Source organism: Paenibacillus sp. 37, assembly GCF_008386395.1.
Taxonomy (GTDB): Bacteria; Bacillota; Bacilli; order Paenibacillales; family Paenibacillaceae; genus Paenibacillus; species Paenibacillus amylolyticus_B.
Window position 1 is genome coordinate 576716 of the sequence record NZ_CP043761.1, and the last position, 115343, is coordinate 692058.

General features: G+C 47.6%; 90 protein-coding genes and 1 riboswitch (1 of these 91 cut by a window edge). Of the genes, 65 read left to right on the forward strand and 25 right to left on the reverse strand.

The genetic code is table 11. The features are described 5' to 3' along the window. The first annotated feature begins 175 nt into the window (after positions 1–175). The 5 genes from F0220_RS02785 to F0220_RS02805 all read left to right on the forward strand — a co-directional run bounded on the left by F0220_RS02785 (position 176) and on the right by F0220_RS02805 (position 5900). On the forward strand, positions 176–2053 hold the full coding sequence (locus tag F0220_RS02785; protein ID WP_105601482.1) for a rhamnogalacturonan lyase: 1878 nt from the start codon (positions 176–178) through the stop codon (positions 2051–2053). A gap of 482 nt (positions 2054–2535) precedes the next feature. Then, positions 2536–3615, forward strand: a complete 1080-nt coding sequence (locus F0220_RS02790; RefSeq protein ID WP_105601481.1) for a sulfate ABC transporter substrate-binding protein — start codon at positions 2536–2538, stop codon at positions 3613–3615. 87 nt (positions 3616–3702) lie between these two features. Then, a complete protein-coding gene (gene cysT / locus F0220_RS02795) occupies positions 3703–4539 on the forward strand; it encodes a sulfate ABC transporter permease subunit CysT (RefSeq protein ID WP_091018517.1) in 837 nt (278 codons plus the stop codon). A gap of 67 nt (positions 4540–4606) precedes the next feature. After that, positions 4607–5482, forward strand: a complete 876-nt coding sequence (cysW, locus tag F0220_RS02800; protein WP_105601479.1) for a sulfate ABC transporter permease subunit CysW — start codon at positions 4607–4609, stop codon at positions 5480–5482. Between the two features lie 178 nt (positions 5483–5660). After that, positions 5661–5900 (forward strand): YezD family protein, encoded by a 240-nt coding sequence (locus F0220_RS02805; RefSeq protein WP_036607453.1) that lies wholly within the window; start codon positions 5661–5663, stop codon positions 5898–5900. 106 nt (positions 5901–6006) lie between these two features. Here F0220_RS02805 and F0220_RS02810 read toward each other — a convergent pair whose 3' ends face one another. Together F0220_RS02810 and F0220_RS02815 are read right to left on the reverse strand one after the other, a co-directional pair. Next, positions 6007–7647 (reverse strand): extracellular solute-binding protein, encoded by a 1641-nt coding sequence (locus tag F0220_RS02810; protein ID WP_179198595.1) that lies wholly within the window; start codon positions 7645–7647, stop codon positions 6007–6009. A 211-nt stretch (positions 7648–7858) separates the two neighbouring features. After that, positions 7859–10180, reverse strand: a complete 2322-nt coding sequence (locus F0220_RS02815) for a helix-turn-helix domain-containing protein (RefSeq protein WP_105601477.1) — start codon at positions 10178–10180, stop codon at positions 7859–7861. 363 nt (positions 10181–10543) lie between these two features. On the opposite strand from F0220_RS02815, the gene F0220_RS02820 reads away from it, so the two are divergent. Continuing rightward, the gene (locus tag F0220_RS02820; RefSeq protein ID WP_181155573.1) at positions 10544–13255 is read left to right on the forward strand and encodes an S-layer homology domain-containing protein; all 2712 of its coding nucleotides are present in this window, start codon (positions 10544–10546) and stop codon (positions 13253–13255) included. A gap of 215 nt (positions 13256–13470) precedes the next feature. Here F0220_RS02820 and F0220_RS02825 read toward each other — a convergent pair whose 3' ends face one another. Continuing rightward, complete coding sequence (locus tag F0220_RS02825) at positions 13471–14358, reverse strand: hypothetical protein (protein ID WP_105601473.1); 888 nt, start codon at positions 14356–14358, stop codon at positions 13471–13473. A 303-nt stretch (positions 14359–14661) separates the two neighbouring features. Here F0220_RS02825 and F0220_RS02830 point away from each other — a divergent pair, with 303 nt between their 5' ends. From F0220_RS02830 to F0220_RS02855, 6 genes are all read left to right on the forward strand, one after another. Beyond that, positions 14662–20304 carry a S8 family serine peptidase gene (locus tag F0220_RS02830; protein ID WP_105601472.1) on the forward strand — a complete coding sequence of 1881 codons (5643 nt, stop codon included), beginning with the start codon at positions 14662–14664 and terminating at the stop codon, positions 20302–20304. Positions 20305–20431: 127 nt separating this feature from the next. After that, a complete protein-coding gene (locus tag F0220_RS02835) occupies positions 20432–21241 on the forward strand; it encodes an imm11 family protein (RefSeq protein ID WP_105601470.1) in 810 nt (269 codons plus the stop codon). Positions 21242–21265: 24 nt separating this feature from the next. Further along, a complete protein-coding gene (locus tag F0220_RS02840; protein ID WP_181155566.1) occupies positions 21266–25459 on the forward strand; it encodes an RCC1 domain-containing protein in 4194 nt (1397 codons plus the stop codon). Positions 25460–25597: 138 nt separating this feature from the next. Beyond that, positions 25598–26026, forward strand: a complete 429-nt coding sequence (locus tag F0220_RS02845; RefSeq protein WP_036607442.1) for a GNAT family N-acetyltransferase — start codon at positions 25598–25600, stop codon at positions 26024–26026. Positions 26027–26346: 320 nt separating this feature from the next. Then, positions 26347–26979, forward strand: coding sequence for an NAD(P)-dependent oxidoreductase (locus F0220_RS02850; RefSeq protein WP_149846246.1), 633 nt, complete (start codon positions 26347–26349; stop codon positions 26977–26979). 209 nt (positions 26980–27188) lie between these two features. Further along, positions 27189–28883: an NAD(P)H-hydrate dehydratase gene (locus F0220_RS02855; RefSeq protein WP_149846247.1), complete on the forward strand. Its 1695-nt coding sequence runs from the start codon at positions 27189–27191 to the stop codon at positions 28881–28883. A gap of 852 nt (positions 28884–29735) precedes the next feature. Here the strand turns inward: F0220_RS02855 and F0220_RS02860 are convergent. The 4 genes from F0220_RS02860 to F0220_RS02875 form a co-directional block, all read right to left on the reverse strand. Then, positions 29736–31388: a methyl-accepting chemotaxis protein gene (locus F0220_RS02860; protein ID WP_149846248.1), complete on the reverse strand. Its 1653-nt coding sequence runs from the start codon at positions 31386–31388 to the stop codon at positions 29736–29738. A 26-nt stretch (positions 31389–31414) separates the two neighbouring features. Further along, a complete protein-coding gene (locus F0220_RS02865; protein WP_091018541.1) occupies positions 31415–32422 on the reverse strand; it encodes a BMP family lipoprotein in 1008 nt (335 codons plus the stop codon). Positions 32423–32789: 367 nt separating this feature from the next. Beyond that, a complete protein-coding gene (locus F0220_RS02870) occupies positions 32790–34400 on the reverse strand; it encodes a gamma-glutamyltransferase family protein (RefSeq protein ID WP_149846249.1) in 1611 nt (536 codons plus the stop codon). A 218-nt stretch (positions 34401–34618) separates the two neighbouring features. Further along, a complete protein-coding gene (locus tag F0220_RS02875; RefSeq protein ID WP_105601459.1) occupies positions 34619–35518 on the reverse strand; it encodes an SDR family oxidoreductase in 900 nt (299 codons plus the stop codon). Positions 35519–35673: 155 nt separating this feature from the next. Here F0220_RS02875 and fosB point away from each other — a divergent pair, with 155 nt between their 5' ends. Both fosB and F0220_RS02885 read left to right on the forward strand, forming a co-directional pair. Further along, positions 35674–36093 carry a metallothiol transferase FosB gene (fosB, locus tag F0220_RS02880; RefSeq protein ID WP_091018547.1) on the forward strand — a complete coding sequence of 140 codons (420 nt, stop codon included), beginning with the start codon at positions 35674–35676 and terminating at the stop codon, positions 36091–36093. 135 nt (positions 36094–36228) lie between these two features. Then, on the forward strand, positions 36229–36432 hold the full coding sequence (locus F0220_RS02885; RefSeq protein WP_091018548.1) for a hypothetical protein: 204 nt from the start codon (positions 36229–36231) through the stop codon (positions 36430–36432). A 121-nt stretch (positions 36433–36553) separates the two neighbouring features. Here the strand turns inward: F0220_RS02885 and F0220_RS02890 are convergent, their stop codons facing one another. Next, a complete protein-coding gene (locus tag F0220_RS02890; protein ID WP_091018549.1) occupies positions 36554–37804 on the reverse strand; it encodes a helix-turn-helix domain-containing protein in 1251 nt (416 codons plus the stop codon). A gap of 185 nt (positions 37805–37989) precedes the next feature. Between F0220_RS02890 and F0220_RS02895 the strand changes: the two genes are divergently transcribed. The 17 genes from F0220_RS02895 (at position 37990) to F0220_RS02975 (ending at position 55821) form a co-directional block, all read left to right on the forward strand. Continuing rightward, positions 37990–38181 carry a hypothetical protein gene (locus F0220_RS02895; protein ID WP_091018551.1) on the forward strand — a complete coding sequence of 64 codons (192 nt, stop codon included), beginning with the start codon at positions 37990–37992 and terminating at the stop codon, positions 38179–38181. A 121-nt stretch (positions 38182–38302) separates the two neighbouring features. Beyond that, positions 38303–39313: a 3-oxoacyl-[acyl-carrier-protein] synthase III C-terminal domain-containing protein gene (locus tag F0220_RS02900; RefSeq protein WP_091018552.1), complete on the forward strand. Its 1011-nt coding sequence runs from the start codon at positions 38303–38305 to the stop codon at positions 39311–39313. Next, on the forward strand, positions 39252–40640 hold the full coding sequence (locus tag F0220_RS02905; RefSeq protein WP_188310512.1) for a preATP grasp domain-containing protein: 1389 nt from the start codon (positions 39252–39254) through the stop codon (positions 40638–40640). The genes F0220_RS02900 and F0220_RS02905 overlap by 62 nt, the downstream gene beginning before the upstream one ends. Continuing rightward, the gene (gene lysA / locus F0220_RS02910) at positions 40641–41927 is read left to right on the forward strand and encodes a diaminopimelate decarboxylase (RefSeq protein WP_105601456.1); all 1287 of its coding nucleotides are present in this window, start codon (positions 40641–40643) and stop codon (positions 41925–41927) included. Between the two features lie 18 nt (positions 41928–41945). Continuing rightward, positions 41946–42206 carry an acyl carrier protein gene (locus F0220_RS02915; RefSeq protein ID WP_036672144.1) on the forward strand — a complete coding sequence of 87 codons (261 nt, stop codon included), beginning with the start codon at positions 41946–41948 and terminating at the stop codon, positions 42204–42206. Beyond that, positions 42206–43084: a hypothetical protein gene (locus F0220_RS02920; protein ID WP_105601455.1), complete on the forward strand. Its 879-nt coding sequence runs from the start codon at positions 42206–42208 to the stop codon at positions 43082–43084. Before F0220_RS02915 ends, F0220_RS02920 begins: the two co-directional genes overlap by 1 nt. Positions 43085–43104: 20 nt before the next feature. Next, positions 43105–44061 (forward strand): 3-oxoacyl-[acyl-carrier-protein] synthase III C-terminal domain-containing protein, encoded by a 957-nt coding sequence (locus F0220_RS02925; protein WP_181155564.1) that lies wholly within the window; start codon positions 43105–43107, stop codon positions 44059–44061. Positions 44062–44076: 15 nt separating this feature from the next. Next, positions 44077–44799 (forward strand): hypothetical protein, encoded by a 723-nt coding sequence (locus F0220_RS02930; RefSeq protein WP_091018561.1) that lies wholly within the window; start codon positions 44077–44079, stop codon positions 44797–44799. Then, positions 44799–45956, forward strand: coding sequence for an acyl-CoA dehydrogenase family protein (locus tag F0220_RS02935; RefSeq protein ID WP_091018562.1), 1158 nt, complete (start codon positions 44799–44801; stop codon positions 45954–45956). The genes F0220_RS02930 and F0220_RS02935 overlap by 1 nt, the downstream gene beginning before the upstream one ends. Continuing rightward, positions 45949–46917 (forward strand): hypothetical protein, encoded by a 969-nt coding sequence (locus tag F0220_RS02940; protein WP_149846251.1) that lies wholly within the window; start codon positions 45949–45951, stop codon positions 46915–46917. Before F0220_RS02935 ends, F0220_RS02940 begins: the two co-directional genes overlap by 8 nt. A gap of 18 nt (positions 46918–46935) precedes the next feature. Next, complete coding sequence (locus tag F0220_RS02945; protein WP_181155563.1) at positions 46936–48324, forward strand: MATE family efflux transporter; 1389 nt, start codon at positions 46936–46938, stop codon at positions 48322–48324. A gap of 27 nt (positions 48325–48351) precedes the next feature. Then, positions 48352–49533 carry an arginase family protein gene (locus F0220_RS02950; protein ID WP_105601448.1) on the forward strand — a complete coding sequence of 394 codons (1182 nt, stop codon included), beginning with the start codon at positions 48352–48354 and terminating at the stop codon, positions 49531–49533. A 2-nt stretch (positions 49534–49535) separates the two neighbouring features. Then, entirely contained in the window at positions 49536–50513 is a 978-nt protein-coding gene (locus F0220_RS02955; protein ID WP_105601447.1) for an LpxL/LpxP family acyltransferase, read from the forward strand. A 24-nt stretch (positions 50514–50537) separates the two neighbouring features. Then, on the forward strand, positions 50538–51845 hold the full coding sequence (locus F0220_RS02960; RefSeq protein ID WP_105601445.1) for a M16 family metallopeptidase: 1308 nt from the start codon (positions 50538–50540) through the stop codon (positions 51843–51845). Then, positions 51838–53061, forward strand: coding sequence for a M16 family metallopeptidase (locus F0220_RS02965; protein WP_105601443.1), 1224 nt, complete (start codon positions 51838–51840; stop codon positions 53059–53061). Before F0220_RS02960 ends, F0220_RS02965 begins: the two co-directional genes overlap by 8 nt. A 34-nt stretch (positions 53062–53095) precedes the next feature. Beyond that, positions 53096–53902, forward strand: a complete 807-nt coding sequence (locus tag F0220_RS02970) for a 4'-phosphopantetheinyl transferase family protein (protein ID WP_181155562.1) — start codon at positions 53096–53098, stop codon at positions 53900–53902. 107 nt (positions 53903–54009) lie between these two features. Further along, complete coding sequence (locus F0220_RS02975) at positions 54010–55821, forward strand: S9 family peptidase (protein ID WP_149846252.1); 1812 nt, start codon at positions 54010–54012, stop codon at positions 55819–55821. Between the two features lie 170 nt (positions 55822–55991). On the opposite strand, the gene F0220_RS02980 is transcribed toward F0220_RS02975, so the two are convergent. The 4 genes from F0220_RS02980 to F0220_RS02995 all read right to left on the reverse strand — a co-directional run bounded on the left by F0220_RS02980 (position 55992) and on the right by F0220_RS02995 (position 61945). Next, on the reverse strand, positions 55992–57026 hold the full coding sequence (locus F0220_RS02980; protein WP_105601439.1) for a phosphotransferase family protein: 1035 nt from the start codon (positions 57024–57026) through the stop codon (positions 55992–55994). Positions 57027–57047: 21 nt separating this feature from the next. Then, positions 57048–58022, reverse strand: a complete 975-nt coding sequence (locus tag F0220_RS02985; RefSeq protein WP_105601437.1) for an SMI1/KNR4 family protein — start codon at positions 58020–58022, stop codon at positions 57048–57050. Positions 58023–58189: 167 nt separating this feature from the next. Next, a complete protein-coding gene (locus tag F0220_RS02990; RefSeq protein WP_105601435.1) occupies positions 58190–59221 on the reverse strand; it encodes a ribonucleotide-diphosphate reductase subunit beta in 1032 nt (343 codons plus the stop codon). Positions 59222–59626: 405 nt separating this feature from the next. Further along, positions 59627–61945 (reverse strand): ribonucleoside-diphosphate reductase subunit alpha, encoded by a 2319-nt coding sequence (locus F0220_RS02995; RefSeq protein WP_149846253.1) that lies wholly within the window; start codon positions 61943–61945, stop codon positions 59627–59629. Between the two features lie 773 nt (positions 61946–62718). On the opposite strand from F0220_RS02995, the gene F0220_RS03000 reads away from it, so the two are divergent. Beyond that, positions 62719–63045: an MTH1187 family thiamine-binding protein gene (locus tag F0220_RS03000; RefSeq protein WP_017690882.1), complete on the forward strand. Its 327-nt coding sequence runs from the start codon at positions 62719–62721 to the stop codon at positions 63043–63045. Positions 63046–63229: 184 nt separating this feature from the next. Here F0220_RS03000 and F0220_RS03005 read toward each other — a convergent pair whose 3' ends face one another. Beyond that, positions 63230–64354: a PsbP-related protein gene (locus F0220_RS03005; RefSeq protein WP_105601434.1), complete on the reverse strand. Its 1125-nt coding sequence runs from the start codon at positions 64352–64354 to the stop codon at positions 63230–63232. A gap of 444 nt (positions 64355–64798) precedes the next feature. Between F0220_RS03005 and F0220_RS32780 the strand changes: the two genes are divergently transcribed. The 6 genes from F0220_RS32780 (at position 64799) to F0220_RS03025 (ending at position 69970) form a co-directional block, all read left to right on the forward strand. After that, a complete protein-coding gene (locus tag F0220_RS32780) occupies positions 64799–64903 on the forward strand; it encodes a hypothetical protein (RefSeq protein WP_017690880.1) in 105 nt (34 codons plus the stop codon). Between the two features lie 43 nt (positions 64904–64946). Next, positions 64947–65054 (forward strand): hypothetical protein, encoded by a 108-nt coding sequence (locus F0220_RS32785; RefSeq protein ID WP_017690879.1) that lies wholly within the window; start codon positions 64947–64949, stop codon positions 65052–65054. Positions 65055–65318: 264 nt separating this feature from the next. Beyond that, entirely contained in the window at positions 65319–65630 is a 312-nt protein-coding gene (locus tag F0220_RS32790; protein ID WP_017690878.1) for a hypothetical protein, read from the forward strand. 1060 nt (positions 65631–66690) lie between these two features. Then, entirely contained in the window at positions 66691–67287 is a 597-nt protein-coding gene (locus F0220_RS03015; RefSeq protein WP_091018589.1) for an RNA polymerase sigma factor, read from the forward strand. Then, positions 67284–68267, forward strand: coding sequence for an anti-sigma factor (locus F0220_RS03020; RefSeq protein WP_105601432.1), 984 nt, complete (start codon positions 67284–67286; stop codon positions 68265–68267). Before F0220_RS03015 ends, F0220_RS03020 begins: the two co-directional genes overlap by 4 nt. 191 nt (positions 68268–68458) lie before the next feature. Beyond that, positions 68459–69970 carry an HD domain-containing phosphohydrolase gene (locus F0220_RS03025; RefSeq protein ID WP_091018592.1) on the forward strand — a complete coding sequence of 504 codons (1512 nt, stop codon included), beginning with the start codon at positions 68459–68461 and terminating at the stop codon, positions 69968–69970. Positions 69971–69974: 4 nt separating this feature from the next. On the opposite strand, the gene F0220_RS03030 is transcribed toward F0220_RS03025, so the two are convergent. After that, complete coding sequence (locus F0220_RS03030) at positions 69975–70628, reverse strand: phosphatase PAP2 family protein (RefSeq protein ID WP_091018593.1); 654 nt, start codon at positions 70626–70628, stop codon at positions 69975–69977. A gap of 240 nt (positions 70629–70868) precedes the next feature. Here F0220_RS03030 and F0220_RS03035 point away from each other — a divergent pair, with 240 nt between their 5' ends. The 4 genes from F0220_RS03035 to F0220_RS03050 all read left to right on the forward strand — a co-directional run bounded on the left by F0220_RS03035 (position 70869) and on the right by F0220_RS03050 (position 74904). Further along, a complete protein-coding gene (locus F0220_RS03035) occupies positions 70869–72284 on the forward strand; it encodes a sensor histidine kinase (RefSeq protein ID WP_091018595.1) in 1416 nt (471 codons plus the stop codon). Positions 72285–72492: 208 nt separating this feature from the next. Beyond that, positions 72493–73650, forward strand: coding sequence for an MFS transporter (locus tag F0220_RS03040; protein WP_197997917.1), 1158 nt, complete (start codon positions 72493–72495; stop codon positions 73648–73650). A gap of 74 nt (positions 73651–73724) precedes the next feature. Then, on the forward strand, positions 73725–74381 hold the full coding sequence (locus tag F0220_RS03045; protein WP_091018668.1) for an oxidoreductase: 657 nt from the start codon (positions 73725–73727) through the stop codon (positions 74379–74381). A gap of 148 nt (positions 74382–74529) precedes the next feature. Then, a complete protein-coding gene (locus F0220_RS03050; protein WP_091018598.1) occupies positions 74530–74904 on the forward strand; it encodes a RidA family protein in 375 nt (124 codons plus the stop codon). Between the two features lie 101 nt (positions 74905–75005). On the opposite strand, the gene F0220_RS03055 is transcribed toward F0220_RS03050, so the two are convergent. Continuing rightward, complete coding sequence (locus F0220_RS03055; protein WP_105601431.1) at positions 75006–75764, reverse strand: TspO-related membrane protein; 759 nt, start codon at positions 75762–75764, stop codon at positions 75006–75008. Between the two features lie 224 nt (positions 75765–75988). Between F0220_RS03055 and F0220_RS03060 the strand changes: the two genes are divergently transcribed. Further along, on the forward strand, positions 75989–76954 hold the full coding sequence (locus F0220_RS03060) for an arsenic resistance protein (protein WP_105601429.1): 966 nt from the start codon (positions 75989–75991) through the stop codon (positions 76952–76954). Between the two features lie 217 nt (positions 76955–77171). Here the strand turns inward: F0220_RS03060 and F0220_RS03065 are convergent, their stop codons facing one another. Beyond that, on the reverse strand, positions 77172–78800 hold the full coding sequence (locus F0220_RS03065) for a response regulator transcription factor (protein WP_105601427.1): 1629 nt from the start codon (positions 78798–78800) through the stop codon (positions 77172–77174). 5 nt (positions 78801–78805) lie between these two features. Then, a complete protein-coding gene (locus F0220_RS03070; RefSeq protein WP_105601425.1) occupies positions 78806–80635 on the reverse strand; it encodes a cache domain-containing sensor histidine kinase in 1830 nt (609 codons plus the stop codon). A 143-nt stretch (positions 80636–80778) separates the two neighbouring features. Here F0220_RS03070 and F0220_RS03075 point away from each other — a divergent pair, with 143 nt between their 5' ends. The 11 genes from F0220_RS03075 to F0220_RS03125 all read left to right on the forward strand — a co-directional run bounded on the left by F0220_RS03075 (position 80779) and on the right by F0220_RS03125 (position 96310). After that, entirely contained in the window at positions 80779–81660 is an 882-nt protein-coding gene (locus tag F0220_RS03075; RefSeq protein ID WP_036607341.1) for a carbohydrate ABC transporter permease, read from the forward strand. Next, the gene (locus tag F0220_RS03080; protein WP_047840283.1) at positions 81660–82496 is read left to right on the forward strand and encodes a carbohydrate ABC transporter permease; all 837 of its coding nucleotides are present in this window, start codon (positions 81660–81662) and stop codon (positions 82494–82496) included. Before F0220_RS03075 ends, F0220_RS03080 begins: the two co-directional genes overlap by 1 nt. 917 nt (positions 82497–83413) lie before the next feature. Continuing rightward, on the forward strand, positions 83414–84712 hold the full coding sequence (locus F0220_RS03085; RefSeq protein WP_036607334.1) for an ABC transporter substrate-binding protein: 1299 nt from the start codon (positions 83414–83416) through the stop codon (positions 84710–84712). A gap of 431 nt (positions 84713–85143) precedes the next feature. Continuing rightward, positions 85144–85710 carry a TetR/AcrR family transcriptional regulator gene (locus tag F0220_RS03090; RefSeq protein WP_105601636.1) on the forward strand — a complete coding sequence of 189 codons (567 nt, stop codon included), beginning with the start codon at positions 85144–85146 and terminating at the stop codon, positions 85708–85710. Positions 85711–85770: 60 nt separating this feature from the next. After that, a complete protein-coding gene (locus tag F0220_RS03095; RefSeq protein WP_105601422.1) occupies positions 85771–87756 on the forward strand; it encodes an alpha/beta fold hydrolase in 1986 nt (661 codons plus the stop codon). 95 nt (positions 87757–87851) lie between these two features. Next, positions 87852–88799 carry an aminopeptidase gene (locus F0220_RS03100; protein WP_105601420.1) on the forward strand — a complete coding sequence of 316 codons (948 nt, stop codon included), beginning with the start codon at positions 87852–87854 and terminating at the stop codon, positions 88797–88799. A 625-nt stretch (positions 88800–89424) separates the two neighbouring features. Continuing rightward, on the forward strand, positions 89425–89844 hold the full coding sequence (locus tag F0220_RS03105; RefSeq protein WP_164783412.1) for a chemotaxis protein CheW: 420 nt from the start codon (positions 89425–89427) through the stop codon (positions 89842–89844). Positions 89845–90210: 366 nt separating this feature from the next. Then, positions 90211–93414: a DEAD/DEAH box helicase gene (locus F0220_RS03110; RefSeq protein ID WP_105601417.1), complete on the forward strand. Its 3204-nt coding sequence runs from the start codon at positions 90211–90213 to the stop codon at positions 93412–93414. A gap of 46 nt (positions 93415–93460) precedes the next feature. After that, complete coding sequence (locus F0220_RS32375; RefSeq protein ID WP_181155561.1) at positions 93461–94273, forward strand: hypothetical protein; 813 nt, start codon at positions 93461–93463, stop codon at positions 94271–94273. Between the two features lie 401 nt (positions 94274–94674). Then, complete coding sequence (locus tag F0220_RS03120) at positions 94675–95649, forward strand: M15 family metallopeptidase (RefSeq protein WP_105601415.1); 975 nt, start codon at positions 94675–94677, stop codon at positions 95647–95649. A gap of 259 nt (positions 95650–95908) precedes the next feature. After that, positions 95909–96310 carry a RidA family protein gene (locus tag F0220_RS03125; protein ID WP_074093334.1) on the forward strand — a complete coding sequence of 134 codons (402 nt, stop codon included), beginning with the start codon at positions 95909–95911 and terminating at the stop codon, positions 96308–96310. Between the two features lie 461 nt (positions 96311–96771). On the opposite strand, the gene F0220_RS03130 is transcribed toward F0220_RS03125, so the two are convergent. After that, positions 96772–97830: a copper amine oxidase N-terminal domain-containing protein gene (locus F0220_RS03130; protein ID WP_181155560.1), complete on the reverse strand. Its 1059-nt coding sequence runs from the start codon at positions 97828–97830 to the stop codon at positions 96772–96774. Between the two features lie 261 nt (positions 97831–98091). Here F0220_RS03130 and F0220_RS03135 point away from each other — a divergent pair, with 261 nt between their 5' ends. Together F0220_RS03135 and F0220_RS03140 are read left to right on the forward strand one after the other, a co-directional pair. Further along, the gene (locus tag F0220_RS03135) at positions 98092–98568 is read left to right on the forward strand and encodes a GNAT family N-acetyltransferase (RefSeq protein ID WP_105601412.1); all 477 of its coding nucleotides are present in this window, start codon (positions 98092–98094) and stop codon (positions 98566–98568) included. 47 nt (positions 98569–98615) lie between these two features. Then, a complete protein-coding gene (locus F0220_RS03140) occupies positions 98616–99686 on the forward strand; it encodes a Gfo/Idh/MocA family protein (protein ID WP_105601410.1) in 1071 nt (356 codons plus the stop codon). 91 nt (positions 99687–99777) lie between these two features. Here F0220_RS03140 and F0220_RS03145 read toward each other — a convergent pair whose 3' ends face one another. Together F0220_RS03145 and F0220_RS03150 are read right to left on the reverse strand one after the other, a co-directional pair. Next, on the reverse strand, positions 99778–100146 hold the full coding sequence (locus tag F0220_RS03145; protein ID WP_105601409.1) for a hypothetical protein: 369 nt from the start codon (positions 100144–100146) through the stop codon (positions 99778–99780). A gap of 97 nt (positions 100147–100243) precedes the next feature. Continuing rightward, the gene (locus tag F0220_RS03150; protein ID WP_105601407.1) at positions 100244–102826 is read right to left on the reverse strand and encodes a UvrD-helicase domain-containing protein; all 2583 of its coding nucleotides are present in this window, start codon (positions 102824–102826) and stop codon (positions 100244–100246) included. Between the two features lie 349 nt (positions 102827–103175). On the opposite strand from F0220_RS03150, the gene F0220_RS03155 reads away from it, so the two are divergent. Continuing rightward, positions 103176–103991, forward strand: a complete 816-nt coding sequence (locus F0220_RS03155) for a zinc ribbon domain-containing protein (RefSeq protein ID WP_076329699.1) — start codon at positions 103176–103178, stop codon at positions 103989–103991. A 73-nt stretch (positions 103992–104064) separates the two neighbouring features. Beyond that, positions 104065–104871: a TrmB family transcriptional regulator gene (locus F0220_RS03160; protein WP_091018627.1), complete on the forward strand. Its 807-nt coding sequence runs from the start codon at positions 104065–104067 to the stop codon at positions 104869–104871. A 269-nt stretch (positions 104872–105140) separates the two neighbouring features. Here the strand turns inward: F0220_RS03160 and F0220_RS03165 are convergent, their stop codons facing one another. Further along, positions 105141–105794, reverse strand: coding sequence for an NUDIX hydrolase (locus F0220_RS03165; RefSeq protein WP_091018629.1), 654 nt, complete (start codon positions 105792–105794; stop codon positions 105141–105143). Between the two features lie 79 nt (positions 105795–105873). Here F0220_RS03165 and F0220_RS03170 point away from each other — a divergent pair, with 79 nt between their 5' ends. Further along, on the forward strand, positions 105874–106176 hold the full coding sequence (locus F0220_RS03170; RefSeq protein WP_017690846.1) for a hypothetical protein: 303 nt from the start codon (positions 105874–105876) through the stop codon (positions 106174–106176). Positions 106177–106417: 241 nt separating this feature from the next. Here the strand turns inward: F0220_RS03170 and mscL are convergent, their stop codons facing one another. Together mscL and F0220_RS03180 are read right to left on the reverse strand one after the other, a co-directional pair. Further along, positions 106418–106912 (reverse strand): large conductance mechanosensitive channel protein MscL, encoded by a 495-nt coding sequence (mscL, locus tag F0220_RS03175; RefSeq protein WP_105601406.1) that lies wholly within the window; start codon positions 106910–106912, stop codon positions 106418–106420. 271 nt (positions 106913–107183) lie between these two features. Beyond that, a riboswitch (purine riboswitch) is annotated at positions 107184–107283 on the forward strand. A gap of 63 nt (positions 107284–107346) precedes the next feature. After that, positions 107347–107526: a hypothetical protein gene (locus tag F0220_RS03180; protein WP_146118071.1), complete on the reverse strand. Its 180-nt coding sequence runs from the start codon at positions 107524–107526 to the stop codon at positions 107347–107349. Positions 107527–107581: 55 nt separating this feature from the next. Between F0220_RS03180 and F0220_RS03185 the strand changes: the two genes are divergently transcribed. Together F0220_RS03185 and F0220_RS03190 are read left to right on the forward strand one after the other, a co-directional pair. Then, entirely contained in the window at positions 107582–108169 is a 588-nt protein-coding gene (locus F0220_RS03185; RefSeq protein ID WP_036613196.1) for a xanthine phosphoribosyltransferase, read from the forward strand. Position 108170: 1 nt separating this feature from the next. Continuing rightward, the gene (locus F0220_RS03190) at positions 108171–109532 is read left to right on the forward strand and encodes a nucleobase:cation symporter-2 family protein (protein ID WP_091018632.1); all 1362 of its coding nucleotides are present in this window, start codon (positions 108171–108173) and stop codon (positions 109530–109532) included. 288 nt (positions 109533–109820) lie between these two features. On the opposite strand, the gene F0220_RS03195 is transcribed toward F0220_RS03190, so the two are convergent. Both F0220_RS03195 and F0220_RS03200 read right to left on the reverse strand, forming a co-directional pair. Next, positions 109821–110159, reverse strand: a complete 339-nt coding sequence (locus F0220_RS03195; RefSeq protein WP_062837331.1) for a DUF4870 domain-containing protein — start codon at positions 110157–110159, stop codon at positions 109821–109823. Between the two features lie 94 nt (positions 110160–110253). Beyond that, the gene (locus tag F0220_RS03200) at positions 110254–110532 is read right to left on the reverse strand and encodes a transposase (protein ID WP_105601404.1); all 279 of its coding nucleotides are present in this window, start codon (positions 110530–110532) and stop codon (positions 110254–110256) included. Positions 110533–110932: 400 nt separating this feature from the next. Between F0220_RS03200 and F0220_RS03205 the strand changes: the two genes are divergently transcribed. The 4 genes from F0220_RS03205 to ctaD all read left to right on the forward strand — a co-directional run. Further along, positions 110933–111121 (forward strand): hypothetical protein, encoded by a 189-nt coding sequence (locus tag F0220_RS03205; RefSeq protein ID WP_017690840.1) that lies wholly within the window; start codon positions 110933–110935, stop codon positions 111119–111121. Positions 111122–111254: 133 nt separating this feature from the next. Continuing rightward, complete coding sequence (gene map / locus F0220_RS03210) at positions 111255–112016, forward strand: type I methionyl aminopeptidase (RefSeq protein WP_105601403.1); 762 nt, start codon at positions 111255–111257, stop codon at positions 112014–112016. A 565-nt stretch (positions 112017–112581) separates the two neighbouring features. Next, positions 112582–113634, forward strand: coding sequence for a cytochrome c oxidase subunit II (coxB, locus tag F0220_RS03215; RefSeq protein ID WP_047840266.1), 1053 nt, complete (start codon positions 112582–112584; stop codon positions 113632–113634). Positions 113635–113705: 71 nt separating this feature from the next. After that, a protein-coding gene (gene ctaD, locus F0220_RS03220; RefSeq protein WP_373419873.1) for a cytochrome c oxidase subunit I crosses the window boundary here: on the forward strand, positions 113706–115343 show its 5' portion. It continues 213 nt past the right edge of the window; the window shows 1638 of its 1851 coding nt (coding positions 1–1638); its start codon is at positions 113706–113708; its stop codon lies off the right edge, out of view.

The window sequence follows — 115343 nt, forward strand, 5'->3', positions numbered from 1 at the left end:
GAAGTCGAAGGAGAAATCCTTCGGCTTTTTTTATGTGCTATCCATTCAATTACTAAATTAGACCTATAGATGGAATTATATGTTTAATTTAAAATGAATATATTAAAGCGCTTACATATAAAATGGCGCTACAAGGGCAGCGGGCTTACCACTACAATTGGGGAGGCAATTGTTTATGGGAAATCGATCATCATTGTGGAAGCGCACATTACGTACAGCCGGAGTATCACTGCTGAGTTCCGCGTTACTGGTCACTTCGCTTGGCTTTGGCAACACGCAAGTAACACATGCAGCGGGTGCAAGACAGATGGAATATCTCGATCGCGGCGTGGTGGCTGTGAAGACCGGGACAGGTGTGTTTGTCAGTTGGCGGCTTCTGGGAACGGAAGGATCGAATGTATCGTTCAACGTCTATCGGGATGGAACCAAGGTGAACGCATCGCCCATAACAAATAGCACCAACCTTCAGGATGCAAGCGGGACGAGCAGTTCCAAATACACGGTTCGCGCAGTAGTCAGTGGAACGGAGCAGGCTGCTTCAGCGGCAGCGAGCGTATGGGGCAACAACTATCTATCTGTACCGCTCAGTGTACCCGCTGGTGGGACAACGCCCGATGGAGTAGCCTACACTTACAGTGCCAACGATGCCAGTGCAGGTGATCTGGATGGTGATGGTGAGTATGAATTGATCGTGAAGTGGGACCCCTCCAACTCCAAGGATAACTCCCAGAGCGGTTATACCGGGGAAGTGTTTATCGATGCCTACAAATTAAACGGAACACGCCTCTGGCGAATTAGTCTGGGCAAAAATATCCGTGCCGGTGCTCACTACACTCAGTTCATGGTGTATGATCTCGACGGTGACGGCAAAGCCGAGGTTGCGATGAAAACAGCCGATGGCACCAAGGATGGTACTGGTGTGGTCATCGGGGATGCCAGCAAGGATTACCGCAATTCCAGCGGTTATGTGTTGTCTGGTCCCGAATTCCTGACGGTATTTAATGGACAGACTGGCAAAGCGCTCTCCACGGTGAACTACGAGCCGGCGCGTGGCAATGTATCCAGTTGGGGGGATAACTACGGCAATCGGGTGGACCGATTCCTTGCGGCCATTGCCTATCTCGATGGCGAGCGCCCAAGTCTGGTCATGGCTCGCGGGTATTATACGCGCAGTGTGCTCGTGGCCTATAACTGGCGGAATGGACAGCTGACCAAGCAGTGGACATTTGATTCCAATACCTCCGGTAACTCGGGTTATGCCGGGCAAGGTAATCATAATCTGAGTGTGGCGGACGTAGACGGAGATGGGAAAGACGAGATCGTTTATGGTGCCATGGCGGTGGATGACAACGGCAAAGGATTGTACACAACAGGACTTCATCATGGTGATGCCATGCATCTGAGTGATCTGGACCCGGACCGCCCTGGACTTGAGGTATTTCAGGTTCATGAGACACCGTCCAATGCCGGCGTTGAATTCCGTGATGCAGGTACAGGTCAGTTAATCTGGGGAGTCAAAACAACAAAGGATATTGGACGTGGCATGGCGGCAGATATCGATCCAAGATATAAAGGTGCCGAAGTATGGGCAGACGGCAGTCTGTACACAGCCAAAGGGCAGAAACTCGGGACAACCCTGCCTTCCTCCACGAATTTTGGGATCTGGTGGGATGGCGACCTGCTCCGTGAACTGCTGGACAGCAACCGAATCGACAAGTGGAATTATACCAACAGCACAACGATGAACCTGCTCACCGCATCCGGCGTTTCTTCCAACAACGGGACCAAGTCTACGCCGAATCTGCAGGCCGACCTGTTTGGAGACTGGAGAGAGGAAGTGGTATGGCGGACGAATGACAGCTCAGCGTTGCGGATCTATACTACAACAGCAGTTACGGACAAACGCATCTATACGCTGATGCATGATCCAGTGTACCGTCTTGGCGTCGCTTGGCAAAATGTAGCCTACAATCAACCGCCACACACCGGTTTTTATCTGGGAGAAGGCATGAGCACACCACCAGTACCCAATATCCGGTATGCGGGCAGATGAGGAATGGACAAGGTGTGGCCGTCCAATTCTGTTTATGTTTACAATAGCCAGCGAAGCATGGGATTCGATAAGGGAACAACGGACGATGGTTCGTTGTTCCTCTTTTTTTTGCCAATAGCCAAGGAATACGGTAAAAATCGGAAAAAACGTTTGACAGGTATATAGACTGCCTTTATTATACGTATATAACTTACTAAACAGGTAGGAATAATAAAAATGAACTTGTTTTCATTGTGAAAACAGTCATTTTACAGACAGATGCAACCATGCAACCTGAACAGAATAACGTTCTCACCGTATAGACGGAGGAACACCGCAGCGCATCCTTTCCAGATGGAGCATGCACGGCCTTTAAGCCGGCATGACTTTATGGGGAGAAGTGCGCGGGGGTTCCTCCGTCTTCTTGTTTTTTTACGGGGCGTTTGATCCTGTTCAGCCGGCCTGAGGTAGTCATGCAGATTGATATCGGGGGAGTGTTATTTATGAAAAAGAGAATTCATAAGGGTATTTTGGTTGGTCTGGCACTGGTGTTAACAGGGGTACTGGCAGCATGCGGATCGGATAGCGGCGGGTCCAGTGCGACAGGAACATCGGGGGGAGCGGAAGGTGGCAAGGAAGGGGCCAAGGCCATCGAGCTGCTGAATGTTTCCTATGATCCAACGCGGGAACTCTATGAGCAGTATAACAAAGCGTTTGCGGCGCATTGGTTGAAAGAGAAAGGACAGGAAGTAACCATCAAGCAATCCCATGGGGGATCGGGCAAACAAAGTCGTTCTGTTATTGACGGACTGGATGCAGACGTGGTGACACTGGCATTGGGATACGATATTGATGCGATTGAAGATAAAGGTCTGATTAATGAAGGCTGGCAGGACAAATACGAGCATAACAGCTCTCCGTATACCTCTACGATTGTGTTCCTTGTACGTAAAGGCAATCCCAAAGGTATTAAGGACTGGGATGATCTGATCAAAGGGGATACCCAAGTCATCACCCCGAATCCCAAAACATCCGGCGGGGCGCGCTGGAACTATCTGGCGGCATGGGGATATGCCCTTAAGCACAATAACAATGATGAAGAGAAAGCGAAGGCATTTGTTGGTGAATTGTTCAAACATGCGCCTGTACTGGATTCGGGTGCTCGTGGGTCTACGACAACGTTTGTTGAACGTGGCATTGGTGATGTGTTGCTTGCCTGGGAGAATGAAGCTTTCCTATCGGTAAAAGAGCTGGGTCCGGACAAATTCGATATTGTCGTGCCTTCGGTTAGTATCTTGGCTGAACCACCCGTTGCGATTGTGGACAAAAATGCAGACAAAAAAGGAAGCCGCGACGTGGCGGACGCCTATCTGAAATATTTGTACAGTGAAGAAGGACAGACGATTGCCGCTGAAAATTATTACCGCCCAACGCTGGACAGCGTGGAGAAAAAATTCAAAGATCAGTTCCCGGCGCTTGAACTGTTCACGTTGAAAGATGTGTTCGGCACATGGCGGGATACTCAGGCCAAACATTTCAATGACGGTGGTATCTTCGACCAGATCTATGTTCCGGGCAGCTAAGGTTGCTCTGTTCAATGAACACTCGATCAATCGCGCTGTGAGCGGCCAACCAGCCTTACCGGCTGAAGGCAGAGAGGATGAACGTGCATGAGCAAGGTGATGGTGACGCAAAGACGCACATTGCCGGGATTCGGATTAACGATGGGTTACAGTGTGCTCTACCTGAGCCTGGTTGTACTTATTCCACTGGCTGCGCTGTTATTTAACTCAACAGGACTGACGTGGGCAACCATGATTGAGGTTGCGACCAATCCCAGGGTGCTGGCTTCCTTCCAGGTCAGCTTCCTAACCGCAGGTGCAGCGGCACTGATTGATCTCGTGCTGGGGTTACTCCTGGCATGGGTGCTTGTTCGGTACGAATTCCCGGGCAAAAGGCTGTTTGATGCGGTCATCGATCTGCCTTTTGCCTTGCCGACAGCGGTAGCAGGGGTTGCTCTTACGGCGATCTATGCCGGCAATGGCTGGATTGGGCAGTTTGTAGAGCCTTTGGGTATCAAGCTCGCCTATTCACAGGCCGGGATTACGCTGGCGCTGATGTTTATCGGCATTCCGTTCGTGGTTCGTACGGTGCAACCGGTATTGGAGGAGTTGGAAGCGGAGGTGGAAGAAGCTGCTGCCACACTGGGCGCAGGAAGATGGCGGATATTCCGTACGATTCTGCTGCCGGATCTGATTCCACCGCTGCTGACGGGTTTTGCTCTGGCTTTCGCCCGGGGCATTGGCGAATATGGCTCGGTTGTATTTATCTCAGGTAATATGCCGATGAAAACGGAGATTGCTCCCTTGCTGATCATGGCCAAGCTGGAGCAGTTCGATTATGCAGGCGCTACAGCTGTAGCTTTGCTGCTGCTGCTGGTTTCTTTCATCCTGCTGCTGATCATTAATTCCTTGCAGCGTTGGAGCCGGAAGGCGGGCAGGGCATGACGATGAAGCATGATGGGATATGGATAAAATCAGATGTCACTCACCCAAACCAAAGGAGGTGCAGCATATGGCGGGTTCTGTCCCACTGAGCCCTGTTCCACCCGTACGAGCTGGCCGCGGAACAAACCGTGCAACAACGGAAGCTCCATGGGTCAAATGGTTATTAATTGGACTTGCAAGTCTGGTATTATTGTGGCTGCTTATTCTGCCGCTGGTGATCGTGCTCATGGAGGCCCTGAAACAGGGCTGGGGTGTGTACATCGCCGCTCTTACCGAGCCGGATGCCATGTCTGCACTGAAACTCACGTTATTGGTTGCGGCGATTACGGTGCCGCTGAATACGATATTTGGTGTGGCCGCTGCATGGGTCATTACCAAGTTCCAGTTCAAGGGCAAGGGACTCATGATCACCTTGATTGATCTTCCCTTTTCGATCTCACCTGTGGTGGGCGGATTAATCTTTGTATTGGTCTTTGGTTCGAATGGGTGGTTTGGGCCGTGGCTGTCTGAGCATGATATCAAAATCATTTTTGCGCTGCCAGGCATTGTCATTGCGACACTGTTTATTACGTTCCCCTTTGTAGCCAGGGAGTTGATTCCACTCATGGAGGACCAAGGAACCCGGGAAGAAGAAGCGGCCGTTACACTGGGTGCTTCCGGGTGGCGAATCTTCTGGAGTGTAACCTTGCCCAACATCAAATGGGGACTGCTATACGGTATTATTCTGTGTAATGCCCGTGCTATGGGCGAGTTCGGAGCGGTATCTGTGGTGTCGGGACATATCCGTGGGGAGACGAATACGCTGCCGCTGCATGTGGAGATTTTGTACAACGAATATCAATTCTCGGCTTCATTTGCCGTAGCTTCCTTGCTCCTGATTCTGGCTCTCGCCACGTTGTTGCTCAAGAGCTGGCTTGGACACAAAGCGGTTTCAGAAAAGTGATACAAAGCGGATCAATTTCATAATATGAGAAGAAGAAAATACAGATTGACAGCTACTGGAAGCCCTGCTAATGTATAAACCAAGTATATGGGTTGGATAAGAATGATTTATAAATCCGTTGGATGACACCGCACGTAGGAATATGGCGGGCAGTAGCCCGAGAAGAGGAGGCGGCTCTATGGCTAAGCCGTTAAAAGTGGATGAGGTATGGTTGGACCGAATTGCCGGACAGCTGAATGACATGGAGTTTGGTTCTTTGCACATCGTGGTGCATGAAGGTCAGATTGTGCAGATGGAGCGGACCGAACGCAAGCGTTTTGAAAACACGCCCTCAGGCAGCGCCTCCAAATCCGGAAGCACGGCACGAAGCAGTTCAGCCCGTTCACTACGCGGATCAAATGCGAGTGCGAAGGGATAGAGAGTGACGTGGCATGAGGGAATCAAGGATAGGTGCATAGGAACACAAATGTATACTTTTCAGAAACTCATGGGAAATGCATAATGCATGTTCCAAACCGTTATACCTATTGTGCGCGACTTGTCTCCATATGCTCCTTATACCAATCATTCGCTTCAAGTAGCACCTGTTGCCCACCTGCATCCATGAATTCTTCCACAAAGGTATCAAAATACTCCACAGGCTGATCGCCAGTGATAATAGAGATGTACGCTCTGTCTCTCATGCGAATCAATTCAGATGAATATTGAATCAGGGCAGGGGTTGCAACCTCCAGGCGATTATAGATACCATTCTCCGTCAACCCTGCAGATGCAGCCCACTGTTCACGTTTATCCGAGGGCGTACTTGGAACCGTCATGCCGATACTTGAGCCGATCATATTCATATAATTCTCCATTCTGTTGTATGGGTAAAGTAAATGGAACGAGTTTGAATCTTCAGCGCTCCAATTCCAGTGTTTTCCTGGAAGGCCATACTCCATTTTGATTTGCTCCTCCGGATCGGGGTTGGCACTTACATAATCGAGAATCTCCAAAATTTTCTCCAGTTTTCCCGGCTCCTTCGCAGCCTCAGCTCCTATAGCAATAAAATTCATCAACAGATTGTTCCCTTTTGAACCGCTATGTCCATCAGGACCAATAACAGGAGAACCAAATACAACTTCTGCAGTTGCGTTCTTTTGTAACAGCTCATTAACATTAAACGAGGCCTCCACTGGAGTTTCTTGGCCATTTTCATTAAGGACACTGTAGTCTCCCTCTTGATTCCAATGATAATAGTTGCCCATCGAGGTCATCCCAATTTTTCCATTAATAAAAGCATGGGATAGATGTTTATATCCACCTTTATTTTCGCCGGTTATGAACTCAGGGTCGATAATCCCTTCCCGGTACCACTTTTGCATATAAGTCAGGGCTTTTTTCATCTCCGGCTCCAAAGCGCCGATCACAAGTTGGTTGTTTTTTTCATTAAAATACAGTTGCTCGGTGAAAACGGACTGTCCAAAAGCGCCAAACACGACATTTAAGCCCTCTCTGGATAGGCCATACGTATCCTGTTTACCATTTCCGTCCGGATCACCTTTGGCAAAGGCATACATAACCGTTTCAAATTCATCTAATGTCTTGGGCACCTCCAGACCAAGCTGCTTAAGCCAGTCCTCTCGGTATACAACAGGGGTTCGATAGATGTTGGTCTGATTAATGGCTGGAATTCCATATAAGGAGCCGTTTATTTTTCCATACTCTAGGTAACGTGAATCATAATCGCGAATGCGTTGTACGATATTTGGCGCATATTGTTCAAGGACTTCCGGAGGAATTTCCGCTAAGACCCCTTGCATTTGATACTTAAGCAGATCATGCGGTTGTCTGATTCGGAACAGATCGGGTATTTTACCTTGAGCAAGCTCCAGATCAAGCAGTTCCTCGTACCGCTTGTTTTCAAGATTCCACACCTTCAGATCGACATCAAACCGATCCTCAATATAGGCAATCATCTCAGCGTCCTCAGGAACAGGGATATTTTGATGCATGGTCCAGGATATCGTATACTGCGGTGCTGTATCTTTCTCAGCGCTTGCCAGATGGTCCTGCTGTTGCACTTGTGCTGTTTCTCTCCCTAAAAAGGTACATCCACTTATAAATACGAGAAGGAGGAGCATTGCGGAATATAGCCATAGCTTTCTTGACAGGTTAAGGTTCATAGCAGCTCCTTTCCTAATTTTAATTCTATATAGCTTCAATTTAACATTTACACAAAAACGGAGAGGACAGAAAGAACCTGAAGAAGCGAAGCGTTCGCCTTTATTCCCGGATTTCCCCTTTTTGAAAAGGGATTAAAAGAAATCTGGGAATAACAGCGATCAGAAGGTTGTTCTGTCATCGGAGTATCCGTGTAAATATTCCTAATTGACCCTATATAGATCCCTGTTCCATTAGACTGCGCATGAAATTTTTCGGTGTACATCCATGAATCTCTTTGAACTTCTTAATGAAATAGGCAGGGGTACGGTAACCGACCGTACTTGCGATCTGCTCAACCGTAATTTCACGCTGTGTCATGAGTTCCCGGGCGCGTTCCATTCGCTGATTCGTAACATATTCGGAATAGACAATCCCGGTTTCTTCCTTGAAAAGTTTACTGAGATATTTAGGGCTGATGAATACTTGCTCTGAGACATGATCCAGCGTGAGATCGCCCGATAAGTGCTCGTGAATATAGGCTTTGACAGCCGAGATGGTATCCACACTTCGTACTTCGCTTCGCTTCTCCATCTGCATCACATATTCGGTAACGAGATGAATCATCCATTCCGAATAGCGGTTGATATTGTAGAACAATGAAAATTGCTTGTACATATTCAATGAACTCGCCTCGGCGGGTTGCAGGCGCACCTGATTAATACACTCCGCGTAAATAGATACCGTTTTTAATAAGATGATCCGACTGTATTCGGCGGAATAGGGACCTTTTTTTATTGTCGCGACCAATTCCTGAATGGCCTGAACCGTACCTTGCACATCCCGAGTCTGCAATTTCTTTTCAAAGTTTACGAGGTATGACTCCGGGATCTCCAGACTGCTGGCTTCCCTGTTCAGAAGATCAAGATCCTGAATGGCAGATTGCTCGGGGAAGAAGTAGCTGTATCGAATCAGGGTATTCGCCTGATGATAGCTTGTGTGAATCTTTGTGAAGTGTTCCACCCATCCGCCTAACGATAGTACAAATTCCATACCAAATCTGCTGCTCGCCTCAGTGTGAATAAAGTCTACAATGTGATCAGAGAGCGGTTCTGCGGGTTGGTTGGTACAGATGATTACTGCTATTTTGTGATCCTGCAATTCCTCTGCCAGCAGTTGAGTTTCATCCATTTCTGCGATCTCCAGTTGCTGGATCATCGTATACAACGTATGCTGCAACTGTCGTGGCTGCAGATCCTTCCACTTCTCATTGACAGGGTCAATGACGATGCAACGGAAGCGAGAGTAGGCCATTGAAATGTGAACAGACTGGAGCTGTTCTGTAAGTTCCTCGGGTGTAAATCGATTATTTAACATATTGAGCATGATACTATGCTTAATCATTCTGTGATTGGCCTGTAAGGTTTCTTCAAGACTATCAACTTTATTGGACAGACTGTTAAACGTTGTATCGATGAAACGATATTCGTCCTGCTTTAAGCTGGTTGGGCTATCCATCCGGCTCTTGATGTTATTCATGATTCGTTTAAGAGGACTATAGTTGGCCCTGGTAAAGATGGACGACATCGCTATTCCAACCGCAACAGCCAATAAACCGAGAAGAACCGAAATCTCCCTCAAGCTATCCAATTTATAATAGAAGCTTTCATTAGGTGTGGTTGTGTAGATTCTCCATGCATTTCCTTTAAATTGATCTTGGGTAACGACATGAGAGTCATAGTTAAATACAGGTGTGAAATTCTCATCTGAAGAATGGAAGGTGAGCAGCGACTGCGTTAGATTCTCCTCCGTGGAGCTGCCTATCAACGTTTTGTCCGCGGCAGATATGACGGTTCCGTCCTGATCGATGATTAATGTATTTGCATAGTCAGCAGGGAGCATATTTTCAATAATCTGACTGATCGCTGATTCTTTGATATCAATCGCAATCATGGCCCTACTGTCTTGCCCAGACGATTGAAACGGGTAACTATGGACATAGGAAATTAGAGGACTCATCTTGCCCTGTTTCCGTGATTCGATATAAACATCCTGAGGCACCATGCGAGTCTTCATCCATAAGGAGCTTTCTGGAGTCTCTTTCATCGCAGCAATCCAATCCGTCGTATGATCCACACTCGAAGGCGTGTCCTCATAGAGCAATAGCCCATATACAGATGAGACGATGAAGTGGTTCTTTGTATCGTACACATGAATAGCTTCAATGAGATCGGAATAATTTTGCACCATATTTTTGAGGGACTGTTCGATGTCCAGGATTTTGCTATGGTTTCCTTTTAAGCTATCTAAATCGATACTAGCGGCGTTACCGAGTGCCAGGGACAGATAGACCTGATTCACCTTCTGGATAACGGAGCTCTCAATAGTATTGACCGTGCTTTTCAGCGACAGTTGATTATTGATACGGATCTCTTTGCTGTATTGATGGGAGAAGAAGAGATAGAAAATGGAGCCGAAAAGAAGCGCAATGACAAGAACAACAGCAAGGTAGGAAAGAACCATCTTGGATCTCACAGATTGAAATGGCTTATGCATTCTTTTTCCCCCTTCATTTCTCTTTTCTAAACAACTTCATCATTATATAGCAGGCCGAGGACTAGAAATCATGTTGATCGAAATTTAACAAACTCCCACTCCATAATTTACTTTCAGTTAATAAAGCGTTTACAAAAGTAGGTATTTTAATTGATAAATGTAGTATCTAACTCCATTTTTCTTGGCATATAAGCTCCGGAACGTACGATTTTGATATAAAACGGAATTTGTTCTATAGATGCGAAACGCTCCCTAATGCTACAGTAACGGCAGATCAGACATCTGTATAGAGTCTTTCTTACTCATTTGCAGATGCAGAAGCAAAAAATAATTTACCATAATGGGAGCGTGTATTTGCAAGCCATGAGAAAACCACTTAAAAAGTCACTGGCATTACTTCTAATGTTGTCTATGGTAGGTCCGACATTTGCAGAGAAGAGTTTTGCAGCCGATCAGAAGATTCAATTCTCTGATATTAAGGGACACTGGGCGGAAGCGAATATTCAAGCATGGGGTGATGAAGGATTAATTCGAGGTTACCTGGATCATTCATTTAAACCAAATACGTATATTACCAGAGCAGAATTTATGAATTTGGTAAACGGTGCCTTTGGGTATTCTGGACAAGCTAAAATTACCTTCAACGATGTGTCTGAGAGTGCATGGTATTACGAAGCCATTTCTATTGCAAATGCAAATGGATATATAGATGGATACACCGATGGCACCATGAAGCCACAAGATCCGATTACACGTCAGGAAGCAGCTAAAGTGATTGCCGGTATTCTAAATTTGGAATTGAATGAAACAGCAGCGAATGTCTTTAGCGATTCATCGTCTATTGCAGCTTGGAGCAAGGGAGCTGTAGGTGGAGCTGCAGCAGCGAAAATTATCGCTGGTTATGCAGACGGAAGCTTCAAACCGCTTAATTCAATTACTCGTGCCGAAGCAGTGTCTGCGCTCGTTAAGGCGGTGGAAACAGATGCGACTACAGCTGCCAAACCAGCTAAGCCAAAAGGAACCGCAACCGTATTGAATGTTAATCCTCCATCAGATGAAGCTCGGTTGTCTGCCGTGAAGCACGGAGCCAATGCCGGAGACGACACCTTAAAAAATATTGCAGAAACCAATCCGTTTATTGATATTTTAGACGGTTTTGATCAAGTATGGTCCATGAACCAAGCGGACTGGAGAGATGGAACAGCGGCAACCCAAATTGGAGCTGATGGGAAGAATGCAAAGTATGGAGATGGACCGTCCCCATATTTTGACGGCTTTAAGAATGATCCAACCGTAGCTGTCGCTGATCAGAAAACATATGCAAATGAAGAGATCCGAAACAAAGCGACTTGGGAAGCCAATATCAAATATGTAGAAAAGGTCACGCAAAATCGCACGGCTGAAGAGGCATTGGCAGCCTATTACGATGACCAAAGAGATAAGATCTATAGCGTGATGGAGGGCTTTGGTCCGCTGGCTAACACGTATGTAGATATCATCAAGCCAAAGACAAACGTTGAACGAACGGTGGACGAGATGAATGTGGTATTGACCGAGGAAACCGTGGAAGATGAAAGCCAAGGCATTGGAGATTGGGAAGCAAAGACGGAACTTTCAGATTTGGTCCATTTAGTTGATCTGGTTCGATTCAAAATTCCTGCCTCATCTAATCCCTCTAAATATTTCTACTCTTCCCCTAGACCGTGGAGAATGAATTCCAATGGAGAAGTGAAAGAAGTGGTTGACAGCAAAGGACTGCCTGTATGGGAAACCTTGGGCGAAGGTGAGAAAAAAGAAGTACCATTGGCTTCAGGCGGCACCAAATCAACAGGAGAAAAACATTACCAGCAATACGAAACCAACGTTAAGCTTATTCCTGCGTTAACTTATGTCAAACGAATCGCTGAGGATGGAAGAGGAAAAGATGGCGGATTTCCGAGCGGACATACCAGTGCAGCTTACTTATCCGTATTTCCTTTGGCATACGCTACACCAGAACGATTCTCTGAGTTGTTAACGAGAGCAGCTCAGTTGGGCGAGAATCGAGTCGTAACGGGGATGCACTCACCGCTGGATGTTATAGGAGGAAGAATACAATCCACAGCTATGGCTGCATATGCACTTAATAAGGCTGAGAATAAAGATGTGTTAGAGAAAGGTTATGAGAATGCAGGAGAAGTATTTGGAGCTGCAGCCAAGGAAAAAAATATGAGTCTGTATGAGTATGCACATACCGTAACAGAGGATTACACGTTCAAGAGTGCTTACGACGAACACAAATGGGAAGATCATGATGCCAATAAAGCCTTCTATAGAGAGAAGATGACTTACGGTCTTCCACAAACCGGAACCAAAGGTTTGGCTCCCGTTGTACCGCAAGGAGCAGAAGCCCTGTTAGAAACACGTCAACCGTATTTAACAGATGAGCAACGCAGACAAGTATTGTATACAACATCCATTGACTCTGGATATCCTGTACTGGATGAATCCAAGGGCTGGGGTAGAATTGATCTGGTCACGGCTGCGGATGGATACGGTGCTTTCTTGAACAATGTAACCGTAGATATGGACGCTTCCAAAGGACGGTTTAATGCAGAAGACTGGTGGAGAAATGATATCACCGGTAGTGGAATGCTCACGAAAAAGGGAACAGGAACCCTTACATTGACAGGGAAAAATAGCTACACAGGCGGAACCTTGCTGCAAGCAGGAATGCTGGTAGCCAAATCTTCAACTGCTTTTGGTACAGGTGATCTGTATGTAGAAAATGGAACAGTTGTCGTTGATGTCGACGGAGCACTCAACTTAAATAGAAACTTTACCATGGATAACGGTACGTTGGAATTGATAGTGACTGACAACAACAGTCAGCTGAATGTCGGCAGAAAACTCTATATTGATGGAGGAAGTTTGAAACTCGACTTGTCCAACTATAAGATTGAAGGTTCCAAAGATATTACGTTAATCACGGCGAATGGAATTACAGGTGAATTCGACAGTGTAACGGCAGAGGGTTATAACGTTACGGTCACATACGAAAAAGGTCGTATCATTGCACATGTTGTAGCCAAATAAGTGAAGTAATTATCCATTATATAAATTGAACTAAAAAAATACATGCCACTTCGATGACAGAATAAGCTTCCGATCATTCTTCGAAAGACAAAATTAGTAATATAAAAAAGGGCTGAACTACAATGTAGTTTCAGCCCTTTTTTACGTGGTAAGAGACATGTAGAATCTAGATGTTGAAAATTCACTCGAAGATGGTGATGGGCTGAATGCGTTAGTTATTCGTCGGTGTTGGTACCAGATGTACGACGTGTATTCTCTTCCAGCTCCGTAGAGACTTGCTTTGTTGGTTCCAAATCCGTATGCCCTGCATAAGGGCGATCACTGCGATAGCGTGTTCCGGTCAGACTGAAGCCTGAAGTGAACAGGATTAATTGTAATCCCAGTGCGTAGGGCGCAGCAACAGGTCCAATCAGATGGAGCAAGGAGCATAGCGCGATCAGCAAGGAGAGCAATTTGGTTACTGTACCTGGCCTATCCCGTTGGAGGCTAGCCCAGAGCAGGTAACCATATATTATGGTGATCATTAGGGAAATTGCGCGCATCCATGGCAAGATGTTGTCCCATGAGTCCACAGGGACGTCCAACATTCGCTGACGAAATACCAGATCTGTAACCAGAAACCCTGTGGCTGCTACTGCCGCTGGTTCGGCTATGGGCCGGAGGATCGTCCAGATTGCTGTGCCCCAATGAATTGCTTGCGTATCCCGGCTGAGTTCATCCGATAATACGGTGCATTCTCGTTCCAGTGCTCTGTGCATGAGTCCGAGTTTGGCAGGGTCATGTTCCTTGATACAGTCACGGATCTGATCCTGTAGTTGAGGGGAAAGGTAAGATGCAGCTTTGCAGGCTAACATTGCTGTTATCAGATCATTATGTTCGTGTTCCGACCGTTCATAATTCCGATTTTCCTGGATGGTAAGTTGTCCCAAGAGGGCTGTACTTATGTATAATGTATCTCGTATCCTTTGCATTCGCCTTTCGTGGCTGCGGCGAACTTCAGTGGCAGACCATATGTATATCCCCAGAAGTAAAGCCATGACTCCAAACAGCACAGCCACAGTGCCTGGGCGCGATGTTAGATCATCAATCCAACGTTGAAACACTCTTGTTCCTCCTTTGCACCAACTTCATGTATCATGAAACACGCTTCACGTAAGCTTTCTCTCACTATTACACAGGAAGTAGATGAATTCAAGCAGAAAGGGGCACAAAGGCTAATTAAGATTCATAAGATATTTACGCAGGCTTATCCAAAATATTCTCACAATTCGTTGTTTTCGACGATAAATTACAAATATCGACAAATTATGCGATTGATTTAATTGATTACAATATCTATTATTAATGAGGTTGCTAAGTTGTTGTATAAATGTGGTAGTAAAAAGTCGAATTAGGAGGAATATTGTTTGAGAAGTCTAAAACGTGTATTTTTATTATTTTTAACTTTTTCAATTCTGCTTGGAAATTTTGAAGTTGCAATAGGTTTTGCTGCTTCAGCAGGTGGTAATGGGAACACTTCAATTCCAGTAACTACGCAGAACTCGCAAGAAGACACATCTACAGACCCTGAAGAGGGTTCTGTACCGATTGACGAAGTGGATAGTGATATAACTAATGAGGAGGAAATACCAGAGAAGGAGGAAGAGGAAGTTGTTGAAGAAACTGTCCCACTGCCTGAAGAACCAGTTCAAGTAGATTCTCCAAAAAATGATGTAAGCGATGTTTTAAACAATATTAGCGTTATGGGAGATGTACATAATAATAAGCCTCGTTCTAAATTTTTGGTTCGGCTTAAAAAGGAATTTTCGGTTCAGCTTCCTTCAGTAACTGAAAGCGTTTATAAAGAGTCGGCAGACCAGAAGAGTATGAAAATTCAAGGTTTAATGTCAGAAGAACCGTCAAGCTCGACTAGTGACATCGAATACAAACTTGATCTATATAATGTGAAAAGTTTGGAAAGTGTAAACTCTTTATCTATGGAGCTGAATACTGAAGAAGTTAATCTTCTTTTGTCTGATCCTAAAATAGAGTCAATAGAAGAGGACAAACCAATTGAGATTGCAGCTGACAATGTAACAGAAGTAGAAGATAAATCAGTAAAAGAGAGTGCGCAAACTATCCCTTGGGGAATTCATTCAACAGGTGCGTACATGCTTCAGTCCAAAAAGGGTACTGGTGATCGTGTTGTTAAGGTAGCGGTATTTGATACAGGGGTTGTAGATCATCAAGATCTTAATATTGCTGGAGGGGTAAGTTTTGATGAATCATCGACCAGCTATACAGATGACAAAGGACACGGTACACATATAGCAGGTACGATCGCAGCTATTGACAATGGGGTCGGAGTTGTGGGTATCTCTCCATCCACAGAACTATATGCAGTTAAAGTAATTGATGGTACAGGTAATGGTTACACAAGTTCGGTCATTCAGGGTATAGAGTGGGCGATCAATAACAACATTAATATTATTAACATGAGTTTTGTATCGTCCCAGTATAGTGAAGCTTTACATGAAGAAATTTTGAGAGCGAAGGAAGCCGGAATCATTATTGTGGCTGCAGCGGGTAACAGTGGTTTAGGAGAAGATACAATTAAATATCCTGCCAAGTATCCTGAAGTTGTTGCAGTAGGTGCTGTTGATTATTCGTATCACAGAGCTGACTTTTCAAGCACCGGTAGTGAACTGGACTTGGTTGCTCCCGGATTCGGCATTATTAGTACTACGATGGATGGTGCATACGGAGTTTCTTCAGGAACCTCCAACGCAGCTGCACATGTGACTGGTGCTGCATCATTGTTATGGAGCCATAATCCTTCTTGGACTGGTGAGGAAGTAGTTCAAAGGCTATATGAAACTGTCACACCTTTAGAAGATACTCATGAAACTGGCCGTGGGCTTCTGAATGTGGCTAAAGCAGCCAATGTCATTGAAGGTTCAATTGCACCTCTCTCGGAAGAAAACTTATCTGGATTGAATACGGTGATTCCAGTTGAACCGGAAGGTGAGATTACAACAGCTTCGTATGATTTGAAAAATAACGGCGCTACAATCGAGCCAGGAGAGACAGTTACCGTTTCACTTAAGCTAGAGGGTGACCAGAATGGTAGTAACCCTCATAGACAAATTATTGTTGAGGTATCTGCTGCCTCTAATCCAAATAACATTATTGCTTCACAGACGATATCCAATCCAAGCTTAAATGTAGACATACCTTATACTTGGCGTACGTCTGCTTCAACTCCAACCGGAACGTATTATATCAAGTATCGCTATCCGGGTGTAACTTCGGGTAAGTTCGATGACACATTTATCATTAATGTTGCACAACAAGGATCAGGGCAAGATACGTATGAACCCAATAATACAATTCTTACAGCCAAAACTGTTAATCCAGGAAATAGCTATATTTCATACATCTCTTCAAGTAGTGATATTGACTATTACAAATTGACAGCTGATAAGGACGGACAGATCTCAATAACATTAGATATACCTTCTTCTGTAGACTATGAAATGGATATCTATAACGAGTCGGGGATTCAGGTAGGTGAATCTTCCAATGGAACTGGCATCACTGAACATATTGATTTTGAAGTGACGGCTACCAAATCATATTACATTAAAATTACTGGTTTCAGTGGTCAGTTCAGTACATCACCATATACACTTACGCTAAGCAATATAACAGCACAAGCATTCAAAGCGCCGACAGGGCTTGAGGCAGTGCCTTATGCAACAAGTATTAAGCTCTCTTGGAACACCATGCCAGATGCCACATCTTATGTAGTAAGACTGGATGGAAAAGAAGTAGGAACAGTTAATACATCTTCATATACTTTCAGCAGTCTTGAGCCCTTAAAAGCGTATAAACTTGAAGTGGCAGCGGTATATGCTGGAGGCAAAAGCTCATTTGCTTCAATTCAGTCATCAACAACTATTCCCGAACTATTCGTAGCAAAGCCGGAAGATATAGATCAGCCTGCGGGCAGAGATCAAGTATATAGTTTTACACCAGCTACAACAGGGGTATATCGTATCCGCACTAGTGCATACCAAGGATCAGGTCCTGATGTAGATACAGAGTTGTCTATTTATTCGAGCCTCCAACTTACGAAGCAAATGGCCTCTAATGATGATGCCAATGATTCGGTGTTTTCAGAGATTACTATCAGTCTTGTTGGTGGACAGACCTATTATGTGAAAGTAAATGGTTTTGATACGACACCGTTACGGGCAAGAATAACAGCTGATGTTGTTAGTTCAAGTATTCCTTATATTTATCTTAACCAACCTCAGGATATTAATGAACAAGCAGGTAATAGCAATGTGTATGTATTTATCCCTGCGAGTAACGGTAAATTTAGAATTGCTACAAGCAGGTATAATGGCAGTGCCAGTTCCAAAATTAATGATACGGAATTAAATGTTTTCTCCGACGCAGATATGCTGACACCGATTACCAACGGTTACAATGATGACAAAGGAGAATCTGTCTATTCAGAAGTTATTGTTAATCTAAGCGCCGGAACACCGTATTATGTTCGTGTAAATGAAGCGAATAAGAGAAAGGTATTTGCCAGACTTCAGATTACTGCTGCAGGTCAGACAGGATTTGATTCTTTGAAACTAGGTGAGGCAGTAAGTCTATCCAAACCAAGCGGCGAAGAAGCATACCTTCAGTTTACTCCGTCCACAACGGGTAAATATCGTTTCTTTACATCATACTATCCTGGTAGTAATGAAGTGAATGATACTGACATTGCCTTGTATAGTGATCCAGAGATGGAACGACTTTTGGATTCAAACGATGACGTGAAAGGATATAGACCTTATGGAGATTTATTCTCCAAGTTAGAAGTCACTTTGAATGCCGGTACTACGTATTATATGGCTGTAGGCAGTTATGGTTCTGTACAAGGTTTACGTGCACAACTGACTGTAGAGAGTATGGCACATAGTACAAGGGAGACTGCACAAGTTATTCCATTTGGAGAGATTATATATAAGGATCAGGCAGGTAATGACCTTTCGGTTTCATCATTGTATGATGTAGATTACTATAAGATTGAACTTAAAGAGTCTGAACAAATCAGCTTGTATGTATCTGAAGGAAAAGCAAGTTTAGAAGATCAAAGTGGGTTTACAATAGGGTTCTTTGGAGAAGCGAGCGAGCGAGCTGTTGAGTTAGCTCCAGGCACCTACTATCTCAAAATAAATTCTGGTGTTTTCGCAAAAGACTTTAAAAGTCAAATTTATGAGATATTGATAAATATAAATCGAGTTGAATATACCAATGGAAACTATGGTGAGGAAATACCTGCACTAAGAACATTGAGTCGCGCTAAAAAGAACGATCTAGTTATAGATGCAACACCAGGGTCAGGAGATTCGGTAACACTTCATTATCCAGTCCAAACTGCTAATAATCAGCTTTATTACGAAGTTAAGACCTTATATCGTGCTGGTAGTCATTTAGTTAATAAAGGTTTTGTCGAAGGTAACTTTAAAAAAGGGGATGAAGTTCCTGTAGTTTGGAAGGGTGATGTTTGGACTTATTCTGAATTCAAAGATTATTTTGCAAGTTATGGTGTGGTATCAGGTAAAGATAGATACTGGGCTAAGAGTGGAATATACGAAGTAACAGTATGGAGATTCATAAGTATCCATAAAAAATACGATCCAATCCAATTTTTGGTCAGTGTTTCAAATGATGGATCAAGAACACTGAATTGGAAACCAGTACCTCCTAAATCCATGAATGGTAGAGCTGTCACTTCAAGTATGAAGGACAGGGATAACTGTTCTGAGTGCGAAGAATATTATTATCGGTATGTAATGGGTCCAAATGAAGCTGTTCCAAAAAGTGGATATGATATTTGGTTTAAGGAAATATATGGACCGAATAAGATACAAAGATTTTGGGAAAATTCTGAAAAAGCAGCGTTGTGTAAAGGTAAAACTGGTAAAGATCTTATTCATTGTAGTTTAGAAAATATAGGTCAAATTCCTATACTGGGTGAAGCCGCAGATGCCGTAAATGGAGTAGCTTATTTAATTGAGGGGGATGCTGCCAATGCATTATGGTCTCTAGGGGCTATGGTTCCGTTCCTAGGTAATGGAGTATCAGGGTTCAAAACCGTTAAAAAGATTTACAAAAGTAATCCGTGTGGTTGTATGCCAGAAGGAACCATAATTCAGACAAAAAACGGGGAAAAACCGATTGAGGAAGTTAAAGTCGGCGACCTTGTTCTGGCTAAAGATACAGATAGAAATATACAGTCATATAAACCTGTAGAACACTTATTTAATACTACTGCGGATGTAATTTATACACTTCAGATAGGCGAAGCAGATGTAAGAACAACAGGTAACCATAGATTTTGGATCAAAAATCGCGGATGGATACCAGCAGATGAGTTAGTAGTTGGTGACCAAGTTGAGCTTCAGGACGGATCTTTGGAGCGTATCAACTCTATTGAATTCAATTATGAGATCGTGAAGGTTTACAATTTCACAGTTACTGAATTCCACTCCTATTATGTCTCTGAATTGGGGATTTTGACTCATAACCTTGAAGATGCATGTGATATTAGAAAGTACCAGAATTTAAAAACCAAAACTACTGGACAGAAGGGTAGTAGTAACGGTGACAAATTGGCTAAGGAGATTGAAGAGGCCACTGATATGAAAAGACCATCGGGTTGGGATGCTCATCATATTGTACCTGTTGGGTGTAAAAAAGATGCCTGTGTGAAGTTACAGAAGATATTCAAAGAGTTGGATATAGATCTTAATTCTTCTGCTAATGGAGTATATTTACCTAAAGATAAAGGTTCAGCGACTACGATCATTGACGGAACAACGATGGCGACTCACAATGGTGGACATTCAATTAGTTATTACGAGTTTGTACTTGAAAGACTTCAGCCAGTGAGCAAGGACAAAAAGAAAGTAGTAGCTGAGATTGAGTTTATTCGTCAAGAACTTATGTCAGGGAGATTAAAAATAGGTAATCTTGGTAAAAACGGAGAGGCATACGGAATTTAATGAAGTATTTTGATGTTAAATTAGAATGCCCTCAGATATGTTGAGTTTATTTAAGCAAACTTTGTATTAATTCCTTTATTTAAAGTAAGGTTGTTAAAGAAAAAATGGGTGTTGGGAGATAATGCTTATGAAGGTATATGAACTGAAACATAACGATAGCAGTATGGAATTAAATACTTTGGATTGGGACCACGAACTGGCTTCAGATTTTAATGGAGAGGCTAAGGCGAAAATATGGACCCCGACTAAAGTAAAAACATTGTATAAAAAAAAATATAGTGATTTTCCTCGATTAATAATAGGGAAGCCAATTATGAAAGGAAATGTGAAAAAAGTATTCGAAGCTCATATCTCGAGAGAGGTTGAATTATTACCATTAATTCATGATGAATTAGAGCTTTATGTAGTAAATATTACGAATGTTTTGGATTGTGTGGATTGGAATCGCTCTGATGTAAGAAGGTATAGTGACGGGGATTGGGCAGGATTCAATAAACTGGTGTTTGACTTTTCAAAAATACCCAGTGACACGTATATGTTTAAAATTAAAGAGACTGCCTTAGTGAAAGTGTATGTTACTGATCTATTTAAAACAATTGTAGAGAAACAGAAATTTAAAGGTTTAAATTTCTCCATAGTATATGATTCTGAGTTTACACAGGAAAAGGAAGATGAGCAGCAACGTTTATATAATATAGCTCTGGAAGAGATTGATCGAAACAAGGGAGAAGAATCTAGCTATGATAATGCACGTAGACTTGTAGATCAGGGAGAAGCCATGGCTAGCGGTCCGTGGAAGATGCAATTGGATCAGCAGGGACAATTCTGGCTTGGTGAGCTGCTTAAAGATTTGTCTTATCAGTGGATTATGCCAGCCTATATTCCCCCCGTGTTGCTTTTAAAGTCTTGGCATAAGGTTGCGAGATCAGAAATATAATTAAATTAGTTTTGGAGGATGAACATGAGAGGCTTGACACGTAATATTGCTGCTATAACAGCAATGGCAATAATAATATCCTTGCTCTCTCCCCTTTTTGGGGGAGTAGGCACTTTATACGCAGCGGATGTATCAGGTGCACCTGTCACAATACATTCACTGAAGGGTAATAAGAGCGCTAATGGTATTTACTATGGTGCTGTAGAATTGGAATTAATTGCTCAGGATACAGGGTCAGGTATATCTGTGACCAGATTCAGTCTAAATAATGGTGATACCTGGTCAACTTATACACAACCAATTCTTTTTTCAGATAAGAAAGTTTACAACGTCATCTATCAATCGATTAGTAACAATAGTCGAGTAGAGACGCCCAAAGAGTTGAAATTTACAATTAAGAAAGATACAATTCCTCCTGAAACTACGATTCAAGTTACGGGAACCCAAGGGCAGAACTCATACTACATAAGTCCTGTTACGATAAGTCTTCAGGGTACAGATACGCAATCCGCGGTTGAATATACTGAATACAGCTTGGATGGCGGATTGACTTGGATGAGATACACAGCTCCATTTACAGCCAGTGAGGAGCAGAGTGCTGTATATTATCGTTCAAGAGATCTTGATGGTAATATGGAAAAGACAAAAAAAGGAAAAATTAGTATTGATGTAACAGCGCCAACAGCACCGGATTTCGGATTTGCACCTTATGAATGGAGCAATTCTACCTACTCAGTTACTATTTTTGATGGTATGGATGACCAAAGTGGGATTATGAAGTCACAGTATCGATTGGATAAAACTGGCCTTTGGACTGATTATAAAGGTACGTTCGATGTGAGCGGTGATAAATTAAGAACAATCTATGCCAGAACCATGGATAACGCTGGGAATGTCAGTGAAATACAAGAATACACTCTGCAGTTTGACAAAGTGCCTCCTTCTGTTCCTGAAATTTATTTGACATATGACGAATGGAAGAACCATGAAGTATATGTGAGTCTTGAAGGGGGGACGGATGAAGACAGTCAGGTCCGTGGTTACGAGTATAAAATAGGTACAGATACAGAATGGCAAGAATACATCAGTTCATTCCCTGTACAGCAAGAGGGGATCACCAAAGTTTATGCTCGAACCTTAGATAGAGCAGGTAATGTAAGTGCAACAGTTGAAGCAGAAGTGAGGATTGATCTTACTCCGCCTTCTCCACCTGAGAATTTGTTTAAAGTTAGCCAATTGGGCTCAACTGCTGTAATACGTTGGTCTCCTGCTAAGGATGAATTGTCTGGTATATATGGATATGAAATTTACAATGGCGATACACTTCTAGGTGAGACTACAGACACCAAGTTTACGATTACTAATCTCACACTTAATGAAATGCAGTCTATCTCAATCGTAGCGATAGATAAAGCTGAGAATTATTCAGAAAACAGCAAGCCTCTTATTTTCTTTACTAATAATTTGGCTGTCTCGGCCTATAGGGACCATACCTTTGCGTGGAATCAGGAAGGTCAAGTCTGGGGCTGGGGGCTCAACAGTAATTATCAGTTGGGTGAAGCTACAACAGCCAACCGTACAAGTGCTACCAGAATAACGACTCTTGACGGTTTTTCAATGATCTCTACGGGTTTAAAACAGAATATTGGACTCCGCCCAGATGGAACTGTATGGACATGGGGCGCTAATGACTATACTAATCAACGTCTTCCGCTTACGAAAGTTCCAGGATTGGAAAAAGTAGTTTCCATCTCAGCAGGACTTCAACATTACATGGCACTTAAGGAAGACGGAACTGTATGGACTTGGGGAGATAACGGCTTAGGTCAACTCGGAGTCGGTGGCAAGTTACCTTATAATAGTCTTGAACCAGTTCAGGTTGCAGGTCTAACTGATGTTGTCGCGATCAATGGAAGCTACTATAACAGTATGGCGTTGAAAGAGGACGGAACAGTTTGGATCTGGGGAGATGGAAGTCGGGCGATTGGGTATAAGACTTCAACCAGTACTATTCACTATTCTCCAATTCAAATAGCGGGCCTATCAAATATTGTTCAAATTGATATGACATACCTGCATGGACTTGCTCTCAGAAATGATGGAACTGTCTGGAGCTGGGGAATGAATGAATCGGGTCAATTAGGTCTGGGAGATTATATTGATCACCCAACCCCTACCCAGATACCGAATCTGAATAACGTCATTAAAATCACTGCAGGTTACTCACATAGTATGGCCTTAACGAATAATGGAGAAGTTTGGACGTGGGGGAATAACTACTATGGAGAAGTTGGAGACGGAACAACTATTCAGAAGCGTCCATCTCCTGTAAAAGCAGCCCACTTAAAGGGTGCTACAGATATTGAGGCCGGTGAAATGTATGGCTTCGCTCTTAAGAAGAATGGTTCTTTATGGGCATGGGGATTTAATATGTATGGGCAATTAGGGAATGGGGCAACAACAGCACAACCTACACGTGTACTAGTAAATGGAATCAATTATCCCGTGGATAAGGATGCTCCGACTGCACCAGGACAACTTAGAATTACCGGAAAGACCTCTTCTACAGCAGTGATGTACTGGGATGAATCAGAAGATAACCACGCAGTAAAAGAATATCTGGTATATTCAGGTTCAACTTTGTTTAGTACATTGCCAGTAGATGGTAAGTCTCTAGAATCTATTATTAATTACACTGCAACCGGCTTAGCCCCTGGTCAGACATATACCTTTACCGTTAAGGCTAAAGATTATCAAGGCAATATTTCTACTTCGAGTAATAGTGTAACTGTTACTACAGAGCAGTCTTTTACTAGACAGATGTCGGGAGGACAAAGTCACTCACTCGCACTTAAAAGTGATGGATCTGTATGGGCATGGGGATATAATCAAATGGGGCAGTTAGGTGTTAAGGGCGCATATCTTGCCAAAACACCGATTCAAATTCCCACTCTGAATTCTATTACCTCAATTACATCTGGACCAGACTACAATTTAGCACTTAAAAGTGATGGTACAGTTTGGGCATGGGGAAGTAATATGAATGGTCAATTAGCGAATACAAATTCAAGGCAGCAAGATATTCCTATGAAAATAGATGGTCTAGACTCTGTCATAGCTATCGATGCTGGAACAAGTCATGCTTTGGCGTTGAAAAAAGATGGTACAGTTTGGGCATGGGGGAGTAACTACTATGGTGATCTGGGACTAGGACATAATAATAGTCAATATGCTCCGACTAAAATTCCAACTTTATCAGGCGTTAAATCAATTAGCGCAGGTGCTTTCTTCAGTTTTGCGATTAAATCGGATGGTACAGTCTGGGCATGGGGAGCTAATGGTTTCGGACAACTCGGAGATGGGACAAAAGTTCAAAAGAATGTTCCAATCAGAATTGCAGGATTAACAGGAGTAGAAAGTATCTCCTTAGGTTTCTACCATGGACTTGCATTAAAGCAGGACGGCACTGTCTGGGCATGGGGGTACAATTATAATGGTCAGTTAGGTGATGGTACCAACACTGAGCGGCTAACTCCAGTTAGAATAAACAGTTTATCTGGTATTAGCCAAATCTCAACAGGTAACTTTAATAGTTTGGCCAGAACTTCAACTGCAGTGTATAGCTGGGGATCAAATAATGCCGGAGAGTTAGGTACAGGAGGATACTATGCTACAAATTCACCAGATAAGGTTGCTTCTATAACTTCTGTACAGAGCATTGCTGCTGGAACAAGTCATGGTATGGCTTTGTCCAATAATAACCTGTTGGCATGGGGGGCAAACAGCGATGGGCAATTGGGCAATGGTTTAACTACTAATTCATATGTTCCAGTTAATGTTACGGGAATGTCTACGGCTAAGGCAGCAGTTGCCTCAAAGGCAGCCGCGGCACCAAAAGCTCAATCAATGAATAAAACTCCTGAAGAACAGGAAATGCTTACTAAACTAGTTTCACCTGATTTTATAGCTCCTACAGCTCCTTCCAATGTGAGTGTAACCCGCAATGGTAGAAAACTTGTATTGGATTGGGAACCATCGACAGATGATGTAGGAGTGAAGGAATATTGGATATATTTGAACGACGAGTTGATATTGAAGACACAATCGTATACTAAAGTTGAAATACAAGAATTAGCTAATAAACTAGTTAATATCACAATTAAAGGCGTCGACGAGGCAGGTAATATTTCAGTAGCCAGCGCCCCTGTAACACCATAATATTTTATTCTTAAAGTCTCCTGAGTTGTAAAATCTCAGGAGACTTTTTGATATACTAAAGAGATTAGATAGCTAAGAGCCAAGTGAGTGATTACTGAATAAATATCCAATGTATCTTTGCAGAAAGGGGCACAATTCATGGATCATGTGAGTATTGAACACACACCACCCGCAGCAGTGGAGTATCTTGCTTTACGGCAGGTTTCGGGTCTTAGCCCGATGAGCAGGGAAGGGGCGGAGATTGGATTACCGAATAGCCTGTTTGCCGTATGTCTGCGTGAAGAGGATATGCTGATAGGCATGGGGCGAGTGATTGGAGATGGAGGTTGTTTCTTTCAGGTCGTCGATATTGCTGTACACCCGGATGTTCAGGGAATGGGGTATGGAAAACTGATCATGAGCGAGATTATGAATTATCTGCGTGAAGCAGTACCTGCCCGTGGTTTGGTCAGTCTGCTGGCGGATGTTCCGGCTGATCAACTTTATGCTCAATTTGGATTTGAATACACCAGCCCAAAATCGGAGGGCATGTGGTGGAGGCAGGGAGAAGAAGGACCGACTACCTAGCGGAACGGAAACTGAAATTTTGAGATAAGAATAGACTTATGTCGTATGAAACTATCTTAGTATAGCCGCATTTAGCGGCTTTTTTGCATGATTCGTGTTGAGTGCTAGCGGAGAGAGGGGATACTTAAGAGTGCCGGTGCTTCTTCCGCTAGTTGAAGTAAAGATTATTTTTCTACATATAAGCTGTAAGAGATAGGTTTACAAGTTGTTCACATCCGGTTTAAGATGGCGTGAGCCGTTTAAGGTATATAACAATAGGATTAAGTATTAAAATAACGGTAAGTTGACAAGATGATATCTACAGAAAAGAGGGAATTCATATGAAAGTAGCCATTTTTGGAGCAACCGGAGCGATTGGCAAGATGATATTGTGGGAGCTGATGGATCGTGGGCATGAAGTGACAGCAGTGGTGCGTGACCCTTCGAAGGTTGAGATGGTTCATGAGCGTTTGCGTGTAGAACAGGGAGATCTGCTTAACCCGGATCAGGTGGCTGATTTTGCAGCGGGTCAAGAAGTGGTTGTGAGTGCATATGGACCGAAGTTCGGTGGAGAAGAAGAGATGCTGGAAGTGACACGTTCGTTGATCGAGGGTGTGCGCCGGGCAAAAGCAGGACGTCTGGTTGTAGTTGGTGGAGCGGGAAGTTTGCTAACCGATTCCGGTGATATGCTGATGGATACGCCTGGATTCCCGGAAGAAGTCAAACCACTGGCGAAAGCACATGCTGATGCATATGAACTGATTGAAGCATCGGGCATTCACTGGACCTACATGAGCCCTGCTGCGACAATCACAACAGGACGTCGGACAGGCCAGTTCCGAGTTGGGATGAACCGTGTAATTACGGATGATATCGGGGAAAGCTCGATTTCCGTTGGCGATTTTGCAGCGGCTTTGGTGGACGAACTGGACGATCCGCAGTTTATCCAAGCACGGTTTACGGTAGGTTATTAAGCGTAGATAGGCTTTGGAATGGATGATGTAATCTGAAGGTCTCGTACACGGGATCGATAGAGCTTCCAATGATGCATGGCTTTGGCTCGGATTGTGGTAACTGGATGAGGTAAGGGGAAATATAGAGGTACACATATAGGATGTAGTGTTTAGGTGCGAAGTAGCTATTTTTAAGTATGAGATGAGCTTGTCACGGGGAGGGATGAACGTTGTTTATCGTAACCGCTGAACAGATGAGGGCTGTGGACGACTATACCATTCATAAGTTGGGTATTCCTGCTGCCAGTCTGATGGAGAATGCAGGTCGCGCCATAGCCGAGGAAGTCATTAAGCTGTGTCGGGAAGAACAGGCAGAAAACTCGCTTGCAGTTTCGGGGAAGTTTGGCTATAGCAGCAAGGGCTGTAGCAGCCAGACAGATGCGAGGCGGGCACACACCGGGCCCGGTGATCGGCAAGGTTATGGTGGCGACATCATCGCCGATCCGGCGCTGGTGATGGAGCGCCCGGGAGATCAGCAGTGGTACATGCTGATCGGCAAGGGCAATAATGGCGGCGATGGGCTGGTGGCCGCACGCCATTTGGTTGAAGCGGGGCTTGGCGTGACACTAGTCTACGCCGATGCCCCTGATGCACTGCGGGGCGAAGCCGCAGTGCAACGGGATGCCACCGCGAAGCTCGGCATCCCTGCTCTTGTCCACGGGCGCGAAGCCGTGGACTTCAGCCGGTGCACAGGCATCGTGGATGCGTTGCTGGGCACTGGCTCGCGGGGGGCGCCGCGGGGAGCTTACGCGGCGCTGATTAAGGCGGCGAACGACAGCGGCAAGCCGGTCGTGTCCGCCGATGTGCCAAGCGGGCTGGACGCCGACACTGGAGAGGTGTACGAGCCCTGCATTCAAGCCCGGGTGACTGTATGTCTCGCGCTGCTCAAGCGCGGGCTGTTGCAGTACCCGGGTGCTTCTGCCGCGGGGCGCATTATGGTGCGCGCCATCGGCATTCCCGCGCGGCTTGCGCCAGAGCATGGCCCCTCGGTCCGTCTGCTGACGGACGAGGTGCTGCGCGGTGCGCTGCACGTGGATACAGGCCGCCTCCGGGCACCGGACGGCCACAAGGGCACCTACGGCCACGTACTGTTGGCCGCAGGAAGTCTGCCGATGAGCGGCGCAGGCCTGCTCTCGGCCAAGGCCGCGCTGCGCGCGGGTTGCGGGCTCGCCACATGGGCGCTGCCCGCGGCACTGCTGCCGCATGTCATCGGCACCGTGCCCGAGCTCATGCTTGCTGCCGCCTCCGATGGCGACAGCGGCGAATGGAACGCGGCTTCCGCGGGCGTCGTGCTGCGTCTCGCGGAAAGCCGCGACGTGCTCGCGACCGGCCCGGGCCTCGGCCGCTTCAAGGGCGACACAGACTGGCTGCGCCGTCTGTGGCAACAATCGGATCGTCCGCTCGTCATTGACGCGGACGCCCTCAACATGCTGGCAGACGCTGGCCCACATGGGCCTCGCGACTGGGGCCAGCGAAGTGCGGCGACAATCTTGACGCCGCACCCTGGCGAGATGGGCCGACTGCTGGGCATGTCGACCCAAGAGGTGCAGCGTGACCGCATTGGACACGCTGCAAAATACGCCCGCGAGCAGGGCGTGACCCTTGTGCTCAAAGGAGCACGAACGGTCATCGCAACGCCATCCGGCGAGGCGTACATCAACACCACAGGGCACGCCGGCATGGCGACTGGCGGTGCCGGAGACGTATTGACCGGTATCATCGCCGGTCTGCTTGCCCAAGGGCTAAGCGCGGAGCAAGCCGCCACGTTCGGCGTATATCTCCACGGACAGGCCGCCGAACGAGCAGCCCTGCTGCGCAATGACCCGTCGTCCCTGCTGGCCGGAGACATCATCGATGCACTGTGAGGATGGGGCAGGTGTGGGACAAGCTCGCGGTTTTGAGCTGCTGCCCATGACGATTCCTTTTCAAACTGCGAGTGATCCAACGAACCAGCGCACCAAAAAGTAGATGAGTGAACGTTGTCCATTGCTCAGTACTCAATGCTCACTACCCAATGCCCAGTGCCCAGTGCCCTAACGAACCTGACACACCTTATACCAAGGTTTACATCGAGGAGCAAAAGCTAACGAATCTCATCCACGTTATTTCTGTGTATTTCGGATAAAACACCTAAAAAACCGGATTAAATTAGGAGAATAGAGTGACTGAGATTCGTTAGATTTTATAATCTGCAATTAATGGTCCAATAAGGTTTGCACGATTCGTTAAACGTTTGGATCTGAAACGCTGCTGCCTTGTTATCTATATAAGTTGAACTAAAGAATATTTACACTGGATACTCTGGTGACAGAACAACCTTCCGATCGCTGTTATTCCCAGTTTATTCTTTTATAAATTAGGAAATCCGGGATAGCGTATGCTTCCGAACCAGCTTTCTTTCAAGAAGCTTTTAGGCGAAGCGTATGCTTCCAAGTCAGCGTTCTTTCAGTTAGCTTTTAGTTCCGCTTCTTCAGGTTCTTTCTGTCCTCTGTGTTTCGTGTAAATGTTTAGTTAGATGAAACAACGATTAGTTACTGAAAAGGGGAGCCCTGTCATGATTCATGACGGAGGCTCCCCTTTATTTGGTTGTTTGTATGTTCACGCTACCTGATCCTGGCTCGCCTATAACCTGCCCATATCTTGTCTATAATCTGCATCTAACCTGCATCTAAACGACATCCGAACTACGCCCAGCCCAAAATTTTCTGGCATCCTGCTTACAGCCGGAATCGTAGCAGTTCCTGATGCATCTCCGCACTGATATCACGCAATGACTTCACCTTAATACTTGCATCAGCGAAGGAACGTTGTTGTTCCGACGTGGAGGCGGTGATCTCTTCACTACTGGCTGCCGACTGCTCGGTGATGGCACTGATATTTTCGATGGCCTGTTGCACCTGTGTACTGAGTTCATTGGAGTGTTGCATGTCCTCAGCAAGCTGATGGATACCCGTACTAATGCGCTCCACACTTTCACGAATGGCAGAGAAGGATTCACGAGTCTGGCTGGTGGCTTGTTCCTGTTCGCCGAATAACTGCATACTCTGTGCTACAGAGTTCTTCACCTTGTCCATGGAGGTTGTGATCTCGCCCACAGCCGCATAGATATGTTTGACCGATTGCGCAGATTGTTCGGCGAGTTTGTTCACCTCGCCCGCAACAACAGCGAAGCCACGTCCGGCTTCTCCAGCGCGAGCAGCCTCTATGGAGGCATTTAACGAGAGCATGGTCGTTTGTTTGGCAATCTCCGATACATATGCAGTCATCGTAGTGATTCGAACCGCGCTTTCTTCCAGTTCCCGCACCGTTTGTTCCACCTCGGCCATCGCCATACGATTCACTTCGGCCAAGCGGAGTTGCTCCGCTACAGCCTTATTACCTTCCTCAACGGTAGTTAATACTTCACGACCATCGATCACCGATTGGGAAGTGGACTCCAGATTGCTATTGAAGGTAGACTGCATTTTGTCCACAACCATCACCGTTTCACTCAGATCCTCGGCAATCTTTTGACTGCCAATCGAGAGTTCCTCCGTGGTGCGTGATACTTGCTGTACAATCGCTTGGGCTGTATCATTGCCGCGGTCAATATCTTGCGCCATTAGATCGACCCGATGACCCGCCGCACCAATCGACTGAATAATGCCGCGGATATTATGAGTCATGATACCGAAGGAACGACTCAGGTCATCGAGTTCATCTTTGCCCCGAGCTTCCGGTAATTGTCCGGTCAGGTCACCGTCTGCAATTTGTCCCGCAGCGTCTTTGAGTGTTCGAATACGCTTGGCGATCTGACGTGAAGTATACATATTAAACAGCATTACGGCGACAAGCAATACGATGGCTCCTACCAGAGCGGTTTGCCACGTTTGCTGAATGTCATGTTCCAAATCGACGGTATATTGATCATAACGATCCCGAGTCATCTCATCTAACGAATAGATATCATTCTGTATGCCCCGAACCCGAGTGCTGTAACGTTTCGCTTCCGCACTGTTCATCGCACTCATCGCTTCGGTGGCTCCCTGGTTGAGAGCTTGTAATTTTGTCTCGATGGACTGAATAAGTTGTAACTGCGAATCTGTTTCGAGCAATCCGTCCGTAAGCTCCTGAATCATCGTTTGGCCTTCATCCAGCAAGCGGAGTACTGCGTCTTGGTTTCCTGCTGTCATGGAGAACGAATAGACATCCAGCGCCTGCTGGGTCTGAATCTGATTGGCATTCAGTTCACTAACCTTGAGCATGGCTGGTACCAGATTTTGATTTTTGGCATTCATGTTGAGCAATTGCATGATAATATAAGCGACTAGCACAAGGCATAGAAGTAGTGAAATTAGAGCATTAAGTATCAGTTTTCCCTGTAGTTTCATATGCGTACCTCCTCGTATCCGATGGGTTATTGATCAAGCTTAATTTTGATTTGACCGGAAGAGATCTTTGCTTTCAGATCTTCGAAGGTTTGCTGTTGTTCATCACTGAGCGTGATATTATGTAGAGCAGTCAGACCCACGGCGTTCTCCGCCAGCCCCTCCACGATTTCCTTTTGAGGGAAGGTATGATTGTTTTGTACAAACGTGTTAACGGCATTATAGATAGAGACATCCACATTTTTCAGCATGGACGTAAGAATGGCTTTTTCCGCCAAAAAGAATTGATCGGTATCTACACCGATGGCGTATTTCCCTAATTTCTGAATCTCCGTCAGTGCGCCTACGCCTGTGAGACCGGCAGCAACGTAGATCACATCAGCGCCCTTTTCCTGAATCATCTGTGCAGCCAGTTGTTCACCCAACTCGGCATTGCCGAAGTCCCCCGCGTAGACAGCATCAACGGTTGCATCGGGCTTGACAGCCAGAACACCTTGTTTAAAACCCTGCTCGAAATTACGAAGGACCGGTATCTCTATTCCACCAAGGAAGCCAACATGATCTTCCGTTGAAGCCATTGCGGCAATAACACCTGCCAGATAACTTCCTTCTTCCGCCCGGAATGAAATGGAGGCAATGTTAGGCAGTTCGGACTGACTGTCAATCATGAGGAACTGCTGGTCAGGATATTTGGCTGCAACTTTCTCCATATCCGCTTGGACAGCATCACTCAGGCCGATAACCAGATCGAATTTGGCTTCAGCAAACTCTTCAAATGCAGCTTCGGCATTGTCGCCCGGTTCGCGATAGTCAAAGACAATGCTTTTCTCATTTCTGGCCTGAACCAGTCCATCAAAAGCAGCATCATTAAAAGAACGGTCACCCAGACCCACTTCCGTAAGCACGATGCCAACCTTTGTTCTTGTGTCTGTTGCCGTTGTTGTATTGTTGGCTGAACATGCCCCCAGGATCAGTACCGTCAGGATCATCATGATGGTAAGACCTAGACCTGCGCGTCTGTTCTTGTTTGTTTTCATGTGTGGTACCCTCATTTCTGTATTCACATTTTTCTGTTTTGCGTGGTTCCGTAGCTCAAGGGAATGACGTGTACATGATGACACGTATGGTGAGGATTTCCCCTTTATCTATATCGGTCAGAAAGGCACTGTGATTTATGGTATGTAGTGAAAATTTACGAAAAAATAAATATTTTCATGAATTACACATAATTTTTACATTTCTCTGGTTAAAAGGGTACTTAAATATCTACAGTATGTTGTTTACTGATGTTAGAAGTCGAAAAAAGACAAAAGAGAGATGACATGAATCATCTCTCTTTTGTCTTAAAATTTCACCCTATACGAAGGATAAGGTGATCATCCTATTATAAAAATGACGCAAGTTTTACCAAGCCGCAATCGAGCCATCAGCTCGGGTTTCCGTACCCCCGCATAATACACCATTGTCCGGGTGGCGCCAGATGATCTGACCGCGTCCAAACTGGGATGGATCGAGCGCCACTTGAATATCATGTCCCTTGCGGGCGAGTGCCTGTGCAATGTGTTGCGGGAAACCTGGTTCAACGAGAATCGTTTTGCCCTTCGTCCACTGCCAGCGCGGAGAATCCAAGGCGGCCTGGGGGTTCAGGTGATAATCGATTGTATTCATGACCACCTGCACATGACCCTGCGGCTGCATGAAACCGCCCATGACACCGAATGGCCCAACCGCTTCACTGCCGCGGGTGAGGAACCCCGGAATGATCGTGTGATATGTCCGTTTGCCCGGCTCAAGGGCATTTGCATGGTTCGGGTCCAGTGAGAAGTTATGTCCACGATTTTGCAGGGCAATGCCTGTCCCCGGAACAACCAATCCAGAGCCGAAGCCCATGTAGTTACTCTGGATAAAGGAAACCATGTTGCCTTCACCGTCCGCTGTAGCCAGATAGACCGTTCCACTTGCTCGTGGATCACCTGCCTCAGGTGTTCGTGCGGTATCACCAATGAGTTTGCGCCGTTCTTCCGCGTATGCCTCGGACAGCAGTTCCTCCACCGTGACGCCCATTTTGCGTTCTTCAGTAATATATTTCTCCCCATCGGCAAATGCCAGCTTCATGGCTTCGAGCTGCTGATGATACGCCTGAACAGATTCTTTCTCTTCAAATTCATATCCTTTCAGCAGATTAAGCGCCGCCAGAGCAATCAATCCTTGTCCATTCGGCGGAATCTCCCACACATGGTATCCGCGGTAGGAGACAGAGATTGGATCAACCCACTCGGGCTGGAATGCCGCCAGATCTTCGCGAGTCAGATAACCACCATGCTCTGCCATAAAGGAATGAATGCGTTCTGCCAGTTCTCCTTCGTAAAAGTCTCGCGCTTCGCTCTCGCCAATCTGGCGCAAAGTCGCCGCATGATCCGGCGAGCGCCACAACTCTCCAGCTGCGGGAACCCGCCCGCCTGGAGCAAATGTCTCAAACCACGCACGCCCTGCCTTCGCATCACCCTGGCGTGCATAGATTTCGGCTGCCCTTGCCCAGTGGCGGGCCAGCCCAGGCGCAAGCGGATAACCTTCCTCCGCGTAGCGGATGGCTGGTTCCAGCGCTTCCGCCAGCGTGAGCCGCCCGAAACGGCGGCTCAGCTCAGCCCAACCTGCCGGTGCGCCAGGCACCGTCACCGGAACAACCCCAAGCTTCGGCATCTCCGTATAGCCTGCCGCTTGAAGCGCCTCAATGGATATGCCCTGAGGCGCAGGGCCGCTGGCATTCAGGCCATGCAGTTTGCCCTCGGTCCAGACGAGGGCAAAAGCATCGCCGCCAATGCCATTGGACGTGGGCTCCAGCACGGTGAGTGCTGCCGCAGTTGCAATGGCGGCATCAATGGCGTTGCCGCCTTTTTTCAATACATCCAGACCGGCTTGTGCAGCCAATGGTTGAGACGTGGCGACCATGCCTTGTTTCGCATACACAGGCACGCGGTAAGAGGGGTACGGTTGGTAGAGTGGATCGAAGTTCATCGGGTTGTTCAGCTCCTTGTCACAAGATGTCAGGCTCCGGCATCACCGGATCATACTCCTAACCCTCTTCGCAACCGGACAACCGATATCCTGCCACACCTGCTAAATCCAGCCTGACATCAGCAACACTTCGTTCAGAAATACGTTCCATTCCGGCCTGATTAGCCATCATCTAATACGTTTCTACCAAGGGAGGTGACATCAGTCACCGCATTACCCTAAGTCGTTACCATATCGCCGCCATTGACATGAATGCATTCACCTGTGACGTAGGATGAATCGCGGGAGGCGAGATAGACATAAGCTGCCGCCAGTTCGTAAGGCTGACCAGCCCGACCCATAGGCGTCTCCGTTCCATATACCTGCACATCCTCCGCGGAGAAGCTGGCAGGAATAAGAGGTGTCCAGATAGGGCCAGGGGCAACAGAATTCACGCGGATTCCCTGTGCTGCGAGTGATTGGGAAAGTACACGAGTGAGCGACACGACAGCTCCTTTGGTGGAGGAATAGTCGATCAACTGGACGTTACCTTTGTATGCTGTGATGGAAGCCGTATTGATGATGGAGGCACCTCTGCACAGATGGGGGAGAGCGGCCTGGATCAGAAAGAAATAGGCGAATACATTGGTCTGAAAGGTGTGATACAGCTGTTCTTCTGTAATATCAACAATGCTTGGCTGCACATACTGCACGCCATGGTTGTTGACCAGAATATCGATCTTTCCATAGGTCTCCATCGTCGTGCGAATGACGGTTTCACAATTTTTCTTCAGGCGGAGGTCAATCTCGATTAAGAGACAGCACTGTCCCAGTTCTTCGATCCGTTCACGAGTCCTTTCGGCGTCTGTCCGTTCATATAGATAAGCAATGACGATATCCGCACCTTCCTTGGCAAAAGCGATGGCGGCCGCCCGGCCGATTCCACTGTCACCACCCGTAATAATGGCAACTTTACCTTGGAGTTTGCAGCTACCGATATAGGCAGGATCTTCACTGATCGGTTCAGGCACCATCAGGGTTTCCAGACCGGGTTGCTGGTCCTGATGCTGGGGTGGAAATGCCAGCTTTTGCTCCTTGCACACCGTTTTCTCACCATAAAAAGGATAAACAGGATTCATTCGCTTTACATCCTCCTCGAACGTACATTGATACGGATAACCTATGCATTCGCCCAGAAGGATGTGCGAGAGGAGCAGGCACAGCGGTTGTTTTTTGCACAAAATATACCATAATAAGGATAGATCCTTAAATCTTTGGAGGTGTCAGGAGCCACATGAATATTCAAGGAATTAATCATTTGTGCTTTTCCGTATCCAATCTGGAGCGGTCCATTACCTTTTATGAGCAGGCTCTCGGTGCCCGAATTCAGGTGAAAGGACGCAAACTGGCTTATTTTGAGCTTGCCGGTCTGTGGATTGCCCTGAATCAGGAGGATGTTATTCGCAACTATACGGAACGAACCTATACCCATATTGCATTTACCGTTACAGAAGAGGAGTTCGACGCGTCTGTTCAGCAGTTGCGAGCAGCGGGTGCTGACATTCTTCCCGGAAGGCCAAGAGATCCGCGGGATGCATTATCCGTTTATTTTACCGATCCGGATGGACATTTGTTTGAACTGCATACAGGTACGATGAAGCAAAGGCTGGATTATTATCGCGAAGACAAAGATCATATGACCTTTTATCCGTGAGTTTCATGTGCAAGTAGAGGTAAATGATGATTAACGTATTTAAAGTCATTGCAATTATCCGTAAAATACGTATTAGGTTGCCAGAAATCGATGGTGGAATATGCTACCCAATTATAAACATGAGGAGAGATGAGCATGGAGAGTAAAGGAACCAAATTCGTTACAACCGCAAGTGAACTCTGCATGGTTACTATCATGCTTCTACCTTTTATTGCAGGACAGCTTCATGTTTCGGAGGCATATGCAGGATCGGCTAAGTTTAGTAGTCAGCAGGGACAAAAGCATGCCGTATCTACGGAAACGCTGCTGGAGCTGAATGATCCTGTACCTGTTCGATGAGAGATTGATCCTGTGCCCTTTCACCGTGGATTCCCGGAAGTGGGGTCCCTGTTCAGAGACCCTAAAATCCATCTGTTCATTTCCCTATGTCCTCAGTTGTTAGATGAAGAAGTTATCTGTTTTATTTGATCAATGACTTATAATCTTCGTAGTTCATTTTACGCTCTTGCAGGCTTAGCAGAAGGAGTTGATGGCTGATGTCAGCCTCGCGGTTTGCAGAGATGCGTTTAAGTAGATCGTGACTCATTCTTAGAAAGTAATAACCTTCATTGCTGTTGTTTTTCTCATGAAATACAATACCCAGCAAGCGATACAGTTTGGCACGAAGCATCCCTTCATCTTGCTTATCCAGCAGTTGGAGGGCTTCTTTGATGATGGCCTCTGCCTGTTCTGGCTCACGCTGTTCCAAATAAACTTTACTGATTTCCTCTAATATGGAAGCCTTCTTGTGGGGAAGATTGCGTTTATCGTAAATTCGTGCGCATTCATCCAGTAAGGGGAGGGCTTCTTTTTTTTGCCCCATATGAAGCTGGATCACGGCGAGGTTGTGAAGTGCCAGAACGTAGGATTCGCTGCTCGCCTGTTTATAGGCCTGTACGGATCTCTTGGTCCAGTCATAACTTAACCGCATGTGTCCGTCCTGTTCGGACATATAATATGCTTTGCCCAGACCCAGTGTAATCTCGCCATACAGTTCCGGTTGTCCCGCCATTTGGGCTTCCTTCTCCGCTTTGAGATAGTAGTTCAACCCTTCATTCACATTGCCTAGTCTTAAATGGGTTGTGCCAAGAAAGGTCAGCGATTGGATGTGTTCTTCCTGTAGATGTTTGAGTCTGCTGCTGTACGTATACGCCTGTTCATAATGTTTCCGGGCAGCATGAAACAGCTCTGCATGAAAAGCCGCTCTCCCCATTTCCAGATAATATTCAACGATACGTTCCCTGTCACCTGTTCGAATGACCGTAAATGCTGCAGTTTCCCCCTCATCCAAGGCTTGTCGATAATCCCCAAGTCTGTTGTGACTTCGTAAAATGAGCAGGTAGGCTTCTGACTGATCCGATGTATCCTCCGTCAACGTCAGCACTTTATGGGCTATGCGGATGCAGGCAGAATCATTCTGCTCGGCATAACAGGCTTTGGCCTTGTCCAGTACAGCCTCCCCAATATCCGTATCTGTTGCTGCACTTCCTCCCAAAAAAAACTCCATGGGTGTATTAAGTCTCCTGGCAATGATTTTTAACATACGCTGCGAGGGAACGGCTCTACCTTTTTCGATAAGGCTGATGTAAGAACGCGTCATATCCTCACCTGCCAGTTGCTTCTGAGACAGTCCAAGCTGCTCCCGGATTTGCCGGATTTTGGGTCCGAGCATGATCGTTCACCGTCCCTTGATATAGTTTGATTGGAATGGAGATCTGATTGGTATGTTGGGTCTATCGTGAGTATCCAGAAGCAGGGGTAAGGAGAGTGAGAGGTTCATTTACCTCCATTTACAGTTTAAATCCAATTTGGGAGATTATAGAATCAGAGTATCCAAGATGAAAGGAGGAGATATGAATGGTCATTAAAGCGACTCCCATTACACTGGAGCAACTGAAGCGCAAAGAAGTTGAAGCAGCACAGTTGGAAACGAGTGGACTGGGCGAGGCACGTGAAGTCAGTGCACGCGCGGTTTCCGCTCGCGCAGTTGAAGCCCGAGCTGTAGCGGCTCGTGCTGTAGCAGCTCGTGCAGCGGCGGCTCGTGCCTGATTTTTCCTACTTACTTATCGTATTACGCTAGATTCATAGATGGGAGCTTCTGCGGAAGCTCTTTATCTCCCTATATTTCAGTGAGATTCGTACGTTAGTGATAACGAGGTGTCTGAAGCCGATGCATATCAAGCAAATATGGTCTTACATTCCGGAGCACATTGTGCCGATCAGGGAACTGAACGAGGTGCTGGGACTCAATAATGCCCAGACGAAGGTACTGGAAAAAATTCATGGTTTGAAACAGGTTCGGCAAGACAGGGATGGAGATCTGGCTTCGTTGCTTGGGCGCGTATTAACCCAGGTGGTAAATAACCCGGAGATCGCTCCTAACTCGATTAAGTATATCATTTATTGCCACACAATTCAGGAAAATTTCCCCTTTCCTATGAAAGTTTTGCAAGTCCTGAAACGGGCTTACGGGTTGCAGCATGCCATCGCGTTTTCGCTTACGCAGCAGAACTGTGCATCGGGCTTAATTGCCCTGAATGTTGCCGAGACATTGCTGCCTTCATTGGAAGCGGATGATCATATTTTAATTTTGACAGGTGAAAAAACCTTTAGTCCCGTTGTGCAATTGATCCCCAATACCACCGTGATGGGAGAGGCATCAGCCGCCGTGCTGGTGGGCAACAAGGGCAACGGAAGTCGTGTAGTTGGACTTACGAGTGTTACCTTGGGCCAATTCTGTAATGTACTAACGGGAACCCCGCAGATTCTAAGGGAGTTTCAGGAAATCTACACGCCTCGGTTATGTGAAGCCATTGTTGCAGCCGTGGAGCAGGCGGGTCTGACGTTGCAGGATATTCGATACATCGTCCCACACAATGTGAATCTATCCTCGTGGAAGAAGGTGGCTATCCGTTTATCCTATCCCCTTGAACGCATATATACGTCCAACGTACAGGAGATCGGACATTGTTTCTGTTCGGACCCATTTATTAATCTGCAAGCTATTCTGGAGCAGAAGCTGTTGCAACCAGAGGAGTATTATCTGCTTGTTACGGTCGGACTTGGGGTTACATTCAGCGTAGCAGTGATGCAATATGCAGGAATAGGAGGGGATGGCCGTGACCACCGTATTGACGGATTTTTCGAGCAAGCTCAAGTGGGCGTTAACGGGCCAGCATGACGTTACTTTTGTGTATCTTAACAATTTTGAGGTAGAGGAGCACTGGAGTGAAACGGGTACTCTCAAGCTGCCCTCATTAAGCATAGGCTCGGCTGCGGATGTCGTTAATCGGATGGAGGAACTGGGTGTTTTCCTCGCCGGAGAGAACGATATTATCCTGCTCAAGGGGCCGCCAAATCAGGGATTCATGGCAGATGCACAGGCGCTTGGGTTTGGTCGCTCCCGATGCATAACGGTGGAGCACAATGATCCGGCACTGAACATTACCGCGAATCTTCTGAATTGTCCAAGGACAATGGACAAGCTGCGAGAGCTGTCACAGGCTGCTGGAACGAATGTTTATCTGGTTCCCTTTGGAACCTCGGATCAGGAAGAGGAATTCTCCCGACGGACCGGCATTCCGCTGGCTGTTCCATCTTCAGATATTTTCCGCAAGGTGAATGACAAGGGGTATTCCCGCCGTCTCAACGCGGAGTTGGGCATTCGCCAAATTCCAGGCGTTGAATGCACGTCTTTGGATGAACTGGTGTCTGGTTTCGATCAGCTAAAGGCCGTTCTAGAGCAGGGTGGACGTCTTGTGTTGAAGGATTCCATGGGTGTATCAGGCAAGGGAATTACCGTCATTACCGATGAAGCCAGGTTTCACAAATGCATGAGTATGCTGGAGAAACAGGCAAGCAAAAAGGGAAGACGGCAAATCAACTACGTGCTTGAGCAATGGATTGATAAAATCTGTGACCTGAATTACCAGATTCTCATCGATCGCTCGGGTGGAGTTGAGTATCTTGGCGTAAAGGAATCGTTGGTAGAGCAAGGCGTACATCAAGGGCATCTCATGCCTTCGCGGCTCAACGATGTTCAACTTGAGGTCATTCGCGAAGCGGCCATACGGATTGGAGCAGCTCTGTATCGAGATGGATACTACGGCATTGCCGGCATGGACGCCATTCTGGACGAGGACGGTACAATCTGGCCCAATCTTGAGATTAATGCCAGGTTTAATATGTCTACCTATCAGACCAACATTCAGCATCAATGGGTGGCCGAAAATCAATGTGGACTGGCAAAAAAATATACGCTCCGGCTCAATCACTTGCTGGAATACAAGGTGCTTCGTTCCAGTCTGGGTGAATTGATGTTCGAACCGGAACGTGGCGAAGGATTATTGATTAATAACTTTGCCACAGTCAATGCGGCATTCAGAAGTGAGGGGACCTTGTTCTCCGGACGTCTGTATGGCGTGATTATTGCGTCCTCCCCTGAACGGCTGGGAGTGATCGACGAAGCGATAGAAGCCGTCCTATCTTCCATTAACGAGGTGATGTGAGTGTCTACGGAATATCAGATCCAGCAGTTGTGTGTCTCGGACATCGCTGAGAAATTCGGAACTCCGCTGTATATATATGACGGGGATGTGTTGCAGCAGGTGTATCAGGAGCTTCGGGAATTGCTTACGCCTCAAGTGGAGCTGTTCTATTCATTGAAGGCCAATCCGAATATTTCGATCGTACACATGTTGCAGGAGATGGGCGCGCAGGCAGAGGTGTGTTCCCTGGCAGAATTACATACGGCCGTACAGGCTGGAGTAGCGCCAGAAAGCATTATTTTCCTTGGACCCGGAAAAAGCGATGACGAGATTACGGCATGCATACGTCTGGGCATATATGCGATTGTATGTGAATCGTTCCAGGAGCTGGAGCGCATAGAGATCATCGCTGCAAGTGAGGGGCGAATCGTGCCGGTGGCCCTGCGAGTGAATCCTTCCTTTTCTGTTAAAGGCTCCAGGTTGACCATGGGTGGCAAACCACGTCAGTTTGGTATGGATGAACAAAGTGTGCTCCAGGGAAAAGAGCAGTTCGAGAGCTTCTCCCATGTGGAGATCATGGGACTTCACGTGTACATGGGAACCCGCATGTTGGATGTAGAGCCGATCGTTCAGAATACCCGTCATATTCTGGAATTGGCTGATCGAATCGAGAACGAGCTGGATATCACGCTACGTATGGTCGATGTAGGCGGGGGATTGGGGGTGCCCTACCATGAAGGTGAGCAGTTCCTATCCATAGCCGCACTGACAGAACAGTTGAATCCAATGTTCGAATCGTTTCGGCATAGTCATGCCAACACCCGGCTGTTCATGGAGCTTGGGCGATATCTGGTAGGCACCTGCGGTATGTTGGTCAGTCGAGCCCTATATGTCAAGCAATCGTATGGAGAGCACTTCGTCGTAACCGATGGTGGAACGAACTGCCATATGGCGGCGGTGGGCACAGGTTCTTATGTGAAGCGTAACTTTCCGATTGCCTCCCTGACGCGTTATGGTGAATCCCCTGTAGCAGAATACAATATTACGGGTCCCTTATGTACGCCGAATGATGTTGTTGGGAAACGGGTATTGCTTCCTCCTGTTGAACGGGGCGATCTAATCGGTGTTTTTCATTCGGGAGCCTACGGACCAACGGCTTCTCCCACACACTTTTTGAGTCATGGAAGTCCGGCGGAAGTGCTGATTGTCGCTGGGGAGGCTCACTTGATCCGTGAGCGAGATACTCCGCAGGATCTACTGTCCAAGCAACGCTTGATTAAAGTGTCCCACACGGAAATAACCAATTGATGAGGAGAGATGATGATCATGACGACTGCAGTATTGCTTGAAGAGATCAAAGGTGCCCTTGCTGAAGTGTTGAATACGGAAGCCAGGGAGGATATTCAATTAAGCACATCTTTATTTGACGAACTCTATCTGGATTCGACCTCTGTTCTGGAACTGTTGATGACGCTGGAAGACCGGATTGAAGGTCTGGAGATTGACCCGGATGATCTGGAGCCCGATGTATTTGATACGGTAGGCTCCCTGGCTGCTTATATTGAGAAGCAGCTCATTGCGGCCTGATGGCTTCGCCTGTTGCCATACGGGAGATGGGAGTCAGGCTGTTCTGGGAGAAGAAGCCCCCGTTTGATCATCCGGAACTGCTGCGATTTCATCAGGACATGCTCGCGGGTACTCCGATCAAGTACGACGTTCAACTTTTGCAGGGTCGTAACAACAATGCCTATCACGAGATGAGTGTGGAACTGCTGGAAGAGACGGGACTTGATCGGGTCATGCAGGATGTGGATGTGTTGCTGCTGGCATACAATTTTCCGAATACCCGCCCGGATATATCAATTGTGAATTATTTGATGGATCGTTATCAGGCCCGTTTTATCAGTTTTGCTGTAAATGATCTTGGTTTTGGTGCTCCTTTTGCGGCGCTCCACATGCTTCAGCATTATCTGGGCAGAGAAGGTTACATGAAAGGCATGCTGCTGGTTATGGACCAGACAGCTCTCCCCTATGAAACGATGGAACTTGTTTCACCGCCTGGACCGGACACGGCTGCAGCAATATACCTTGATCGGATGACAGGCGTAGGACCTTCCCTGCTTGGTGTAGAGATGCGACATGCCGAGTATTCCATAGCCGATACTGCGGAGATGGTACTGGATCGATTATGTGCCCAGGCATCCATTCACCGAAATCAGATTAACCTGCTCATCCATCCTGATCTGGAGCAGCTGTGCAATCAGGCTGCTTGGTACAGGGAGTGTGGATCGAAGAGTTATTATGATCCATCGCGCTGGAGTGCAGCACCATTCTTCGCATTACAGGAGTTATTGGAGGAGAAGGACGGGGGCGAGTACATATGTCTTATGCATCTGGAGCAGACGGATTCGTTTATTCATGCCTTGCTGATCCGAACCTGTGAATGGAGTATGGATGGACACTAGTCGCAGAAGGAGGGAGAACATTGGGGTTCGGTATTGTGGATATTGGCGTCTATTTGCCTGAACAGATTCAGCAGCCGGAGGAGGTGCTGGCTGCCCTGGAGCTTGGGAAAGGTGAGCTTCAGTTTCTGCGCAAGTACCACCGCCTGGAAGGTGTGCCTGTAACGGAATCGGGCCAGATGCTTGACGATACGATCGCACAGGCTGTGGAACGGCTCCAGACCAGACCTGCCCTTTCCGGAATCGACCTTGTTCTCTATGTCCATTCCTTTCAGGTGCAGACACCGAGCGATTACAGGCTTTTGCAGCGTGTCCTCCAGCGCTTAGGGCTGGAACATGTACCGTTCTATGGCATATCCCAAATGAACTGTGCATCGTCGATAGCCGCTCTTCAATGGCTTGAGCGAATCTCGCAAACGCAGCCTCACATTCGGAATGTGTTGTTGATCTGTGCGGATCAATTCAATTTTTTGCCTCCCGAATGGCGCTATCTGCGCAAATCGGCCATTCTGGGTGATTCTGCCGTAGCTGTTCTATTGAGCAGAGAGAGCTGTCAGCATGTCGTTCAGGCGGCGCATGTACTGCGAGATACCCGGTTCCATACTGGTTATCATGCAACCGCCGATGAGATCTCGGCATTTAACCGATTGTATGTGGACCATATCATTCAAGGGATGGAAGAGCTGCTGTCAACGCAAGGCCTGAGTTTCGAAGATGTGGATCATATTTTTCCCCATAATGTGAACTGGACTACCTGGAAGGAATTCTCGCGACGTACGGGAGTTGGACTTGAACGGATATATCTGGATAACATTCAGCGAATCGGACATACCTTTTCCACCGACCCGTTCATTAACCTGAGTTCGGGATTTGAGCAGGACTGGGTGTGCAGGAAGGGGCACTCCATCATGGTCAGTATCGGGCTCGGCAGTTTTTTTGGTTTTGCACTGGTGGAGCATGGAGGATGCGAAGAAGAATGAACAGGAGGAATGACAATGCACGTTATTGAATTCCAGGGCCCAGATGCAAAGCCCGTCGGATCAAAAGCAGCAGGCAACCCCGTTGCTCCGATATCGGAAATGTTGGAGGCAAAAACCTTGCTGGTGAACAATCGTCCAGTGCTTTTGGCAACAGGTCCATACGTGCTCGCGACCGCTCATCTCATTGAACAAGATGCTTTACTTTGGCATGAAGAATCAGCTGGGCTGTATCGTTGGAACCAACTACATGCCGTTCATGTACAGGATCGGATGCTGGAGCCCTCCGGATTACTGTTATACCGGGTACAGCCGAATGAGGGTGAGAAGGCTGAGATATCAGGCGAGAAAGTGACCTCGAATGAGCTGAGAACACGCCTGCTTGAGTTCCGGGTAGAGCTGTGCAAGGTTGGATTGGAGCAGGTTCGCAGGCATTTGTCGGTGCGAATATCGGGGGGGCAATCCACGTTTCAGCACCAGCTCGTGAAAGGCATGGTCGCTGACATCCTGACAACGCTCTACATGGCGGAAACATTGCCTGAGGAACGTTTTCTCTCAGCAAATCCAGGTCTTCCATCGGTCCGGGTTCATGCGTGGATACATCAGGAATTGGACGAAGCCTTCAGACAGATTCAACGTCTTGGCGGCGGTTTCGGTTTTTTGAGACATGGCGTATCTGCATATACATATGCAGGCCAACTGGTGAAAAACATGCTGTTGCCAGCTAAGGAGGAATATTGATGATTACTCCATCAACGATTGCGATTTTCGAGCAAGTGATGAAGCAGTATGCTGCGGAGCTTCGTCAGATCGGCCTGACGATTGACCAGGAGCCAGACCGGCTCACCGAGTTTTTGCACACGTCTGCCCTGCAGGCCATCAATCATATGATGATTCCCCCGGAGTATGGCGGCCAGCCAATTGTAACCATAGGTCAGGATCGATATTATGGACTCTCTTCACTGGAAAGAGTCATTACGATCGAGCAGTTGTCCGCAGGAGATGCGGGCGTTTTTCTGGGAGGACCTGGTCCTTCCATGTCCAGCATCGTCATGATTGACTTGGGCGATGAGGAACAGAAGGAGCGCTTTTATAGCCACTTTCTGAAAGGTCCAGCCTGGGCTGTTTTTGCCTTGTCAGAGCCGGAGAAGGGTTCAGATGCCACTGAGATCAGCACGCGGATTACGCGACATCCGGATGGGGGAATGGAGCTAACCGGACATAAATTCTACATTGGGAACGGACACCGGGCGAGTATTGGACTGGTATTCGCCCAGACCAATCGTACGCCTCTGGGCATTCAGGTGGCTATAGTTGATCCTTCTGTGCCAGGTTTCTCAGCAACCCCGCTGGACACGATGGGGCTTCGCGGTCTGCAACTCAGCCATCTGCAATTCGAGGCCTTCCCACTGGAAGAGAAAGATATTCTGGGTCGTCACCTAAGCCCAACCAAGCGTGGACTGTGGGGAGCACTGCGTACATTCCACCGGATGCGCCCTAGCGTGGCGGCTTTGGCGCTTGGTGTTGCACAGGCTGCATATGATTATGTTGTAGAGCATAGAACGATCTTTACAGAACGTGAAAAGACAGAACTGGAGCGACTGGAGATGCGTCTGCATGCGCTGCGCAGCATGATTCGGAATGCAGCAGCAGAGATTGACCATGATGCGAATAAGGGATATCTGGCTTCCCTCAGTAAAATACGGGCTGCGTCCGTTTCCGAAGAAGCGACGGAATGGGCACTGGAGATGATGGGGCCAGGTTCCTTACTGGAGCATCCTCTGCTGAACAAATGGTATCGCGATGCAAGGGCCTTTGAGTTCATGGAAGGCACAACGTCCATTCAGAAGATAAACGTTTTTCAGGCGTATGCCAACGGGAAGATGCAGCATGTCTGATTCACTTCATGATGATATTGGCGCACCAATCTATGTGGATCATATTTGCTGGCTTACTGCGGAGGATCATCTGTACTCGCTGGATTGGCCAACACCGGATGATTATGTTTACGTATCACCGCACATATATATGGAGGATCACTATTATGGTCGCGTGGGAACGCTGACTCGCTCCCTTATGGCAGACGGGAGACGGGTGACAGCCGGTGATCTTGCGCTTATGGTGCTGGAGCAGTTGGGTACAAAGCCGCATTGGGATTGGTTGATCCTTGCCCAGACCTGTCCGGAACGTCATGCGCTGAATGCTCCACTTGCCCGAATGCTTGAAACGGCCCCGTGGCGAGTTGATCATCCACTTGGTATTACCCATATGGGTGCGCTCGCAGGCACCGAGGCCATTCAGGTTGCTCTTTGGAGCATGCTTCCTAACGAACGGACTGCGATTGTGCTGGTGGAGCAGCGAATTCTCCATGACGATGGACAGATTGGATATGGTCAACCATCTGAACCTAAGGGTGATTTGGGTGACATGGCGGTGGCGCTTGAGGCAGGCCTTGGTCAAGGAGCGTTGCAGATACACTATGCGGGAAAACGGATCATCAGATCGGATGATGCCACGGCTTTTGCATCCGAGGCACTCGGCATGATCCGCGAATGGATCGATAGCCATGCAGCCGTGCATGTCATTCTTCAGTCGAGACTGGGATTACGTCTCAATGGCAGTTCTGTTTTGTATATTTCGCCTTCCAAGACCATCTGCGTTCCACGCACCGATTATCAGAGCGGTGATGTATGGATACAGCTGGCAGATAAGCTAGAGCGGGGTATCATCAGGCCGGATGATCGAGTCATGCTGGTCTCGTGGGATGACGATCGGGTGATATCTGCTTGTTGCGTGCATGTGATACGTCTGCCGATCCTCAACAGGCTTACAATAAATCAAGAAATCAAGACTTCATGAATTATGGAGGTGAACCCCATGCAGGGGATCGATTATACGGCCGGCTCGATCCATCGTTTGTTATTCCGTACGGCCGTTCCGATGCTACTCGCTTCTCTGGTTAACGTGATTACACAAATGGCCAATGTATTTTTCCTGGGTCATACGAGTCAAAGTGTATTATATGTGCTCTCATTGTATATTCCTGTCTCATTCGTCATGATTGCCATCATCGAAGCGATGCAACTGTCTGTTCAGGTAGCGGTAGCGCGCAGTCGTGCCGGGGGCTCTCGTGCATTTACCCAGCTATTCGTGCACATGATGGGCAGTGCAATGCTGCTTGCCATTCTGACCGGGGGAATTGTGATGTTAATGACCCCTGTGCTTTCATGGTTTTACCGTGTGCCTGCCGACATTGGGCCCATGTTTACGCTGTACGTAGGGGGAATGATGGCAGTGAGCATCCCGGCTGTCCTGGCTGCAGTGACCAGTGCGGCGTTACGAGGGCTGGGCCGGGCACAGGCAGCGTCGTGGAACGCAGTTGGGATGGCGATGCTAAACATTGCTCTTGTGTATACATTTGTGTCGGTCTTCGGGTTGGATCTGAAGGGCATCATCTATGCTAACCTAATCACTTCCGTCTTGTCCTTGGCTATCTCTCTGCTCATTCTGTTCATTCGTCGGGAAATGATCTTTGAACGCTTTGCTTTTGCAAAAAAACATCTGATGGCCCTCAGGCATGTCGGTATTCCTGTGTTCATCTCGTACTGCATGATTTTTCTGAGTACATTTTTTTTTAATAAAATTGTCAGTCACTTTGGCGAAGGGGCGGTTGCTGGCTTTGGCGTTGGTTATCGAATTCAGACGATGGCGATCCTGCCGGGTATCGTCATTGGGTCGGCCATCGGCATTATCATCAATCATAATTTGCAATCACCACACCGGCCAAGGGCCTATGCAAGTTATCGCCAAGGTCTGTTGCAATCCTTTGTTCTGTACGTGATCATTGCCGTTGCCGTCTGGATCTGGCGAGACCCGCTTATCGCATTTCTGATCGAAGACGCGGCAACCCGAGCAGAAGCAGCACAGTATTTGTCCATCGTAGCTCTTTCCTATATTGGCATGGGTCCCATGATGACAACGTTGCTAACGATGGAACAGAGCGGGCGCGGATATCAGGCCATACTCCTGAATGCGGTGTATTTTCTGATTATTATCGTCCTTGGCTGGGGATTGACTCGGGCCTTCAATGAGGTTACTTACTTCTATGCGGTGATTGCTGGCATGAATGTGGTCGGCATGTCGTCGTTCTTCCTGCCTTTCATGCGAATGCTGAAGCGGGAATATGTGGAGTCGTCTGCGGATAAGGACATCAGTACAGAAGGTGAAGCGACGTTGCCGAATAAGAGCTATTCCACACAGACTTGACTCTAACTACGTACAGGAGGTTTTTGCATGACAACATCAGAACCTGCTTATCTGGTACGTCGCATTGCAGATGCGTGGATCGCTGCGGATGAAACGTTCAGCCAGTTTTATGAGCTGGAACCTGCGAAAGAGCTGGAGCCACAACGCCCCCCGGATTTGCCGGGGGTGGAACCTGCGGAAGCGCCTTTTTTTTTGTATGAGCCTCTTATCGGTCATGGGGCTCCTCAACTGGGGATCTTGGGTATCCCTCATTCTGGTGGGACAAGCATGTTAAACTCCTCCGTTGCCGGACTTGCGCATGCGTTACGCGTAGAATCGTGGAAAAAGGTCATCTATCCATCGTTACAAGAGTCCGGGAATTCGAGCTTGTACGATATTGGAAGTGGGAGACGATTGCTTGAGAGCGTAGCCATGCAGGATTGGGGTACTTGTCTTATGAATGAAGCGGAGGCGGATACAGCTGTTCCTTATCAAAAGGGGCTTGCGGCGGCACTGGATCATGCGCTGGATCAACAGGCACTATTGTGTTGTATTGGCGGAGACCATTCCATTACGCATGCCGTGCTTCAGATGATGGCAAAGGCCCCGGGCAGTCGAAGAGTGCTGGTCCAGTTCGATGCCCATCATGATTGCGGTATCGATGCCATCCATCAGGAGCAACCCAGTCACTCCAATTTTGTGAGACATTTGCTAGAGCAGGATACGGTTGCTGCTGTTGTACAGATTGGCCTGCGTGGTCTTCGCTCAGCAGATCAGATGTACAGCCATCCTGGCTTGATTCAAATATCGGCAGAGCATATGACACCCGAGAGGGTGAGCCATGTTCTGAACGAGGTAAGGCAGAAGTACGATGTCGACTCGGCTTATTTAACTTTTGATTTGGATTCCCTTGATCCGGGAAGCTTCCCGTTTGTTGATTTTCCGATTGCTGCAGGACCGACGTGGCAGAATATTCGAGACTGCGTTATTGCAGCGCTGGAAGTCCCGTTATCTTATGAAGGGATGGACATGGTTGAAGGACAGGGTGTGCAATCGGATCGACACATTCCTGGACAATATGAGCTGGCGCTTCGAATGTTGGTCTATATGATGGATGGTATCGACCGGAATCGTCGGCGGTTTGAATTGTCTTCTAGAACTAGCGCAGCCAGGGAAGGAATGCTGTCGGGAACGGGAGTATCCATGAATCAGGATATACAGGAGGTGTAAGGATGGAGGATTTTCATACATTATATACGTTACATAAGGAACAGGTCAGGGAGGAGTTGTATAGGGAAAAGACAAACGGAATTCAACTGGGATTCTTCTATGCGCTAATGAATATTGTTAAGGAGCTTGCACCACTTCAACCGGAATCGTCACCGGAGTCGATCTGGATGGATTATCTGGCTTTTTTGCGGACGGTTGACGAACACAAAAAAAGCCCGTACTCCTTTATGGATTGGGATGAAGTCGAGGGGCTTGAACATTTGCAAGCGACTTTGCAGGAAGGTGGGGCTTTGTTGACATGGCATTATGGATTCGTCCGGCATAATATGATCACCATCGGACAGGAGATTCGCGCAGGCCACATGAAGTCCGGATTACCCTTCTATCTTGTGGCTGAGCAGGGCACCGTAGAGCAGGAACAGAAGCTGTCGTCATGGAATACCCTACGTCAGTTTGCAGGTGCTGATCTGTTGAATGCCGAGGATGAGATGATTGGCATACGATTATATTCTCATTTGCGGAAGGGAGGTTCATTCAACCTTTTCGTAGATGGTCAGACCGGGTTCAACGCGGATAATCGCGCAGTGGAGCTCCCTTTCCTGAGTTCACGCATCCGGACGAGGAGCGGTATTTTTCGTATTTTAGCCAAGACACGCAAGCCTGTATGCCCCTATTTCATGACATTGACTGAAGATTTTCGTTCTAAAATTGTTTTCTTGCCGCCTTTCATCTTAGAAGGGGATATTCAGGAATCAGCAGGACGTGTATATGAGCCGTTTCGCAATCAACTGCTGAAGCAGCCTGCATTATGGAGATTCTGGGACCGTCACCATCAGCAAGTGATTCACTGGAAAGAGGATGAGACTAATCTTCATTCAACGGAAGCTGAGAGTCAGGTGGACTGGTTCTCCAAGCCGCTGGAGGGATTCGGTCAGCTTGGACTGAACACCGAGAGTGGCATGATCTACAATTTGGGTTAACCGTCAGATAAGGGGGAGGCAAGAATGCAGTCTTTCATTACGGAGCAGTACAATCGTCTATCGGTCCATGTGATGCCAACAAGCCAATACGCCAACTGTTATCTCCACCTGGGTATCGTTAACGAACAGGGAAGGATTCCATCAGCGGTGTTTGCAGTCATTGTGCGGCTGCTTTTCAGGCAGGATTCACTCGGCAAAAGAAAGCTACGGCAGCAACTATGGTCTATGTATGCCGATGAGCTAAGATGCGAATTGGAGCAGAAGGGGGAGACTCAGCTCGCATCCATTCGGTTGCGTATCCCTGCAGGGTTGTTGCCCGGGACCGATGCACGGACGCTCGATGCGCTGAAGCTGCTCGCAGATATGTTGTTTGGATCGAGCCTCCAGGGTGTATTCGATTTTGATGAAGTGCAGATCCAGGAGGAACTTGGTTGGGCAGAACATCATGCTGGCTATGATGTTTCCAATTGGGATAAGGTGGTACAGGGGCGTAGTCTGGAATGGCTTGGGTATGCGGAACGAAGCAGGGATGCCGACGTGGAGCAACTGCAACATTGTGTGCGTGATGGTGAACTGCAGCAATGGTACCGGGAGGTGCTTTGCAGCCCACTACATATTCATGTGATCGGTGATTTCCAGTCGGATGTGATGATAGCTCAGGTCATGGAGACCTTTGTGCCATTGCTTGTCACGGCTGAGGGGAGAGCTATCCCATCTGTGATCGGGCATGGTCAATCTACTGAGCGCCGGGAGGAAGGCGAGATGATGCTTGAGCTGATGGATATTCAGCAATGCAAGATTAATGTGACCTTCACCACCGGGGTTACGTATGGATCGTCGGACTATCCTGCACTGTTTCTTTTTCATTCCCTGTTTGGCGCTACGCCTGCTTCCAGGCTTCAATCCGAGCTTCGTGAACGAAAGCAATGGGTGTATCAGATCTACAGCACACTGGATGATTATCGGGGAACGCTTCATGTGACAACGGGAACAAGCAGTGGATATGTGACGGATGTGCTTGAAGCGATAGATGCTGAATGGCTGAGGATATGCAGTGGAGACATTCAGGAAGTGGAGCTGAATAGAGCGATTCAGAATGTGATGCATTATGTGCAAGTGGGATACGATCTGCCTGAGCAGGTGGTCAACCTTCATATCGATCGATTGCTCAACCGGGTCCAGATGACAACTCCGCAATTCCTGGAAGCCATATCCTGCGTTACTGCGGAACAAGTGGCCGAGGTAGCCTCTGGCATGAAAAAGGCTGTCACCTGGATTTTGTATCCTGAGAGTGAATATTCTGCACCAGTGAAGGAGGTGACTCATGAATAGTATTGTGAATATCGCACCTGTCCGCAGGCGTTTATCCAATGGTCTGTCGGTCCACATTTTCCCCGAACCCCAGTTCCATCATACTTTTGTTTCGTGGTCCGTGTCCTATGGCTCAATCCATGATGCAGCCCTGCCTGGCAGAGCGCATTTCCTTGAGCATATGATGTTCTACAATCCGGATCAACGACCCGTCAAGCCGCTATTTCATACTCTGGGAGCTTCGACATCTGCATTGACACGTTACGATGTAACAACTTATCAAATGGCCTGCACAGGCGATTTGAAACGAAGTCTGGAGTTGTTCACCGGCATGCTAGCTACTCCATATTTCACCCCGATGCATCTGGAACAGGAACGGTCCGCCATTCATCAGGAGCTGTCCATGTATGCAGACCAGCCCTCCTGGAGAGCTTTGCAGCAGTTGACTCAGATGATGTATGGCAGCAATCACCCCATCACAATGGATGTTGCAGGTACACCGGATAGTCTGTATCAAATGACAACGGATGAGCTGAATCATGCTTACAATACTCGCTATGACACAGGAAGAATGGCAGTAGCGGTAGCGGGTCCGGTTGAAGCGGAGTTCATTGTGGACATGCTGGAACAATTCCCTGCAAAAGAATCACTGAATGATGCCTACCTGCCAGAAGTTACACTCGACTATTTGGGCGAGGACTCCAATAAACAATATCGGGAGATTGAATGCGGATTGTCCTTGCCGCTTGTAAGGTATGGGTTCCGTGCAGAAGATGGGATGCAATTGAAAGAGCAAATCGCTTGCATGATCGGCATTGAAGCTTTACTGGGTGAAACTTCCGATTTCTACGCGGAATGTATGGAGTTGGGTCTGCTTCATAAGGGTGCAGAATGGGACCACTATTATCGTAAGGAATTTGCCTTTTCGAACGCTTGTGGGTATTCAGCAGATCCCGTTTCTTTATATAACCGGGTTGAGGAGATGTGTGAGCATATTCAGAACGGAACGCTGTCCCTATCCAACTTCAACTATGCACGGATGAAGTGGTTAAGCAAGTATTATGCAGACATGGATTCGTTAAAACAGCGATGCATGCACGTCTCCGAATATGAGGTGATTGGACTGGATTATATGCAGCTTGGCACGTATGCACTTGAATTAACAGTAGAAGAGGTTAGGAGTGGTCTTAGAACTATTGCAACGTCTGCTCGTCTGCGGATGGTTGTTATACGTTAGCATGTACGTAACCCCGTTTAGGGAGGAGGGCCTTATGGATTCCAGAACCGGAACAATCAGCAGCCTTCTGGCAATGAGGGAACAAGGGAATGATACGTTCACGCCATTTTCAGGAGAACCGGAGGTCCACATTTGGACACAGACTTTACCCATAAGGGAGGATCAACTGCAGACAGCGACTACCATGGAATCCGATGCAATGACTATAGACGAACATGAACGTATGGCTAGAATCAGTACAACCTCACGTCTACAGGCTCATTGCTGGATGATTTCAAGGGTTTTCTTGCGAAGAGTGCTGGCACAGTACATGCAGCTTCAGGCAAGGGATATTCGATTTGAATACGGCACTTCCGGAAAGCCTTATCTCGTGGGAGGTCCGCAATTCAGCCTTTCGCATACGAATGGGCTGTGTGTACTGGCGATTGCATCCAGTAACAACGCAATTGGCATAGATGTCGAATGGGTACGCCCACTGATAAGAGAGCAGGCCATCATCCAACGTTTCCTGACGGAAGAGGAACGGGATTATGTGCTGGAAGCCATGTGTTCCGGGGAAGGTTCTTCTTTTTTGCTGTGGAACATTCTTACAGGCAAGGAGGCCTGGATCAAGGCTTCCGGTCAATCTTTATGTGGGCAGTGGAGGAATCTGAATACGGCACAAGCTATATATCATCATGAACATTTGCTGAAATGGGCCGGACAGAAGTATGTGTTGCAGTCTCTGAAAATGGGCAAAGGCTACTCCGCGTCATTATGCGTGACAGGGAGCCAAATACCACTCATTCACTGGATGAATATGGATAAAAATATGCAAAGCGATGAGGGGATCTGTAATTAAATCTTACATATCTATTGTCTAAACATTGGCATTACCTATAATATGGACAAATGGTACCTTAATTTACCAATGTTAAATTCATTGGTTCAATTCCAAGGAGGTTTGTCATGATTCAGTTCCCTAAACCGGATGTCGAGCAATATTTTCAGACGTACCGCATTTCGCATTTTGCCGTATCGGCAGACGAGAAACGTTTGTTCATGGACAGTAACCTGAACGGTCAGCCGAATATTTGGGCGATGGATTTGCCTGGAGGATACCCGTATCCTTTAACATACTTGAATCAGAGCAGTCAATTTATCAAGGCAGACCCGCAAGGACGTCATCTGCTTACCGCGTTTGATCGGGATGGAGATGAGAACTATCATCTGTATGCACTCCCACCCGAGGGTGGTGTTCCACTGCCTGTGGTTCCGGCGGAACCAAATGATCGCTGTTATTTCGCTGAGTTGTCCGAGGATGGACAGCGTCTCTATTATGTCACCAGCGCGGGTAATCCGAATTATCTGAATTCACGCCGCATCGATCTGGAGACAGGTGAAGATGAACTGTTATACAGTGGAGAAGAGGTTACGAGCAGCCTGGTTGCCGTAAGTCCTGACGAGAAGAGTTATGTCATTCTCAAAATGTACTCGAATACGTATCAGACGGCGCATCTGTATCGTAACGATGAAGAAATGGTAATTCTGCCTGCCTCAGAACGTCATAGTCAGGTATCCGATTTGATTTTTGCAGATGATAATCGCCTTCTGTTCATTACCAATGACGACTCGGCATATTCCTATGTGGCTGAATATCGCATCGATACCCGTGAATTCCGTCTAGTGTGCCAAATCGAAGGGGAAGACGTAGAGTTTATCCGCTGGCATAAGGCTTCCCAGACCTTATATTTCTGGACACTTACAGGACCGGAAAATCGTATGTACGTATTGGGCAAAAATGCCGCCGAGCCTCGGAGCGTAGAGATGCCGCTGGATACGATAGAGCAGGTCAACGTTACCAAGGCTGGTAATGTGTATATCCTCGGACGTGGAGCGATCCAACCGCATAACATATATCGCCAAATGGCAGATGCAGAGTCCTGGGAGCCGCTGACCGCCAATCGGGTAACGGGACTTGACCTAAGTGATCTCGTGTATCCTGATGTTATTCGGTATAACTCCTACGACGGACTGGAGATCGAAGCGCTCTTGTTCAAAGCAAAGCCGGAGCAGGCCAATGGTTATACGGTTTTCTGGCCACATGGAGGGCCGCAAGCCTCGGAAGCGAAGTTCTTCCGGCCGATGTTCCAGATGAAGCTCGCTCAGGGCTATCATATCTTTGCACCGAATTTCCGGGGCAGTACCGGATATGGTGCGGAATTCGTTAAATTGGTTGAGAGAGATTGGGGCGAAGGGCCAAGGCTGGACTGTGTTGCCGGGATCAACTGGCTGTTTGATCAGGGTATTACCTCGCCAGAGCGGTTGTTTGTGGTAGGTGGAAGCTATGGGGGATATATGACCCTGTTATTGGCAGGGCGCCATCCGGAGCTGTTCCGGGCTGCGGTCGATATTTTTGGGCCGAGCAATCTGTTCACGTTCCTGGAATCCGTACCGGAAGACTGGAAGCCAATGATGGATAACTGGCTGGGTGATCCGGTCCGTGACCGTGAACGTTTAACGAAGGATTCACCGATTACGTATCTCGATCAGATGGTTAACCCGATGCTGGTCATTCAGGGTGCCAATGATCCAAGGGTCGTGAAGGCCGAATCCGATCAGATCGTGGCTGCGCTCCAGTCGAAGGGAATTGATGTGGAATACATCGTTCTGGATGATGAGGGGCATGGTTTCTCCAGAAAGACTAACGAGATTCTCGTATATCGCAGGATGCTGGAGTTTTTGCAGAAACATCAGGAGTCACCCGTCGCACAAGCCTAAGTTGAGAGATTCCATGTTTGATTGAAAAATAGTGAGATATAAAAACCGCCAGAGATCATTCTTGATCTTTGGCGGTTCTATCCGTGCGTCCAGATGTTGGTCGACATATATGGAGTGATACATACGTTAGTTTGGAAGGCCCCTATCCTTGAGCGACCTGTCCAAATCTACTAATCTAGCAATGCGACAATCGAATTAATGGACTGCTGCGCCCACTGTGCAAAAGGCAGGTCGGCTGCCCACGTCACTTGTCCTGTCGCTTTGGCTTCCCCCCACCACAAGATACGTTGATAGAGCAGATGCATGCTGAGACGTGTGCGGAAGTGTTGGCATTTCTCCACATCTGCTGCACAGACCAGATCCCGGTAGCAGCGAAGGAACTGTGCGGCCAGTTCTGGTTGCCCCTCACGAACATACCTGGTGGATATTTTGGTTAGGTCGGCTGTTCCGTCTCCGAAATAGGCCGTTGTAAAATCGAACAAACCACTAATCTGCCACCCTGAAGAAAGGTCATTGGAATTTTGAATCAGAATATTCTCGACCTTGAAGTCTCCCATGACAAAACACGGAACAGCTCTGGACCGAAATGCCGGTTCAGCATTCTTGAATTGATCGTCCACCCACCGAACATCTTCATCCGTAATTACGGAGTATTGTTCAGCATCATGTAACCAGTGGCGAATGGTTCCGTACAACCAGTCCAGATAATCGCCTGCAAAGGAAACAATCTGCTGCGCTACAGGATCATATTCCCCGGCGTCAGGCACCTTCCAGCGGTGCAGCTCAGCCAAAGTATGGGCAAGCATACAGGCGATCTCTTCCTGATCCTGCTGTGACAGTGAAGCCTGGAATACCGGATCATACAGGTGATTCCCGGGCAGGCGCGGCATGATGGCATAACTCCAGCCCAGAAGTTCGGTATCTTCCTGTAATAAATAGGGGTCAGGGACAGGAATGGACGTATGTTTCGCCAGTTGTTCTACAAAGAACTTTTCTTCCTGTAACTGTCCTGCATATAAAGGATTGCCTTTCAGAATATACTCTCCAAGGGAAGTTCGAATGAGCAAGGTCTGCCCCATAACCCCTTTATCCGTTCGTTGATAGTCTTCAAGGCTTCCCAGTTCAAGTTCATTCAGCGCGTCCTGCAATGAAATGGCAGCCACTTCGCCAAGTTGATTGGAACCAAAATAGATACGGGTTGTCATATGGCCGGATCCTCCTGAAGTTTAGTCCTCATTCTCTTCGTCAGACAGGTCATACCAATCCTCATCGACCAATCCACGGATGAAAGCTTCAAAATTCGGCGCAAGATATGTAATCTCATAATCATTTTCCTGATCCACATGAACGACACAGGGTTCGCCTTCAGGACCACAGAAACGATAATCCAGCATAACGACATCATGGCCAGCGGATGGACAATCACAGATCACAATCCCCAGGTCAGGGTATCCCCAATCTTCGATCATGAACCGACTCCCAAACTCTCCTCCAAGGGAATACATCTTGTCCCGGCCGATCCCCAAAATACTTGAAATCTCAATATGGTCCACAGCCCAGGAGGTTGCTTCTTCGGTTGGGAACACCGTTCGTGCAGGGATTCCACCATTTTGGGTATGCATAAGCTGAATATAGGAGGCAGGGAGCTTGTAACCAAATTCGTGTTCAAGAGATACAATCATGTCTTCGTCAAAGGGGGCCGACACATGGTTATCCCGTGCATAATCACTCTGCTTCCAGAATGTCACTGGGTCGTACGTTCCTGAAGCAGCACGAAGATGGTTCAACGTGCCACGCTGCTCCCATGCTGTCACTTGTTCTTCATGGCGTTGTCGATCCCGTCGCATCTTCTTGGTAAAAGGTCGAATCTGACTTAGAAATTCAAGGGTTGATTCATCATGAGGCTGAAGTTCGTTAGCTCTCTCAAACGCCAATAGTGCTTGTTCATAGTCGGCGATATAACAGTACGCGTACCCTAAGCGATAATGCCACAGCGGGTCGTTTACCCCTTGCTCCTCGACAGACAACAGTTGTTGAATGGCTTCGCGGTAACGTGCGTCATTGTTATAGGCTCTGGCGAGTTGACCAATCAGATCATAATCCCGTTCTAAGACGGGGATACGCTCGATACGTTCAATAATGAGACTGAATTGGTCCTGCTCATGCCACAAGTTGATTTGTTCCAGCAGTTCTCTTTCCATGAATAGGCCTCATTTCGTTGGGAGGGATGTGAGTCTCTTCCAACTATTTTACAAGGTTCAGAGATAAAAAAACACTCCCGCTTGTAGACAACCACGATGGCTTTCTACGAACAAGGAGTGCTCTAATGTGATCATTATGCATGATTGAAGAATGCAATTAACTGGGTTTACAAATCGTCAAATCCGTTATCGTCCCCAACTTTACCGTAGTTACGGGATTTGGCTTCGAAGAAGTCTGTTTTGGTTGCATTCAGTGCTTCATCGGAGAATGGTTTGATCCAAGGCATGCAGTTTACATCCACACCTTCATATGCTTTTTCCATACCCATCAGACGCAGACGTTTGTTGGCGATGTACTTGATGTAATCTTCCAGCTCGTTCAGGTCAATGCCGCGTACGTTGCTGAGCGTGTAATGTGCCCAGTTGGTTTCGAGCTCAACCGCACGATTAATAGTTGTGTATACATACTCCATGTTCTCAGGTGTGTTCAGTTCAGGGAAGTCTACCAGCAACTGTTTGTACACTTCGGCGAAGAAGTAACAGTGTTGGTTTTCATCCCGTTGGATATACGAGATCATCTGGCTGGTTGCCATCATTTTCTGGTCACGGGCCAGGTTGTAGAAGAAGGCAAACGTACTATAGAAGAAGATTCCTTCAAGTACCAGATCGGCTACCATAGCCTGGAAAAACGTCTGTGGAGACGGCTCGTCCCGGAAGTTCTGATAGATATCAGCGATGAAACGGTTACGGTCAAGCAGTACCGGATCATGTTTCCAGTATTCGAAAATTTCCTTTTGCTCCCGATCCGATACGATGGAAGAGAGTACGTAAGAGTACGATTGGTTATGAACAACTTCCTGTTGTCCGATAATGGCCGAGATCGCTTCGAGTGAAGAATCGGTAAAGTAACGTTTTACGTCACCCACAAACATCGTCTGCATGGAATCAAGTACCGCGAGCAGAGAGATGTTGATTTTAAACGTACGTTGCTCTTCCTCGTCTAATTGGGCAAACTGGGAAGCATCTTTGGACATGGGAATCTCGTCTGCGATCCAGTGGTTAAGTAGCAGTACTTTGTACAATTTGTACATATGTGGCATGCGAATGTCGTTCCAGTTCAGGATACCGGAGCATTCACCTTCAATAATACGGGTTGATTGGTTAGGGGCTTCGGTATTGAAAATTTTCTGTACTTGCATTGTTCCGTTCACTCCTTGAATGAATTTACACTGTATAACTACGATGACAGAACAACCTTCCGATCACTGTTATCCCCTGATTTTTTTGATCCTCTTTCAAGGGGGAAAATCCGGTGATAAAGGCGATGTGTATGCTTCCGAAGTAGCTTTCTTACAGAAAGCTTTTAGCTTCGCTTCTTCAGCTTTGTTCTGTCCTCTTCGTTATCGTGTAATCATTAATTCTTTTATATATATTAGGATTGTATAATGTGGCATCTATATCAACATCTTGCGATGCTGTGATCGTGTTTTAGGCAAAAAAGAACCAGGGCAACGCCATTTTGCAATCAAAACAGGATGCCCTGGTGGTCACCTTGAATCTAATAAATCTTCTCTGTCATACATAAAACGTAACTTGCGCAAAAATCAAGATTCTTCAATCGTTAATGCCCGGCTACGAACATAATAAGTTGATTTCATGCCGGCTCTCCAGGCGTGCAGATGCAATTCTAGGAATTCTGTTGCTTTAATATCTGGTCGAACGTAGAAGTTGAAACTTTGTCCCTGATCGACGTGGCGCTGACGGGCAGCCGCCATATTAATGGAAGCATGTTGATCCACCTGGAACGCCGTTTGGTAATAAGGGCTTGTTTTTTCGGACAGATCCGGAGCCGGGTTGGCAATTTTGTAAGTTGTTTTCTCTTCATAAGATAACAGCTCATAGAGCGGATCAATACTAGCCGTTGAGCCGGCAATGATGGACGTGGAACCATTAGGTGCAATGGCGAACAACCAGGCATTACGTACACCGTTTTGTCGTACTTCGGCTTGCAGTTCTTTCCACTGTTCGGTTGTCACGAACTCGCCTGCGCGCTCACCTGATGTGTACTCGCGTTGGTCGAAGTAGTGACCACTTTCCCAATCGGAACCTTTGAATTTCGGATAATGTCCTTTTTCTTTGGACAGCTCCATACTGGATTTCACGAGCAGGTAGTTAATTTTTTCATACAGATTATCGTTATATGCTACCGCTTCGTCAGACTCCCAATGAATGCCTTCGAGAGCAAGCAGGTGGTGAAGTCCAAACGTTCCCAGACCGACTGCGCGATATTGGCTGTTGGTATATTGGGCTTGCAACACTTCAATGTTGTTAATGTCGATAACGTTGTCCAGCATGCGCACCTGAATTGGAACGAGACGCTCCAATACATTATGAGGTATAGCACGTGCCAGATGGATGGAGTTCAGGTTGCAGACAACAAAGTCGCCAGGCACTTTGGAAATCACAATGCGAGTTTGTCCATCCTTGGTTACGAGTTCTTCCTTTTCAATCACAGTGGCAGACTGGTTCTGCATAATTTCGGTACACAGGTTGGAGGAGTATACCATACCGTGTGCACGGTTAGGATTTGAGCGGTTAACCGTATCCCGGTAGAACATGTATGGCGTACCTGTCTCCAGTTGGGATTTAAGTACACGCTTCATGATGTCAATCGCCTGTACTGTAATCCGGGACAGCAGTGGGTGATTCACTGCTTCTTCGTATTTATCACGGAACGCACCTTCGCCAAAGGACTCATCATAGAAATCTTCCAGTCCGAGTGCACGACCATTCTCGTCCTTCCAGCCCATCACTTTCTTTGTTTCGTGAGGACAGAACAGGCTCCACTCGCCGCGAGTGGATACCCGCTCCATGAACAAGTCAGGCAGACAGATGCCGTGGAATACGTCATGCGCACGCATACGCTCGTCACCGTTGTTCAGCTTCAGATCGAGGAAGGCCAGAATGTCTTTGTGGAAAACGTCCAGGTAGACGGCAATGGCACCTTTACGCGTACCGAGCTGATCTACGCTGACTGCTGTATTGTTTAGTTGGCGAATCCAAGGGATTACACCGGAACTTGTATTTTGGTGACCACGGATATCCGAACCACGAGCTCTGACTTTGCCGAGGTAAACGCCGATGCCGCCACCCATTTTGCTCAGACGAGCTACATCCGTGTTGGAATCGAAGATACCTTCGAGTGAGTCGTCCACCGTATCAATGAAGCAGCTTGAAAGTTGACCGGCTACTTTTTTACCTGCATTGGACATCGTAGGAGTAGCTGCAGTCATGTACATGTTGCTCATTGCCCAATATGCTTCCTTTACGAGATCCATACGTTTCTCGGCAGGCTCTTGGTGCATTAGGAACATGGCGATAACCATATAACGCTCTTGCGGCAATTCCATTACTTTTCCCTCAAAATCGTGAGCGAGGTAACGTTCTGCCAGTGTGAGCAAGCCGATGTAATCGAAGAGCAGATCGTTGCGGTAGTCAATGCACTCAGCAAGTTCGTCGATCTGTTCTTTGGTGTAACATTCCAGCAATTCTTCGCGGTAGATACCTTTCTTCACGAGATCTACAAGAAGAGGATGGAATGCGCCATAAGGCTCGTCCGGGTAAGACTTGTATCTGCGGTTGGTAGCCGCTTTTTTGTACAAGGAAGTGAGCAGGGCGCGTGCTGCTGAAAATTTCCAGTCGGGCTCTTCCTTTGTTACCAGTTCCAGTGCACTCATGATAAAAGCGTTGCTGATTTCGTCCCCGGTAACTTCGTCACGACGGAGTTTGCTGTTTACCCCACGTACGAGACGTTCCTTGTCCAGTGTCTCCAGTCCTTCCAGATTACGGTCGGCATATACCGAGATACGCATCTCATCAAAGGCAAGCTGGCGGTTGTTCGGCTTGGTCACAACTTGTGGCATGAATATTCCTCGCTTTCGCATGTTAAAGAGATAAATTGGAGAAATTCTTTATATAAAGAATTGAGTGTTGTCTTACGGTGAGAAAAAGGTAAAGGTTGCTTTTGGCAGACTGCAACGGCGGTGACAAGTTCATGTCTTAAATCGCTCAACTTGAGGAGCACAAAACAGCACAATGCAGAACATGCTCATATAAAAAGCATTCTCCCGCCTCGCGGCTGAAAATGCCCATGGATGCTCTGGCTTTCTTACTGTCTTAGAAGTTCTGGATATAGACAGAAAAAGGTGCTTATGTAAGCTTTGGTCTATTGCAGATGTGCCTGTAGTTTGAGGATACCGGATGCAGTCCAAACAGCCCCGTTAACCTCCATGTCAACTCTGTTTCGAGAAAGCGATTTACACCTACAGGGACGTGCCTTTGGAGGTGATTTCATCCTGTTTTTCGCGAGAATGCAGAAGGTGACTAATAGAAGCGGAGAAATCTAGTGTTACTACATTTTGTAGCTGTCAACATACTGTAACCCAACATATTGTGTTTGTAAAGTGGGCCGATACAGTAAAACGTAATTCCGAGTATACCATTTAAGCCAGGAATCCGCAAAGGAAAAGGACTGGAAGATTTGAAGATTTATCAAAAAAAATTTTTGAACAATTTGAATGACGTCATCACGTCAGTTTGAATTGTAACGCATTCAACTGGTAGAATAAAAATAGTCAAAAATCGACTAAAATTAGCGGCAGCGGTTGTTCACGGGGCCCAGAGGAGGCGGAGTAAAATGGCAATAGCAGAAGTGACTGTAATTCCAATCGGAACGGGTACAACCAGTCTAAGCAGTTATGTGGCGGACATGCAAAAGGTATTGGAACATCAACGGGGCATTACATATCAGTTAACTTCCATGAGCACCATTATTGAGGGACCGCTTAACGAGATCTTTACAGCAATTGCGGCTCTGCATGAAGCACCGTTTTTGTCAGGAGCTCAGCGTGTTTCTACATCCGTCAAAATTGACGACCGTCGTGATAAACCGGATGCCTCAAGTATACAGAAGTTACAATCGGTTCAGGATAAACTGACGTCACTTCAGGCAAGGCCTAATTAATGGTTTAGTATAAACATCCGTATATACGGTTATTTGGTATGTTATAAATCATCATTAATTAAAGGTTAGATTGTGTCTGTCTGTGTAGTTAACGTGAATTTCTGACATTTATAAACAGAAAGACTAAAAGACCAGCTTAACGTTCATTAAGCTGGTCTTTTTGTATACTCATTTAACATTTTAATTAATCTGCAACTACCAATGAGGCTCCAATCAACGTGGCGTTGGTGTAACCACCGCCAACATTTTCAAAAGAGAAGTTGGTAATTGGAGCACCGATCACCGTGGCATAATCACCGTCAAGCAAATCTCCGGTCGTTGCAGGATATAACGCTATAATATCATTTCCGTTCTCATCCATGACATGAACGACAGAGAAAGTTGCTCCGAGAGAGCTATCTTCTTCAACGGAAATGACTTCCCCGTTAACTTGTACGAAAGTATTGTAATAGTTGGCTACATTTTTATTCAGATGACGGGTCGTTACGTTGGAGTCAACGAGCCCCCGTACCTTTTTGCTTAGTTCTGCCGTAATGGCCGGGAATACATCGTTATGTTTACCAAAGAAATCATAAGATGCCTGCTCCATAAAGGCTGTGTCTTCTGTAATGTACGGAGTTAACTCATTAAAGAAATCCGCAGCTGATGCCGTAACAGATGAATTTCCAGTCGTTGCAGTTGGTGCTGTTTGCTCCAGAGAAGCAGTAATGCATAGGGAATCAAGGATATCTTTGATCTCATCCTGATTATAAGTATCCTTGGCGTAGGTTAACGTCATGGTATAGAGTTCTGTATTGGTCGGAATCAGATACTGCACAAGGATAACATCTGTACCCGAGGAATGCTTATAGGCTCCTTCCAAGACACCAGCGCTATATTCTTTATAAGGCTTGTTTGTGTAGCTGGTTTTTTTATAATCGGAAATGCCGATGCTTGAACCGCTTTGTGTGTAATAATCCACTATATTATTGGCGTATTCTTCAGGATTAATTGAACCGGTTGAGCTGGCCTCAATCGCCAGATTCATATTATCTGCAAATGTGACTGATGAAGATTGGTCTGAAAAGGCAGCTTTAATGGATGGAGCATTCATTTGACTTGTATCTACGTTTTTCCAGGATTCAGGATATGCAAAGGAAAATCCTTCTCCACTATATGTAGTGTATTTCGTAGCTTTTGCTTCTGTTGAGACAGTTTCAGTTGCCTTGGATGCTTCGGTCGTTTGGCTATTGGTTGTTGTGTTTGTTTCTGAATTACCACAAGCACTAAGCAGTGTGGCTAATGCCAAAATCGTAATAAGTTTCTTCATTATGTCTAATTTCTCCTCATGTGCTTCCCATCGGTTGGGATTTTTTCTAAGGTCATCATTTCGTTTGGGATAATCTAGTTTAGGTGGTGAGCATAGAAACTCCTTTCTACTTTATTAGTAAAATAATAACATAAATAAATATTTCAGTATTCATAATTACTAAAAAGGTAATTTATCTGTATTTAACAAGTTAAAAGCTAATAATATACCGTATGGGTATCCATTTTGAGCGATAGTACATACATTTGGTTGATATAACTGTGGGATTTATTTATGACTTAAACATATTTGGACATAACATGCCGACTTAAGAACTAGCCCTTTATGTAGGTGCAATTAGCGAATAGTCGGTGGAAAAAAACAGCCCATTTTCGACCTGAGCCCGGTCCCATGTGTGATTGGTGCATATAGTGAACTGTACCTCAAATCAAAGGAGGGGTTTACATGAGTGGAGTAGTAGGTGGATACGGCGGCGCATGGACATCGACTGGCGCGATCTTGGTTCTCTTTATCTTGTTGGTCATCATCTCTAAAGCATTCTTGATCTAATAAACCGCTTGGACCCTAATATATTTGTAAAGGAGGGTTCTGCATGAGCAACGTAGTTGAAGGCGTAGGATACGGCGGCTGGACATCGACTGGAGCAATCCTGGTTCTGTTCATTCTTCTCGTAATCATCACTAAATCTTTCTGGGTATAATATGGCGAGCTCTGCCGGGCAACCGGTGGGGTTTTTTTTTCTAGAGGACAAGCATGGTGGAGAGCCAGGAAGCTAAGATAGCTTGTAGTTAAACAGAAGAATTGGTGGAATTCAAGAAATGGAAGGGCGGAGTATGTTTCGAAAATGGGGAAGGTACCTCATGGCTAAACGCCCATTTTGTCAAAATGAGGGCGATAGCCCGGTCCAGAGGTAGGCTGAATACATAGCTTAGGGGTGTAGGCAAATGTTAAGGAGGAATGAACAATGAGCGAAGTAAAACCGAATTCACCGAACGGACAGGGACACGTATACGGACATATGGGAGGTTATGAGCATATGCAAGGATACCAATACACAGGTCATGAAATGCATGGGTATGGATATGGTTGTGGAACAATGCCAATGGGATATGGCTATGGATACGGACACCATGCCAATCAGGCTCCAATGATGCACGGTTATCAACAGGGTTGTGGAGTATCCTATGGTCATGGCGGCGGAAGCTGGGGTTCCATGGGTACGATCCTTGTACTGTTCATCTTGCTGGTCATCATCTCCAAAACGATGTTTATCTAAGTATTTGTGAGTGCAAGGAGACTTTACTGATCGTGGATCGTTGCGATAGGTGCTCCAAATAAACTCCGAGTTTGAGTTCCATGTTGGGGCATAACGTACCTATGATTCAGAAAGGGACAGCGTAGGGTTTCATCCTGCGCTGTCCCTTTTTTATTAGAAGTGAAGGAGCGTTGGGATTACTTTCTTTAACGAACTCCACAGACGCTATTCCATGCATTTTCGCCATTTCACAAGTTTAACGAATCGTAGACGTCTTATTATCTGAATCTGGGCATGTTTGGAGCCTATATTCATGAAGTGACACGGATTAACGTGGCTGAGATTCGTTAGCATCTGGTGAGCGTAAACATTTGCTTTAGAGGCCGGGGTTATTTGCACAATTAGAGAAGTAAGGAAGTAAGTATCGAGGGTGCAGTCAGTGGGAGAATGGAAAAATTTTAAAAGCAGAGCCGAATATATCTGGTTAGTCCGATAAGTGAAAGGAAGACTTTTCTCAATGAAGGAACGGTGTCCGATAGTCTGTGGATGATGCTGAAATGTGTATGTAGACATGGATAAACACCCGGAACCCAATTCCGGGTGCTTTGTGTATGTTTTCAATCTTCTCAAGAATAAGTGATATCCAAAACAACAAAAGCCCTACCTCTCTTTTGTCCTTGCGGCTCCGATGACCGCGCCAGTGTGAATGGGAACATCTTGTGAAACTCTGTACTACCGGGTTATTGTGATTCAGGTTCTTCAATCTTCATAGGTTAATTGTGCTTATAGTTCGCTGCGGTCGCAGCATGAAGAAAATATTCCGGGGTTTAAAGAAGACAGAAATCATATGAGGTTGTTTGATACAACTCTTATAGTATACCACAGGCTGTAATTTATTGCAATAAAAAGGAAAGGGTGAACAGAAAAACATGTTTTTCTGGTGGTCTTTCAAGTCAGAAGCTGAAATGCTCGTCTGAAAATATACAGAATTTTTTCAATCTATTTCTCAATTGAGGTAATCCTCTTCAAAAGATTCTGCGTAGGTTATAATAAGAGGGAAGAAACAGAAAGGGGCCCTCGCATGACTGAATCGATGGAGGACAGCAGGTTAATGCGGCAGATTGCGGAACGTGATTCCTCCGCACTGGAGCTTTTATATGACCGTTATGAGCGAGCGGTGTATTCTTTTGCCTATCGGATCGTTGGTGATCCCATGACGGCAGAAGAGACTGTTCAGGAACTTTTTATGCGGGTCTGGAATAATGCTGAACGATACGATGCCTCACAGGGGAAGCTGACCACATGGATGTTTGCGATTACGCGCAACATAGCAGTGGACATGCTGAGGCGGAAATCGAAAGGGGCAGCGGCTACTTCAGTTGAACACGAGACACTGGCGGCCTATGCCGATGAGCATACGAATACGGAAGAAGAAGTGCAGCGTAAATTGGAAGGCACCCGTATTAAAGAGGCGTTGTCCCAACTGAATGGTGATCAGCAGCAAGTTATAGAATCGATTTATTATGCGGGATTAACCCAGCAGGAAGTATCCAGCCGATTCGGGATTCCGCTGGGTACAGTAAAGAGCCGTGTCAGGCTTGCCATGCGACAGCTCCAAAAGTTGCTGGCCGATGCTGAATTGCATCCGGACGCGGGAAGGGAGGGCATACATCCATGATAGAACGACATGAGGAGTGGTCTGATCTGGCACCGATGTATGTGCTGGGCGGACTGGAAGCAGAGGAAGTGGCGGCGTTTGAAGCGCATATGGCAACTTGCGAACCTTGTCGCCAGGAGGTGAAGGAATTGCAGGAAGTGACTGGCTTCCTGCCACTTGCGGCGGAACCTGTAGCACCGCCGCCAGGTATGCGAGCACGTGTGCTGGGCAACGTGCTCGGACATGTGCAGGAGAGCACCGAGGCGAAGCCGGCGGCTGCTCCTGCTGAGCCTGAAGCACCCGTGGTGCTTCAGGAGGATCTTGCGCCGCAGCACAAACGTGCGGCGCAGCCCGGGCCAGGCTTGCCGCCGGTAACGGCAGTGCCTGCAGCCCGGGTGGAAGAGGCTGCCCAGGCACAGCCATGGCAGCCACAAGCGCGCGCGCGTGCGCGCAGCAGCAGCGCTTGGCGCGTAGCCAGTGCCGGCCTTGCGGCCGCGGCACTGTTGCTGGGCGTGTACACGGCGCAACTGCAGAGCCAGATCGACTCGCTGACGCAGCAAGCAGCGGGCTCATCGGCTACGCAAGAGCAGCTCGTGCAGGCACAGGCGCAGAATGCGCAGCTGCAGGAGCAGCTGGCATCAGCTCTGAAGCCCGCACAGGGCATGCAGACTGGCGAGGCAGTGAAGCTGAATCCTGCAACGCAGGACATTGTAGCTCAGGGTCTCGCAACCATCGTTATTGACAGCAAAGGCACTCACCTGGTTGTGCAAGCTGAGAACCTGCCGAACCTGGAAGGCAACGAGGCTTTTCAGGTCTGGTTGATCAAAGGAGATACCCCTCAGAATGCGGGTACTTTCCTTAGTCGTGACGGAACGGGAGCGGTATATTACACATTGGATTCGGCCAACGACTATGATACGGTTGCCATCACGCTTGAACCGGATGCAATGGGAGATGAGCCGCGCGGTACAATGATTCTGGCTGCCAAGATTAAAGGATAAATATAGGATAGATCACCAAAGGCTGCTCCGTCGTGGAGCAGCCTTTTTGTGTTTTCCAGTTCTGGCGCCGACCCATTGGATTTTATTAATTTTTTTAGTCGGAGCAACCGATAAACAAATAGAAAGCAATACCCTTAATCTCCCTGTGTCTCAAGGGAGAACTGGTTGCACATAGAGAGTGAGGGGTTCAGTTGGAAGCATACCGTTCATTTATCTTTCGCCTGATACGCAATTATCTGATCGGTTCACTGGCAGCTGTTTTTGTTGTCGGTACAGTAGTTATGGTATCTACTCTGCAAATACCCAATATTCAATTTGTTCGGCTCATCTTCATTGTACTGATTTCACTCTTGTTCATGCTGGTTGCAGAATTAATTACGCTGTGGGTACAGCTTGGCCCCATAAGACAGTTTTTCACTTCCGAGCATCATGAGAGAGAAGAATTAAACCACATGTATGAGAAAATTCATCGTTTCCCAGGACAGACCATATATCGGATCATGGGTCCGCACATGCTTGGTTTTTCACTCCCAGCAGCCGGATTAACAATATGGATGATATCCACAGGGTGGCTTGAATTCCCTTACTTGTATATTGTTGTGGCCGCCGCATGCGCCTTTCTGATTGCCATCATGCATGCGCTGATTGAGTATTACCTAACGGTGCGGGCGATTAGACCCCTGTTACTTGAGATTCGACATCGAGGCAAAGTCCAATATGGGATGGAACCTTCACTGGGAGGGCGCATCCTGGTATCGATCCAGCGTAAATTTCAGCTAAGTACGGCACTGATTGGCTTATTTCCTCTATTTCTATTTTTCCTGGCTACATATATCAGACTTCAGTATATAGACAGTGAATTTGCGAAAGAGTACATACTGTGGGGAATTCTCATCGTTGTTCTGGGCGCGGGGTTTGCGCTGGTGGGAAGCTGGCTGTTGATTCGTGATGTTCGTGATCCAGTCGCTGAACTGACGCATGAGATGAACCGAATTCAGGGGGGAGACCTTGGCAGACGAGCTCCGGATTTATATGCGGATGAGTTTTCGGCACTGATCTCCGGTTTTAATATGATGATTAATCGGCTGGAGATGAGACAGGAACGCAATCGACAGCTGTTGCAAAGTTATTTTTCTACACTGGCTGCTGCTTTAGACGCCCGAGATAAGTACACGGCAGGACATTCCATGCGTGTGGCAGAGTATTCGCTGATGATTGGCAAGTTAAGCGGAATGAATGAGGAACAGGCGGATTTATTGTACAAATCAGCCCTGCTTCATGATATCGGGAAAATCGGCATACCTGATGAGGTACTGCTGAAGGATGGAAAACTAAGCGATGAGGAATTTGCGATTATTCGTACACATCCCGTGCAGGGAGAGAGTATTTTGTTGCAAATAGAGCCTATTGATGCCATGGCCGACTTTCTGCCAGGTGTACGATCTCACCATGAGAGATATGATGGCAAAGGATACCCGGATGGGATGGCTGGTGATGATATTCCCCTTTTTGGCCGCATCATTGCGGTAGCGGATGCCTTTGACGCCATGACGTCTGATCGGCCCTATCGGAATGGGATGAGTCACGAGAAAGCGCTAACGATTTTGGAAGAAGGAAAAGGGACCCAATGGGACCCCTATTTTGCAGGTTTGTTTATTGATGAATGGAGACGACAACAACATCTTCAGAAACCATCGAAGTGAGGGATCAGTTGATCCCCTCTGTCCACTTCGATTCTTTTCTGCGTCTCCGGTGAAGAGCGAGGCCTGTTATGATGGTGAGAACACACTCGCCGAGTATGACTGCACCCAAGGCGTCATAGATCACATGTTGTTTGATCATTAGCGTGGATACGATAATAGTTGCTGCCCCGGCGGCCACCAAAATCTTGATGGGTTTGCGGATGCTTGGAACCGAGAGAACGGCACGCATAACCAGATAAGAGTGAAGAGAATGAATACTTGGAAAACAATTATAAGGACGATCCTGGCTATAGAGCCATCCGAGAACAGAAGCTCCCAGGCCTGTACCCGTCAGTTCCGGGCGTGGTACCATGGTCTGAAAGTTGAAGTAGATCAGATAACATATCCAGACACAGATATTCATGGATAACAAGACACGGTAATACGTCAGGCGATCCTTGGCACACAGGTAAGCGAGCACACCGAATACAAACGGGTACCAGCCCAAATATGGAATGGACATGCCAGGCACGTAGGGAATGATCCGGTCGAGCGGCGAATCAAGCACTGCGAACCCGCGTTCCGGACTGTTAAGAATATCATAGAACAGCCCCATGACGGCCAAAGACAGCATCAAACTCAATGACAGCCAATAGGATTTGCTTTTTAACAATTGCACAACATCTTTCTCCTTTCATTCATGCTCCCTAGGAGCATGACCCCAGCAAATAACTAATTCAAATTTAAACAACAATATATTCTACTACGACCAGCGCACAAATTGAATCCTGATTTGTGTATTTTTGTGTATTTTTTTGACGAAGAAGGAATGCAGAAGTTTCAATGGGCATGATATGATAGAAACATATACGGACGAAGGTAATTTGACCAGTAAAGTCGGGACAACAGGAGTGAGTGAATGCAATTTTTGAAAATGTTCGTATTGAATATGGGGATGCTTATAACGATTGCCTATCTTGCCAGTGTGTTCTATAAATATATCGTCATACGTGCCTCTTCCCGAATGAAGCAGATCGGTTCAGTACTTGTCCTTATCTTTGCGGGCTGGATCAGTACGGTTTTTGGATTTCAACTCACGGATGAAGTAGTCTTTGACCTTCGTTATGTTCCTTTAATTGTTGCCGTTCTGACGTACAGACAACCCTATAGTGTAATTATTGTGGGTGTAGGGATAGGTTTATCCAGGTTAACCTTTGGTATCACGGATGCTACGGTGGCAGCGGTAATTAATATGACTTTACTCGGTGTAATATGTGCGGGTTTAAATATATGGATAAGACGCAGCAACTTCAGACTGATCACAAAAGGCTTCCTTGTTGTACTAATCGTCAATGTGGTCAATAGTGTAGGCATTGCTATTTTTGGCGTCATCCCGGCTACATACTTTTTCTCCCATATTATGCCTTACACGCTTCCTGCAGGTATCTTGTTAAGTCTTATGTTTGCGTTTATATTACGTGATTTTCAGAATGAACAGAATCGAATTTTGCTGATCCAGAGTACAAACCGGCTTTTATCTGTGCAAAAGGAAGAGTTACAGAAAGCCCAGATTGTACTGGAGGATCGAGCGAAACAATTGATGATTGCCTCACAGTACAAATCCGAATTTCTCGCCACTATGTCCCATGAACTGCGTACACCGCTCAATAGTGTTATTAACTTTGCCCAGATGATCAGCGAGAATGCTGACACGATGGATCAGGAGGATATTGTACGTTTTGCCAATATGATCGACCACTCCGGGCAGGAACTGCTCACGCTCATTAACGATATTCTGGATCTTTCCAAAGTAGAAGCGGGGCGGCTGGATATTGTACTGGAGGATATCAGTGTCGCACAACTTACAGAAGATGCCATGAGCCACTTTCAGCTCGTTGCTGAGAAAAAAGGTATTCAGTTGGTTCTGGACAAAAAACAGGGACTGCCCGAGACGCTCTGGTCTGATCCCCAGCGGGTTCAACAGATTTTGCGGAATCTGATGTCCAATGCCATCAAGTTCACTCACCGGGGGAAGGTCACGCTGACCGTAAGCACCAAGCAGATTAAGAATGCAGGTATTCAGAATCGATGGCTTATTTTCTCCGTTCAGGATACAGGTATTGGGATTTCTGAGGACAAGCATCATTCCATATTTGAAGCATTTCAGCAGGCTGACGGGTCGATTAGTCGGAAATTTGGCGGTACCGGACTAGGCCTGTCGATCAGTCGGGATTTAGCGAGATTACTGGGGGGATCGATTGAACTTGAGAGCACTGAAGGTAAAGGAAGCACCTTCTATCTCTATCTCCCGTTGGACCGTGAAAAAATGAGTTGACAAGCTTCGCGCCGTGAGTAGAATTTGGGATGACAACTAGCATCGACCGGCTTTTGAGACCCGGTCTAAGGAGTGTATCCCCATACAGAAGACGGTCAACGTTAATCCTCCCCCGTTAACAAGCAAACCACGGCGCAAGGGTTCGACACAACGCACGAATTTATCGATTGCAACATGGGAGGGTGTACCGGCAATTATTTTACAGACCTTGCTGGGAGGCCCATTTTTAACCGGATTTCTGCTGTATCTTGGGGCCGGGTCGAGACATATCGGCTTTGTGCTCGCGATTACGACGTTTGTGAACATTGCCCAGATCGGAGCAGCTTATTGGATGCAGCGTATTCGCAGCCGTAAACGCATGCTGCTGCTGTTCGTGGGCACACATCGTATCTTGTGGAGTGCAACGGGACTGATCCCGTTCATATTCCCCAAAGAGTGGTGGGTAAGCGTATATATTGGCGTGTATACGGTTGCTTTTATATCAAATACCATCGGCGGTATGATCTGGACTTCACTGATTGGCGATATCGTACCTGCTAAGGTGAGAGGGCGTTATTTTGGAATTCGAAATACGATTCTGAATGCTCTTGGAAGCGTATGCTTATTTGCAGGCGGTATTGTTTTGGACCGTTACCCTGGAGAAATGGGCTTTCTGATCCTGTTTATTCCGGTGTGGATCTGTGCTATTGCCAATACAGTTATCTACTTTTTCTATCCGGACGTTCCCTTTGAACGTTCTACCGAAAAGGTTTTCTGGCGCATGTTCATCAAGCCGTTCCAGGATCGTTCTTTTCTGAAAGCAACGCTGTTCCTTGCTGTCTGGTTATTGATCCAGACCTTGATTGTTCCGCTCTATTCCTATGTTATGCTCGATTTATTGAACATCAATTATCAGACTGTATCCCTGATCACGGTAGTCCAGACACTGGTTATGATGGCCGGTTTTTATGTCTGGGGCAATCTGAATGCCAGATTCAGCAACAAAACCCTGCTATTTTGGACATTGCCAGTCATTGCACTCTCCTGTTTGTCGTGGGGTTTAATGTCGTTCATGCCCGTATTGATCGCACTATTTCTATCTCATATCTTCCTTGGGATCGGTGTAGGTGGATTCAACCAGCTGGCATTTAACTTTACCATTGGAGACACACCCAAAAGTGAAAGACCGATGTTTGTCGCGGTGTATTCCGCTCTGACCGGAGTAACTTCGTTTCTTGGGCCGTTGTTGGGTGGCTGGTTGTACGAAAAAATGGAAACCTGGTCCGATGCGCTCGCCTGGATCTCAGCCTATGGATTTCAGGTGGGGGTTGGTGTCGTGATGCTGATTCTGACATTTACCCTTGGACGTCGTGTACTGTTAAAATAGAAATGATATCACATAACTTAATATAACGATGGCGAAGTGGAGGGATGTAATTGAATCGTCTCGAACGGAAAGCCATGGTGATTGGAGCCACGGGGCTTGTAGGCGAATTACTGGTTCATCATCTGCTGGAGCACCCGGCATACAGCTTGGTTCGCGTTCTGGTTAGACGTCCGCTTGAGCTGCAACATCCCAAACTGGAACAGCATGTGGTGGACTGGGAACAGCTGGAGAGGCAAGACCACTTATTCGATGGAATCGATGACCTGTACTGTTGTTTGGGGACAACGATCAAAAAAGCAGGCAGTCAGGACAATTTCCGTCAGGTGGATTATCATTACCCGGTTCGTGCAGCCACGATTGCGAAGCAACATGGTGTAGTACAGATGCTGGTGATCTCCTCTATGGGAGCGAGTGCAGGTTCCCGGGTCTTTTACAGTCGGACCAAAGGGGAAATGGAGGATGCATTGTCCGATATCGGTTTTCCGTCACTGCATATCTTCCGTCCTTCCTTAATTCTGGGAGATCGAAACGAGAAGCGGTTCGGTGAGCAGATGGCTGCCTATGCCATGAAGTTTCTGGATCGCTGGATGAAAGGCAGAGCGGACAAATACCGGGCGGTCCACGCCGCAACCATTGCACAGGCCATGACCAATATTGCGCTGGTGCAAGCCAAGGGAAACCATGTGTATTCCAATGAAGTCATTCATGTCCTTGGTGTGGACGGGGGCTAAGAAACCTTTGAACGAGCTGTTTACTTCATGTGGCTAGTGAGGAGCGTTTCTCGCTTGAGGCAGATCGTGGTATAATAGGCAACAAAAATGAGTTCGAACCCTGACTCCATGCGGCAGCAGGATAACGAACATGAAGGAGAACTCGTCCATGAAAAAACCAATCTCTACCGATCAGGCGCCAGGCGCCATTGGTCCATACAGTCAAGCCGTTGATGCAGGCGATTTCATCTACACTTCCGGACAGCTTGGCCTGGATCCTCAAACGGGAGAATTCGGTGCAGATGTACAAGAGCAGACACGTCTGTCTTTGAGCAATGTGAAGGCTATCCTTGAAGCAGCAGGCACAAGTATGGATAAAATCGTTAAAACGACGGTGTTCCTGAAAGACATGAACGACTTCGTTCCTGTGAATGAAGTGTATAGCACGTTCTTCCAACAGCCGTATCCTGCACGCAGTGCTGTGGAAGTTGCTCGTTTGCCAAAAGATGCACTGGTGGAGATTGAAGTTATTGCCCTGAAATAGGACAACCTTCATTTACTGCGTTATACATAAAAAGCCGATTTCAGGTCAAATGACCAGAATCGGCTTTTTGCTTTATGTTTTTGCGTTAGGATGGAAGTCGCTCAATCGCGATCCTGATTACGGGCGAAGAACAGCCAAATCGCGTAGATTGCCAGTACGATCGCAATGATGATTGCCGTATAATATACGGAAGTGACATCCTTTTGTTTAAGTGCAATGGCGATATAAGCCCATGTGAATACCAGTGGATATACACTGTCCCGATAACGGAAACTAACGAGTACAGCCAGCACCATACCCACAATCAGCATAATGATCGTCCAGGTTGGTTCGCTGAGACCAAAACCATCCCAGCCGATTTTATATAACAGCACAGCTGTATTGACGATCGTTGCCACGCTAACCCATCCCAGATAGATGCTGAAGGGCAGCTTCACAAGCCAGATCTCAGCAGTGGTCGGAACGGTAATGGTACGTGTTTTTACATACAACACGATCAGAGACAACAGTAGGAGTACAATAATCAGTAAAGCGAGACCGGTCTGCAAGTTTTGAAAAGCAAAAATCCAGGCTACGTTAAAGGCACAGCTTGCCAGGAACCAATACCCGAGACGGGTAATCGAGTCCCTTTTCCAGGAAGCAGGTACGAACTGATAGATCACAAACCCTGCCAGCAGCAAGTAGATCAAACCCCATATAGCGAAGGCATAGCCAGAAGGTGTGAGTAGCACAGGATACATATCCGATACTTCTTTATTGGTCTTGCCTCCGATCGGCAGAGCGTTGGAGAGGTAGTTCACGATAATTACAGCGATAAAACCAATGGCGTTTAACCACTTGTACGGATTGTTACGTGACATTGTGTTTCCTCCTTGGTTAACGAATGAATGAACCACGGGTCAGTCTACAATGAATATACCCAGTTCTTGCACATTCTAATAACAGCCGCAAAAAATTCACAAGTTGATCTTTCAGATCCTTGTGCTCAGTCGCTATGTTGGAACGGTACTCTGTCCCAATGTACGCTAAACGAAGCAGAAATATGTCCATGCCCACGATGTTCCACTAGAAGAGGAGAAAGAGAATGCTCACAAGAGAAACGATGGAGAAACAGCAAACCTGGTTCTATGTAGTTGCACTGTTCTTAGGAGCAGCGATAGGGCTGAGTAATCCGGTATGGGGAAATGGTTTACACTACACCGTGTCCCCGGTTCTTGCCGTTCTGTTATACAGCATGTTTGTACAGATTCCCTTTTTACAGTTAAAAGAGTCTTGGTCGAATCTTCGATTTATGTGCGCGTTACTGGTGGCGAATTTTATCGTTGTACCTGTAGTCGTATGGTTGCTTACACTGGTCTTTCCACAATCACCAGGCGTTCTGATCGGAGTCTATCTGGTACTGTTAACACCCTGTATTGATTACGTCATTGTGTTCACACAGCTCGGCAGGGGCAATGAGAAACTGATGCTGGCCGCAACACCCCTTTTATTTGTTATACAAATGATCTTGTTGCCGTTTTACTTATGGCTTTTGATGGGTGCTAAGGTGGCGCAGGTCATGCAGATAGGGCCGTTCGTGGAGGCTTTTCTGTTCCTGATCGTTATTCCACTGTTGCTCGCTGTCGTTACACAGGTTCTCTCAAGAGGTAAAGTGAGCGGGGAGCGGGTCTTGAATGCAACGGCATGGCTCCCGGTTCCGATGATGGCACTTACGCTGATCGTGGTTGTCGCTTCCCAGATTGGCAAAGTCTACAATGATATGGCGATCATCGTAAACGTGATCCCGATCTATGTTGCTTTCCTAATCATTATGCCTTGGATATCTCGGCTTATTGCTACTTGGTTTGGATTGAATCCAGGCGCCGGGCGGGCGTTGATTTTCAGTTCAGCCACACGGAATTCGCTGGTCGTTCTGCCACTTGCGCTGGCACTCCCGCCAGAATGGGCAACCATAGCTGCGGCTGTTATTGTGACACAGACGATGGTGGAGCTTGCAGGAGAGCTAATCTACATTCGACTTGTACCTGCGGTAATTTTACGAGATCGGTGAGGCAGCTCATACAACGGGAAATAAAATTTATTATCTCTACTTTGGTGTAGCTGTAGCCGCAATCTTTCGGAGCGTATCCTATCTTAGAAAAGAAAGAGCCAACAAGTCGTCTTGATCTATGCTATTCTTTGTGAAATTAAAATTAAAAAGAGTACTCCCGATAGGCCGTGCCGGGGAGTACTCTTTTTAATTCAAATAAATTCTGAACAGGTACTCTTTAAGTACCGGCCTCCAATAATGTTTTACGATATTCCGCTGGCGTGATACCCTCCATTTTTTTGAACACTTTGCTGAAATACTTTTCGTCCTGGAATCCAACCATCTCCGAGATTTTGGCGACACGCAGGGAAGGGTTTTGCAGTAACAGCTTGGCGTTGTTGATCCGCAGTTTGCCGAGATATTCCGACCAGTTCAGGCCAAATTGCTGTTTGAATTTGCGGGAAATATACTCCCGGCTCAGGTAGAAACGCGCGGCAATCTGCTGTAAGGATAGGTCCTCCTGATAATGGGCGTCCATATAACGTGCAATCTCACTCATGGGATCAGGATTGGCTTGGTGATGAGCGGTGAGTGCCTTTCCTGCGGCAAGCAGTCGTTGTTCCAACAATGAACGAAGCAGGGGGAAGGATAACAGTCCTTCAGCGTCCAAAGGTAACTCGGCAAAGGGAATAGACTGTTCCTCCGTCACTTCTTCCTCTTTAAATGACGAACCTGCTGTATCATCAAGCCAGCGGTTCAGCATCCATTCCAGCTCCTCGATCCATTGCTGGATCTGCTCAGCACTGACAACCTCGAGATCAGTAATCGGGTCAAGCCACTCGGCGACCGCAGCGGATACACTGGAAGCCCGGCAACTCATGGCTGCCATACGCAGGGGTTCTTCATGGGCGGTTAAACGCCTGATTTTATTCCCATTTGATGATTCCACTGAGGCATGGATTCGCTGTTTAATTTGCACAGCATTGCGTCGCCACAACCTTGAACTTGCTTCCAGATAGGCCGCTGAGATTCCGCCAGGGTAGGACTCACAGGTGGAGATGCCAAAATGAAGCCGGCGCTGAATCGTCTGCTCCAATCCATGATTGACCTTGTCCAAAATATGTTCCAATGAAGTGGATGGACCCCAATGCAGCAGAACAATCTCGTCCGGTTGATCCAACTGGCGAAACATTACACCTTCGTCTGGTGTGGATAACATCTCGGCACAGATATTGAGCACGGAGAACACAAGCAGGTCCGGTTGACTGCGGTATTTTGCCAGACAATCTGCATCCAGATGGGACAGGCTGGTGACAGCGACACTACAGACAGAGATTAGACGGGGGAGATTTAACTCATCCTGTAATCGCTGCATGTGTGATTGGCTGCTGCCTCTTCCGACGGCAAGTTCGGTGAGCAGACGATCCTGGTAGTGAGGGCGCATTCGATTAACAACGATGGATTGCCTGGTGGATTGTATCCGAATGGCGTCTTCCTCTTCCCAAGCTGTAACGGCCTTTAATAGAGATGCATTCAGCTCATCTGCTTCCACGGGTTTCAGGAGGTAGTCCATACCACCATGCCTAATTGCATGCCTCACGAGTTCAAAATCGTCATATCCGCTGATAACCAGCACTTTGCTGTGTGGGACATGAGCTGATATCCATTCAAGCAATGCCATACCGTCCTTGCCCGGCATACGCATGTCACTGAGTATGATTTGAGGTTGATGTGCCGTGATGGCGGCGATGGCTTCATCTCCGTCTGCTGCTTCAAGTAATGTATCAATGCCAAACTCTTCCCAATGACCAAGCAACCTTATGGCATCGCGGACATGTTTTTCATCATCTACAAGCAGTGCCTTCATGTTGTTCACTCTCCCGCGTATAGTTTAACCGTAATCTTCACACCATTGGGTTCCCGATTGCTGATCTCAAGCCTGGCTGAGTGACCGGGATGTGAGTTCAATTGAAGTCGGCGTATTACATTTCGTAGACCGATGGATTCAGACTCGTCGGATTCTTGTGTGGATAACCCGGTTGTTGTATGACTTTGATGTAGCCATCCGCGGATCTCCAGTAATTTATCTTCAGGTATGGAGGGGCCGTTATTATTCAGTTCTATTTCAATCCAATGATCGTTGATCCGGCGGCTGGATAGGGATATGTGACCTTTGCCAGGCTGAATATCCGCTCCATGTTTGAAATAGTTCTCAATTAAAGGTTGTAACGTCATTCTTGGCATTTCGACAGACAGGGTATCTTCGGCAAAATCCAAATCCACCTCAAGGCGGTCACCAAACCGCTCCTGCTGCAGTTCCAGATATAATCGGGCATGCTCCGCCTCTTCGCGTAAGGTCACGCAGGTCTGATCCCGCATGCTGTAGCGCAGCATTTTGGACAGGCTAGAGAGTAGTATATACGCCCGTTGTCCCTGCTGTTGAAGGGCAAGTGTACCGATCGATTGCAGTGTGTTATATAGAAAATGCGGATGAATCTGCGCTTGCAACGCTTTGAGCTGATTCGTCTTATTGGCGATCTCGAGTCGATATTCCCGCAAAATAAGATTATTTACCGTATCCATCATATCCCGGAAATGACGAGCGAGCACCCCGAATTCATCTCGGCTGGATAGATGGATATCCACATGCAGACGCCCGGCTTGAATTTGGTTCATATACCGCATGAGTTGCTTGAGCGGACCTGTGATTCGGATGGAGATAAACAAGGTTGCAATAATGACTAATACAAGTGCTGCAATGGCAATCATTGCGTTATTCCACGTAAGTGTGGTCGCCCTGGCGTATAACGTCTCATTCGGAATCTGTTTGACGATGGTCCAATCGGCGTATGTGCTGCCAAGTTGTTGGTATACATACATGGATCGATCCTGTTCAAAATGTCCTGCGACATTCTGGGCTGTTCCTGCGCTAGATCGCGCGATATTCAGTTCACTAGCCGTTTCCTCTCGTAGTGCATCCGTATGATTGACCTCGGAACGTCCTTGGTAAATGATCTGATTCTGACCATCCACAACATAGATCTGTTCCTTAGCCGGATCATACAGCCTGCCACAGATTGCTGCAATGGTATTCATATTCAGATCAATGGCGAGTACACCCAGACGCTCGGTGGACGGAATATCCTTGATCACCCGATGCAGGGTAATGACCGTTCTTGCAGGGTCATCTGGGGAGGCAGCCTTGAATCCGTACGTGTGACTCATATGGGCCGATTCCACCCAGATATCCGGGCTGTCACCGCCTGTTTTTCCATGAAGCGAGCCGGAATAGGCCTGTTTGCGTTCCTCCCGCTTCGGAAAGGGATTTGTAATTAAGGTGGATTGATTGGCGGCAAAAGAGTGCAAATACAGCTGGAATACATCCGGCACAGCCGCGCGTATTGTCTGCAAAGTGGTGTACACCTCGGCAACCGCACGATAATCACCAGGAATTTTTGCCAAGTTACGCAGAAAGTTCGGGTCGTTATACACAGCGAGCGACGCTCTGGCCACGTTATCCACATAGTTGTTGAGATTGGTGGACGCTTGGTAGATCAGGCGTTTGTTCTCTTCAACAGCCTGTTCCCGCAGGGCTGTCTTGGTCTGGATAAACGTCATGCTGATCGATGCGAGCAGTGGAAGTGTGGTAGCAATGAGCATAAAGGCAATCAATTTGGTGCGTATACTGTAGTATTTGGACATCGGAACACCCCTTCTGGTTGCAGGTTAAGAGAGGACAATATTTTACCCCCAACTGTTCACACGGGTCGGTGTTTCCCTCGGCGATAATGGGGTTTAATAGAAAAAGAGACCAATTTCATCCATCTATAGAAGGGGAGAACGATATGAAGCATCGCAAATCTTCACAGCTGTTACAGCAGCTTGTGTTCGTGGGTCCCTCCATCGTGTTTTTTATTCTCATCATCGTGGTCCCTTTCCTGCTTGGCATGGTGTACTCCTTCACGGACTGGAACGGGGTATCGGAGAACATTAATTGGGTAGGGTTTGATAACTTCGTGCATGTTTTTGCGAATGATCCCAAGTTCCAAACGGCGTTTTGGTTTACGGTGCGCTTCACCGTGGTTGGTGTGGTACTGACCAATGTGATTGGCTTTTTCCTGGCGTATTTCCTGACCAAACCGCTCAAGACGAGAAACATTCTGCGTACGATCTTTTTTATGCCTAACGTGATCGGTGGGTTGTTGCTCGGCTTTATCTGGCAGTTCATATTTGTGAAAGGGTTTTCAGCAGTAGGCGATGTAACCGGCTGGTCCTTCTTCAACCTTCCTTGGCTGGGAGACGAACCAACCGCCTTCTGGGGAATCGTGATTGTGTTTGTATGGCAGACCGCAGGTTATCTGATGGTCATCTACATCTCATCTCTGACAAATGTATCCCCTGATCTGCTGGAAGCCGCCGAGATTGATGGCGCAAGTCGCTGGCAGGTACTGCGGAGCATCATTCTTCCGCTCATTATGCCAGGTGTAACGATCTGTCTGTTCCTGGCGATCTCCTGGTCGTTCAAAATGTTTGATCTCAATCTGTCACTGACCAAAGGTGGACCATTCGGATCAACAGAGTCGGTTGCACTTAATATTTACAATGAAGCCTTTGTGAATAACAGATATGGCATCGGAACCGCCAAAGCGCTCGTGTTCTTCGTAATCGTTGCCATCATCACCATGATTCAGGTACGTCTGACGAAGAGCAAGGAGGTAGAAGCCTAATGGAGACGACGAAAAATTACCGCTTCAGTACCATTGTAACCGAGATTGTCATGGTACTCCTTGGACTTTTATTCCTGGTTCCGTTTTACTTCCTGTTTGTGAATTCGGTCAAAACATTCGGTGACCTGCTCACCAATTCGGCTGCATGGCCGGAAGTGTTTCAGTGGGGCAACTATGCGAACGCCTGGGAGAAAATTAACTTCCCTTCCGCGCTGATGAACTCGCTTATCGTTACCGTGGTCAGCAATCTGTTGCTTGTGCTGATCAGTTCCATGGCCGCGTACCGAATGGTTCGCAGCGATACCCGGTTCAACCGTATTTTGTTCGGCATGTTCATTGCCGCTATGGTGATTCCGTTCCAGTCTATCATGATTCCACTCGTTACTGTAACCAGTAATCTGGGATTGATCGACAGCCTTGGCGGCCTCATTATCTGTTATCTCGGTTTCGGGGCACCGATGTCTGTCTTCCTGTTCCACGGATTCGTAAAATCCGTCCCGCTGGAGATTGAGGAAGCGGCTCGTGTGGATGGAAGCTCTGCCTACGGGGTGTTCTTCCGGATCGTATTTCCACTCATGAAACCGATGTATGTAACCGTCATCATTCTGAACACACTCTGGATCTGGAATGATTATCTGCTCCCATCGCTGATCCTGCAAAGCTCCAATCTGCGTACGATCCCGATTGCGACCTTTGCACTCTTCGGACAATATACGAAGCAATGGGATCTGGCCTTGCCAGCACTTGTGCTCGGCATCATGCCGATCATTATCTTCTTCCTGCTGATGCAGAAGTATATCATTCAGGGGATTACGGCTGGATCAGTTAAAGGGTAAGCGTTGCGAGGGCAGGGTCGCTGGCGGGATCAAGGTGCGCTTTCGGTCGCTGTTGCTCCTCGGTGGCCTGAATGGATTAGGGCAAGGAAGCCACCGAGTATCAAAGGCGAACGCTCCGCTCCTGCAACGCATTCTTGATCCCTTTGCTCCCACCTCGCACGGAGGTGTGCAAAGGGGAGTCATGCCCGCATAGCTTGGGCATGACTCCTGGCGAAAAGAGCAATAAAGAAAAGAGATCCTTCAAGAAATGACCAAGAAAGAAAAGATTTAAAGACCAGATTGGTAAGGCAGAGAAGGCGCGAGGGAAGGGTCGCTGCAGGGATTAAGTTACGCTTTCGGTCGCTGTTGCTCCTCGGTGGCCTGAATGGATTAGGGCAAGGAAGCCACCGAGTATCAAAGGCGAACGCTCCGCTCCTGCAACGCATTCTTGATCCCTTGCTCCCACCTCGCACGGAGGTGTGCAAAGGGGAGTCATGCCCGTATAGCTTGGGCATGATTCCTAGGGAAGAGATCAATAAAGAGAAAAGACCGATAAAGAGAAATGACCAAGAAAGAAGCTTGTATAGCCAGGAACTTCTTCTGCAGAGTGAAGTGATGGTATGGGCCCTGTCCAAAGCGCTAACGAATCCATCGCATCTTAATAGGTGGATAATCAAGGAATACAAATTGTAACGAACCTCAGTAACGTTATTCGGGTGTAAAACGGCGTCAGAGCCCTGAAAATTGACTAAATCGACGAAATAACGTCGCTGTGATTCGTTAAAATTGGAACCTGTGCAAATAGGTGCAATAACGTGCGCTCGGTTCGTTAGAATGAAAACACGCTTCAAGGGAAGGTTATTCTGTCATCGGAGTGCCAGTGTAAATATTCATTAGTGGAACGGTTATACTGAAACTACTATAGGGAGAGTGTATGTATGAAAAGAATGACAAAGTTGACGTTGCTTATGCTGATTGCTTTTTCGGTAATGCTCGCGGGTTGTGGCAATGGAGACAAGAGTGGCAGTCCGGTCAACACGGATGCTCAAGGTGGTGGTGAGGCTGCTGCTGGAGATAAAACCATTAAAATCTTCCAATTCAAAGTCGAAATTGCGGAAGCGCTCAATCGTCTCAAAGCGGAATATGAATCCTCCCATCCAGGCGTCAAACTGGACATTCAAACCGTAGGTGGCGGCAGTGACTATGGTGCTGCATTAAAAGCCAAGTTTGCCGCTGGCGAACAACCAGACATTTTCAACGTAGGTGGTTATCGTGAATTGGATACATGGCTTGAATATCTGGAAGATCTGTCTGGAGAGTCATGGGCTAAGGATGCGCTCGAAGTAGCCAAAGAGCCAATGACCAAAGACGGAAAACTCTACGGACAGCCGCTCGCATTGGAGGGTTATGGTTTCATTTATAACAAAGATCTCTTCCAAAAAGCGGGTATTACGGAAATTCCAACGACACTGGAACAATTGGATCAAGCTGCACAGAAACTTCAGGCCGCAGGCATTACCCCATTCTCTAACGGGTATCAGGAGTGGTGGGTGCTGGGCAATCATAACGTAAACGTGGCATTTGCAAATCAGGCAGATCCGGTGAAATTCATCCAGGGACTCAACGAAAGTACGGAGAAAATTCCTGGCAACCAAGTGTTCGCCGACTGGATCAACTTGCTCGACTTAACGCTGAAATACAGCAACAAAAACCCGCTGACAACCGACTACAATACGCAAGTTACGTTGTTTGCGAGTGGAGAAGCGGCGATGATGCAACAAGGAAACTGGACTCAAGTACAGATCGATGGAATTGATCCAGATCTGAATCTGGGTATCCTCCCAATGCCAATTAATAATGAACCCAATGACAAATTGTTTGTCGGTGTGCCGAACTATTGGGTTGTGAACAAGAACTCTCAAGTGAAACCGGAAGCAAAAGAGTTTTTGGAATGGCTCGTAACTTCGGATATCGGGAAACAATACATGACAAAAGAGTTCAAATTCATCCCGGCGTTCAGTTCCATCACGGCATCCGAAGAGGATCTGGGTGACCTCGCCACAGAGATTATGAAGTATAGCCAGGAAAACAAAACACTCAGCTGGAACTTCAACCGTTTCCCTGAAGGGGTTCCCCAAGAGTATGGCAGCACAATTCAGGCTTACGTTGCAGGCAAATCGGATAAAGCCGGATTGCTCGACGCATTGCAGCAGAACTGGGATAGTCTGAAAAAATAATTCGGATCATGGACGGTATCCACAGGTTACCAAAAACTGTTCAGAAATTTTCGGATAGAAAAGTTAGTCTATCGAATATATAAGATAATTGAAACAGGCCAATCAGAAATTTTATTCTGGTTGGTCTGTTTTGGTTTTTCCGAGGAGCCAACAGCGCACTGAAAAGTTCAAAGTTAGTAATATCTCTGAAATGTGGATAACCCCAAAGCAGTTTAACGATCCCATGACGTATTTAACACAGAGTTTATACTATATGTGGATATCCTGTGTGTATAACACTCTAAATGTGGACAAGTAAGGAGTAGATGGAGTGGAAGGTTCTCATTTGTTAACAGAAATACTTGTTTTCAACAAACTAGTACTGTATAGTTCTAAATATGACAAATCCAAAAATGAACACGGGACCTGCCAAATCCAAGAGTTCCAATCCGGTGAACCGGACCAAGGCAATTGAAGTGGCGGCACAATTATTTCTGCGTCAGGGGTACAGCTACGTCAGCATGGATGAAGTCGTGCGAGTGAGTGGGGTATCGAAGTCGAATATTTATTATCATTTTAAAAACAAGGAGGAACTGCTTCAGGCTGTGGTTCAATACTGGGTTGCCCAGTATGAGTCGGAGCTGTATCTGCTGCTCAGTCAGCGTGAGCGAGGAGTGGAGGAGCGTATATACTCATTCATGGCATTACTGTCGGCAGGCATTGAGGGCCGAAATTACGAAGGGAGCTGTCCTTTTGTTACGTTATATATGCAGACACCGGACAGTGCACCCCAAGTGAAGGAAAGCATATCCAGATTCTTTCGTGAGCTTAGACCTATGGTGGAGAAGTTGTTTCAGCAAGGTTTGGATCGCGGTGAATTTCGCAAAGAGATCGAGCCGGGACCGGCTGCGTTGTTGTTTATTGCAGCACTGGAGGGTTCACTAATCCTGGCGGGAACTGCCCGTGATGTTGGGATTATAGAACAATCGGCACGTACGTTTTGTCAGATGCTTCGTTAATCGAAGCTCTTTTTTTGAATATAACTAGTACTATATAGTACTAAAAGGAGCCGTAACAGAATGATTGTACATACTAACCGTGTATCCAAAGAAGAAAACACAGCAGCAAATTCAACAAACATGAATCAGGTAATAAGCAAGTCTGATATTGAAGCCACGATCATTTTTATGACAGGAAGCACAGGTTTTATCGGCAAAGAAACGGTCAAACAACTCACGCAAGGAGACGTACAATTGCTCTTGTTGGTTCGTTCGGAACAGCGAGCCAGAAATGTGCTGAAGGCTTATGGAGTGGAGGATTTCGACCGGATTACCTTTATTACAGGTGATTTGTCCAAGTCGGGTCTTGGACTTACCGCAGCGGACCGGGTGCGTGCTCTTGAAGCAAATGTGATCATTCATGCGGGAGGAACGATGGACGTCACTTTGGAACGAAAAGTAGCCGAGCAGATATTCATGAACGGGGCCAGAGAACTGGCACAGCTAGCACAGGAAATCCACTGTACTCATGGATTGAGACACTTTATCCACGTTGTTGGTTATATGAGTCCTTATGGAGAGCGGAATGAACAGGGGAATTATCTACAGGTTGAGCATGTGGATAACAATGAAAGTGCATATGAAGAGATGAAGTTCCATGCCGATCTGCACATTCGCGAGCATGCAGAACAGCATCACTATCCCTTATCAGTTGTAAATCCGAGTACAGTGGTTGGGCCACGTCCCACCGGTGAAACCGAGCAAACGGGTGGGATTGGACTGCTCATTCAGGCGATTCAGAAAGGACTTATGCCAGTAGTGCCGGGAGGTTCATCCTATTGGTTACCGCTTGTGGAGAATGACATTGTTGCACAGACGCTTGTTTTTCTATCCAGGGAAGCTGCTCCAGTCGGAGGAACTTATCCATTATTGGCGCGGAGGGAAGACAGTCCCAATATGAAGGAACTACTGCAACTCTTGGCACAGCAATTGGACGTACCCAAGCCCAAAGGGGCTGTGCCACTACGATGGATTCAATGGATCATGAAATCAGGGGGCACACGCATCAGTGGTGTTCCAACGGAGTCGGTTGCTTTTATTACCAACAGATCATTCCCGGTTGAAGAGACGGAGGCTCTGTTTACACGTATGGGGCAATCCTGGCCGGACATCCGGGAACAGCTTCCTCTGGTTACAGCCGATCTGGACTATCGTCTGAGGTATACGCCGTTACCTGAGGGTTTTCCGACAGATTATACTCGGTCACGGAGCGGAAATATGGCTATGCTTGGTTGGGAGGGTGAGGGAGAGCCTTGGATTATTGTACATGGTTTGCTTCAATCTGCGGATGAGATGTTACCTTTGGGACAACAGCTTAGGGAACGGACCGGGAACCCGGTATGGTTAATCGATCTCGCTGGATTTGGACGGTCTCCTGTACATCAGGGAGATGAAGCGTTTGAAGGTCAGGTGGATGCACTGCTTACGGCTCTTGGTGAGTTTGAGGGTCCGGTGAAGCTGGTTGGTCATTCAGTAGGGGCTGCTATTGCAGCTGCGGCACAGATGCGTAGCGGGCGGACAGACATTCGGTTAGGTTTGCTTCAGCCAGTTGCCAACAATTCGAATCCGAATGTGCTAAGAGGGATTTCCCGTTTGCCAAGAGGGGTGATGCGCTCCCTGCTGCGTGGCAGATCGGAGAAAAGTTGGAATCAAATGTTCAGTTCACATAGCGGCGTAAGCAGTGTTATGGCCGATACCATGGGCAAGAGAATACGCTCCAGTCTCCAGTCCCCTCGCATCGCAGGAGCGCATGCAGACTTGTTGCGCTGGATCCACTCGGGTCAGAGGAAAGGCGCCAGATCAACGTTGTGGGCGAAAATGGAAAGTCAGCATTATGCCAAGAATGTATTAGTTGTATGGGCCAATCAAGATCGGGAATATCACTATCCCCAGGATATGAACTCACAGGTCAAACGGATAGATGTACCCCATGGACATTACTTTCCGACGTTTCAGTATAAGGAAACGGCTGCAATCCTCACTGAATGGGCCGATACCTTGAGGTGAGTTCAGGTTTGGATACGCAGGAATCCCGTACCAATTGTCGAAAGGGTCAAGTCGAGTTACGAAGAGGATTAACCAAAGATAGGAGAGATGAATGTATGAGTCAGCAACGTGTGGAAATCAGTAAAAATGTGCTAATCGAATGTCTCGGACTGCGCAGCGGAGAGAATCTGGTAGTTGTCGCAGACGATATGAAACGGGATTTGGCTGAATCCATCTATGAGGCAGGCAAAGCACTTGGTGCAGAGTCGGTCCTGTTAATCATGAAGGAACGCAGCAGATCTGGAGAAGAGCCGCCTGCGCCGATTGCAGAGGCCATGATTCGAGCAGATGTAGCCGTGTGTGTAACGCGATATTCATTAACACATACCCAGGCACGCAAAAAAGCCGCTGCCTCTGGTACCCGAGTGGCAACAATGCCCGGCATGACAGAGGATATGTTTGTGAACGGAGCCATTACAGCTGAATATTCGCAAGTAAAGGCGTTGACCGAGAAGGTAACGGCTCTATTAACCGCAGGTCGCCATGTGCGAATAGAGAAGCAGGGCCATAGTCTTTCCTTTTCCATTGAAGATCGTAACGGTGTACCAAGCACAGGTATGTATTTGAACCCTGGTGAATCGGGCAACTTGCCGTCAGGAGAAGCCTATATTGCTCCCGTCGAGGGCAAGGGCGAGGGCAGTATTATTGTAGATGGTTCCGTTGCTGGAATTGGGGCACTCCGTGAACCGATGCTATTGACCGTTAGTGAAGGACGGTTGGTGTCAGCTGAAGGACCAGATGGGGCTCAATTACTGGAAACGCTTGGTGAGGGCGATGGTCGTTTTCTCGGCGAATTCGGGATCGGTACCAATAACAAGGCACGAATCACGGGTGTGGTGCTGGAAGATGAGAAGGTGTATGGCACAATTCATGTGGCCTTTGGCAGCAATAACACATTTGGTGGAACGATTGCCGCGGGTGTTCATATTGATGCAGTTGTACAAAAGCCGGACGTGTACATCGATGACAGGCTGATCATGCGTCAGGGTGAATTGGTCGAATAACTACAGCGAAGGAAATTGGGCATGTCCACAACGTGTCCACAGTAATGGATAACTGAAGCGGAAATTCAGATTTTACGTCAGATTTACAAACAAATACACAACATGTCCACATTAAATTAATGAATATCCACATGAAACGCTAAAGATATCCACAGCATGTGTGCAATATGTGCACAACTTATCCACAAATCAGGTATAACTCGTGTTTTCATCTGATAAAACAGTTGTTTTGGAGTAATAAAACAAGTTATCCACAGGAATTTCGCTTTTTTGTTCCAAGTATTTGAAAACATAGAAACAGATCCATAAATATATGGGGATAAAAAAGACCAAAAATCGGCATAAAGCTGATCTTTGGTCTTTTTTCGAATATCATTTTTCAATCCAATGTCAGGTTACTTACGCTCAATATTAAAACGACTAACTTCCACCACCCTCTACAACAGGGCAAATGAGCAGAGCGGAGACAGCAACCGTAATGCAACGTCTGTTGAAGTTGGCAAAATTGATCTGAAGCCTAAACATTTGGTCAAAAATAACCGATAAACCAAAGTAATATCTAATGGGACGAAAGTAGTCTGATTATACGGAATGAGAGGGTATGGGGATAACTATGGACGAGGGAATGCAATATATTAATTTTTCGGTAGGAGACCAGATCTTTGCACTACGAATTGATGAAGTTCATGAGATCATCAGAATGGTACAGGTGACAACAGTTCCATTTGGAAGCCCAGAGATCAGAGGTTTTGCTTCGCTGTACGGTAAGGTCGTTTCGGTTGTGAGTCTTCGTGTATTGTTAGGCATGCCGGACCAGGAGGATACTTCTTCTACACGTATTATTGTGGTGCCTTACAAAGGTGGATTTGTACCGCTGATCGTAGATATGGTCGATTCTGTCGTAAGTTACGATCGTTTCGAGGAACCTGCTGAGGAACACCGCCGTTTCATGCTTGGCGTTTTTGACAAAATCGGGTTCTGTGAAGATCATCGTGCAGGCATTTTGAACCTGGATGTATTACTGGGCAGCTTGATCAGATCATAGGAGTATAACGTTCCGTAATTCTTTCAATGTTCAGTATTTCCTTCGGTTTACCCAAATGTTCCTCATCCGCTTTTCGGGAGAAGGGACATTTTTTTGTACCGCTAGGGCGTGTCTGAAAACTCAGAAGGAAGCAGATTTTGCCGAATTTTCGTTCCAAGCAAGAAAGTTTTCCGCAGGCGTGCCGGGGCACGTCAAGGGAAAGTGACGCAGCAGGGGGCGAAAAGGGGGTAAAAGATGCACTTCAGCGAGTTTTGAGACACGCCCTAACCCTCGAAATAACCACTTTTTATGGGCAAAGGTTTTTAAATCCGGTCATTTTCGTATATGATGGAGAGTAACAATGCGAAGGGATGACGGGAGACTTTAATGATGCAATCGCTGTATGGAGTATGGCTTGGTGACGTATTTTTTTGTTTTTCCGGTGAAACATCGGAACCGCGTGTGGATGCATGGAGCCACGTGGTAAGAAGGTTGAATTTTGGCGACGGGGGTCGTCTGTTTCAGCCTGCCGCTCTGCGTCTTGCGGAGCTGCGCTGGCCGAATCCGCTGAGGAACACGGCTGAAGCCAAGAACACGAAGCGGCGTCAGCTGCTGGGGCGCACATTGGAAGGATTGGCAGTCTCGCCTAAGGATGCCTTCAGGTTGCTGCTTCAATGGGATGACCGTTTGTTAAATGCAGCCGGAATTCAGGTTGGAGAAGAGATGCGTTACTGGATCAAAGCAGCGCAGTTCACACAGGAGCTGCTGTTGCGGGGAGCGATTGCTCCATCGGCTGAATTCGCAGCAAAGACCGGAGCACGGCGACGGACCGGGCAAGAGACATTAACAGGCGTATGGCGGCCACGCTTGCAGCAGGAGGAGGACATCGAACGCTTCCGCGATCTTGCTGAAGCGATGCCTCCGATTGGATTGGCCGCTCCTGGAGCTTATGCTTCATTGGAACCGGAAACGCGTGAAGAAGCAGGGGCTGCGGTATTATTTTCATTCATGAGTGGCATGATTCATGCTGTAGTGACAAGTGAACTGGAGAGTATGGACAGTGAACTGTCCCGTTACCGCACCCCATATCGACGCGGATCTTCGCCAGTAGCCGAACTCTGGTGGAACAGTCTGATCTCGATGTTCCGTCCTGTGACTGTGCAAGGGCCGACGGACGATATGACAGCGTTTATTCATACGCTGCAAGAAGTGGGTGGAACGTCAATGCCAATCGTGGGAGCAGAAGAGATGGCACCTGCTGAAGGCCAATTGAAGCTGGTGCTCCGCTTGGAGCCTCCACTGGGCGAACATGAAACGATCTGGGGAGTCAGCTTTTGGGTGGACAGTGAGCAGGAACCAAGCCTGAGGTTGCCTGCACGGACTATCTGGGCACATCCGGAGCGAGATCTGGACCGAGGGAAGGTGTTGTATACCTCGGCGGCAGAGCAATTATTGATGGCACTTGGGCAAGCAGCAGAACTGGCACCTGAACTGGAGACGGCGCTGCTTACCGCTCGTCCGGAGGAAATTAAGCTGGAGCAGCAGGGTTTCTTTGAATTTCTCACGCATGCAGTTCCACGTTTGCAGAAGGCAGGGATAACCGTTCTTATGCCTTCAAGGTGGAGTCGTGCCGGGAAACGTCGTGCGGGACTACGTCTGCAGATGTTGAATCGGGGAACAGAGCGTTTGCCTGGAGCCACATCTGCACTGGGCATGGAACAATTGGTTGCTTTCAAAGCAGAGCCTATGCTGGATGGTAAACCGGTCACGGCGGAGGAACTGGCAGCACTGGCTGAATCCACAGTTCCGTATGTCATGTTCCGTGGTGAATGGATTGAAGTGGATACAAAAGAGATTCGCCAAGTCCTGCGTTATATGAAAAAAGAAGAAGAACAATATATGCCTCTCTCCGAATGGCTGCATCTGGCAGCGGATGAAGGGGAGGATTCCGCCTGGAAGGGTCTTTCCGTCTTTGGTGCCGAATCTGATGGGATGCTTGCTTTTCTGCTCGATGGACAGGTGCTTCGCAGCATTGAGCCTCGTCAGGTTCCGGCAGAATTGCATGGTGAACTAAGACCTTATCAGGAACGAGGTTACCAATGGTTATCCGCTATGCGTGAGCTGGGCTTTGGCGTATGTCTCGCGGACGATATGGGACTTGGGAAGACCATTCAGGTAATTACCTGTCTGCTGGACCGCAAACATGAGGAACGCCAGGCAGCTGAAGAGGAAGCGCGTGAGAATGAGCTCCTGAATGGATCAGATGATTCTTTCCCGGCGGATCAGCACACGAATGAGCAGCATGTTCATCTGCCTGCACTTATTGTGTGTCCTACCTCGCTGCTTGGAAACTGGCAGCGTGAGCTGAAGCGGTTTGCCCCGGATCTGTCCCTATATATTCATCATGGCGGACAACGGCTGCACGGGAATGATTTTCAGGCAGAAGCGCAGACGCATGACATTGTACTGACGACCTATCATCTGGCAGGCAGAGATGGCCCGGATCTGGCTTCATTGCACTGGTCCACCATTGTGCTGGATGAGGCACAATATATTAAGAACTACCGTACCAAACAAGCGCAAAGCGTGATGCGCCTGTCTACACTTCATCGTATTGCGATGACGGGAACGCCTGTAGAGAACCGATTGAGCGAACTATGGTCGATTTTCCAGTTTCTCAATCCGGGGTATTTGGGAACAGCTTCATCGTTCCGCCAGCGGTATACGGGACTGGGGCCATCCGAAGAAAATGCAGCCTCCTTGCGTGAGCTTCATCGACTGGTATCTCCATTCATGCTGCGCAGGCTGAAAAGTGATCCGGATATTCGCAAGGATCTGCCAGAGAAGCTTGAACTGAAATCCTATTGTTCTCTGACGCCGGAGCAGACGGTGCTGTACCAGCGTGTGGTGGATGATCTGATGGGTGGTCTGGACGGCAGAAATGGTATTGCCCGGAAGGGGATTGTGCTGTCCTCCCTGACCAAGCTCAAACAGATCTGTGATCATCCGGTGCTGGCGGACAGTAATCGGAAAGACCACGGCAAGGCTGAGGCATCCGGTAAGATGGAACGTTTGCTTGAACTGCTGGATGCCATCCGTGATAACGGGGAATCCGCCCTGATTTTCACGCAGTATGTTGCTATGGGAGATTTGTTGGTATCGAGGTTGAAACAGCGATATGAGGAAGAACCCTATTTCCTGCATGGTGGTGTGTCGAAGGCGCAAAGAGATGATATGGTGGAGACTTTCCAAAAAGGAGAGGGGCCGTCCATGTTTGTTCTATCTCTTCGTGCCGGAGGTGTGGGTCTGAATCTGACACGGGCGAGTCATGTCGTTCACTATGATCGGTGGTGGAATCCCGCGGTTGAGAATCAGGCGACGGACCGTGTATTCCGAATTGGACAGAATCGCAACGTGCAGGTGCATAAGCTGATCTGTCAGGGAACGCTGGAGGAACGGATTGATGAGCTGATTGAAAGCAAGAAGGCACTCTCCGAGCAGGTCGTTGGTTCGGGTGAGAACTGGCTGACCGAGATGTCGGATGATGAGCTGCGCGGTCTAATCTCACTTCAGGGTGAGACGTGGCTGTGACCTTGAACATTCAGGGGAATATAGATGTTGAGAAAGGGGGATTATTGTGAGCGAAAAATGGAAGATCGAGCTGCATATGTCCCCCGGTGGGTGGACAGCAGAAGTAAATACAGCAGCGGAAGCGGACCAGGAAGTTTCCGTTTCCGCTTCCGCTGTTGAGGGCAAGACCGGATCAGCCGCAGGCATGTTCACGGTCACGGGAACGCCGGCGCGACTGAGCGAAGCCCAGCGCGAGGCTGTGCTGGCTCAACTGCGCAAGCGCCCGCTGACGCTGTACGCCCTGCTGCGCGGCGGCCCGGCGTCCGAGGAGCTCGCCGGGCTGCTGCCGGCTGCGCAAGCGCCCGAGGGCTCGCCAGGCGCAGCAACGGCCAGCGCGGCCGTGGCATGCACCTGCGGCCGCCCGAGCTGCGCGCATGCCGCGGCCGCTGAGCGCGCCGTAGCCGCGCGCCTCGCGGCCGAGCCGCTGCTGCAGCTGGCGCATGCCGGCCTGCCGCGCGAAGCGCTGCTCGCCGGCGTGCTGGGGGCATGGGCGGAGGAACTCGCCCATGATCCCAGCGGCCCCGGCCGCGCAGCGGAAACGGCTGGCCGCCCGCAAGTGCGGGGCGGCGAAGGCGGCGCGGCCGTCGGCGAGTGGATCGCCGAGGCCGCCGCGGACGGCGCCATGCACCAGCCGGGGCCGGGCTTTGGGGCCGTTGAGGTGCGCCTTACGCGGCCGGGCAAGCCGCCGGCCTTGCCGGAGCTGACGGCGCTGCTGCCGGGCGTGCCGGCCACCGCAGGGCTGGATTTGATCCGCGAGCGTGTAGCCGCGCGGATGTGGCAGGCTGTCCAGAAGAAGGCGGACAGCCCGGCAACCAAATGATGCACCCATTAGAGCGGGGGAGATCTCAGATCACCCCTGCTGTTTTTATTGCAGCATGTTGCATTATTCGATTTAATTCATTTCCCGGTAACAAGATGAATTTTGTCTTTATCCAACAATGCTCATTAGTAAAGTGTATCTCGGTATAATCACTTTTTTGCATATGGAATATAAGAAGGCATATTCCCATTTCACTTCTATTGTGTACAGCATGGGGATGTTGCTCTAAAAGTCCAAAAAACGATCATACAGGCTGTACAGCCCGTATATGTTCATTCGGATCTCTTCTAAAGGACGTCTTTACCGGTGGAGCTTCGCTCCCAATTAAGGTATACTGTCGCAGGGAACATTGCACGCTGAGAACTATACAACATTTATATTATTGCGATAGGAGTTTTTACATGAAATCAACTACAGGAAGACAGCGCCGCATGGTGGTTATGCTGTCCTCATTGATGATATGCGGAGCATTGCTTGCCGCGTGCCAGAACGGTTCAGGCACAGAGGAGAGCCAGAATCCGAATGGAACAGGTAACACACAACAGGAGACGGACGGCACAACGGTTCATTTTACGGAGGATAAAGGAACGGATGGCGACAATGCTGGCGGGGATGACACATCATCTTCTGGCAACAACGGTGAAGGCACGGATAGCGAGCCTGGGAATGCTTCAGCGGGCGAAGGGCAGGGCTCTTCGGACAATGGGAATGGTGGGACAGCGGAAGATCCATTGCTGGAGAAACGCAGTATCAGCGCACTGCAAACGACAATTGATGCACAATCCGTGGTGACCAATGCCGAGTCTATGACCGTCATTGTGAACAAACAACGGAGTCTGCCCGACGGGTACGAGCCGGACGATCTGGTAGAGCCGAATGTACCGTTCTCCTTCGATGAACCACACGAGAAGCGGCATATGCGCAAGGAAGCAGCCGAGGCACTGGAGAAGTTGTTTGCAGGTGCAAAAGCGGATGGCATTGAGCTTCGTGCGGTGTCCGGTTATCGTTCATATCAGCGTCAGGTATCCATCTATAACAACAATGTCAAAACCAAAGGTCAAGAATACACGGATCGCGTGAGCTCTGTTCCAGGCCGAAGCGAACATCAGACCGGTCTTGCCATTGATGTATCCAGCCCGAGTGTGGGCAATGTGCTGGAAGAGGTATTTGGCACATCGAAGGAAGGCCAGTGGTTGGCTGAACACGCTGCAGAATACGGATATGTCATCCGTTATCTGCAAGGTGAAGAAGATACCACAGGGTACGTCTATGAGCCTTGGCATATCCGGTACATCGGTACAGATTTGGCACCGGATGTGGCGAAGAGTGGGTTAACTCTGGAAGAATATTTCGATGAGGCGAATATCAAGTTGTAATCAGGCCAACCTATGGTTTCCATTTGATTAGTTAATACTATCTCGTTATGAAGAGGTCCCAGGAAGCGCATCATTTGTTGAACAGATGGTGCCCTTCCTGGGACTTTTTTTGTGTACATCGAATTTTGGTATATCAAATATGTGCGAAGAAGAAGAACCAGCCAGATTTAAGTTTTAAGTTTTTGTTCGGGATTCGAATGGGCTGATATAATTAAGGTATGCATTATAGATAAATACAACCAAAGCGAGGGACGAGAGAATGAGCAGACAGCAGGTATTTACGGGCTCCCCATGGGAACCGTTGGTGGGATATTGCCGTGCCATCCGTGTAGGGAACCGAATTGAAGTGGCGGGTACAACCGCAATGCAAGATGGTGTAGTTGTTGGGGCAGGTGATCCGTATGCACAGACAAGGTTCGTTTTGCAGACGATCGAGAATGCACTGAAAGAACTGGGGGCTGACATGTCGCATGTGGTGAGAACCCGGATGTTTGTGACCGATATCTCCAGATGGGAGGAAGTTGGCAAGGCACACGGTGAATTTTTTGGACAGATCCAGCCTGTAGCCACCATGGTTGAAGTTAGCGCACTCATTGATCCCTTGTTGATGGTTGAGATTGAAGTGGAAGCGATTGTTGAAGATGAAGTCACAGCCGATTGATTCTGACGGTGAGATTCCTTAGATTTTTGCGGGTACTTCAAATCCTTGAATAAGATGCCTCAGATTCGTTAGCGTTAACTCCGCTTGCTCTTACATTCGGTAAGCAATGTATTTCGTATGCATCGCACATCGCACGTGTCTGCTCCGGACAAGTTCCAGATACCCTTCGGTTTGAAGCAGTTTGTAGACACACTCTAAAAAACCAGAACCAAAACCAAAAAAACAACCTTATCCATGCCTGTCAAAAGACAAGCGGATAAGGTTATTTTGAATTGACTTCGCCGCCTGGCCGCACGGCTGAGCTCCTGATGCGCCAAACTCATTACACCGCGCGCCAGGAACTACATGCGGATGGCTGGTCATTATGATGCTCCACACTCATGACCCCGCGCTAAGCGATGCAAATGGTCGTCTGCAACAACATATAACATGTGTTTCAGCCAGTCGCATTTCTAATCGATTTATTTCGCTTCCGGTTGTGCTGCTGGTGTTTCAACAACCACTTTCCATGCCGTTCCGATTGGAGGCAAACTGCGAGTTAGCATAGGGCTGTAAAAACCGATCACTTTAGTTCCTTTAGTCAGTTCTTCGGCCTTTACCGTTTCGCCTTCGTGATTCACGAGCAGCGTATCTTTAGCGATATTCAGCACGACATGGTCAGGAGCCGTCTCAGTTAAACGTGTACCTGTGATCTCAATCTGTGAGATGCCGCCTTCAGCTGTTGTTACATTTTCAATCGTACCGGCTGTACCCAGTACCTCTTTAGGTTGTGCCTGAGATGCTGTAGCCGCATCCAGTACAGTGACTGTATAGGTAGGCGTTTGTGGTGGCAGACTGCGGGTAGTGATCAGGGAATGCTCAGCTTCCACGTTCATGCCGATGGCCAGATCAGTCAGTGCAATCTCTTTTCCCTCAACGGAGATGAATTTTGTCTCATCGCTCAGATTGAGCACAATGCCATCCAACCCTGCACCGCCAATCTGGATGGACTTGTATTTATCCTGGTTTGAAATTCTGGTAATGACACCACGTTCAGTAACCGTCTTCACGTCCTCTTCACTGGAGATCGTCACCTGATTTCCTGTTGTGTTCACTTGTCCATGCAGTGCTTTCTCAGCAAAAGAAACCGGTACATACAATTTGCCGCCTGTGATTTCGGGCGCTGTACCCAGCGTGAGCAGCATTTTATTCACGGAATATTGATCCTTGCCTGTGATTACCTGTGTCCAGAGAGCACCATGAGTCAGCTCTGCAGTTTTAGTTTCTTTTTTCCATTCCAGTTCAATACCCAGTGCGTCCGTAAGATCACGCAGCGGGATCATGGCTACTTTGCCATCCTTATTCCAATAACCATCAGAGATGGATGCACCATTCACGGATACGTTTACTACACTCGCTGCATTACTATCTGCTGAAACGGATGTTTGATGGACTGGTTGTGTGTTGTCCAGTGTTGCTGCATAAGCGGCTCCACCACCCAATGCCATGGATAGGGCCATCAGTGCACTTACTTTTTTCATGTTGTTGTTCATCAATATTCATCCCTTCTAATCTGTGTACTGACGCGGTAAAATCTTCCTTAGGGCCGCGCTTCAAGTTAATAGACGGGACATATCGTCTCAGTGTTGCAGTTGAAATGCAATGAATGTAAGCGGTAAGTTATTTTAAATTAGAAATATCGCTTGTATTGCAGGTTATCCGCAGCAGGATCAGGTTAATTTCAGGTAAGTGGCCAAACCTTTGTCCTATTTCACATTCAAGTACGAGGAGGAACCGATTAGATGAGTGATATGTTGGTAGCGCTCTATCGTTTACCGGAGCAAGAGAGTGGACTGAGAAAGCTGGAGGAATCCTCCATTGTGATTCGAAGAGCCATTGCCCCAGAGAAACAGCTTGTACTGGATTGGGTGAGGTCACATTTTAGCCAAGCTTGGGTGGATGAATGTGAGGTCGCTTTTGCACGTCAGCCCGTGTCCTGTTACATCGCCGTTGAGCATGGGGAAATGATCGGATTTGCCTGTTACGAAGCGACATGTCGCAACTTCTTTGGACCAACAGGCGTGAGCCAGGATGCACGGGGCAAAGGTGTAGGAACAGCCCTGTTACTGGCCTGTATGCATGCGATGAAGGCGGACGGTTATGGTTATGCGATTATCGGATCAGCGGGACCTGTGGATTTCTATGCCCGAACATTGGGTGCTGTGAAGATCGAAAATTCAACCCCGGGTATTTACGAAGGCATGCTGCGGGCAGACTAGACGATAGTGATGTTGTGGAAGTTGTGGAAAAGGAAGGGAGGACGATGATGAGCACGAAACAAATGCTGCACATTGGAATGATCGGTACAGGATCCATCTCGGATCTTCATATGAGGTGTTACGCCAAAAATGAGGATGCTGTCATCTATGCCATCTGTGATCTGAACGAAGAGCGGGCTAAGGCTGCGGCACAGAAGTATGATGCTCAATCCGTGTACACCGATTATCGGGAGATGCTGGAGGACCCGCATGTGGATGCTGTCAGTATCTGTACCTGGAATAATACACACGCCGAATTTGCCATTGCTGCACTGGAGGCAGGCAAGCATGTGTTGCTGGAGAAACCGATCGCAACCAATGTGGAAGATGCACTGCGGATTGAAGAAGCGGTGAAGAAGAGCGGACGTACCTTTATCGTTGGATTTGTGCGTCGGTATGACAACAATATGCAGATGATGCGCAGATTCATTGATGCCGGGGAGTTTGGTGAACTGTATTATGCCAAAGCTTCCATTCTGCGGCGTCACGGCAATCCAGGTGGTTGGTTCGCTGACAAAAGCCGTTCCGGCGGAGGCCCCCTGATTGATCTGGGCGTACATATTATCGACCAATGCTGGTATCTGATGGGCAGGCCGAAACCTGTTTCGGTCAGTGGTAATACGTATCGGAAGCTGGGCAATCGTGCCCATATCGAACATCTTTCTTTTTACAAAGCAGCCGACTACAGCGCAGCTGTGAATGATGTGGAAGATATGGCGAATGCACTTATTCGGTTTGAAAACGGGGCTTCGCTGGCGGTGGATGTGAGCTTTACCCTGCATGCACGCGGAGATGAATCTTCTGTGAAATTATACGGCGAGCGTGGTGGGTTCGAACTGGAGCCGGAGACACTGATCGTCACGGAGAAAAATAATACCATCCTGAATATTGAACCCCAGACGGACAATACGGGTCTCCATATTCATAGTGCATTCCAGAACCAGATTGACCACTTTGTGGATTGTTGTCTGAACGGTACAGAGCCGATCAGCCCAATTGCAGATGGGGTGGCTTCCACACGCATGCTGTGCGGAATCTACGAATCCGCTGAGAAAGGGCAGGAAATTCGTCTGGATTGAGTTCATTTTACATGGCAGTTGTCCTTCATCATATAAAAAAAGCATGCGTCTTCCGCGTGATCTGCGGTTACGCATGCTTTTTGGCATCAGGTCATTTATTCAGTGGTGAATTCTCGTATCCAGGGTCATCATAATCCGTATCCTGCAGCCTTGGAAGCACGTTCATGCTTTCAATTGCCTGCCGCGAATCCGGCGTGCCATGGTCGTAGAGAAAGGTATACAACAAGGTCATGCCATCCGAAAATTGCTCTGTCGCCTCATCATGATCTGCCGATTTGTAGGGCACCGGGGCCCGTTGCAAAGTATAGGCATCGTCATCCTCCAACACCTTCATCAGATCTTTCAATCGGCCCAACTGTTCGCCATCCACCAACACCTCAAAGGGTGTAGATTCGTTCTTTGTTTGTTCAATCAAGTTATGAGTTACCGATACATACAGATGTTGTTTGCCGTCCTGCATAATCCAACCCCCATTCTGAAATGGAAAAAAGACGCTTCTACTGTTAATAAACAGCAAAAAGCGCCCTGAAACGAGCTATAACGGTATCCTGTTTCGTTTATTTCCCAAATCTCCCCGTTACGGGTACCTGGCGGGTGCCGGCCTCCATCGATCCTGAACACAGGGGACAGGCGGGAGGGCTGGATGATACCTTCTTGTTTGTTTTTGCAGAAGGCACAGCCGGCTTCTGTCTTAGCCACGCTTTACAGGTGGACGAACTGCACTTCCAGACCGCAACGGTCTCTGTACGCTCAGCATTACCTGAACCTGAAGTATGCGAATGTGAACTAGAGGAATTCGCAGCTGTCGGACTCACACCTGTGGTGCTGAATGCCTTATGGTTGCGAATCTCCCCACTACCGCGCCGTTCACCGAGGCGATCCTCATCACGTTCGTTGTGGACCTCGAAGTCACGACGGTCACTGTGGCTAATTGCACGGCGCTGTGCCATATCCCGACCTTCGGAACGGGCACCTGAGCCTGAGTGGGCATACTGCGTATTTCCTTTGCCATATGAAGTCTGACTGCTCGTTCGGCTCTCTTCACGAGGTTTACGTTTGTCCGGAACTTCCATGCCGAAGGCTTCGAGCAAGAAGCGGGACACGTCTGCTGGCTTTCCGTGATGAGATGCGGGTGAGGTGACATACAAGTACTGCTTGGCCCTTGTGATGGCAACATAGGCGAGCCTGCGTTCTTCCTCCAGCGCCATGTCCAGTTCGGCGTCTGTCTGTTGCACAGCAAGCGCAGCTTTCTGATCCTCGGGGATATCCTGGCGTAGTGCGGTACTGTGGGGCACAATGCCTTCACTGGCTCCAATCCAGTATACACAAGGGAACTCCAGTCCTTTGGCACGGTGAATGGTCATCAGCTGCACTGCGTCACTGTCCTGTGCGCGGCGCAGAGATTCCATCTCACGGTGTCTGCGGGAGAGCTCATCCGCGAATTGGATGAACTCTTCCACCGTTTCGAATTTTTTGACGGCAGCTTCGAATTCATCTAGGGTTTCCAGCATCGTTTCCTTATAATGGGTGAAGATGCTGGGATCACCACTTTCCATATACTTGTCGTAGAACTGCCTGCGCATCTCCTGAATGGCGATGATGGGTTTTAGTTTGTGCAGTGATTTGATCAGTTTGATGCGTTCTTTGACCTGTTCCTGCTGAAACGGTTTCAGCTTGTCCCATTTCACCAGATGAATGAGCGGATATTTCTTCGCCTGTTGTTGTTCACAGCGCTGAATCCACTCGAGCCCTGCATCCCGTGATACATAGAGCGGTCCCAGCGCACTTGGGAGAGCATCCATGGCACGTGGATCAAGGGACAGACGCAAATGATCCATCAAGGGTCTGATGAGAGACTGGTCATAGAACACCGGAGAAGCCCCATGCTGTACAAAAGGTACATCTTTCAACACAAGCTGCTCAAATACAGCCCGGCTGCTGCTTGCTGTCCGGTGAAGAATCGCAATATCGCGATAGGTGTGTTGCCCTTCTTCAACCTGTTGACACAGCTGGTTTACAACCCACGCCGCTTCTTCCTCCGCATTGGAAGGTGTAGCGAAACGGGGCGCATCTCCACGGTTTCCAGCGGCACGTAGCCGTTTGTCACGTCTGCGTTTATTGCGGGCGACCAGTTCACTTCCGAGTCCCAGAATGCGTGCATCACTACGATAATTGATATCCAGCGTCACAATGCGTGCGCCGGGGTATACTTTATCGAATTCCAAAATTGATTCCTGGCGTGCGCCATTAAAGGTATAGATCGTCTGGTCATCATCTCCTACAACCATCAGATTGCGGTGAGCGGAAGCCAGTTTTTGCACAATTTCATATTGCAGATGGTTGGTATCCTGGAACTCGTCCACCATAATGTACTGGAAACGCTTCTGAAGCGGCCCCAGAACAGCAGGATCACGAAGCAGCGCGGCTGCCCGTAGTAAAATATCATCAAAATCCATTTTGCCGCGATCCTGTTTCCAGGCTTCGTAACCAAGCAGAACACGCTTGGCATCACGTTCTTCCTGCGATTTTTCAGGCAGGTCGGTTGTTTCCGATCCTTGCATCTTCCATGCGGACAGCATGGCCAGCAGACTTTCAGGCTGGAAGGCTTCACTCATGCCATTTTGGCGAAGAAGCATCTTCAGCACCGTATGCTGGGCTCGCGACTCACCAAAGATCTCTTCCTGCACGCCATAATGACGCAGCAATGTCAGCGCAAAAGAGTGGAAGGTGCGAGCCTGCACGGCTCTCGCGGCTGCCGGACGTATACCTGGCAATGCGGCGATCCGGTCTTTCATCTCGGTGGCGGCTTTGTTCGTGAACGTCACCAGCAGGATACTGCCAGCATGTACGCCGCTGACCTCTATGAGATAGCCGGCTCTTGCGGCCAGTACAGTTGTTTTGCCACAACCAGCTCCGGCGAGCGTCAGGATCGGTCCTCTGCCGTGACGGACTGCCGAGATTTGTGGTGCATTTAGCTTAATACCAGCCTCTTCCAGAGAGCGAAAATAAAAGGCATCTTGTTGATCATTACCCACGAGTTGCCGACTGGTCTCCAGCGGAGCAGACGGGGACTGGGGCAGGGACGCCGCCGGGGTAACCCCGAGCGGACGGGGGTAGAACGTTGAGTTCGGACTTAACATGTTTCATCCACCTCTGTATGCATTCAGGGATAGGACTATCCCGGTTAAAAGTAAACCATTTGCCCTTTTCACAATCGCATTGTAAATTGGTATGATAGAGTTAGTCGCCTAATCAGGCGGTTAAGTATGGTCAAAGCTTCATTATACCCGAACATATGGTCTTGACGAAAGCCCCTGATTTCATCCAGTATCGGTATAAAACGGGCACCTGCACGAGATTACGCAACTTTTTGGCATGATATCGTATAAGTTATATGCCTGAGCATTTTGCATGAAGGATGTAATATGCTAATTTACTACTAAATAGAAATGATAATATTGGTTTTGACGGGACAGAGGAGGAATGGTCATGAAACTGCTTCAGCGCATCAAAGACGGAGCGAACAAAGCAACAGAGCGTGCCCAACACGCCGTTGAGATTGGGAAATTGAACAACCAGATTGTGGGCTTGCAACAGGAACAGGAAGTCCATTTTACAGATATGGGTCGCATCTTCTATGAGGGTTATCGGGCACAGGATATGACGCGTGCGGAAAAAGAAATGGTGGATCTGTCGCAGCTGTGCGACGAATTGCAGGACGAGATTGATGGCCTTCGCAACAAGATTGCACAACTTAAGAACGAACGGTTGTGCGAGTGTGGACACGTCGCTTCCCTGGATGCCAACTTCTGCCCTAAATGTGGACGCAAGTTGGGTGAACTCAAGACAGCAGCGCCTAAAGTAGGAGCAGCAGGAGTCGCAGGAGCCACCACAGCCGCGAGACAGGAGGCAGCTGTAACTCAGACCCAAACTCCGGAGCCGGACTTCTACGATGCGCCACCAGAATTGGAACTGGAGGAAGATGAGCCGTATCACACAGTCATTCCGTCCATAGCCGATCTGGAGACAGAATCGGAATATAACAGTACGGAATTTACCCAGGAAGAAAAGGAAGCGTTCGATGCAGAGTGGGAACGCCGCAGAGATGAAGAGATGCAACGGGAACGCGAGCGTCAGCAGGAACTGGACGAACGCATCCGCTACTGGAAGGAAAATAACCCGATTGTGAACACGGTGGACGTACAGACCGAAGTTTCACGCGAAATGGTGAATTGTCAGATTTGTGCAGCCGAGCTGCCCAAAGGTTCGAAGTGGTGCCCGCGCTGTGGTGCTGAACAGATCTGATCTGATGCAGTAGAAGCACTGCCGCATCAGTGTGAGGCAGTGCGGGTTGCTGACAGCATGGGGGGACGGGAATATGGACCAACTGCTGCATCATTTGCGTCATCTCGGATTTACCGAGATGGAATCTAAAATTATGGTGGAACTCGCCCGCCAGGGATCGGCTTCAGGATATGAGGTTGCGAAGCGGCTGGGCGTGTCCCGTTCCAATGTATATGCGACCCTGCAACGGCTGGAACAACGTGGTTTCCTGCGGTGCAGTCCGGGGGAGCCGGCGAAGTATAGTGTGCTGAAGCCTGAGGAGATGACACGTATGATCTCCGATCAGATGCGTACCTCGCTGGATTATGTTCAGAGCAGCATGCCCAAGAGTGAACCGGAAAAGCCTGTCTTCTATAACGTCGAAGGGGACAAAAATGTGTTTGAGAATCTGAGCCGTGAATTGGCCGAGGCTCAGCATGAGATTGTTGTAGACGTCTGGCGTGAAGAGGCAGAGCTGCTGCGTAATGACTTACAGCAGGCTGAAGCTCGGGGTGTGCGGCTGTTATGGTCGTGTGATGGTGGTGAAGGCATGCTGGATCAGCCTGTCCCTTGGCCAGGCATGCCTATGTATGGTACAGGTAATGGTCGGAAATTTTCCCTGGTGGTCGATCGCCGCTGGTGCATGCTGGGCATGCGTGGGGAATCATGCGCCACACAGGCAGTGGTGACGGAGCATCCGGTAATGACTGGACTGCTGCTGAATCATTTTGCTCAAGAGCTGGTGTTGTACGAACTGGAACAGGATATGGGTGAGGAACTGGAGTCACGCTATGGGCACCGGTACGAAGAAATCTCTGCACGTTATTGGTCTTCTCCATCAGGAGAGGGTGACCAGAGCTAGACAGATCGGCGACTAATTCACCTCAGATGGAGTGAACATGCCAGCACAAACGTACCTATCTTGATGAAACGAATACGTGTGTACATAAAGCAGGCGCTGCCCGAAGGCAGGCGCCTGTTTGTGCTGGTTTGAGATATGACAGTGATGTTCGTCACAGCATCTGTTTCCAGTCAAGTCGATAGTAAAGGTATGAAGTTATGCTATTTTTGAGAAAATGAAGCTATGAACATTCGATTGAACTGGATCGGGTTGAACAGGATCCTACATGATCACTCTTTGGGCACGTGATATAGAGCTTCGAGCACATCCGTATAATAAGCTGTACCATGGGGTACAAATTCCGTTGCCCGAATCTCGCGAACGATACGTTCCGGTTCATCAGCTACATGATCACTAGACGGGTGAGTCTGAACTCCGGTAGCTTGAATGACGTCGATCTCATTACGAAACAAAGCGAGTAGATCATTCAGCGGCACTTCATACAGGCTATCCACCTCGCTAGGCTGCAGAACGTAGGCTTCGAGCGGCTGGTTCAGACATAATCCATAGACCGCGCTGAATTCCCGATCTATGAATGGGACACCACGCACCTCTCCTTGGAGCTGCTGTGTAGCCGTGAGTAGATAGGTTAGTGCCTCGAATGGAGTATTCACACCCAGTTCTTCCTCCAGCTCACGACTGGCGTCTTGCAGTTGTTCACCTGCGGTAAGATGGCCTGCTGCTGTAATGTCGTAACATCCGGGGAAAGTATCCTTAATATCACGCCGTCGCTGAAAAAGAACCTGTCGCTGCTCGTCTTTGTCACGCACAATCCAGCAGTGGAATGAACGGTGCCAATATCCTTTGGCATGGACCTCACTGCGTAGTGAAGTGCCGATCCAATTTTGCTGATCGTCATAAATGTCGAAACGTTCTGGGGTCATGATACGTATCTCCTTATATAGCAGATTTTAAAGTTCAAAATTTCACAAAGTATGTTTTAAACGAAAGGGGAACGATCGTATGGAATGCATTGTACACTTTCAGGTGATTTATCCGCAACCTCAGGAACGTAAAAGTCTTAGAGGACTTATATTTGTAGGGCAAGGACAGGAACCGGCTAACAGTCAGTTAAGCAGCATGTTTAAGGATATGGGATTTAATGTACGTTTGGAAGATGAGGCCCAATTGTTGTTCAAACCAGTGGATGCTTCGGCAAACTTTGAATATATTCGCGTGACAGAGCTTGATACTGGGGAAGAAGTTTACAAGGAAGATAAAGATCTGAAGTCGATCCTGGAGCATTTGCTGCCACGCCGTTTCTAGTTCATGAGCATGGCTGCAAATGACATTCATGGGGGAGCACGTGTAACGCATGTATGTTAGGCACAAAAAAAGGCCCCACCTTTACGGTGGAACCTTCAAACCATTAAGCTACGCAACCTTTGTTAATGAAGCCCATATGGCTAGCTTTTCATACATATACCCTAGCAAGTAAGAGGTTGTCCCCCGCATCAGGATTTATATCCGTAATTCAACTCGGTGCGTCTTTATACGTTCATTGTGATTATGCTAGAGCGCCGGTTCCTTCTGCTTCCAGTTCTGAAGTACAGTGCGAGCAGCGGGTAGCTGCGGCTGGAATTTCAGATAGGCAATACTTGCAAGCCTTGGTCGTTTTTTGCGGCTCGGGCTTTTTGTGTTCTTTGCTTTTGAGATAGTTGATGCCCTTCACGAGCATGAAGATACAGAACGCAACGATAAGAAAATCAATCATGACGTTGATGAACTGACCATAAGCAATCACGGTAGCACCGGCTTCGTTGGCTTGAGCAAGTGTGGTGATCTCCTGTCCGTTTGCTGTTTTCATACCCCTATCCAGGTTGAAGATTTTCTGACTGAAGTCGATTCCACCCATCAGTTTTCCAACCGGGGGCATGATGATATCATTTACAAGGGATGTGACGATTTTACCAAAAGCAGCCCCAATAATGACACCGACCGCCAGATCGATGACGTTGCCGCGGACGGCAAATTCCTTGAATTCGTTAAGTACGCCTTTCATGTTTGCATATCTCCTTTGATCATTCAATTCAAAATATAGGCCGCGTTTCCATCCATTCTCCGTTCAGATCCGCGCTTCCGTTCTCATATTGTACATAAAAAAATGATTCCTATCACCCCCTGTTTGCAAATTAAGACAAGTTTCCGCAACTTCCATGAAAATACTTCTTTATTTCACGCCGCCGATTCGGTATACTTCTAACATTGTCAGTTATGTTTAACCATGTACATTCAGGTTCGCGATCATACATTGTAACGAATCATGGAGCCAAAAAATTAAATATGCCGTTACTCGTATATGTGCAGGAATAGGCCTGCATGTCTCTACCCGATCACCGGAATGATCGGACTACGGGAAAGATATTGCAATGTTTTGTATGGTTGGCATGAGATCATTCTCAGACAGTTTCACTGAAGAGCAGGTTCAAGTGGCTTTTATCTGTTTCCGATTACACTGTTTGAAGTTTCTTCTATCAGGATTGAATTCCTGTCATTCTGTCCATCCAGTACACTTGCAGCATCCATACGGCTTGTCCATATACGTACAAGTCCGTCTTTCCCGTCTCCGGTTATTCCGCAGCGTGTGAAAAGGCGGGCTTTTTGCTTTTTTACCATCCGATTGGAAGAGCGTGTGAGCTTCTGCGGAGGGCATTCAGGGGGAAGAATTGCAATGCAATTGTTAAAAGACAAGGTAAGACAGGAAGGTATCGTCCTGTCCGAGCAAGTACTCAAAGTGGATTCATTCCTGAACCACCAGATGGACCCGGTTCTGATGAAGGAAGTGGGCAAGGAATTCATTCGCCGCTTTGAAGGAGAGAATATAACTCGTGTGCTGACGATTGAGTCGTCAGGGATTGCACCAGGTATCATGACTGCGTTGGAGCTGAACGTACCGCTGATCTTTGCACGGAAGCAGAAGTCGCTCACACTGACGGAAGACATTCTGGTGGAGAAGGTCTACTCCTTCACGAAGCAGGAAACCAATGAAATCACCGTTGCCAAGAAGTTTATGAAGCCTGGGGATCGCGTATTGATCATTGATGATTTTCTGGCGAATGGTGAAGCAGCATTTGGTCTGGCTCGTATTGTGGAGCAGGTTGGAGCAGAAGTGGTAGGTATCGGTATTGTTATTGAAAAAGCATTCCAGCCGGGAGGTCGCTTGCTGAAAGAAGCAGGATACCGTGTGGAATCGCTGGTTCGCATCGGGGCACTGTCGGATGGACAGGTTACATTTGCGGACGAGGAGGGCACGAACTAATATGGCACGCGAACGTATTTTTCAGCGGCATCGGCATCCAATCAAAACGTTCTCACTCGGACTACAGCACGTGCTTGCGATGTATGCAGGAGCCGTCGTTGTCCCATTGATCGTTAGTAACGCATTAGGTTTTACACAGGAACAGCTAACCTATCTTATTGCCATTGACCTGCTTGCATGTGGTGTGGCTACATTGCTTCAGGTATGGGGAAATAAATATTTCGGCGTAGGGCTGCCTGTTATGCTCGGTTGTGCATTCCAGGCCGTGTCTCCGATGATCCTAATCGGGATGAACAGTGGAGTATCTGCCATTTACGGAGCGATCATCGCTTCAGGACTGTTCGTATTGATCTTCTCCGGACTCTTTGGGAAGCTCATCAGGCTCTTTCCTCCAGTAGTGACAGGTTCTGTTGTGACCATTATTGGTCTGACTCTGATCCCAGTTGCTTTCCACGATCTGGGTGGCGGTCAGGGGTCAGAAGATTTTGGCAGCGGAGTGAACTTGTTGCTCGGTTTCGGTGTGTTGGTCTTTATTATTTTAATGACTCGTTTTACAACAGGTTTTATCCGTTCCATCTCAGTATTGATTGGTCTGCTCGTAGGTACAATTGCGGCTGGGTTTATGGGCGAGGTTAATTTTGCTCCTATTCGCGATGCAAGTTGGTTCCACGTTGTTCAGCCGTTTTACTTTGGCAGACCGACATTTGAGATTGTACCGATCCTGACGATGATTCTGGTGGCGATTGTCAGCGTGGCCGAGTCCACAGGTGTATTTATGGCTCTGGGCAAAATCCTGGACAAGGATCTGTCGTCCAAGGACCTGGCGCGCGGTTATCGCGCAGAGGGCCTGGCCATTGTGTTAGGTGGTATTTTCAACTCATTCCCGTATACAACGTATTCGCAAAATGTAGGGCTGGTACAGATGACACGTGTGAAGACACGTGATGTCATTGTGGTGGCTGGTGGAATCCTGGTGGTCATTGGATTTGTGCCAAAAATTGCAGCCCTCGCACAGCTCGTTCCAGGGGCGGTTCTTGGCGGAGCCATGGTGGCCTTGTTTGGCATGGTGGTATCATCAGGCATTCGAATTATCGGCAGTCAGGTTGATCTGAACCGACATGAGAATCTGTTTGTCATCGCTTGTTCTGTAGGTATGGGGCTTGGGGTTACCGTTGTACCTGAGTTGTTCGCAGGTGCACCGGCCTGGGCTCAGATTATGCTTGGTAATGGTATCATTGCAGGCAGCTTCACGGCGATCTTCATGAATCTGCTGTTCAACGGTCTGGGAACCCAGGAAACAGCCGCCAAGATGGCTGAACAACAGGCTGATGCCATCCTTGGAGAAACAGGCAAGTCGGCTTAATAGCCGAACTAGACCTATAATCCAGCATGATTGTTATGTTAACGGTTTGTAATTTAACCTTAACAAGATGAATATTTAAGCAGGTTGATGCATGGTAATATACAGCATGAATGGTTTATGGCATACATCATTTATACTGTGAATGTTCAACCACATGAACAAGTCACTTTTACATGCGAAACAACGAATATATGTTCAAGTTCAAGCCAGATATATAATCAAAAAGACGATCCACCCCCATTTTAAAGGGGATGGATCGTCTTTTTTTTGGATCATGTCTTCCTAAAGTTACAGATGACGCATCTGTTTCTCTGCGAAATCGCCAACCCAAGGCAGCTTTAGCCATTTCCCCTGCAGGCTGGTGACCACCATGATGAGCCAGACCACCACACCGAGCAGGGATAACAGCGATGCCACCAGTGGCCCAAACAACGGAAGAAAAGCCGATAGTACATGTCCGACCATAATGATGCCAAAGACGGTCACGGATTGCAGAGCGTGAAATAGAACGAACCGGCTCCGCTTCTCCACAGCGAGAAAGACAATCCCGCCTACAAAGGTAAATAGATAACAGAGCATACCGGCAATATTTTCATCCAGACCGCTAGACGATTTCATGGGGGACATCCGGTCCAGCCTCCTTTAACCTTTTTTACTAGGCTATGAAGGAGATGGACAGAACTGAACCTGTGAATTTATCTGACTAACAAATCAAACAATATTATCTTCCGCCCTCGATCTGTCTGCGAGGGTTTGTGATCTTGCCCATTTTATCAGCATCATTTTCTTTGGGAACCAAACGTTCATCGGTACGTCCTTCGTGGTGATTATCAAAAGCATACTCCGTCAGTTTCCATTCTGACTTGCCGAGAACGGGATCTGCCGGGAAGTGTTGCCCGCGATGCAGATGTTCCTCACGTCCGGCTTCGTTGATATATACTCCGTCGACTTCCACCTTTTCATGTGAAAGGGGCAGCATATCCTGTTCTTTGCGTTCCATGAAACGGCGCCTCCTTTTAGATACCATTAATTTAACTGTATGGGTTGTCCGTGATAATATCCCCCGAATAGTTCAGTGTTATGCTGGATATATTAATTCCGTATAGAATGGTGGCATTCATAACATATGATTCGGAATTAAACTTTTTGGGCATGAAAGCCGTTATATTTATTAGAGGAAATCGTCAAGTCGTAAGATACTTCCGAATATGCTACAATAAGATTATGATTCATTCCGAATCATATCGGGTATTTATAGTGTCAGGTACTTGCTTTCTAGCGAGGTTCCCGACCTAAAGCTTGCTTTAAGCCGCGCACACAACTTCATGGATGGCATTTAAGACTTATTCGGCATTCTCTAAACGGAGCATTCACTTTCAACGTTTTGGGAGGGAATTACAATGGCAACGAAAGGTCACAATGAGGTCAAAGAAAGTTTGAGGGAAATGACTCGGATTTTCCGTCCTAAAGATCCAAAAAAATTCGTGAAGGAGTACGTGAGAAAATACCGGATTACGGGTGGATACGAGGAAGAATTGACTTCTGTGGTTGAGCATGAGCTTGTCAAGATGGATTCTTCCGTGTCCTGAAACAACACACAACTCTGATTATACTGTTCCGATAATGAATAGAACCGTCTCCCGGGCGATAAGCTCCGGCAGGCGGTTTTTTTTGCGTTCCTGCTGCATATATATGGGAGTACACCTACAGCGGGAAGGATGAATGCATGTGGACCCTATTTTGAAAACAAAAGAAGAGATTGGCTACATGCGGGAAGCTGGACGAATTTTGCGAAGTTGTCACCAGCATATTGAGCAGTGGATGATCCCCGGTATCACGACAGCAGAGGTTAATGAGCGGGTGGAAGAGTTTCTGGCAGCACGAGGAGCCACGCCGGAGCAAAAAGGGTATAAAGGATATCCGTACGCGACGTGTGCCTCTGTTAATGAAGTGGTCTGCCACGGATTTCCGGGGGAAGAGGAGCTGGCGAGTGGGGATGTAGTGACCATCGATATGGTGGTGAACAAAGACGGCTGGCTTGCTGACTCGGCCTGGACATATGGAATTGGTGAAACAAGCAGATCCATTCGCAAGCTGATGAGACGCACGGAGAAGGCACTTGAGCGGGCGATTGCCCAGGCAGTTCCAGGAAATACACTCGGCGATATTGGAAGTGCCATTGAACGAACAGCCAGACTGTATCGGTACGGGATCGTGAAGCCTCTCATCGGTCATGGGATTGGTCAATATATTCATGAACCCCCAAATGTTCTGCCTTATGGCAAACGTAGAACAGGCACGATGCTCACCGAGGGCATGGTTATTACGATTGAACCAATCTTTACAAAGGGCAGTTCCGGGGCCGTTGTGTGGGATGAAGATGGATGGACGGTAAGGACAGTAGATGGCAGCTGGGGGGTCCAGTATGAGCATACGGTTGCGATTACTGGGAATGGCCCCTTGATTCTGACCGATGGCACGTGAGATGAAGTCAATGAAGAAGAGGACTTGAGTTGAACTTTCTCCCAAATGCTCCATGCTGTTTTGAGCTTGAAGATAGCGGTATGGAGCGATAGGCATGTCTTCTGAATGGATATGGAAGAGGTTTTCCATAAATTATGATCTTTCTTTTGCATAATAGCACATGTTTTCAATGTGAGAAAAATCACCAATAAATCGAGTTTTATCACCGAAATTTGGCAAAAATTTTCAAATGTAGAGTGTAATACTTTTAACTGAAATCGTTTGCAAATCAAGTTGTAGAGCGGTTTTTTACATAAAGTGAACAATTTGTGAACATGTGTCCAAAGATTGACAAAATCATACCCTCAACTTATATTTAATAAGTGATTGAAGCATATAGAATGAATTGGAAGAATGCGCAGACATGCCCTGAGCAGGAAAACACGGGAGTACTGGAAGCGTTATTTTTGTAAGCGTTCTGTATGATGAAGAGGATTATGCGTATCGTGCTGAAACGTACCTTTTGTTGCCTTTCTACCGAACGACAACGGTAATCTACGAAAACGTAAAAAAGTGGGGTAGATCAATGATGAAACAGTGGCAGGTTGCAAAGCGAATTCTCCCCTTGCTGGCGGTGTTCTCTTTGCTGCTATCCGCATGCGGGCGGGAAGACTTGTCGGTAATGAAACCTCAGGGTCCTGTAGCGCAAGGCCAATATGATTTGATGAAGTTATCCATCGCCATTATGATCGTGGTGCTCATCATTGTATTTGCCATAGCGGCCTATGTTCTGATCCGGTTTCGTAGACGAGCCGGGCAGACTGAGATGCCCGAACAGGTTGAAGGTAATTTCAAGCTGGAAGTAATCTGGACAGCCATTCCGTTATTGCTGGTTATTGTTCTGGCAGTACCGACGGTCCAAACGATTTTTGCCCAAGGCGAAGATCTGTCCAATGACAAAAATGCACTTAAGGTCCAAGTCACCTCACATCAGTACTGGTGGGAATTCACTTATCCTCAATATGACGTAACCACCGCTCAAGATCTCATCATCCCGACCGGAACAAAAATCGCATTCGAATTAAAAACCGCTGACGTGCTTCACTCCTTCTGGGTGCCGTCACTTGCGGGCAAAATGGACACAAACCCGGATGGAACACTTAACAAGTTCAGTTTCTCTGCACCGAATGAAGGCGTTTACCGCGGTAAATGTGCCGAATTATGTGGCAGATCGCATGCTTTCATGGAGTTTAAGGTAAAAGCAGTGAGTCAGGAATCCTTTGACAGATGGGTGAACCAGATGAAAGCACCCGCAGTCCTTCCTGAAGACACTCAATTGGCCGAAAAGTTCAAAACAAACTGCCTTTCTTGCCACGCTGTTGGTGATCAAGGTGGACCGGTTGCACCTAACCTGACGGGAATCGGCGGCAAGGAATCTGTCGCAGGCATTTTGCTGAATTCTCGCGAGGGACAGGAAGAAGGTAGTCCGGTACTGGATAACATGAAAGAATGGCTCCATGATCCACAATCCGTGAAGCCGGGCAATACCATGCCGAATCCCAAGGATCTTGGGTTGACGGATGAAGAAATCGACGGAATTGCCGAATATCTGGCCAACTACAAATTGGACTATGAATAGAACAGCAAGGACGAAGAAGGGGGTACACAACCTTGGCTCATGCGCATAGCGTCAAGAGGTACAGGGGCTTGATGGATTGGATCACCACCGTCGATCACAAAAAAATCGCCATTCTTTATTTGGTTGCGGGTGGATTTTTCTTTGGAATCGGCGGCATTGAAGCCATTTTGATTCGGATTCAACTGATGAAGCCTATGAATGATTTTGTATCGGCACAGGTCTTCAACGAATTGATTACAATGCATGGAACAACGATGATTTTCCTTGGTGTCATGCCACTTATTTTTGCCATTATGAATGCTGTCGTGCCTTTGCAGATCGGGGCACGGGACGTTGCTTTCCCTTTTCTTAACGCGTTGGGTTTCTGGACATTCCTGTTTGGTGGATTGTTGTTGAACCTGAGCTGGGTTATGGGCGGAGCACCAGATGCGGGCTGGACCTCATATACGCCGCTTTCGGGCAGTGAGTACAGTGGAACGCATGGTGTGGATTTCTACACCATCGGTCTTCAGATCGCGGGTCTGGGAACGCTCATCGGGGGCATTAACTTTCTCGCAACGATTATTACAATGCGTGCTCCAGGCATGTCCTACATGCGGATGCCGATGTTTACATGGACGACATTTATTACATCTGCCATTATCCTTTTTGCTTTTCCTGCCATCACGGTAGGGCTTGTACTTTTGACGTTTGACCGTATACTGGGAGCGAATTTCTTCGATGTCGCAGGTGGCGGTAACCCCGTACTCTGGCAGCACATCTTCTGGATCTTCGGGCACCCGGAAGTATACATTCTGATTTTGCCGGCATTTGGTATTATCTCGGAGGTTATTCCGACCTTCTCGCGTAAACGGTTGTTCGGATACAGCTCGATGGTATTTGCCACCATCCTGATTGCCTTCCTGGGCTTCATGGTATGGGCGCATCACATGTTTACAACAGGTCTGGGTAATGTAGCCAACGCGCTTTTCTCCATCTCCACGATGTTGATTGCCGTACCTACCGGGATCAAAATCTTTAACTGGCTCTTTACGATGTGGGGTGGACAGATCCGCTTTACCGCGGCAAACCTGTTCGCAGTTGGATTTGTTCCAACCTTCGTTATGGGTGGTGTTACAGGCGTCATGCTGGCATCTGCTCCGGCAGACTTCCAGTTCCATGATACGTACTTTGTTGTAGCCCACTTCCACTACGTTATTGTAGGGGGACTCGTACTTGGATTGTTCTCGGGACTGCATTACTGGTGGCCGAAGATGTTCGGACGTATTCTCAGCGAAACACTGGGCAAATGGACGTTCTGGACATTTATGATCGGTTTCCAATTAACGTTCTTTGTACAGCATTTCCTCGGTCTGATGGGGATGCAGCGCCGGATCGTTACATACTTGCCGAATCAGGACTTTGACCTGCTCAATCTGGTCAGCTCCGTCGGGGCATTTCTGATGGGTGTGGGAGTTATCTTATTCCTCGCGAACATCGTAATCACCATGAGAAAACCGGCTGGCGCGCCAAACGATCCGTGGGAAGACGGCCGTACACTGGAATGGTCTATTCCATCTCCGCCGCCGGAATATAATTTCAAGCAGACGCCGCTGGTACGCGGAATTGATGCATATTGGAAGGAAAAAATGGCAGGACATACGGAGATGACACCGGCAGAACCGGTAGGTTCGATTCATATGCCTTCAGCAACGCCGTTGCCGTTTGTA

Coding starts and splice junctions, on each gene's coding strand:
- F0220_RS03110 (WP_105601417.1), top strand. CDS start 90,211: ATGATGCAATCGCTGTATGGAGTATGGCTTGGTGACGTATTTTTTTGT.
- F0220_RS02810 (WP_179198595.1), bottom strand. CDS start 7,647: ATGAACCTTAACCTGTCAAGAAAGCTATGGCTATATTCCGCAATGCTC.
- F0220_RS02990 (WP_105601435.1), bottom strand. CDS start 59,221: ATGCAAGTACAGAAAATTTTCAATACCGAAGCCCCTAACCAATCAACC.
- F0220_RS02985 (WP_105601437.1), bottom strand. CDS start 58,022: ATGGAAAGAGAACTGCTGGAACAAATCAACTTGTGGCATGAGCAGGAC.
- F0220_RS03195 (WP_062837331.1), bottom strand. CDS start 110,159: ATGTCCCCCATGAAATCGTCTAGCGGTCTGGATGAAAATATTGCCGGT.
- F0220_RS03100 (WP_105601420.1), top strand. CDS start 87,852: ATGAGTCAGCAACGTGTGGAAATCAGTAAAAATGTGCTAATCGAATGT.
- F0220_RS03200 (WP_105601404.1), bottom strand. CDS start 110,532: ATGGAACGCAAAGAACAGGATATGCTGCCCCTTTCACATGAAAAGGTG.
- F0220_RS02895 (WP_091018551.1), top strand. CDS start 37,990: ATGGTCATTAAAGCGACTCCCATTACACTGGAGCAACTGAAGCGCAAA.
- F0220_RS03065 (WP_105601427.1), bottom strand. CDS start 78,800: ATGAAGGCACTGCTTGTAGATGATGAAAAACATGTCCGCGATGCCATA.
- F0220_RS32785 (WP_017690879.1), top strand. CDS start 64,947: ATGAGCAACGTAGTTGAAGGCGTAGGATACGGCGGCTGGACATCGACT.
- F0220_RS32780 (WP_017690880.1), top strand. CDS start 64,799: ATGAGTGGAGTAGTAGGTGGATACGGCGGCGCATGGACATCGACTGGC.
- F0220_RS03145 (WP_105601409.1), bottom strand. CDS start 100,146: ATGCAGGACGGCAAACAACATCTGTATGTATCGGTAACTCATAACTTG.
- F0220_RS02975 (WP_149846252.1), top strand. CDS start 54,010: ATGATTCAGTTCCCTAAACCGGATGTCGAGCAATATTTTCAGACGTAC.
- F0220_RS02890 (WP_091018549.1), bottom strand. CDS start 37,804: ATGCTCGGACCCAAAATCCGGCAAATCCGGGAGCAGCTTGGACTGTCT.
- fosB (WP_091018547.1), top strand. CDS start 35,674: ATGAATATTCAAGGAATTAATCATTTGTGCTTTTCCGTATCCAATCTG.
- F0220_RS02960 (WP_105601445.1), top strand. CDS start 50,538: ATGCAGTCTTTCATTACGGAGCAGTACAATCGTCTATCGGTCCATGTG.
- F0220_RS03180 (WP_146118071.1), bottom strand. CDS start 107,526: ATGGTAAAAAAGCAAAAAGCCCGCCTTTTCACACGCTGCGGAATAACC.
- F0220_RS03105 (WP_164783412.1), top strand. CDS start 89,425: ATGCAATATATTAATTTTTCGGTAGGAGACCAGATCTTTGCACTACGA.
- F0220_RS03095 (WP_105601422.1), top strand. CDS start 85,771: ATGATTGTACATACTAACCGTGTATCCAAAGAAGAAAACACAGCAGCA.
- F0220_RS32790 (WP_017690878.1), top strand. CDS start 65,319: ATGAGCGAAGTAAAACCGAATTCACCGAACGGACAGGGACACGTATAC.
- F0220_RS03185 (WP_036613196.1), top strand. CDS start 107,582: ATGCAATTGTTAAAAGACAAGGTAAGACAGGAAGGTATCGTCCTGTCC.
- F0220_RS03125 (WP_074093334.1), top strand. CDS start 95,909: ATGAGCAGACAGCAGGTATTTACGGGCTCCCCATGGGAACCGTTGGTG.
- F0220_RS02980 (WP_105601439.1), bottom strand. CDS start 57,026: ATGACAACCCGTATCTATTTTGGTTCCAATCAACTTGGCGAAGTGGCT.
- F0220_RS03035 (WP_091018595.1), top strand. CDS start 70,869: ATGCAATTTTTGAAAATGTTCGTATTGAATATGGGGATGCTTATAACG.
- F0220_RS03160 (WP_091018627.1), top strand. CDS start 104,065: ATGGACCAACTGCTGCATCATTTGCGTCATCTCGGATTTACCGAGATG.
- F0220_RS03005 (WP_105601434.1), bottom strand. CDS start 64,354: ATGAAGAAACTTATTACGATTTTGGCATTAGCCACACTGCTTAGTGCT.
- F0220_RS02900 (WP_091018552.1), top strand. CDS start 38,303: ATGCATATCAAGCAAATATGGTCTTACATTCCGGAGCACATTGTGCCG.
- F0220_RS03155 (WP_076329699.1), top strand. CDS start 103,176: ATGAAACTGCTTCAGCGCATCAAAGACGGAGCGAACAAAGCAACAGAG.
- F0220_RS02835 (WP_105601470.1), top strand. CDS start 20,432: ATGAAGGTATATGAACTGAAACATAACGATAGCAGTATGGAATTAAAT.
- mscL (WP_105601406.1), bottom strand. CDS start 106,912: ATGAAAGGCGTACTTAACGAATTCAAGGAATTTGCCGTCCGCGGCAAC.
- F0220_RS03135 (WP_105601412.1), top strand. CDS start 98,092: ATGAGTGATATGTTGGTAGCGCTCTATCGTTTACCGGAGCAAGAGAGT.
- F0220_RS03140 (WP_105601410.1), top strand. CDS start 98,616: ATGAGCACGAAACAAATGCTGCACATTGGAATGATCGGTACAGGATCC.
- F0220_RS02875 (WP_105601459.1), bottom strand. CDS start 35,518: ATGAATCCTGTTTATCCTTTTTATGGTGAGAAAACGGTGTGCAAGGAG.
- F0220_RS02860 (WP_149846248.1), bottom strand. CDS start 31,388: ATGAAACTACAGGGAAAACTGATACTTAATGCTCTAATTTCACTACTT.
- F0220_RS02805 (WP_036607453.1), top strand. CDS start 5,661: ATGGCTAAGCCGTTAAAAGTGGATGAGGTATGGTTGGACCGAATTGCC.
- F0220_RS03015 (WP_091018589.1), top strand. CDS start 66,691: ATGACTGAATCGATGGAGGACAGCAGGTTAATGCGGCAGATTGCGGAA.
- F0220_RS02785 (WP_105601482.1), top strand. CDS start 176: ATGGGAAATCGATCATCATTGTGGAAGCGCACATTACGTACAGCCGGA.
- F0220_RS02995 (WP_149846253.1), bottom strand. CDS start 61,945: ATGCCACAAGTTGTGACCAAGCCGAACAACCGCCAGCTTGCCTTTGAT.
- F0220_RS02850 (WP_149846246.1), top strand. CDS start 26,347: ATGAAAGTAGCCATTTTTGGAGCAACCGGAGCGATTGGCAAGATGATA.
- F0220_RS03070 (WP_105601425.1), bottom strand. CDS start 80,635: ATGTCCAAATACTACAGTATACGCACCAAATTGATTGCCTTTATGCTC.
- F0220_RS02840 (WP_181155566.1), top strand. CDS start 21,266: ATGAGAGGCTTGACACGTAATATTGCTGCTATAACAGCAATGGCAATA.
- F0220_RS02935 (WP_091018562.1), top strand. CDS start 44,799: ATGATTACTCCATCAACGATTGCGATTTTCGAGCAAGTGATGAAGCAG.
- cysW (WP_105601479.1), top strand. CDS start 4,607: ATGGCGGGTTCTGTCCCACTGAGCCCTGTTCCACCCGTACGAGCTGGC.
- F0220_RS02845 (WP_036607442.1), top strand. CDS start 25,598: ATGGATCATGTGAGTATTGAACACACACCACCCGCAGCAGTGGAGTAT.
- F0220_RS03045 (WP_091018668.1), top strand. CDS start 73,725: ATGGTGATTGGAGCCACGGGGCTTGTAGGCGAATTACTGGTTCATCAT.
- F0220_RS02915 (WP_036672144.1), top strand. CDS start 41,946: ATGACGACTGCAGTATTGCTTGAAGAGATCAAAGGTGCCCTTGCTGAA.
- map (WP_105601403.1), top strand. CDS start 111,255: ATGCATGTGGACCCTATTTTGAAAACAAAAGAAGAGATTGGCTACATG.
- F0220_RS03055 (WP_105601431.1), bottom strand. CDS start 75,764: ATGTCACGTAACAATCCGTACAAGTGGTTAAACGCCATTGGTTTTATC.
- F0220_RS02920 (WP_105601455.1), top strand. CDS start 42,206: ATGGCTTCGCCTGTTGCCATACGGGAGATGGGAGTCAGGCTGTTCTGG.
- F0220_RS03000 (WP_017690882.1), top strand. CDS start 62,719: ATGGCAATAGCAGAAGTGACTGTAATTCCAATCGGAACGGGTACAACC.
- cysT (WP_091018517.1), top strand. CDS start 3,703: ATGAGCAAGGTGATGGTGACGCAAAGACGCACATTGCCGGGATTCGGA.
- F0220_RS02820 (WP_181155573.1), top strand. CDS start 10,544: ATGAGAAAACCACTTAAAAAGTCACTGGCATTACTTCTAATGTTGTCT.
- F0220_RS02930 (WP_091018561.1), top strand. CDS start 44,077: ATGCACGTTATTGAATTCCAGGGCCCAGATGCAAAGCCCGTCGGATCA.
- F0220_RS03170 (WP_017690846.1), top strand. CDS start 105,874: ATGGAATGCATTGTACACTTTCAGGTGATTTATCCGCAACCTCAGGAA.
- F0220_RS03190 (WP_091018632.1), top strand. CDS start 108,171: ATGGCACGCGAACGTATTTTTCAGCGGCATCGGCATCCAATCAAAACG.
- F0220_RS02870 (WP_149846249.1), bottom strand. CDS start 34,400: ATGAACTTCGATCCACTCTACCAACCGTACCCCTCTTACCGCGTGCCT.
- F0220_RS02815 (WP_105601477.1), bottom strand. CDS start 10,180: ATGCATAAGCCATTTCAATCTGTGAGATCCAAGATGGTTCTTTCCTAC.
- F0220_RS03130 (WP_181155560.1), bottom strand. CDS start 97,830: ATGAAAAAAGTAAGTGCACTGATGGCCCTATCCATGGCATTGGGTGGT.
- F0220_RS03050 (WP_091018598.1), top strand. CDS start 74,530: ATGAAAAAACCAATCTCTACCGATCAGGCGCCAGGCGCCATTGGTCCA.
- F0220_RS03205 (WP_017690840.1), top strand. CDS start 110,933: ATGGCAACGAAAGGTCACAATGAGGTCAAAGAAAGTTTGAGGGAAATG.
- F0220_RS02940 (WP_149846251.1), top strand. CDS start 45,949: ATGTCTGATTCACTTCATGATGATATTGGCGCACCAATCTATGTGGAT.
- F0220_RS03060 (WP_105601429.1), top strand. CDS start 75,989: ATGCTCACAAGAGAAACGATGGAGAAACAGCAAACCTGGTTCTATGTA.
- F0220_RS02955 (WP_105601447.1), top strand. CDS start 49,536: ATGGAGGATTTTCATACATTATATACGTTACATAAGGAACAGGTCAGG.
- F0220_RS02885 (WP_091018548.1), top strand. CDS start 36,229: ATGGAGAGTAAAGGAACCAAATTCGTTACAACCGCAAGTGAACTCTGC.
- F0220_RS02970 (WP_181155562.1), top strand. CDS start 53,096: ATGGATTCCAGAACCGGAACAATCAGCAGCCTTCTGGCAATGAGGGAA.
- F0220_RS03085 (WP_036607334.1), top strand. CDS start 83,414: ATGAAAAGAATGACAAAGTTGACGTTGCTTATGCTGATTGCTTTTTCG.
- F0220_RS03150 (WP_105601407.1), bottom strand. CDS start 102,826: ATGTTAAGTCCGAACTCAACGTTCTACCCCCGTCCGCTCGGGGTTACC.
- coxB (WP_047840266.1), top strand. CDS start 112,582: ATGATGAAACAGTGGCAGGTTGCAAAGCGAATTCTCCCCTTGCTGGCG.
- F0220_RS03080 (WP_047840283.1), top strand. CDS start 81,660: ATGGAGACGACGAAAAATTACCGCTTCAGTACCATTGTAACCGAGATT.
- F0220_RS03165 (WP_091018629.1), bottom strand. CDS start 105,794: ATGACCCCAGAACGTTTCGACATTTATGACGATCAGCAAAATTGGATC.
- F0220_RS03020 (WP_105601432.1), top strand. CDS start 67,284: ATGATAGAACGACATGAGGAGTGGTCTGATCTGGCACCGATGTATGTG.
- F0220_RS02965 (WP_105601443.1), top strand. CDS start 51,838: ATGAATAGTATTGTGAATATCGCACCTGTCCGCAGGCGTTTATCCAAT.
- F0220_RS02865 (WP_091018541.1), bottom strand. CDS start 32,422: ATGAAAACAAACAAGAACAGACGCGCAGGTCTAGGTCTTACCATCATG.
- F0220_RS03075 (WP_036607341.1), top strand. CDS start 80,779: ATGAAGCATCGCAAATCTTCACAGCTGTTACAGCAGCTTGTGTTCGTG.
- F0220_RS03120 (WP_105601415.1), top strand. CDS start 94,675: ATGAAATCAACTACAGGAAGACAGCGCCGCATGGTGGTTATGCTGTCC.
- F0220_RS02950 (WP_105601448.1), top strand. CDS start 48,352: ATGACAACATCAGAACCTGCTTATCTGGTACGTCGCATTGCAGATGCG.
- F0220_RS02790 (WP_105601481.1), top strand. CDS start 2,536: ATGAAAAAGAGAATTCATAAGGGTATTTTGGTTGGTCTGGCACTGGTG.
- F0220_RS02945 (WP_181155563.1), top strand. CDS start 46,936: ATGCAGGGGATCGATTATACGGCCGGCTCGATCCATCGTTTGTTATTC.